This is a genomic window from Rhodopseudomonas pseudopalustris, assembly GCF_900110435.1.
Lineage (GTDB): Bacteria > Pseudomonadota > Alphaproteobacteria > Rhizobiales > Xanthobacteraceae > Rhodopseudomonas > Rhodopseudomonas pseudopalustris.
In genome coordinates this window covers 114874-228476 of record NZ_FODT01000002.1, presented here as the reverse complement: position 1 = coordinate 228476, position 113603 = coordinate 114874, and the positions used below count along the sequence as shown (strand labels likewise).

Here is a 113603-nt window from a genome sequence, read left to right as displayed (position 1 = left end):
GCCAACGCCGTCGGGCCTTTGAAACGACATGCAAAATCGATCCCTCGATTGGGGTCGGCAGGCGACCGGGAAAACAATCGCAGGATGTAGTCGTTCCAAAGTCAACGAAGCCGATTTCAATTAAGTCGATTTTTACTTTGACGGGGCAATGTATCGCCAGTCGGTTGTTTAGTCCCGCGTCTCCGACGGCGTCACATGAGTCAGAGTAGTTGAGTCATGATTTTGTCGCGTAGCGGGGCGTCTGCAAGGGCGCCCCGCACTCAATTCGAATACCTCCCGGAGAACCGGATCATCGTCGGCGATTGCGTCGCCGAGATGTCGAAGCTTCCGGCCCGCTCGGTCGATCTGGTGTTCGCAGATCCGCCGTATAATCTGCAGCTCAAGGGCGAGCTGAAACGTCCCGACGAATCGCACGTCGATGCGGTCGACAACGATTGGGACAAGTTCTCATCCTTCGCCGCTTACGATGATTTCACCCGCGCCTGGCTGCTCGCCGCGCGCCGGATCATGAAGCCGTCGGCGACGATCTGGGTGATCGGCTCCTATCACAACATCTTCCGCGTCGGCGCGATCATGCAGGACCTCGGGTTCTGGCTGCTCAACGATATCGTCTGGCGCAAGACCAATCCGATGCCGAATTTCCGCGGCCGCCGATTCACCAACGCCCACGAGACGATGATCTGGGCGGCACGCGACGAGAACGCCAAGGGCTACACTTTCAATTACGACGCGCTGAAGGCCGCCAACGAGGACGTTCAGGCGCGATCCGACTGGCTGATTCCGCTGTGCACCGGCGAGGAGCGGCTGAAGGGCAGCGACGGCAAGAAGGTGCATCCGACCCAGAAGCCGGAAGGCCTGCTGGCGCGTGTGCTGCTGTCGTCGTCGAAGCCCGGCGATCTGGTGATCGATCCGTTCAACGGCACCGGAACCACCGGCGCCGTCGCCAAGCGGCTGCGCCGCAACTACATCGGCTTCGAGCGCGACCGCGACTATGCCACCGCTGCGGAAGCGCGGATTGCCGCGATCGAGCCGCTGCCGGAAGCCACATTGGCGCCATTCATGACCGCGCGCAGCGCGCCGCGGGTCGCGTTCGCCGAACTGATCGAACGCGGAATCATTTCGCCCGGGACCAAGCTGGTCGATTCGAAGAAGCGGCACGGCGCACTGGTCCGTGCCGACGGCGCGATCATGCTCGGCGACAAGGTCGGCTCGATTCACCGCATCGGCGCGGTGGCGCAAGGCTCAGAGGCCTGCAACGGCTGGACGTTCTGGCATGTCGAGACCAGCAAGGGCCTGCGCCTGATCGACGAACTCCGCGCCGAAATCCGCAGCGCCATGGCTGCTGGCTAATGGCTGCTCGCTAAAACACCGACGCCGTCGCTCGGCATTCGACCGCGCGCTCCCGATCTTTTTGGTTGCGACGTCACCCGGCGCGTTGCTGTCAGGCCGCGTTCTGTTCCACAAGATCCTTGCGCACCTGGTCGAGATAGTCGCGGATCTGGTGCGCAAGCACTTCCGATTGCGACGCCAGATGACCGGACGTCGTCATCGTCGCAGCGGCGTAGGTCTCGGTCTCGCGCGCGGTGGCGGTGACCGTCTGGATGCTGCTCGTGATCTCACTGACCACGGTGAAAGCCTGTTCGATATTCTGCGCGATCTGTGCGGTCGCCACCGACTGCGCCTCGACGGCTTCGGCGACGGTTCCAGTGATGCCGACGACTTCCGTCATCACAGCGCCAATTTCGCCGATAGACTTGCTCACCGCGTCCGCAGCGCCGTGAACGTGGTCGACCTGCGCTTCGATCTCACCGGTGAACTGCGCCGTCTGTTCGGCGAGCGACTTGACCTCGTGGGCGACCACGGCGAAGCCGCGGCCTGCCTCGCCGGCGCGCGCCGCCTCGATTGTGGCGTTGAGCGCCAGCAGATTGGTCTGGCGAGCGATCACCTCGATCGACCTGACGACCTGACTGATGCGATCGGCGACCTCGCGCAGTTCGGCGACGTTGGAAGATGCTTCCGACACCCTCGCCACAGCACGGCTGACGATTTCGGACGACCGTCCGATGTCGACGCCGACGGCGCGGGCGCTGGACGACAATCCGGCCGTGGCGCTCGCGACCGATCGCATGTTGCCGCTGGCCTGTTCGGAAGCCGCCGCGACCGCGGTGAGGCTCTGGCGGGTGGTCGATGCGCCGTTGGCCAGATTGCCCGCGGTGTCGCGCATCCCGCTCGAATCCTTGTCGAGGGAGCCGACCACGTTGCTCACCGCGCCCTCGAGCCGCGCCGCATGCTGCTCGAAACTGCGGATCCGCGCCTCGATGCTTTCGGTCGCGCCATTGATGGTGGTGGTGCCGCGCAGCAACGCGCCATGCAGGCCGCCCGGCAGGATCCGGCGGAAATAGCGGCGCTGCTGCACGGCATTCATCGCCGCGGTGGCCTCGCGCACGAAAGCGTCGCAGCCGTCGATCGCGTCGTTGATCGCCCGCAACAGATCGCCGGTGCGGCCATTGTCGGGAATCTCGAGGATTCGCGCCTCGAAGTCGCCGGCGGCAATGCGCTGGCAGACGTCACGCGCCGACTGGATCAGCCGCGTCGTCTGGACCATGCGATACAGCGCGAGAGCCGTCGCCACGATCGCGACTGACTGGATCGTCAGCGCCGCGACGCGATACTCCATCACCGCGAGCGCCAGCGCGATCGTGGAGGCGACGATGATGACGGCGAGATTAAGCTGCGCTTTGGAGAGCGAACATAAGTTCGTCATAGCTGACCTTCTTGGAAGCGACGAAATCCACCAGCGCCTGGTATCCGGCCTCGACCGCATCCTTGCCGTTGGCGTGGCTCTGCTCGATCCGTAGCACCTCGGCATAAAGCGGGACGATCGCAGTTTCGATCACGCCGCGATCCGGCGCGCGGCGGTTGGAATGATAGCCGATGATCTTGCCGCTATTGTCGAACGACGGCGTAACATGCGCGAACACCCAGTAGTGGTCGCCGGATCGCGCCATGTTCGTCACGTAGCCGAAGATTTCCTGGCCGGCGGCGATCGTCTCCCAGATCAGACGGAACACCGCGCGCGGCATATCGGGGTGGCGGATGATGCTGTGCGGCTGGCCGAGCAGCTCGGCTTCGGTGTAGCCGGCGATCCGGCAGAACGTCCGGTTGGCGTAGGTGATGCGCCCCTTGAGGTCGGTTTTCGAGACGATCAGTTCCCTCGCGGGAAAGATGACTTCCTTGCCGGTAGGAAGAATTTTTGAGGCCATCGCTTGTCCCAGACGGTTGACTTAACAATGTCGTTAGGATCGGCCCAATTAAGTTTGACTTAAATGATCTCCGCCGGAACCGCTCAAAGCTGGTCCCCCGTGATACTACGGAATCAAAAACCGGGGATTAGTCCAGCGCATGGGCGATCACCTTGCGCATCAGATTGGGCAGGGCTTCGTCGGCGAGCGTCGCGACCTCTGCCCAACGCATCCCCGCCGGCGCGCGCGTTCCGGCCGGCGCCTGCGTGGTGTAGACTACCAACTCCAGCGGGAAGTGCGTGAACACGTGGGTGACGACGCCCGCCTTGCGCTGCCAGCGCGTGACGCCTTTCAGAGCCGGCGCCTGCGCGCGCGCGACAGCATCGTCCTGATCGGCGAGCCAGTCGGAATTCGGCACTTCGGTCATGCCGCCGAGCAGGCCTTTCGCCGCGCGGCTGCGGAGCAGCAGCTGATCGCCGCGCGTCACCACGAAGGCGGCGCCGCGGCGCAGCGCACCGGTCTTCTTCGGCGCTTTTCGCGGAAACGTCTCGGCGTCGCCGCGCAGCCGCGCGACGCAGCCGTCGTTGAAAGGGCATAGCGCGCAGGCCGGCTTCTTCGGCGTACAGATGGTGGCGCCGAGATCCATCAGCGCCTGCGCGCTGTCGCCGGCACGCTCTGGTCCGAGCAGCGTCGCCGCGAGTTCTTGAATGCGCGGCTTCGCCTTCGGCAATTCCTCCTCGACCGCATGGAGCCGTGACACCACGCGCTCGATATTGCCGTCGACCGGCATGGTCTGGCGGCCGAAAGCGATCGCCGCGATCGCCGCCGCCGTATAGGGACCAACGCCCGGCAGCGCGCGCAGGCCTTGTTCGGTGTCCGGAAACGCGCCGCCATGGTTGCGTGTCACCGCGACCGCGCAAGCGTGCAGATTGCGGGCGCGCGAGTAATAGCCGAGCCCGGCCCACATCCGCAGCACGTCGTCGAGCGAGGCCGCGCCCAGCGCCTTCACGCTCGGCCAGCGCGCCATGAACTTCTCGAAATACGGCCCGACCGCGCGGACGGTGGTTTGCTGCAGCATGATTTCCGACAGCCACACCGCATATGGGTCGGCCGGGACGCCGGCGGGCGGCCGCCAGGGCAGAATGCGGCGGTGGCGATCATACCAGGCGAGCAGCGCCGCCGGCCGCTCCCCGCGATCGGGGCCGGTGGGTTCGCTTGCTGTGATGACCGGGGATTGTTTCCGCCGCGGCGCCGCGCCTGCTAGACTCATGGCTCTCATCGTCGCAAAGCATCCTCCCATGAGCAAGCCCGGTCCCATCTACAAGCCCGGCCCGATCAGCGCCAAACCGCTGGCGGGCCTGCTCGGCGCGACGCTCAACGAGGCGTTCGCCAAGCAGGGCTTTGCCGCGCGGGAACTCGTCACCCGCTGGCCGGAGATCGCCGGCGCGCAGATCGCCGCGCATTGCGAGCCGTTGAAGATGCAATGGCCGCGTCCGGTCGAGGGCCAGCCGCAGGAGCCGGCGACGCTGGTGCTGCGGGTCGAAGGGCCGATGGCGCTGGAGATCCAGCATTCCTCCGACCAGATCCTGCAGCGGGTGAACCGGTTCTTCGGCTGGAATGCGGTCGGCCGGCTGGCGCTGCGCCAGGCGCCGCTGTCGCGCCGGCCGCGCAAGCCCGCGCCGAAGCCGCCGGATGAAGCTGCCGTGGCCAAACTCGCCGCCAGCCTCGATGCCGTCGAGGACGACAGCCTGCGCAACGCGCTGGCCCGGCTCGGTGCCACGATCAAGCGGAATTGAGGCTGAAGCCGGCGGCGCTGTTTCGGCCCGGCATTGCCACAATTGCGGTTTCAAGCTAGCGAACGACGACATTATGCGGCGGACGCGCCGCTGACCCTCGCCTGAGCGGCGCGACCGCCGCGTTGGAGCACCTCGCTGATGATCACGCGCCGCACCTTTACTGCCGCCCTGTCGCTGACCGGCCTCGCCGCCTTCGCCGGAGTGTCGCCGTTCCGCCTGATCGACGACGCCTTGGCCCAGGGCGGCAAGGCCGTGACCGCCGCCGATGTCGCCAAGCCGATGTCGCTGCCGGACATGGCGATCGGCCCCAAGGACGCCGCCGTCACCATCACCGAATACGCCTCGTTGACCTGCTCGCATTGCGCGACCTTCAACGAGCAGGTGTTTCCGAAGCTGAAGGCGGCCTATATCGACACCGGCAAGGTCCGCTACGTGTTCCGCGAATTCCCGCTCGACATCAAGGCCGCGGCCGGCTCGATGCTGACGCGCTGCATCGCCAAGGACGACGCGCAGAAGTACCTCGCGGTCACCGACCTGCTGTTCAAGAGCCAGGCCGACTGGGTTCTGAAGGACACTACCGAGCAGCTCAAGCGGATCGGCAAGCAGGCCGGCCTCAGCGGCGCGGAAGTCGAAGCCTGCCTCAAGGACCAGGCGCTCCTCGACAAGATCGCCGCCGACCAGAAATACGCCAACGAAGTGCTGAAGGTGAACTCGACCCCGAGCTTCTTCATCAACGGCGAAATGCTGAAGGGCGAAACCTCGCTGGAGGAATTCGCCAAGCGCATCGACCCGCTGCTGAAGAGCTGATCACGCCCTCTCCCGTCTCCGCGGACCGCACCGAACGCCGCGGAGCGGGATGCTGTCAAAGTCTGAACCCGACATGTCGCCGATCGCTGTGAGCTACGCCGCGCTCGGCTGCGCCATCTTGCTGGAGACGATCGGCACCGCGCTGCTGGCGCAGTCGCAGCAATTCACCAAGCCATGGCCGAGCGTCGGCACCACCGTCTGCTACGTGCTGTCGTTCTATTTGCTGTCACATGCGCTGAAGACGATGCCGGTCGGAATCGCCTACGCGATCTGGAGCGGGCTCGGCATCGTGCTGATTTCGACGGTCGGCTATATCGCGTTCCGGCAGACGCTCGATCTCGCCGCGATCATCGGCATCGGCTTCATCCTGACCGGCGTCGTGATCGTCAACGCGTTCTCGACCAGCGCCACGCATTGACGCCCTGCGGGGCCCATCATCTCGCCGCCGCCTATGTGGCGCTGGCCGAAGCGCTCGACGCCCAGCTACTCACGCGCGACAAACGCCTCGCCGCAGCCGCCGGGCATCATGCGCGGATCGACCTGGTCTGACGTGACCGCGCATTGTGGCTGATAATCGCCCCGAAAAACCTCTCGCCTCCGTCATTCCGGGGCGCGCTCAGCGCGAGCCCGGAATCCATAACCGCGCTCGGCGATGGAGCACGATGGTGCGGACGCTGCGCTTCACCGCGAGTCCAGGGGATATGGATTCCGGGTTCGCTCACTGCGTGAGCGCCCCGGAATGACGAACGAGAGGCGATGCTACTCGTCCGTAGTCACGCCGCGCTCTCGATCACCGGCTTGATCTTCGCGAGATCGCCCGCGATCCGCGTTTTCGCCGTTCGCATATCGAACGCGTTCTGCAGATTGAGCCAGAACTCCGCCGTCGTGCCGAACGCTTTCGCCAGTCGCAGCGCGGTGTCGGCGGTCACGCTGGTCTGCTCATTCGCCAGCCGCTCGATCCGCGTGCGCGGCACGCCGCAGACCTTCGCCAGCGCGCCGGACGACATGTCGAGCGGCACCAGAAACCCCTCGCGGAGAACTTCCCCGGGATGCATGGGCGGAAGATTTGTGCTCGCCACGGCTGCTCCTCTCTGGCGGCCACAATCGGCCGGTTATCAGTGATAGTCGGTGAACCCGACCTCGCTTGCGCCGTCCGTGGTCCAAACGAAGCAAATTCGAAACTGATCATTCACGCGGATGGACTGCTGCCCTTGCCGATCGCCCTTGCGGGCCTCACCCTCGAAGGCGGCTCGCATCAGGACGTCCTCGAAGTTCCTGATCATGCGAGGAATGTATCATCCCATGATACATTCCTCGAGGCGCACGTTGACCAGGTCGCGATGAGTGGAATGAGTCCGGGGTTCCGCCAGAAGGCCGCCGTTCCCGCTCGGACTGCGCTCCAACCCGAAATCCCCAGCTTTCTCGCGCCTTTCCCGCAAATCCCCCCGTGGAAAAGCCCGGTTCCGCGGTTGCCGTGCCCGGTCGGGGCGGCCATTGTCGCCGGCTAATGACGCCGCCGGCTGCGAGCGAATCGCACCGCCGCGATACCCTGTATGGTATTGTCCGGCTTGAGAGATTCGCCAGCGCCGTCCGAATTGCGGCCAAACGAGCATCGGACCAGATGAAACTCACGCGTCTCCGCCTTCACGGCTTCAAGTCGTTTGTCGAGCCCACCGATTTCATGATCGAGCCGGGTCTGACCGGCGTGGTCGGGCCGAATGGCTGCGGCAAGTCCAATCTGGTCGAGGCGCTGCGCTGGGCGATGGGCGAGACCTCGCACAAATCGCTGCGCGCCGCCGACATGGACGCGGTGATCTTTGCGGGCTCGGGCAACCGGCCGTCGCGCAACCACGCCGAAGTGGTGATGTCGATCGACAATTCCGATCGCACCGCGCCGGCGGCGATGAACGATTCCGAGATTCTCGAAATCTCCCGCCGGATCGAGCGCGAGGCCGGCTCGCAATATCGCATCAACGGTCGCGAAGTGCGCGCCCGCGACGTGCAGCTGCTGTTCGCCGACGCCGCCACCGGCGCGCGCTCGCCGGCGCTGGTCCACCAGGGCAAGATCGGCGAAATCATTCAGGCCAAGCCCGAGCAGCGCCGCCGCGTGCTGGAAGACGCCGCCGGCGTCGCCGGCCTGCACGCCCGCCGCCACGAGGCCGAGCTGCGGCTGAAGGCGGCCGAAACCAATCTCACCCGCGTCGAGGACGTGATCGGCCAATTGTCGACCCAGGTCGACGGGCTGAAGAAGCAGGCCCGACAGGCGATCCGCTTCCGGGACGTCGCCGCCAAGGTCCGCAAGACCGAGGCGATGCTGTATCATCTGCGCTGGCGCGACGCGCAGTCCGAAGTCGGCGCCGCCGCGCAGGTGCACGATCTCGGCGTGCGCGAACTCGCCGAACGCACCCGCGAGCAGGCCGAGGCCGCCCGCATCCAGGCCGACCGCGCCTCCGAATTGCCCGGCCTGCGCGAGGCCGAGGCCCGCGCCGCCGCCGGTCTGCAGCGGCTGATCAACGCCCGCGAATTGCTCGACCGCGAGGAAGCCCGCGCCAAGGAGCGCGTCGCCGAGCTGGAGCGCCGGCTGACGCAGTTCTCGGCCGACGTCGAGCGCGAGCAGCGCCAGTCGATCGACGCCGACGCCGCTTTGGAGCGGCTCGAAACCGAAGATATCGAGCTGCGCGAAGAGATCATGGAGCGGGTCGAGAAGCGCAGCGGCGTCGACGAGCGCGTCGGCCTGGCCGAGGAAGCGCTCGGCGAGGCCGAGCGGCTGTTCGCCGAACTCACCACCCAGCTCGCGCAGCTCACCGCGCGGCGCAATCAGTTCGAACAGGCGGTGCGCAGCCATCGCGACCGGCTGGCGCGGCTCGACAACGACATCCGCAACGTCGAAGCCGAAGTCGACAAGCTCACCCGGGAAACCAGCGGCGCCGGCGATGTCGACGAGCTGGCCGAAGCGGTGGCGATGGCGCAGGAGACGCTGGCCGAACTCGAATCCTCGGTGCAGAACGCCGAGGCCGCGCATATCAGCGCCCGACAGAAGCTGGACGGCTCGCGCGCGCCGCTGACCGAGGCCGACAAGCGGGTGCAGCGGCTCGAAACCGAAGCCAAGACGATCTCCAAGATCCTCAACGGCGAGACCAAGAATCTGTGGCCGCCGATCATCGACGGCATCACCGTCGCCAAGGGCTACGAGAAAGCGATCGGCGCGGTGCTGGGCGACGATCTCGACGCGCCGGTCGATCCGAGCGCGCCGATGCGCTGGACCGATGTCGGCGTGCAGGCCGACGATCCGGCCCTGCCCGAGGGCGTCGAAGCGCTGAGCCAGCACGTCAATGCGCCGCCGGAGCTCAAGCGCCGCCTCGCGCAGATCGGCGTGGTCGCCAAGGAGCGCGGCGCCGAACTGGTCGGGCAGCTCAAGACCGGCCAGCGGCTGGTGTCGCTCGACGGCGACGTCTGGCGCTGGGACGGCTTCGTCGCCTCGGCGCACGCGCCGACCGGCGCGGCGCGCCGCCTCGCCGAACGCGCCCGCCTGGTCGACATCGAGAACGACCTCGAACAGGCGCGGATCGACGCCGCCGCCAAGCGCGAAGCGCTGGAGATGGCCGAGGCCGAGCTGCGCAACGCCGCCGCGGCCGAAACCGCCGCGCGCGAGAGCTTGCGCGGCGCCCGCCGCGAGGTCGATGCCGCGCGCGAGCGCCATGCCGCCGCCGAACGCGAGATCAACCGCCACGCCGCGCGCCGCTCGGCGCTGACCGAGGCGCAGTCTCGCCTTGCCGCCGACCGCCTCGAGGCGGAAATGGCCTACGAGACCGCGGAGAACGCGCTGGCCGAGCTGGCGCCGAACGACGATTCCGAGCAGCGGCTCGCCGCCGTCCGCAACGATATCGAGAACCATCGCCGCAACGCCGCCCAGGTTCGCGCCGAAGCGCAGGCGCTGGCGCGCGAGGCCGAACTCGCCGACAAGCGGCTGCAGGCGATCGTCGCCGAGCGCCACGAATGGAACAAGCGCAAGCAGAGCGCGGCGTCGCAGATCGCGACCGTCGAAGAGCGCCTCGCCGAGCTGACCGCCGAGCGCGCCGAGCTCGACAATGCGCCCGCGGTGTTCGCCGAGAAGCGCAGCGCGGTGATCACCGAAATCGAATACGCCGAGACCGACCGCCGCGCCGCCGCCGACGCGCTCGCCACCGCCGAACAGGCGATGGCCGACACCGATCGCTCGGCCAAGGCGACGCTCGAACATCTGTCCAGCGCGCGCGAGGCCTGCGCCCGCGCCGAGGAGCGGATGGAAGCGGCCCGCCGAAGGCTCGAGGACGTCGAGCGCGAGATCCGCGACATGCTCGAGGTCGAGCCGCAGGCCGCCGCCTCGCTCGCCGAGGTCCAGGAAGGCGTCGAGCTGCCGGCGCTGGCCGAGATCGAGGACAATCTCGAAAAGCTGCGTCGCGACCGCGAGCGGCTCGGCGCGGTCAATCTGCGCGCCGAAGAAGAACTGAACGAGGTCGAGACCCAGCACGGCTCGCTCGCCGCCGAGCGCGACGATCTGGTCGAGGCGATCAAGAAACTGCGCACCGGCATCCAGAGCCTGAACAAGGAAGCGCGCGAGCGGCTTCTGGCGTCGTTCGAGGTCGTCAACGGCCACTTCAAGCGGCTGTTCACCACTCTGTTCGGCGGCGGCGAGGCCGAGCTGAAGCTGATCGAAAGCGACGACCCGCTCGAGGCCGGCCTCGAAATCATCGCCAAGCCGCCGGGCAAGAAGCCGCAATCGCTGTCGCTGCTGTCGGGCGGCGAGCAGGCGCTGACCGCGATGGCGCTGATCTTCGCGGTGTTCCTCACCAACCCGTCGCCGATCTGCGTGCTGGACGAAGTCGACGCGCCGCTCGACGACCACAACGTCGAACGGTTCTGCGACCTCTTGAACGAGATGACCGCGACCACCGAGACGCGTTTCATCATCATCACGCATAATCCGATCACGATGGCGCGGATGAACCGGCTGTTCGGCGTCACCATGGCCGAGCGCGGCGTGTCGCAGCTCGTCTCCGTCGACCTCGAAGGCGCCGTCGGGATTTTGGACCAGAACGTGGCATGATCTCACCCTCCCCTCTCAGGGGTGAGGCGATCGTCGATGGAATATCTTGGTCTCTTGCACCTGGCCCTCTTCACCCTCCCCTTGAGGGGGAGGGTAAGCCATGATCCCCCCGTCCCTCCCCGCTGCGTTGAAGGCCGCGCTGGAGCAGCATTCGCACGGGCTGTCGCGCGGCGATGCGGCGGCGCGGGCGGGCGCGATATCGCAGACCTATCGGGACGGCGGAAACTCGTCGCCGATCAGGACGGAGACCGATGCGCTGGCCTATGCGGGCGCGCGGATGCCGGCGACCTATGCGGCGGTCGCGGCAAGCCTGAATGCGCTGCTGGAATTCCGCCCGGACTTCGCGCCTACGGCGCTGCTCGACGTCGGCGCCGGACCCGGCACCGCAAGCTGGGCGGCGGCGCAGGCCTTCGACACGCTGCAAGCCTTCACCCTGCTCGACGCCAACCGCGCGCTGCGCGATCTGGCGCTGACGCTGGCGCAGGGCAGCCGCATCGCGGCGATGAACTACCAGCTCGGTGATGCGCGCAAGTTGCTGAGCGATGCGCCGGAGGCGGCGCTGGTGATCGCGAGCTACGTCATCAACGAGCTGGGCGAAGCCGAGCGCGACCGTTTCGCTGACGCACTGTGGCGCAAGACCACCGACACGCTGCTGATCGTCGAGCCCGGCACGCCGGCCGGCTACGCCCGCGTCCTCGCGCTTCGGAGCCGGCTGATCGCGCAGGGCGCGCAGGTGATCGCGCCGTGCCCGCACGAGCACGCCTGTCCGCTGCAGGCGCCGGACTGGTGCCATTTCGTGCAGCGGCTGCCGCGCTCGCGGCTGCATCAGCAACTCAAGGGCGCCGAGGTGCCCTACGAGGACGAGAAGTTCATCTATCTGGCGCTGACCCGTGAGCCGTTGCCGCCGCGGCCGTCGCGGGTGCTGGCGCAGCCGGAGCTGACCAAGGCCGCGATCACCGCGAAACTCTGCACGCCGCAGGGCCTGGTCCACGCCGCAGCGCCCCGCCGCGACAAGCCGGCCTATGCGCAGTTCCGCCGGCTGAGTTGGGGCGACACGGTCTGGCGCACCCCCGCGCGCGACTAGAACTTTTCCGAAAGCTGGCCTCGACGTTTCGGGATCATGGAGTCATCCCCAACACCGCGCGTGAGGACGGAGCTTTCGCGTCCGAGCGCAAGGCCCGCCGTATCTCGCAGCCGCACAATGGTCACGCATGTCGATCCGCGCCGGACGCCCCCCCGCAGGAACTGCGCGCGGAGCGACGCGTTGGCGCCTCGTCGAAGGAGGCGATTATCATGCGCGCGAAGAAGCCATCGACCCGGCCCCGAAAACTGTCGCCGAAAGCGATCACGCGCATGATTGCGCTGGCCAGCCACGCAACCATCGGGGTCGCCGTCGGCCTCGGCTTCGCCTTCATCGCGACGCGGTCCGAGGTCTTCGGCATCCGTCGTGCGCTGGCGACCCTCGACCCGTCGGGCTTTCGCGCGTTCGATTTCGCCGTCACCTCTGCACTCGCCTTCGGCATCGTCGCGACGATCACGGGGATCGCGCTGACATTCGGGGAAGACGATTAGAGCGTTTTCGAGCGAAGTGGAAACCGGTTCGCGTGAAGAAAACGCGCCGAAAACCTCGCGCCTGATACTCGCGCGGACAATGACGCGCTCAGGCGCGCGAGCCGCCGCGCCACCACTTCCGGATGCGCTGCAACATCGTGAGCTGCGCGTCGGGCTCGAGCTCACCGGGCTGCTCCAACGCCAGCGACGGCGCGTCGGCGAGTTCGGTGATCGGACCATCGTCGATCGGCGCCGTTCGGCGCGCCGCCGGCGGCGACGGCACGATGACCGGTGGCGTCGCCTCGTTCGGTCGCGGGGAAAGCGTCTGCGCCTTGCCGGCCGCGGCTTCGAGCACCAGCGGGCCGACATTGGCGAGAAAGGCCCGCTCATTGGCGCGCGTCAGCCGCTCGATTGCCTGATCCAGCGGCAGCCAGTCGACCGCGCGGATGTCTTTCATCAACGGATGAGTCTGCTCCGGCGCGGCCTCCATCCGCCAGAAGTGCACGACCTTGGAACGGCCGCCGGAGTCATAGGCGAGCGTGCCGATGAATTCGTGGACCTCGACCAGATGCCCGGTTTCTTCGAGCACCTCGCGCTCGGCGGCGTCGCGCGGCGTCTCGCCGTCGTCGAGCTTGCCCTTCGGCAGCACCCAGTCGTTGCGCTTGCGCATACGGACGACGGCGAACAAAGGATCGCCGCCGCGTCGCAAAACGATACCGCCTGCTGCCAGCACGGGTGCCCGCAAGATCACACCTCTGGATCGCTGAATGAAACCGCGCACCGGCATTATAGGCCGTGCGTCAGGAGAGCGCGAGACACCGCAGCGACCGCAGCATCACGGCGCCGGCGGCGGCGAAACCTCCGGATAGCCGCGGTCCGGCGCGATCACGCAGCGATACACCCGCTTGTGAGCGCTCGCCCATTGCTCGACGATCCGGCCGCAATTGGTGCATTGCAGCCGGCCCGGCTCGCCGTCGAGCGTCTCGGATTCGGCGCACCGATAGACCGCGCCGCATTCGCACTGAACCTCGGTCAAAATCATAGCTGCATCCTCGATCAGGTTGTTCCGCAACGCGGGACATGGCGCTGTCATACGACGCCAAGCTGACGCTGCGATGTCACAGCGGCCATGATGGACGCCGCAGCTCCTGGGTTGTCATCCGCAGGTTCGGACTGGCGGTATGCGCGCCCGCCGGGATAATCTGTCCGAGGCGCAAGCAGAGAGCCTGCGCCAGGCAGATCGCGGACGCACCGCGGCGCCATCAGGACAACGAGGAAACGCGCATGAAGTTCTGGGCCAATTCCGGAATCGGTGGACCGCTGCGCCGCGAAACCCATTATGGCGACCGGACGATGCTGTGCTTTGCCGATCGCCCGCCGACGCTGGCGGCGATGTTCGACGATCTCGTCGCGCGGTTCGGCGAACGCCCCGCGATCGTCGACGATCGCACGCTCAGCTATCGCGAGCTCGACGCGCAGATGCGCCGGATCGCGGCGTCGCTGACCGGGCTCGGCGTCGCGCGCGGCGATCGCGTCGCGCTGTTTCTCGGCAATTGCTGGGAATTTCTCGCCTGTACGCTCGCCTGCAACCGGATCGGCGCGCTGCTGGTGCCGATCGGAACGCGGCAGCGCCGCGCCGAGCTGGAATTCCTGCTGAACAACAGCGGCGCCAAGGTGCTGGTGTTCGAAGCCGACCTCGCCGATCAGATTCCGGCGCCGGCAGAGGCGCCGACGCTGCTGCATCGCTTCGCCGCGCATGGCGACGCCCCACGCGATGCGGATGGCGCGCGGCCGTTCGACGATCTGCTCGCGGCCTCGCCCGCGGACGCGCCGATCGCCGCGATGCACGAGGACGACACCGCGGTGATCCTCTACACCTCCGGCACCACCGGAAAACCCAAAGGCGCCGAGCTGACGCATCTCAGCATCCTGCACTCGGCTTACGCCTTCGCGCGCGCGCATGAACTCACCGAGCACGACCGCGGCCTTGTCGCGGTGCCGCTGTCGCACGTCACCGGTCTCGTCGGCGTGTCGTATGCGACGCTCGCGGCCGGCGGCTGCGTCGTGCTGATGCGGCAGGCCTACAAGACCGCGGATTTTCTAGCGCTCGCGAGCCGCGAGCGGATCACCTATTCGATCCTGGTGCCGGCGATCTACACGTTGGCGGCGATGCATCCGGAGTTCGAGCGCTACGATCTCTCGGCGTGGCGGATCGGCTGCTTCGGCGGCGCGCCGATGCCGGTGCCGACCATCGAGATGCTGGCGAAGCGGCTGCCGAATCTGCAATTGCGCAATGCCTATGGGGCGACCGAGACGACTTCGCCGACCACGATCATGCCGCAGGCCTGTTGGCGCGATCACATGGACAGCGTCGGGCAGGTGGTCCCCTACGCGCAGGTGCGCGTGATCGACGCCGACGACAACGAGGCCGCGCCCGGCGAGCCCGGTGAGTTGCTGATCGCAGGCCCGATGGTGGTGCCGCGCTATTGGCAGCGGCCGGACGCCAACGCCAAGGAATTCGTGAATGGGTTCTGGCGCAGCGGCGATATCGGGTCGATCGATGCCGAGGGCTTCGTCCGCGTGTTCGACCGCAAGAAGGACATGATCAACCGCGGCGGTTTCAAGATCTTCTCGGCCGAGGTCGAGAACGTGATCTGCGGCATCGAGGGCGTGCTGGAGACCGCGATCATCGGCACGCCCGATCCGGTGCTCGGCGAACGCGTCAACGCCATAGTGGTGACCAGCCAGAAGACCACGCTGACCGATCGCGACATCGCCGCGTATTGCGCGGCGCGGATGTCGGACTACAAAGTGCCGGAAAGCATCATCATCCGCTCGGAACCCCTGCCGCGCAACGCCAACGGCAAGATTCAGAAGACCGTGCTGCGCGAGACGATTGCGGAGCGGGCGGCGAGCTACCATCCAGCGTGAATCTTATCAGCAGGCTTGTTGCGCAATGAAGTCGCCGCCGGCCGCTGCGCAACCTCTCCCGCTTGCGGGGGAGGTCGACGCGCGGAGCGCGGCGGGTGGGGGAAAGGCTCTCCGCGAATCGGAGCGTCAGTGCTCGGCTCGCCCTCGCCCCAACCCTCTCCCGCAAGCGGGAGAGGGAGCAGGCCGTGCCCGGCGCAGCTTGTCCCTCAATTAGTTAGTTTGTTGTTCCCGCCTGATCTTCACCTGCACATCGCGCGGCTTCGCCATGTAGGGCGACGACGTCACCAGCACCTGCGCGCCGGCCTGCGCATAAGCCGCGGCATTGCTCGCATTGACGCCGCCGGCGGCCGCGATCACCGGGCGGTGCGGACCCGTTGCGAGCCGCTGCGCCAGCGTCGCGACATCGGCGGGCGCGAATTTTTCGAGCTGCACGACGTCGAAGCCGGCTTCGGCGGCCGCCAGCGCCGCCTCGATCGACGATACTTCGGTCACCAGCTTCTTCTCCGGCGCGGCGCGGCGCAACCGCTCGACCGTCGTCGCCAGCGGCTCGTCGAGAAAGCCGCGATGCTCGGCGAACACCAGAATGGTTTCCGACAGGCCGAGCCGATGCATCACCGCGCCGCCGGACTTCACTGCGGCGACCGCGAAGCGCTTGGTACCGGGCGTGTTCTTGCGGGTGCACGCCACCGCGATGTGCGGCGACACCGCGCGCGCGGCGTCGACGATCTCGCGCGTCGCGGTCGCAACCCCGGACCAGATCTCGATCAGCGTCTGCGCCACCTTCCAGCCGCGCAGCAGGCCCGCCGCCCCGCCCCGCGCTGTGAGGATCGGCGCACCCGGCGCGAGCCGGCTTCCCGACATCGCCATCCGTTCGACCTCGCATCCGCATAGTCCGAGGATCGCCGCCGCGTCGTCGACCAGCGCCAGAACCATCGGGTCGCGCGCCGTGAACTCCATCACGCCGGCCTGCCCGCCGATGCCGAGCGCCTCGGTGGTCAGATCGCCATGCGGGACGTCATCATCGAGCAGACGCTCCAGTTCGGTGGTGGTCGCAGCAGGCATCCGGACGTCCTTCAGGATTGGCATTCTTCAGGCTTGGCATTTGGCGGAAGGTCCCGAACCGGGAACATCCCTGGAAGCCATCGTTATGTCCACGACTATACAACGCTGTCGGGTTTACAACTGCGGTACCTTGACGCCGCCAGCGGAATAAAACGCGACGAATCAATGTCCTCGCTCATCGCGCGGCCGGCGGCAGGGTCGGCACGAGGATTGCTGAGCTGCTATCAGGCGCCGAACCGCCGATCGAAGGATGCAGGCCATGACACAAACCAATGCCGAGGCAGACGCCCCCCGCATCGCCGCGATCCTGTATCGCGCCGATGACGACGTCGACAGCCTGCTCGCGGATTTCGCCGTCGCGCGGCTGCGCGCCGGCGACCGGCTCGGCGGCATCGTGCAGCGAAACATCAAGGACGCCTCCGGGCGCAGGATCGACATGCAGTTGATCGACCTGATGACCGGGCAGGCGATCGGCATTTCGCAGACGCTCGGTGGCAGCGCGGGGTCGTGCAAGCTCGACGCCGCCGGGCTGGCGGAGTCGGCGCAAGCGGTGACCCGCGCCATCGCCGGCGGCGTCGCGCTCGTCGTCATCAACAAATTCTCCAAGCAGGAAGCAACCGGCAGAGGGCTGCGCAGCGAGTTCGCCGACACGATCGTCGCCGGCCGTCCGCTGCTCACCGCGGTCCCCGAGAAATGCGCCGAGGCATGGCGCGACTTCATCGGCGATCAGGCCACGGAGCTGCCCTGCACGCGCGACGCGGTCGAGGCATGGTGGCGCGACGCCGCGGCCCACGAGAGCGACCCGCGCGCGAATGAGCGCGAACACCGGCCGGCGACAATCGGCTGACGGCGAAGGAGCGGTGATGGCGAAGGTGGTTTTCTACGAGAAGCCCGGCTGCGTCGGCAATGCACGGCAGAAGGCGCTGCTGATCGCATCCGGCCACGAACTCGAAGTCCGCAATCTGCTGAGCGAGACCTGGACGCCTGAGACGCTGCGGCCGTTCTTCGGCAGCAAGCCGATTCCCGAATGGTTCAACGCGTCGTCGCCGAAGGTGAAAGCCGGCGCGATCGATCTTGCCGCCCTCACGGAGAATTCGGCCCTGGCGATGATGATCGAAGATCCGCTCCTGATCCGCCGACCGCTGATGCAGGCCGGCGATCGCCGCGAATCCGGCTTCGATCAGACGCTCGTCGATGCCTGGATCGGCCTGCGCCCAACCGAGGCGCCCATCACCGATCGCTGCGCGATGGAGTAGTTCGCCATTCCGCGATCAACCTCTATCGCGGCTTCCAGCCGATCAAATCGATCAGCGCCGACATCCCGACATGGCCGCTGCCTTCGGCGATCTCGCTGTCGTGCTCGCGGATGCTGAGATTGTCGAAATCGCCGAACGCGGCTTCGAGCGTTTCATGGGTGTAGAGATTGTCGGCACGGCTCGGGCCGCCGGTCTTGTAGAACAGTTGCTTCGGCCGGTAACCCTCGATCAGCAGCAGCCCGCCCGGCTTCAAGGCGTCGCGGATCGCCTGGAAGATCCGCGGGCGCTGCTCGGCTTCGACGAACTGGAAGAATATCCCGGCGATCATATCGAAGTCGCCCGGCCAGTCCCACGTCAGAAGATCGGCGGTCTGCGTCTCGATCGTGACGCCGCGTGCGGCGGCGAGCCGCTGCGCCTTGTCCTGCGCGGCCGGCGAAAAATCCACCGACAGCACCGACAAGCCGCATTCGGCCAGAAACACGCCGTTGCGTCCCTCGCCATCGGCGATCGACAGCGCCCGCCCCTGTTTCGGCAGCAGATCGCGGCACGACGCCAGAAACGCGTTCGGCGCGGTGCCGAACACATAGTCCTCGACCGCGAACCGGCCTTCCCAGCGGTTGAATTCGTTCGATGCCATCACGTCCCGACTTTCCCTGCGCAAGCGCAGCACTATGCCGCCCTGCGCGCGCCACGAGCTTGGCCGCGCCAGAGGTTCGGCGCAATCCCCGATCCGTCGATGACAGCGATCGGACGCCGCCGCGGTGACATCGTCACAGACGCTCGTGCGCCGCCGTGCGAGCGGGGGGCGCAGAGGCGGAAACCGCCGACGCCGACAGGAACGCCAGCGATGACCAACATCACCATCATCGGATCGGGCTTCGCCGCGCTCACCGCCGCCCGCGCGCTGCGCAAGCGCAAGGTCGATGCGACCATCACCATGATCTCGCCGCGGCGCGAGCTGCATTTCCTGCCGAGCACGATCTGGATTCCGGCCGGCATCCGCAGCGGCGCGCGGCTGAAAGTGCAGCTGGCGCACTTCTTCGCCAAGCACCGGATCGACTTCGTCGAGGCCTCGGTGACCGGACTGAAACACGGCGGCCGCGTCGTCGAGACCGATCATGGCGACGTTTCGAACGATCATCTGATTATCGCCTGCGGTGCCCGCTTCATCCGCAAGCTGCCGGGCATCGAACACGCGCTGATCCCGTGCGAGGGGATCGCGGTCGGCGAGGAGATCGGCCGACGGCTCGACGCGATGAAGGGCGGCACCATCGCGGTCGGGTTTTCCACCAATCCGGAGGAGCCCGGCGCGATGCGCGGCGGGCCGATGTTCGAATTCCTGTTCATCATCGATACGCTGCTGCGCCAGCGCGGCAAACGGCCGGGCTTCCAGATCGTGTTCTTCAGCCCGTCGCCGCGGCCCGGCGCGCGGCTCGGCCAACGCGCGGTCGACGGCCTGCTGCAGGAGATGAAGGATCGCGGCATCGTCACGCAGCTCGGCCGCAAGATCCTGCGCATCGAGGAGCGCAAGGTGGTGCTGGAAGGCGGCGAGATCGACGCGGATCTGATCCTGTTCATGCCGGGCCTGACCGGCCCGGCATGGCTCGCGAACACCGAACTGCCGCTGTCGCCGGGCGGGATGATCAAGGCCGACGAATGCTGCCGGGTCGAAGGCCTGCCCAATGTCTGGGTCGCCGGCGATGCCGGATCGTTTCCGGGGCCGGACTGGATGCCGAAGCAGGCGCATCAGGCCGATCTGCAGGCACTGGCGGTGGCGGCGAACATTGCTGCGGTCGAGACCGGCGCCGAACCGTCCACGCGGTTCAAGCCGGAGCTGGTGTGCATCGTCGACACGCTGGATTCCGGGATGCTGGTGTTCCGAAATGAAAAGTTCAATTTCGTCGGGCCGAAGATGAAGCTGTTTCACTGGTTGAAGCGGCTGTTCGAACGGCACTATCTGACGACGTTCCGATGATGCAGCCTACCGGGGAGCCGACGACATGGGTGTGAAGACGATATCGCCAATCGAGGCGCAGCGGATGCTGGGCGACGGCGCGGTGCTGGTCGATATCCGGGAGCAAGGTGAAATCGCGCGCGAGCAGATCGACGGCGCGATCGCGATGCCGCTCTCCAGCTTCAAGCAGGGCGACCTGAGCAACGCGCGCGGCCGCAAGGCGATCTTCTTCTGCCATTCCGGTGGCCGGACGCGGATGTATGCCGGCCAGATCGCCGCCAAGGCGAACGGTGTCTGCGAGCCCTATGTGCTCGGCGGCGGCATTCTGGCGTGGCGCAAAGCCGGCTTCGACACCGTGAAGGGGCCGCAGCCGCCGAGCCTGTTGAAGCGGTTGTTCGGCGGCAAAGCGGACTGATCGTTGCCGCGAGCTACCGCCGCGCCGCCGTCTTCTTTGCCACCCTCGATGTCGCCGGCCGCAGCGCCGTCACCTTGGCTTTTCCGCGCGGCTTGGCGCAGAAGATCGCGTGCAGTGCGAGAATGATACTGCGGACTTCCTCGCTGGCGAGCGAATAGAACACCTGCTGGCCGTCGCGGCGAGGCTGCACCAGCCGTTCGCTGCGCAGCCGCGCGAGTTGCTGCGACACCGTCGGCTGCCGTTCGTCGAGCAGCACCGCCAGTTCGGAGACCGACTTCTCGCCCTCGGCGAGCTGACACAACATCACCAGCCGCGACACGTTCGACAGCGTCTTGAGGAATTCGCTGGCGACCAGCGCGTGCTTGCGCAAGTCGCTGGTATCGACGCGCGCCAGCCCATCAGTCGATGGTTTCCGGGCTCGCTTGGGCACGGACATCAGATTGCCTCTTGTACGATAGGGGGCGACCAGAAAACCTTCAGGGAAGTCGAGCCCGGGAGACCCCTTGGAAAATGGGCGGGAGCAGGATAATCGAACGATCAAATCCGTTGTTGCAACACAATATCAACTGAGCAAGCCTGTTGTTGCGGCACCATGGCGCATCAACATGCGCCAATGTTCTTCGGAATCGGCCGATCGGCCCCGCACGCGCGAGCATACATGCAAAATCCGGAAAGTCGCTTTTATCGATCGCACGGGCTGCGGCTTCATTACGCCGACTGGGGCAATGACACCGCGCCGCCATTGCTGCTGATCCATGGCGGCGCCGATCATGGCCGGAGCTGGGACCATCTCGCGCGATCGCTGCGGCCGGACTTCCACGTCGTCGCGCCCGATCTGCGCGGCCACGGCGATTCCGACTGGACGCTCGGCGGCAGCTACAGCCTGCCGGAATATATTTACGACCTGACCCGTCTGCCGGCGTTCGAGGGCCGCGGGCCGATCACCGTGATCGGCCATTCGATGGGCGGCATGGTCGGGCTGATCTATGCCGGCACGTTCCCGGAGAAGGTCGCCAGGCTGGTCGTGCTCGACGGCGTCACGGTGCTGCCGAATGCGCCGAAGCCGCCGGCGCACGAACGCACGCGCAAATGGATCGGCCAGCTCGACGCGCTGGAGCAACGCGAGCCGCGCCGCTATCGCGACATCGAGGAGGCGGCGGCGCAGATGCAGGCGCATAACAAGCGGCTGACGCCGGAGCTCGCGCTGCATCTCGCCACCTATGGCGTGAAGCAGAACGAGGACGGCAGTTACTCCTGGAAGTTCGATCCGTATCAGCGGGTGATGGCGCCGCACCGGCTGTGGCCGGACGATCACGTCACGCTGTGGGCGCGGATCGCCTGCCCGACGCTGCTGCTGTTCGCCGGCGAGAGCTTCCTCGGCGATGCGGCCAGCGCCGGCATCGCCGATCACTTCCAGCAGGCGCGCGTCGAGACCGTCGCCGACGCCGGCCACTGGCTGCAGCACGACAGACCGGACGAAGTGTTGCGACTGATCCGGGAATTTCTGCTAGGGTGAGCGGCGGAATGTGCGCAGTGCCTGATCGTACACGCCTCTCCCGCTCAGCTCTCCACAACGCGACTCACCACACGCGAAACGTCATCTTGAGGTGACCGTCGCGCCGCGCTCTGCGCGGCCACCACAGCAGTAACATCAGCCCCCTCACGGCGCGGCCAATGTCAGCGTGAACAGCGCACCGCCGCCGGGACGGTTACTTGCGGCGAGCGTGCCGCCGTGCTCGCGGGCGATGCCGTAGCTGATCCATAGGCCGAGACCGGTGCCCTCGCCGACCGGCTTGGTGGTGAAGAACGGCTCGAAGATCTTGTCGATCAACCCGTCCGCCAGACCCGGGCCGTTGTCGGCGACCGCGATCACCACGTCGCTGCCCTGCCGCCGCGCAGAGATTTCGATCCGCGGCTCGGACTGGCCGCGCACCGCATCGATCGCGTTGTCGACCAGGTTCACGACGATCTGGTGGAACTGGCCCTCATTGCCGATGATCGCGACATCCGCCGCCATGTCGAACGTGAGTTCGACATGGCCCGGCTTGGCGCGCGCTGCCCAGCGCGCCGCGGTGCGCACCACGCGATCGACGTCGACGCGCTGGATCTCGCCGCTTTTCGGGAAGCTCAGCCGGCGCAGATTCTTGACCACGTCGGAGACGCGCATCGCGCCCTCCAGCGTGCCCTCGATCAGCGACGCGTAGTCGGCGAGCAGTGCGTCGATCTTCAGCTCACGCCGCAGCGCCTCGACCTCGGCCGGATCGGCGCCGCAATGAATCGCCTGCAGATAGGCGGCCATCCGCTCGCGATAGCGCTGCAGCGTGTGGATGTTGCCGTAGATGAAGCTGATCGGATTGTTGAGTTCGTGGGCGACGCCGGCGACGAGACGGCCGAGACTCGCCATCTTCTCCTGCTCGACAAGCTGGCGCTGCGCCCGCTGCAACTCGCTATGCGCGGTGTGCAGCGCCTCATAGGCGCGGCGCAGCTCGCCGATCGGCCGGCCGGTCAGCACGGTGCCGACGCGGCGCGCGGCCTGATCAGCCCGCGTCGCGCCATTGATGGCGTAGAGATCCGACAGGCCGCGCGCGGTGACGAAGCGTACTTCCAGCGCGATCAGATCCGAGGGCGAATGCGCGCGTAGCAGATCCTCGATCCGCGCCCGATCGGCGGGATCGACCAGTTCGCCGAGCGGATGCTCGACCAGAGCATCGGCGGACGCACCGAGCAGCCGCATGGCAGCCGGATTGACCTGCAGGATGATTCCATTGCGATCGCAGACGATCAGGATGTCGGAGACCGACTCGATGACGCTGGAGATGAAGGCCTGCGCCTCCTCCAGCGCGGTGTTCTTCTCTTCGAGGTCGGTCTCGTAGCGCAGCAGGTCGGCATAGACCTCGTCCATCTTGCGGATCACTTCGATCCACGCGGCCTCCTGGTCGCCCTCGAACGGCGACGGCAGCGGCGAGCCGACGCGGTCGATCAGGCTCTCGCCGCGGTCTCCGCGATCAGACCTCATCGCTGAGGCCCTTACGCAGATCATAGCGGCCGAGCTTGTTGCGCAGGCCGACTCGCGACAGGCCGAGTTCGCCCGCGACCCGGCTGATATTGCCGCCATGGCGATCCAGCGCCTCGACGATCATGTGCCGCTCCAGCGCCTCGATGTTGGTTTTCAGCGATGCGCTGCTGTGATGCGCCGACTGCAGCTGGATCGGCTCGCCGCCCTGCCGGATCCGCGCCGACAGATCGGCCTCTTGCAGCCAGCCGTCGTCGGTCAGCACCACCATACGCTGGATCTCGTTCTGCAGCTCGCGGACATTGCCCGGCCAATCATAGCGCCGCATCCGGGCCAGCGCTCCCGGCGAGATGCCCTCGATGGGGCGGCCGTAGGATTTCGTGACATCGGCGAGCACCTTGGCGGCAATCAATGGCACGTCCATCGGCCGTTCGCGCAGCGGCGGCATGTGCAGCGGGAACGCCGCCAGCCGATAGAACAGATCGCGCCGGAATCGGCCGGCGCGAACTTCGGCCTCGAGGTCGCGATTGGTGGCGGCGACGATTCGGACGTCGACCTTGCGCACGCGCCGCGCCCCGAGCGGGCGGATCTCGCTCTCCTGCAAGACCCGCAGCAGCTTGACCTGAAACGCCGGCGAGGTCTCGCCGATCTCGTCGAGGAAGATCGTGCCGCCGTCGGCGACCTCGAACAGCCCGACGCGATCCTGATAGGCGCCGGTGAACGCGCCCTTCTTGCAGCCGAACAATTCGCTCTCCAGCAACTCGTCCGGCAGCGCGCCGCAATTCTCGACCACGAACGCCTTGCCCGAGCGCGCCGAGCCGTAGTGGATCGCCCGGGCAAGCAGCTCCTTGCCGGTGCCGGACTCGCCGGTGATCAGCACCGAAATATCGAACTCGGCGGCGCGCTTGCCGAGCGCGATCACGTCGCCCAGGGGGCTATCCGGCGCGTGCACGATGCGGTCGAAATCGTACAGCTTGCGCGCCACGCCGCGCTTCTCGGTGACGACGCGCTGCACCCGCTCCGGCGTCAGCTTGACGTCGATGCTGGCGGTCTCGGTTTCCTTCTGCAGCCGGAACAGTTCCACCGCGCCGCGCACGGTGGCGAGCAATTTGTCCGGGTGCCACGGCTTGGCGATGTACTGATAGATCCCGGCCTCATTGATGCCGGCGATAATGTCTTCGCTGTCCGAATAGCCGGAGATGATCATCCGCACCGGATCGGGCCAGGTCTCACGGACGTGCTTGAGAAAATCGACCCCGGTCTCGTATTGCATGCGTTGATCGCACAGGATGGCGTGGACGATCTCGCTTTCCAGCACACGGCGCGCCTCAGTGGCGTCACGCGCGCAGATCACTTCGAATTCGTCACTCAGCACGCGCTGCAGCGATTCGAGCGAGCGGATCTCGTCGTCGACCACCAGGACTGTCGCTTGTCCACTCATCGCTGTTGTTCCATCACGCAACGATCCGGCAAGAATCCATTCAACAAATTCGCGGCAATTGCTCGCCCGACAGCCAGTCGACGATCCGCCCGCCGCCGAATGACGTGGTCATCTGCACGAAGTGATGATCGTCGGCGATCACCTCGCCGATGATCGCGGCATCACGCCCGAGCGGATGCGCGCGCATCGCCGCGAGGACGGTGTCCGCCGCCTCGGATGCGACGATGGCGATCAGCTTGCCTTCATTGGCGACGTAAAGCGGATCGAGCCCGAGCAGCTCGCAGGCCGCCGCGACCTCGGGCCGGATCGGCACCGCGTCCTCGTCGAGCCGGAAGCCGACCGCCGATTGCTGCGCCAATTCGTTCAACGTCGCCGCGAGCCCGCCGCGGGTCGGATCGCGCATCACCCGCAGCGCCTGCGGCGCGGCGGCGACCATCGCGGCGACCAGTTCATGCAATGCGGCGGAATCCGACACGATCGACGTCTCGAAGGCGAGGTTCTGCCGCTGCGACATCACCGCGACGCCGTGGTCGCCGATGAAGCCGGAGAGAAGGACTTTGTCGCCGGGCCGCGCCAGTTCGGACGACAGCACCAGCTCTGCCGGCGCGACGCCGACGCCCGTGGTGGTGATGAACACGCCGTCGGCCTTGCCGCGTTCGACCACCTTGGTGTCGCCGGTGACGATCGGCACGCCGGCCTCGCGCGACGCCGCGCCCATGCTGTCGGCGATGCGCTTCAGATCGGCGAGCGGGAACCCCTCCTCGATGATGAAGCCGGCGGACAGATACAGCGGCCTGGCGCCGGCCATCGCGACGTCGTTGATGGTGCCGTGCACCGCCAGCGAGCCGATGTCGCCGCCGGGAAAGAACAGCGGCGACACCACATAGCCGTCGGTGGTCATCACCATCCGTCCGCCGACGACATCGAACGCCGCCTGATCGTTGCCGCGGCGCAGCAGATCGTTGTCGAACGCCTCATGGAAGATTTCGCCGATCAGATGCGCCATCGCGCGGCCGCCGGCGCCGTGCGACAGGTCGACCCGGCCGTTCTTGACATCGAGCTTGCGCCTGCGGGTGCGGTCGCTCATGCCACCGCCCTCCGCGCATGGTCGCGGAAACGGCCATAGGTCCAGTGCGCCGCGCAGGCGCCTTCCGATGACACCATGCACGAGCCCATCGGCGTCTCCGGCGTGCACAGCGTGCCGAACAGCTTGCAATCGGTCGGCCGATTGATGCCGCGCAGGATGGCGCCGCATTCGCACGCCGGATTGTCGGCGGCGGAGATTTCCGGCATTGCGAAGCGACGCTCGGCGTCGAACCCCGCATAGGCCTCGCGCAGCCGCAGCCCGCTCGCCGGCACCGCGCCGAAGCCGCGCCATTCGAAACTCTCGCGCAGTTCGAACACCTCGGCGACCTCCGCCTGCGCGATCCGGTTGCCCTGCGGCGACACCGCGCGGATGTACTGGTTCTCGACCGCGTGGCGTCCGTCATTGACCTGCCGGATCAGCATCAGGATCGCCTGCATCACGTCGAGCGGCTCGAAACCCGCGACCACCACCGGCTTTGCAAAGTCGCGCGCGAATTCGGCGAAGGCGTCGGAGCCGATCACGGCGCTGACATGGGCCGGGCCGATGAAGCCGTCGAGCTTCGGCACTTCCACTCCGTCGAGATCGGGATGTTCGAGGATGCCGCGGATCGCCGGCGGCGTCAGCACGTGGTTGCAGAACACGGTGAAATTGGTCAGCCGCTTCAAAACCGCGAGTTTGATTGCCAGCGCGGTCGGCGGCGTGGTGGTCTCGAAGCCGATCGCGAAGAACACCACCTGGCGCTCCGGCTCGGCTTCCGCGATCGCGATCGCATCGAGCGTCGAATACACCATGCGGATGTCGGCGCCGGCGGCCTTGGCGCGCAGCAGCGACGCGCCGTGCGAGCCAGGCACCCGCATCAGATCGCCATAAGTACACAGCGTCACCTCGGGCCGCTGCGCAAGGCGGATCGCCATGTCGATGCGGCCGATCGGCAGCACGCAGACCGGACAGCCCGGCCCGTGCACCATGCGGACGTTGCCGGGGAGCAGATCCTCCAGCCCGTAGCGCGAGATCGCATGGGTATGGCCGCCGCAGAACTCCATGAAGTGATACAGCCGCGCCGGATCGGCCGCCGCCGCGATCGCCGCGGCAATACTGCGGGCAATCTTGCCGTCGCGATACTCATCCATGTATTTCATGGCGCGACCTCCGTCGCGATCTGGCCCATCTCGGCAAGCAGCGCCAGCGTGCGCTGCGCCTCCTCGGGATCGATCCGCGTCAGCGCGAAACCGACATGGACGATGACGTAGTCGCCGACCGTGATCGGCGCGACCAGCGCGACCGAGACGACCTTGATGACGCCGTCGAGCGACACCCGCGCCATCTGGTCGGGCAACAGCTCGATCACTTCAGCGGGAATGGCGAGGCACATGGGCGCTCCTCCTCTGTGTCGTTCACGATCGCCTGTCCGGCTATCCAGGCCTGGCCGAGGCTGAGGCCGCCGTCATTCGGCGGCAATTGCCGCGCCGGCAGCGGCGTCAGCCCGCACGCGCGCAACCGCGCTGCGAGATCGGCGCTGAGAACGCGGTTGAGGAAGCAACCACCGCCGAGCGCGATCGTGGTGAGGCCGGTTCGCGCCGACGCTTGTGCGATCCAATCCGCCAGCGCCGCCGCCAGCGTGCCATGGAACAGTTCGGCGCCGGCGACAGGAGCGAGGCCGGGCGTCGCGAGGTAGCGCAGCAGCGGCGATAGATCGAGCGCATCCCGTTCGATGCGCCAGCCATCGGTCAGCACACGCGGCGTTTGCACCAGCGCCTCGAGCTGCATCGCGGCCTGGCCTTCGTAGGCCTGAACCGAACAAACGCCGAGCAATCCGGCGGCGGCGTCGAACAGCCGCCCGGCGCTGGTGGTGACGGCGCAGCCATGATTGGCCAGCATCGCGGCCAGCGCCGGCGCGCGCGACTGATCGGGAAAACGCGCGGTGATCGTCTCGCTTTGTCCGATCGCGGCCAGCGCCGCCGCCGCCATCCGCCACGGCTCACGCGCGGCGGCGTCGCCGCCCGGCAGCGCCAGCGCCGCGAGATGGCCGAGCCGGGTGACGTGCGCGCCGTCGACGCGCAGTAACTCGCCGCCCCAATTGCCACCGTCGCTGCCCTGGCCGTGACCGTCGAGCACGAGGCCGAGCAGCGGCGCATCGACGCCGTGCTCGGCCGCGATCGATCCGACATGGGCGTGATGATGCTGCACGGCGATCAGCCGCAGGCCGAGGCTTTCGGCAAAGCGGGTCGAGGCGAAGTCGGCGTGTAGATCATGCGCCACCGCGACCGGCGCGACGCCGACCAGCCGGGTCAGATGCGCGATCGTCTGTTCGAAGAAACGCACGGTGTCGGCGGTGGCGAGATCGCCGACATGCTGCGACACGAACGCCTCGCGGCCGCGCGTCAACGTGATCGTATTTTTCAAGTAACCGCCGACGGCCAGCACCGGCGGGATTTCGCGCGGCAGCCGGATCGGCCGTGGCGCGAAGCCGCGGGCGCGGCGGATCAACGCCGGCCCGCCGTCGCTGATCGCCATCACGCTGTCGTCGGCGCGCACCACGATGTCCCGATCGTGGCTGACGATCAGGTCGGCGATGCCACCGAGCTTGCGTTCCGCATCGTCGATCACGATCGGATCGCCGCCGCAATTCGCGCTGGTCGCGACCAGCACGAGGTCCACCGGCGCGCGCTGCCAGCCACGGCCCTGCGGCGAGCCGACTGCAGCGTGGAACAGCAGATGATGCAACGGCGTGTAGGGCAGCATCACGCCGACATGGCGCAGGCCCGGCGCCACCGACGGCGCCAGCGCGCCGCGATCTTGCATCAGCACGATCGGCCGCTCGACCGAACGCAGCAGCGCCCGCTCGGCTGCGTCGGCGGCGACGACGCGATCGAGCGAGGCCTCGGACGCGACCATCACCGCGAACGGCTTGGCGTCGCGGCGCTTGCGCCGGCGCAGCTCGGCGACCGATGCTTCGTTGGCCGCATCGCACAGCAGATGATAACCGCCGAGGCTCTTCAGCGCGACGATGCCGCCGGCCCGCAATCGCTCGAATATCTCGCCGATCGGATGGTCGAGCCGCGGCCCGCAGGCCGGGCAGGCGATCGGCTCGGCGTGGAAGCGGCGATCGCGCGGGTCTCGATAGTCGCGGCGGCAATCCGCGCACAGCGCAAAGCCGGCCATCGCGGTGTTGGCGCGATCATACGGCAGGCGATGCGTCAGCGTGTAGCGCGGGCCGCAATGCGTGCAATTGACGAACGGATAGAGATGGAAGCGGCTCGCCGGATCGAACAGATCGTCGAGGCACGCCTCGCAGGTCGCGGCATCGGCGCCGATCCGCGTCGTGACGCGGCCTGCGCGGCTCTCGGCGATGTCGAAGCCACGCTCGCCGTGCGCGCGCAGTTGTTCGGTCTCGATCGAATCGACCCGCGCCAGCGGCGGCGCCTCGCAGCGCAGCGCGGCGAGAAATTCCGCAATCGAGCCGCCCTCGACCTCGATCAGCACGCCCTCGGCATCGTTGGCGACGAAGCCGCCGAGCGCATAGCGCTGCGCCAGCCCGTAGACGAACGGCCGGAAGCCCACGCCCTGGACCGCGCCGCGCACCCGCACCCGGGCGCGACCGACGTTGTTTGCGGCGCTGGCGCGAGCAAGCTCCATCCCGCTACCCGGCGGCTTTGGCGGCGGCGCGGGCGGCCGCGGCGCGCTTGGCGATCCAGGCGTAGAACGCCGGCAGCCCCTCACCGCTCTTCGCCGACACCGTCAGCACCTCGATCTTCGGATTGACCCGGCGGGCGTATTCGATGGTCGCGGCGAGATCGAAATCGAGATGCGGCAACAGATCGATCTTGTTCAGCAGCAACAGATCGGCGGCCGCGAACATATGCGGATATTTCAGCGGCTTGTCCTCGCCCTCGGTGACCGACAGCACCACCACCTTGTGCGCCTCGCCGAGATCGAACGCGGCCGGACAGACCAGATTGCCGACATTCTCGATGAACAACAGGCCGCCGCTCACAGCCGGCAACTGATCGAGCGCGTGGCCGACCATGTGGGCGTCGAGATGGCAGCCCTTGCCGGTGTTGATCTGGATGGCCGGCGCCCCGGTCGCCCTGATCCGCTCCGCGTCGTTAGCGGTCTGCTGATCGCCCTCGATCACCGCGATCGGATAGCTATCCTTGAGGTCGGTGATGGTCTTCACCAGCAGCGTGGTCTTGCCCGAGCCCGGGCTGGAGACGAAGTTGAGCGCGAAGGCGCCGCTGGCCGCGAAGCGCGCGCGGTTCGCGGCGGCGTAGCTGTCGTTCTTGGACAGGATATCGCGCTCGATCTGCACCACGCGCGCCTGTGTCAGGCCAGCCACGTGCACGCCGGCGATGCCGCCGCCGAAATCGAGACTGCCCGCCGCCGCCGCCGGATGCGCGTGGTCGTGATTGTGATGATGGTCATGGTGATGAGGCTCGTGGCCGTGATCATGATCGTGCGGGTGAGCGTGATCATGTCCGTGGGGATGCGCATGATCATGCGGGTGATCATGGTCGTGCGCGTGCCCGTGGGCATGGCCGGGATCCACGCTGCTGTCGCCGCATCCGCAAACCGTACACATCAATCGACCTCCAGTTCCTTGATCCGCAATTCGTCGCCCGCGGTGACCTGCAATTGATATCCGCCGCAATCCGGGCACGGCGCGCTGCGTTGCGCCAGCGGCACGGTCTTGCTGCAGCTCATGCACCAGGCCGCGCCCGAGACGCTGACGATCTCGAACCGCGCGTCGGCTGCGATGCCGCCATGCGCGACGGCGGAGAAGCAGAACCGCATCGCCTCCGGCTCGACATGGCTGAGCGCGCCGATCTCGACCCACACCGCGCGGACGCGGGCGAAGTGCTGGTCGCGCGCCTCGCGTTCGATGATCTCGATCATGCTTTCGCACAGCGCCATCTCATGCATCGGCGGCCTCGCGCAGATGCACGTCGAAGCCGACGCAGGGATCGAACGCCGCGACCAGCCGTTCGACCCGGCGGCGGTCGTCGTCAGTGGCGCGCAAGGCGTGGCCGGTGAGCGAGCGGGCGAGCGGGCCCCGCGGATGGAAATTCCATTCGGTCGGCGCGAGAATGTCGAACTGGCGGATCAGGCCGTTCGAATCCAGCGCGATGAGATGATGCAGCCGCCCGCGCGCGCATTCGACGGCGGCGAGGCCGAGGCCGTCACCGAGTCGCGTCGCCTGCATGATGTCCGCAACGTCGGAATGGCCGTTGCGCAAGGCGCGGAGCCGATCCGGCGTCGCGCGGATTTCGATCAGCCGCGCCAGCAGGCGGCCGGCGAGGCCGGTGCCATGAGACTGGATCAGCGGATGCATGGCTTGCCGGGCCAGCGAACCGGTTTCGGGCACGCGGCCGGCGATATGCGGACGCAAGGCGAAGGATGCGCCGTCGCGCAGGAGCTGTTCGCCGATCGCCTGGTCGTTGGAATCAGTGAGCGGATCGACAGCGCAAGCGCCGAACTCGGCCTCCTCGCCGAGCAGCGGCCTGTGCAACTCGGCGACCGGCGCGGCGCTGGCGAGCCAATCCCGGTAGGCGTCGGCGTCGTCGACGCATCCCGCCGGCAGGCCGAGCGCGTCGAGCCCGCGTTCGATCGCGTCGATCGCGTCGGCCTCCAGCAGTCCGGCCTGATCGAACCGCCGCGCCGCGGCGATTACATCGCGGAGCAGCGGCGCCCATGCCGGCAGCGCGTCGCCGGCGAGCGTGGTGATCGTGCCGCGCAGCAACTCCACCAGCCGTTCGGCCAGCACGGCGCTGGCCTGCGCGGCGGCGGTGTCCGCGAACACGTTTTCTCCGCGCGCGGCCGCCAGCGCATGGACCGCCGCGACACCCTGCGCCGCTGCGCATAAAGCAAATAGCCGCGGCGCCAACGCGACGACGGCCTCGCCGGACCGGCCCTGCGCGAGGCGGCTCATTCCGATCGGACGACGCCCGGTGATCTCGATCCGGGACACGTGGCCGCCGCTCAGCGCGACGCTGATGGTGATGCGGTCGTCGCGCGGGATGGCATTCATGGCCGCGACTCCGACAGGGCGCCGCGCAGGAAGCGACGGCGATCGAGCGCCACGGCAGGCGCGCCCGGCTGGCGCGCTGCCGGCTCAGGCTTTGGGTCTGCCGTGAAATTCGGATCGAGCACCGCGGCCAGCGCCGCGCGCGCGGTCGTCTCCGCCGCCTGCTGATCGGCGAAGCCGAACATCGGCGAGAACAGCGAGCAGCTTTCGACCGGGCCGAAGCCGTCGAGCAGGCCGATGGTGAAGTCCAGCACCCCGGCCGGCAGCGCGCGCGACACCACCGCGCCGTGCTGCGCATCGGCCGCACTGCCCGGGGCCGGAATCCGCACCAGATTCATGAACCATGGCGTCACCACGACGCCGATCGCGTCGTCGTCGGTCGCGCGGAATCCGATCGCGGCAACGCTCAGCGCCGGGTTGTAGACCGGCAGATCGCGCATCGCGGGTTCGGCTTCGCGATAGCGCGCGGCGAGCGCTTCGCCTGCCGCGCGGGCGCTCGCATCGCGATCGGGGCCGGGCTCAGCGGTCATCGTCCACCTTGAGGAATTTGCTCGGCGGCGCGTCGCAGGTCGGGCAGCACCAATCGTCGGGGAGCGCGGCGAACGGCGTGCCCGGATCGGCGCGGCCGAGCGTGTCGCCTTCGGCCGGGTCGTACACGGTCCAGCACACGCCGCATTCCATCCGGGCGCGCGGATCGGCTTCGACGCGGCCGAAATTCTCGAAGCTGGTCATGCGAAATACGCCTCGATGATCTCGCCGAGCCGTTCGGCTGAATCCTGAAAATCCTCGTCGGCGGCCCGCACCGCGGCCGGCACGTCGCCGATCTCGATGGTGTCGAGGATCGGCGTCTCCATCGCGTTGAGAAACTGCACCGACCAGACGTGACGCGCCCCGGTCGCCAGCACGCGGCAACTGCCGTAGCCGCGCGAGTAGAGCTGGATCGGACCGTTGCCGAGCGTCGATGCGAGATGCGCCATATCGGCCTCGCTCATCGGCAGCAGCGTGAAGTTGATGACATGCGACGGCGCGCTTGCGCGATGCGCCGCCATCCGCTGGCGGATCTCGGCCAGCACCGGCATCACGTTCATCGCGCCGGCCGGCGCCTCGCTGATCGCGATCTCGGCGGCGGGAAAGTCCTGCGCGGCGCGCGCGACGATTTCCGGGATGGTGCCGATCTCCAGATAGTCGAGCGCGAGCTGACCGGCTTCGCCCTCGATCCGCACCCGCCACAGCCCGGCGAGCACGGATTCCTGAATCTGCGCGACACGGCGATCCGGCAGCGCGACGATGCCCGAGACTTCGCCCTCGCCGAGAATGTCGCCGAGCAGGCCGCGCTCGTCGGCGTCGAGCTGATCGACCCGGATCAGCGTGGTCGGCGCGTCGGCGCGCTGCGCCACGAGCGCGGCCCGGAGCTGCGCCAGCAACTCGGCGAGTCGCGGACATTGCTGCATCAGTTCCGCGCCGCCGCGGGTGGCGAGCGCCGCGATCGTGCCCGCGCCGGTGAGGCTGCGCCGGGAGGCGTTGTCGTGGCCGAGCGGCAGCACGTGCATCTCGACGTCGTCGCTCTCGGCGACGCTGGTGTAGCCCACTCTCATGCCGGCTGCTCCTGCTGTGCGGCGCGGACTTCGTCGGCCAGCATGGCGCGGATGCGGGCGACGTAAGACGACCAGTCCTGGATCTTGGCGATTGCGCCGAGGTTTCGGCCGGGCCGCGCCAGCGCCAGCGCCGGGCAGACCAGAACGCCGAACCGCGGCATCAGCGCGCGCTCCGCGGCGGCGCCGATTTCAGCCGCGATCAGGCGGCCCGGAAACGCGGCGATCAGTTCGGGGAGGATGACGGCGATATCGGCGGCTTCAGGGAAGCGCGCGGCGTCGCCGCGAAAGAACAACACGCTGATCTTGCCGGATGCGGCCGTGATGAAGTCATCGACGGTGGTCTCATCGATGATCGGCAGCGCATCGGGGCGCGCAGCGGCGCACGTGAGCGGAGAGCCCATGTTTCCTCCCAGTCCCTATGTTTGTTTTTGTCGGTCGTGACTTGTTTTGAGCAAGCCACGTGCCAATCCGCTGTCAGCCCGAAATGTTAGCAAACCTACCGAGTATCTGTCGGCATGTTACCAATCGGGCAGCAGCTTTGGATCGAATGGAAACATTTTTGTCGGAGACCGGATAGTAGACTTCCAGATACCCGCCAGAGAGCGACCATCGCGACTCGCTCGCAACTATCAGTGCCGCTCGGTTCGCAGATGATCCGGCAGCTCCGGCTCGCGATCGATCAGATCGGCGAACAGATGTTCGAACGGACGCCCCTCCATCGCGGCGACGAGGCCGTCCAGCGCATCGTCGATCTGCCGCGCCTCCTCCGGATCGAGCCGGCGGACCGCGCTGTCGATGAACACCAGCACCTGATCGCCGACCGCGACCTCGCCGACCAGCGCGGTCGAGACCCGCCGCTGCTCGGCGCGGCGCTCGCACAAAGCGGTCGCGCCGTCGCTGCTGATCACGGTCATCGGCAGGCCGACGCACATCTGGTGTCCTTCGGTGTTAGAGCGGCAGCGCCAATGCGACGCCGGCCGCGGCGATCGCGCCGCCGGCCAGCTTGAGCGCCGGAGCGCGCGACAGCAGACCGCCGAAGGCGAGGCCTGCGCCATGCAGCAATGCGGTCGCGGTAATGAAACCGAGGCCGTAAGCGAGCGGCGACGCCATCGCCGGCATCTCGGCGCCGTGGGCAAAGCCGTGGAACAGGCCGAACAGCGCGACCACCGCGGCGGCGGCGATCGCCGGCACCCGCACCGAGGCTGCAACCAGCGCGCCCAGCGCGATCACCGACAAGCCGATCATCGGCTCGACCGCCGGGAGCGCGACGCCGGTCGCGCCACAGACCGCGCCGATTGTCATCAGCGCGATGAAGCTCGCGGGCACCAGCCAGCGCGCGCGACCGCCGAGCGACGCCGCCCACAGGCCGACCGCGACCATCGCCAGCAGATGGTCGGCGCCCAGCAAGGGATGCGCGAAGCCGGCGGCGGCGCCATCCGCCACCAACGGATGCACGCCGGTGTGCGCCTCGGCGAGGCCGGGCAGGCACAGCGCGAGGCTTGCGAGCGCGCCGGCGCGGATCAATCGGGTCATGACGTCACTCCTTCATTCATTGGCTGCGGCGCGCGGCGGATCGGCGTGCCGTTCATAGTTTAGCTGATCGATGTCGTGGCCGAGCAGGCCCTCGGCAGGATCGAGCGGAACCGCTCGCCGCGCAAGCGTCACGCCCCATTCGGCAAGAATGTCGCACGCCAGCGTCAGCGCGTCGGCGATCCGCGCGTTCACCGGCGCCGTCAACGCGCCGCCCCAATCCTCGAGATCCACCGGCTGGCAGCCGATCAGCGCCAGCCGTTTTGGCGCGGCGTCGAGCAAGTCCGCCGCGCTCAGCACCTCCTGAAAGCCGGTCTGATGCAGGCTCATCTTCTTGGCGCCGGTGAATTTCGGCACCTCGTCGCCATCGACGCGCTTCAGCGTCCCGGGCGGCAAGCCGTAGTCGATCGCATCGAACACCAGCAGATGATCATGCTCCTGCAGCAGGTTCACGAGATAGAGGCCCTGGGTGCCGCCATCGAGCACCGTGACGTTGTCCGGCGCGGTGAAGCCGCGATGGAATGCCTCCACCGCGCGCACGCCAAACCCTTCGTCGGCCCACAGGATGTTGCCGATGCCGAGCACGAGGACGCGGGGGGATGGCGATGGCGTCGGATGCACGGTCATGGCGTAGACGTCCTCAATGAAGACAATTGCAGCAGAGCTCTCTTCACCCTCCCCTGGAGGGGGAGGGTCGGCGGGTAGCGCGCGTAGCGCGGTGCCCACCGGGGTGGGGTGAGCCGCGGGCACGGCGGATGAACTCTTCGCCACCCCACCCCGCTCGCTGCGCGAGCGACCCTCCCCCTCCAGGGGAGGGTGAAGAGCTCGCAACTGGTGAGGCGGCGCGACCGTCACGGCCAGTCTCTTCGCTCTAATCCGGCAGATCGTCGCGGAACAGGCGCTCGCCGGACACGATCGACGAGATCATGCTCTGGCGGCTGAGGATGTCCTCGCGCACCGCGGCGTAGATGTGAACGACGACGAACACCACGATCGCCCACATCCCGAGATGATGCAGCGTATGCAGGGTCTGGCCATTCGGGAAAATCGCGAACATGAAGCCGAACAGCTTGTATTGCCAGCTGTCGATGCCGTGCCCTTCGGAGTACAGCGCCATGCCGCTGAGAATCATCAGCACCATGAACACCATGAAGGAGAACATCGCGACATGCGCCAGCGGGTTGTGGCCGATGTATTTTTTGGGATCGCGCACCAGGAACAGATACCATTTCAGCTCGTACAACATGCCCCACCACCAGGTCTTGTTGGTGATCGGCAGCCAGAAGATCTGCTTGGAATATTTGTTGCCGACGAACGCCCAGTACACCCGCAGCAGGAAGAACACGATCAGCGTCTGGCCGGCCGCGAAATGGGCGAAGCGGATATAGCCCATCTGAAACGAAGCGGAGGCCTCGCCCGGCACCGACGGCAACGGCGTGCCGATGAAATAGCCGGTGACGCACAGCACCACGATCAGCAGCGCGTTGACCCAGTGCCACAGCCGCACCGGGGCCTGATAGACATAGACGGTCTGCAGCGACCTCGCGCGTTCGCCGGCCGAGTCGAGCGCGCCCTGAACCCGTGCGATCTCCGTGGTCATCGTCTCCTCCTCCGGGTGGCGCTCAGCGCACGGTGACCTTGGTCATTTCCTGGCCGTCCTCGCTCATCACATGCGTCGAGCAGGCGAGGCAGGGATCGAACGAATGCAGCGTCCGCAGAATCTCCAGCGGTTGATTCGGATCGGCCATCGGGGTGTCGAGCAGCGACGCCTCGAACGCGCCGATGCCGCCCTTGGGATCACGCGGGCTGCCGTTCCAGGTGGTCGGCACCACCGCCTGGTAATTGTCGATCTTGCCGTCCTTGATCTTGACCCAGTGGCCGAGCGCGCCGCGCGGCGCCTCGGTGAAGCCGACGCCCTTGACGTCCTTCGCCCAGCTCTCCGGCTTCCATTTGTCGACATTGGCGGTGGCGCTGTCGCCGGCCTTCAGCGATGCGATCAGCTTGTCCTGGAAGTAACGCAGCTGACGCGCCGCCCACTGCGCCTCCAACGCCCGGGCCGCGGTGCGGCCGAGCGTCGAGAACAGCGCCGGCAGCGGCAGGCCGAGATCCTTCAGCAGCTTGTCGGTCGGCTCCTTGAACTCCGGCTTGTTCTGGGCGTAGCCGACGATGTAGCGCGCCAGCGGCCCGACCTCGACTGCGTTGCCCTTCCAGCGCGGCGATTTGATCCAGGAATATTTGGCGTCCTCGTCGAGCGCCTCGATCCGGGTCTTGGTGCCCTTGGATTTGGGACCGAGCTTGAAGTTCGGTTCGGTGACGCCGTCCCACGGATGCAGGCCCTTGGTCTCGTCGGGATATTTGTACCAGGAATGCGCGACGAACTCCTGCACCTGCGACGGATCGGTGAGATCGACCGGGAGAACCTCGGCGAGATTGCCGTTGATGATCGCGCCGCGCGGCAGCTTCAGTGACGACGCCGAATAGTCGTTGGCGTGCTCGGGGATATCGCCGTAGCTCAACACCGATTTCGAGGACAGCCCGCCACCGAAGGTCCAGTCCTTGTAGAACGAAGCGATCGCCTGGAGATCGGGCAGATAGACCTGCTCGGTGAACGTCACCATCTGGTCGATGATCGAGGAGACCAGATTGAGCCGCTCCATGTTGATCGCGCCGACCGCGCCGACGCCGTCGAGATTGATCGCGCAGGGCACGCCGCCGACCAGCCAGTTCGGATGCGGATTCTTGCCGCCGTAGATGGTGTGGATCTTCACCATCTCCTTCTGGAAATCCAGCGCTTCCAGATAATGCGCGACCGCCATCAGATTGGCTTCCGGCGGCAGCTTATAGGCCGGGTGGCCCCAATAGCCGTTCTTGAACGGGCCGAGCTGCCCGCTCTCGACGAATTTCTTCAGTCTCGTCTGCAGATCCTTGAAGTAACCCGGGCTCGACAGCGGCCACGACGAAATGCTCTGCGCCAGCGCCGAGGTCGCCTTCGGATCGGCCGAAAGCGCCGACACCACGTCGACCCAGTCGAGCGCGTGGAGGTGATAGAAGTGGACGATATGGTCGTGCACATACAGCGTGAGCTGCATGATGTTGCGGATGGTGTTGGCGTTTTCCGGGATCTTGATGTCGAGAGCGTTCTCCACCGCGCGCACCGAGGTCAGCGCGTGGGTGCCGGTGCAGACGCCGCAGATCCGCTGGGTGAAGGCCCAGGCGTCGCGCGGGTCGCGACCCTTCAGGATGATCTCGATGCCGCGCCACATCGTGCCGGTGGACACCGCGTTGCGGATGACGTTGGCGCTGTCGACATTGACCTCGACGCGCAGATGCCCCTCGATCCGGGTCACCGGATCGACGACGACGCGGCGGCCGCCATTGTCGAGCTTGAAGCCGTTGGGTGTCGTGACGTTGCTCATGATGCTGCTTTCCCCGACTTAAGCCGACGTACCGTTCGAACTGCCGCTGGACTTGCCGTTGCCGTCGCCGCCGGTCGGCACCTCCTTGCGCCGCGACAGGTTGCGAACGGTGGTCACCGCCGCATGCGCGGCGATGGCGGCGCCGACCACGCCGGCCGCCGTGGCGCCGATCTTGTCGGCGTTGGCTTCGATGCCGAACTGATTGATGGTGGTAAGACGCTCGTAGAACGGTCCCTGATCCCAGAAGCCGTCTTCCGAGCAGCCGATGCAGCCGTGGCCGGACTGGATCGGGAACGACACGCCGCCGTTCCAGCGCACCGTCGAGCACGCATTGTAGGTGGTCGGGCCCTTGCAGCCCATTTTGTACAGGCAATACCCCTTGCGCGCCGCATCGTCGTCCCACTCCTCGACGAACTGGCCGGCGTCGAAATGCGAGCGGCGATAGCATTTGTCGTGGATGCGCTGGGAGTAGAACATCTTCGGCCGACCCTGGCGGTCGAGCTCGGGCAGCTTGCCGAAAGTGGTGACGTAGGTGACGACGCCGGTCATCACTTCGGCGATCGGCGGACAGCCCGGCACCTTGATGATCGGCTTGTTCTTGATCACCTTGTCGATCGGAACGGCCTGGGTCGGGTTCGGCTTGGCGGCCTGCACGCATCCCCACGAGGCGCAGGCGCCCCAGGCGATCACCGCCATCGAATCGTCGGCCATTTCCTTCAGCTTCTCGACGAACGGCCGACCGCCGTCGATGCAGTACATCCCGTCCTCGTTCAGCGGCGGATTGCCTTCCACCGCGAGGATGTACTGGCCTTTGTACTTCGCGCGGGTTTCCTCGAGGATCGCCTCGGCCTGATGACCGGCGGCGGCCATGATGGTGTCGTCGTAGTCCAGCGAGATCATCGACAGCACGGCATCCTTGACCAGCGGATGCGCCGAGCGGATGAAGCTTTCCGAGCAGCAGGTGCATTCCAGCCCGTGCATCCAGATCACCGGGATGCGCGGCTTGGTCTCCAGCGCCTGCGCGATCTGGCTGGCGCCGATCGGCCCGAGCCCGAGGCTGGTCGCGGTGAGGCTGCAGAACTTGACGAAGCTGCGCCGGGTGATGCCCTGCCGCCTGATCACCTCGTAGAAGGTTTCGGTCTCTGCGCCCATGGTGGCTCCTCGGTGTCCTCGCCGCGCGCGAAGTCAGTTCAGCTTCGCGTTCAGGCTGAGATCGCAAGAACCATGCCAGCCGCAGCGTGCGCGCCGTCTTGAAGCTCAAGTCATTGAAAGCCCCGGTAAAGATACCAATGCTGCGCTGCACGCTGGCCGGCGTCACCGCGTATGCAGGTGATAACTCGGTTGCAGTGCTGACAAGCGCGTGACCGCAGGCGGTGATCGCGGCGCGATCAGTGTGCGGTGCACACCATGCAGGGATCGAACGAGCGGACGATGTGCTGGATCGCGACGGATCGCGCGCCCTCGTCCCCGACCGCGGTCCCGGCGAGCGCCTGTTCCAGCGGACCGGCGACGCCGTCGCGATCGCGCGGGGAGAAATTCCAGGTGGTCGGCGCGATGATCTGGTAGCGGCGGATGTTGTCGTCGGACAATTCAATCCAGTGGCCGAGACTGCCGCGCGCGGCTTCGATCAGGCCGATGCCGGCGCCCTCGCCGCGCCGCTCGGCGCGCTCCAGGAACGGCGCGCGCAGGTCCAGCCGCCGCGCCCAATCATGCATCGCGGCGGCGAGCCGCGCGGTCTCGATCAGCCGCGCGATCACCCGCACCGACACGTTCGGTCCCTGGCGTGCGAGCAGATCGCGGATCAGCGGATCGCCGTCGACCGCCTGCCGCGCGAGCGCGCCGACTTCGACCGGCCGCCCGGCGAGCCGCGGCGCCTTGCACCAGCTATAGCCCGCTTGCTTGTCGGCATCCGGATCGGTCTCGGCTTCCGACGGACGCAATGAGGTGTCGCGCATCGAGGCGCGCGCGACGTCTTCGGAGATGTCGTCCGGATCGAGCGGATGCGCCTGCGCAGTCGCGGGGTCGAACACGCCGGCGGCGAACAGCGGCGCGTCGCCGCCGTGATACGCGCCGTAGCTCATCAGCGGCAAGGCAATGCGGCCGAGCCGATCGAGCGCAAGATCGTCGGCGAGCGCGAGGAACCGGGCGAAATCGCCGCCGCGCCCTTCGCGCCATCGCTCCAGCGCCGCCGCGCTGTCGAGCGCCAGGACATTGTCGAGACTGTCGGCGAACACGATGCGTTCGAGCACGTCGCGCAGATCGCCGATGATCGACAGCAATTGCACGCGCTCGCCGAGGTCGATCGCGCGGGTGGTGCCGCCGGGCTGGAACGCCAGCGAATGCGGCCATTTGCCGGCGAGCAGGCCCATGATCTGCAGCAGCCGCGCCCGCGCCGGCAGCATCTGCTGCGCCGCGCTGCCTTGCACCGCCTTGAACCGCGTCGCGATGTCCGGATGCCATGGCCGCGCCGCATAGGCGTCGCGGGCGAAGTCGGGCATGAAGAACAGATAGAAATGCGTGAGGTGATCGGCGGCGTTCTCGGCCGCATGGGCGAGGTTTGCCGCCAGCACGCCGTTATCGGCGGCGCGGAGGCCGTCGACCGCACGCAACGCCGCCGCCGCGGCGAGCGATTGCGACACCGAGCAGATGCCGCAGATCCGCGGCGCCAGCGTCAGCGCATCGAGCGCCGGCCGTCCGCGCAGGATCTGCTCGAAGCCGCGATACAAAGGCGCTGTGACTTCCGCCGAGGTCACCACGCCGTCGTCGATGTCGAGCCGCACTTCGAGATCACCCTCGACGCGATTGAACGGGCCGACGGTGACGCGCCGGGTCATTTGCGGCGTCCGTGATCAGTGCGCGGCGGCACGATCACATGGTCGGCGGTCGCATTGGCGCGCACCCGTTTCGGCGTCGCCGATTTCGACAACGCGGCCAGCGCCACGAACCACGCCTTCGGCATGTCGAGCGGCAGGCCGACCGGAATGCCACCGAGCTTGGCGGTCTCCATGAAGTTCTGCGATGCCTCGAAGCCGGGCGACGTACACGCGATGCAGGCGCCGCCGCCGCTGGTGCAGGAGCCGCCGCCGTTCCAGCCGCGCTGGTTGCAGTCGCCGACCGCCTGGGTCGCCTTGCAGCCGAGATGCTCCATCAGGCAGCCTTGCTGCGACAGCGTCTCGGCGCTGGCCTTGAACTCGTAATACTCGTTGCGGGCGCAGCCGTGATGCGCGAGGTGATCGGCGTAGAATCGCGGCCGGCCGAAGCTGTCGAGCGCTTCGCTGTCGAAACCGCCGAGCGCCAGCGCCGCCAGTGTTTCGGCAATCCAGCCCGGATGCGGCGCGCAGCCGGCGATGTTGATCACCGGCAGGCCGGCGCGGGATCGAAACGCCGCGCCGAGCACGCCGCCTGCTTCCACGCCCGCAAACTGCAGGCCGCTGGCGTCGGTGGGATTGCTGCCGGCCATCGGCACGCCGCCGAATGCAGCGCAACTCCCGGCCGCGACGACGTAGTTCGCGCAGGGCGCGAGCGCGCGGACCCAATGCAGCATCGCGCGATGGGTGCCGCCGAGCATGTTGAAGCGGCCGGTGCCGTTCGGCCCGCGCAGTACCGCGCCTTCCAGCACCAGCGCGTCGAGCCGCTGCGTGCCGTCCGCCACGCGCTCGAAGATCGCGACTGCCTCGTCCCCGGTCGCCTCGCTCAGCGACGGGTGCCAGATCAGGTCGATACCGAAACGGGCGAGGTCGGCGAACCAGCCGGAGTGGCCGTTGTCGAGCGCCGCCATGGTGCAGCCGCCGCAGCTCGCGCCCTGCAGCCACAGCACATTGAACCGCTCCATGCCCGCGGCCTCCCGCTTTGGTCGTCTCGCTCTGCGCGACGGCCGACTAAAGCCAGTTTCATCCGGCGCCGCAAGCAACGCGTTGGGATGAGACGACCGAGCGGAGGTGGTTTGCGCTGCGGCGAAAACCGTCAGTGATCGGCGAAGATCCGGTAGCGCTGCGGCTGCAGGCCGATCCGGTCGCCGACCTTGAGCGAATGGTCGCGCGGCGCGTCGATCTCGACCAGCATGTCGCCGTCGACGCCCTGCAGCAGGATATCGGCGCGCTGCATCGGGCCGAACGCGCGCACCGACCTGACCGCGCCTTCGAACACGCCGCTGCCGCTCGGCCCCACCGCGATGTCGTGGCGGCGAACGAACAGCTTCGACGGACCACCCCCGGTCTCGGGCGGCGCGAGATCGAGCACGCGGTCGCCGAGTTGAACCCGCCCGTCGCGGACCTCGACCGGCAGTACGATGGATTCGCCGATGAAGCTGTGCACGAAGGCGGAGGCGGGGCGCTCATAGACGTCGCCCGGCGAGCCGATCTGTTCGATCTTGCCCTTGTCCATCACTACCACCCGGTTGGCGACTTCGAGCGCCTCCTCCTGATCGTGGGTGACGAAGATCGAGGTGACGTGGATTTCCTCGTGCAGATTGCGCAGCCAGGCGCGCAGCTCCTTGCGGACCTTGGCGTCGAGCGCGCCGAACGGCTCGTCGAGCAGCAGGATGCGCGGCTCGATCGCCAGCGCGCGGGCCAGCGCGATACGCTGGCGCTGGCCACCTGAGAGCTGGTTGGGATAGCGGTCGGCCAGCCAGCCGAGTTGCACCAGATCGAGCAGATCGCCGACACGCTTCCTGATCTCCGCCTCGCTCCTGCGGATCCTGCGCGGCTGGACCCGCAACCCGAAGGCGACGTTCTCGAACACACTCATGTGCCGGAACAGCGCGTAGTGCTGGAACACGAAGCCGACATGCCGCTCGGCCGCGCCGCGCGCCAGCGCGTCCTCGCCGTCGAACGCGATCGAGCCGGCGTCGGGCCATTCCAGCCCGGCGATGATCCGCAGCAGCGTGGTCTTGCCGGAGCCGCTTGGGCCGAGCAGCGCCATCAGCTCGCCGGTCTCGACCCGCAGGTCGACATTGTCGAGCGCGCGGAAGCTGCCGAATTCCTTGACGATATTGCGGACTTCAATGGTCATCGGTGTGCAGCCCTTCCTCGATACGGCCTTCCAGTACGGTCTTCACGATCAACGTCACGAGCGCGAGCAGCGCCAGCAGCGAGGCGATCGCGAAGGCCGCGACCATCTGATACTCGTTATACAGAATCTCGACCAGCAGCGGCATGGTGTTGGTTTCGCCGCGGATATGGCCCGACACCACCGACACCGCGCCGAATTCACCCATGGCACGGGCGTTGCAGAGCAGCACGCCGTAGAGCAGGCCCCATTTGATATTGGGCAAAGTGACGCGCCAGAACGTCGTCCAGCCGCCGGCGCCGAGCGAGATCGCCGCCTCTTCCTCCTGCGCGCCCTGTTCCTGCATCAGCGGGATCAGTTCGCGCGCGACGAAGGGAAAGGTGACGAAGGTGGTGGCGAGCACGATCGCCGGCACCGCGAACAGGATCTGCACGTCGTGGGACATCAGCCACGGGCCGACAAAGCCCTGCGCGCCGAACAGCAGCACGAACACCAGGCCGGAGATCACCGGGCTGACCGAGAACGGCAGATCGATCAGCGTGATGAGAAGGGTCTTGCCGGGAAATTCGAACTTCGCGATCGCCCACGCCGCGATCACGCCGAACACCAGGTTGAGCCCGACGGAAATGCCGGCCGCGATCAGCGTCAGCTTGATCGCCGACAGCGCTTCCGCATCGGCGAGCGCCGACAGATAGAATCCGACGCCCTTCGACAGGGCCTCCGAGAACACCAGGATCAGCGGCAGCACCACGAACAGGGTGAGAAAGCCGATGGCGAAGCCGATGATCAGCAGCCGCACCCAAGCCGGCTCGGTATGCGCCGGGCGGCGCACGGCCGTTGCATCGCTCCCGACCGCGGCGACCGGCTTGCGGGCGGAACGCCTTACAGGGGTTGTTGCGACCAAGGTCATGGCGTCACGCCACTGCCAGCGACCGGGTCTGCGCCCAGTGCTGGATCCGATTCAGAACGAAGATGATCAGGAAGGAGAAGATTAGCATCACCACCGCGATCGCGGTGGCGTCAGCATAGCGGAATTCCGCCAGCCTGATCACGATCAGCAGCGGCGCGATCTCCGACACGTTGGGCAGATTGCCGGCGATGAAGATCACCGAGCCGTATTCGCCGACGGCACGGGCGAAAGCGAGCGCGAAGCCGGTCAGCGCCGCGGGGGCGAGCGACGGCAGGATGACGCGGCGGATCGTCTGCCAGCGCGATGCGCCGAGGCACTCGGCCGCCTCCTCGAGTTCGACATCGAGGTCGATCAGCACCGGCTGCACCGTGCGCACCACGAACGGGATGCCGATGAAGATCATCGCGATAAAAATGCCGAGCGGCGTGAACGCCACCTTGATGCCGAGCTCGGCGAGCGGCGCGCCGAGCCAGCCCTTCTGCGCGAACAGCGCCGTCAGCGCGATGCCGGCGACCGCCGTCGGCAGCGCGAACGGGATATCGACGATAGCGTCGAAGATCCGTCGACCGGGAAACCGATAGCGTACCAGCGCCCAGACGATCAGCAGCCCCGCCACCAGATTGACCGCCGCCGCCGCGAAGGCCAGTCCGAACGAGATCTTCAGCGCGTGCAGCGTGCGCGGCGCCGTCACCGTGGCGAAGAATTCGGAAGGGCTGAGTTCGGCCGTCTTCACGAACAACCCCGCCAGCGGGATCAGGATCATGAGCGACAGCCACATGATGGTCAGGCCCATCGTCAGGCCGAACCCCGGCAACGACCGTCTGGAAACCGCGCTCACATCCACCCCCTTCAACTCCTCACCGCGCCGGACACCCGGCGCGGCGCATTTCGGCGCCGTCCCTAGTTCTTGTAGATCTTGTCGAACACACCGTTTTCGGCGAAGTGCTCGGCCTGCGCCTTGGTCCAGCCTCCGAATGCATCGTCGATCGTGAACAGGTCGACCTTGGCGAACGAGCCTTCATACGTCTTGGCGACCTCCGGGTCGCGCGGACGGTAGAAGTTCCGTGCGGCAATTTCCTGACCGTCCTTGCTGTAGAGATATTTCAGATAGGCCTCGGCCGCGGCCCGGGTTCCCTTCTTGTCGACGACGGTATCGACGATCGTCACCGGCGGCTCGGCCAGGATCGACACTGACGGGGCAACGATCTCGAACTTGTCCTTGCCGAATTCCTTGACCGCAAGATACGCCTCGTTCTCCCACGCCAGCAATACGTCGCCGACGCCGCGCTCGACGAAGGTGACGGTCGAACCGCGCGCGCCGGTATCGAGCACCGGAACGTTCTTGTAGAGCTTGCCGACAAATTCACGCGCCGCCTCGGCGGAGCCCAGCTTCTTCTCGGCATAGCCCCAGGCCGCAAGATAGTTCCAACGCGCGCCGCCCGAGGTCTTCGGGTTCGGCGTCACGACACTGACGCCGGACTTGATCAGATCGTCCCAGTCCTTGATGCCTTTCGGATTGCCTTTGCGCACCAGGAACACGATGGTCGAGGTGTAGGGCGACGCATTCTGCGGCAGCCGCTTCTGCCAATCCTTCGACAGCAGCCCCTTATTGGCGATCGCATCGATGTCATAGGCGAGCGCCAGCGTGACGACGTCGGCCTGCAGCCCGTCGATCACCGAGCGCGCCTGCGAGCCCGAGCCGCCATGCGACTGCTTGATCTCGACGCTCTTGCCGAACTCTTTTTGATGCGCGGCGGCAAACGACTTGTTGAACGCGGCATAGAGTTCGCGGGTCGGATCGTACGACACGTTGAGCAACGAAACGTCGGCGGCGTGCGCGGACGTCGCAACCAGAAGTCCGGCGAGCAGAGGAATTATTCGGCGAAACATATCAATTCTCCATGGTCCGGACGAAGCGTGTGTCGTCGACAGCGGAGCTGCGAAACTCCAGAACAAACCCGATCAAGTCAACGAAACCGCATTTCAATGTTCGCCGTGTCGCAACAGCAATCTGCTACGAAGTCTTCATCGTGTGGATACCGCATTCCGTCTTGCCTCTGCCTTGCCAGCGTCCGGAGCGCGTATCCGCTTCCGAATCCGCCCGACTGGTGCACGGCATACAGCCGACCGAGAGAAATCCAGACGCAAGTAATGGATGCGGTGGCAGCTTGCCGAGCGTGTAGATCGCGGCGACCTCTTCGCGCGAGACGTTGGCGAACGGATTGAACTTCAGGCGGACGCCGTCGGCCTCGACGACGGGGATCTCGGCGCGCGCGCCGCCCTGGAAGCGCTTGCGGCCGTTGAGCCACGCGGCGAACGGCGACAGCGCGCGGCGCAGCGGCTCGACCTTGCGGATGAAGCAGCATTTGTCCGGATCGGAGAACCACAATTCGCGCGCCGGATCGTCGCGGTCGAGATCGGCGTCGGGCGGCCTGATCGAACGGACGTCGCGCAGTCCCAACTGATCGATCAGCGTGTCACGGTAAGCCAGCGTCTCGTCGAACAGCCAGCCGGTATCGAGAAAGATCACCGGGATCGCCGGATCGACGTCGGCCATCACCTTCAACAGCGCCGCCGACTCGGTGCCGAACGACGACACCAGCGCAAGTCGGTCGCGGCCGACCTCGCGCAGCGCCGCCGCGATGACCTCGGGCGGCGACGCGGTGCGGAGCGCTGCATCGAGCTCGCGCGCACGCTCGGCCGGCTCATTCGCTGGCTGTGACTTCGCCGATGGCGACAACGGCTGCGCCCATTCACTCATCGTTGTGACGTCCTGTTCGCGGCGACGATCCCCAAAGAGGAAAAAGCGGCCGCCCGCGCTTCTCTGGATTGAAGAAGGATTGACTAGAATTATTTTCTATCTATGTATCTTACAAGTCAGATCGTTAGAAAATTATTCTTTCTTATGATCATATCGGACGTAGAAATTCTATCTCCTTTCAACGCGCGGCAGAGATGTTCGTTCTCCTGACGACAATGGCGACCCCCCTGGCTGCGCAACACGACCGCCCCGGAGCGATCCGGGACCGCTTTTCCCGGAGCCCGTGAATGACCCAAGCCGTACGCCAAGCCGTCTCCCCCGATCCGGCGCCGTTGTCGGATCTCGAACTGCGCGAGCAACTCCGGCCGATGGATCACCTCGACGCGCTGGAAGCGCAGAGCATCTACATTTTCCGTGAAGGTTTCGCGCGGCTGAAAAAACTGGCGCTGCTGTGGTCGCTCGGCAAAGACTCCAACGTGATGATCTGGCTGGCGCGCAAGGCGTTCTTCGGCCGCGTCCCGTTCCCCGCGCTGCACGTCGACACCGGCAAGAAATTTCCGGAGATGTACGCGTTCCGCGATCAGTACTCCAAGGAATGGGAGCTCGACCTGCGCGTCGATCCCTGCCCGCCGATCGACAGCGTCGATCCCACCCTGCCGCCGGCGGCGCGTTCGGCGGCGCGCAAGACCGAGGGGCTGAAGCTCGCACTCGCCAAATACGGCTTCGACGGACTGATCGCCGGCATCCGCCGCGATGAGGAAGCGACGCGCGCGAAAGAGCGCGTGTTCTCGCCGCGCGGCACCGAGGGCGGATGGGACGTGCGCGATCAGCCGCCGGAATTCTGGGATCAGTTCAACGCCTCGCCGCCGCCCGGCGCTCACTTGCGTATCCACCCGATCCTGCATTGGACCGAGGCCGATATCTGGGCCTACACCAAACGCGAGAACATCCCGATCATTCCGCTGTATCTCGCGCAGAACGGCAAGCGCTATCGCTCGCTGGGCGACCAGGACATCACCTTTCCGGTGGCGTCGAACGCCTCTTCGATCGACGAAATCCTGCACGAATTGCAGACCACCAAGGTGCCGGAGCGCGCCGGCCGCGCGCTCGATCACGAGACCGAAGACGCCTTCGAGCGGCTTCGCGTCGCCGGCTATCTGTGAGCCGCGGTTTCGGACCGTGTAGTTTCGGACCCTGTGATTTCGGACCCTGCAATTTCGGACAACGTGATATCGGACAATGAGTGACGCCATGACCATCGCCGTCCCGCCTTCCACGCTCGCCACGCCGAACGGTACCACACGTCCGCAGGTCCGCATCGTCATCGTCGGCCATGTCGACCATGGCAAATCGACGCTGGTCGGCCGCTTGCTGCACGAGACCGGCTCGCTGCCCGAGGGCAAGCTCGACATGCTGAAGGCGGTCAGCGCCCGGCGCGGAATGCCGTTCGAGTGGTCGTTTTTGCTCGACGCGCTGCAGACCGAACGCGATCAGGGCATCACCATCGACACCACCCAGATCAGCTTCCGTACCCGCTCGCGCGACGTGGTGCTGATCGACGCGCCCGGCCACGCGGAATTTTTGCGCAACATGATCACCGGCGCCTCACAGGCCGACGGCGCGGTGCTGATCATCGACGCGCTGGAAGGTGTCCGCGACCAGACAAGGCGGCACGGCTATTTGCTGCAGCTGCTCGGCATCAAGCAGGTCGCCGTGGTGGTCAACAAGATGGACCGCGTCGATTTTTCGGCGGCGCGCTTCACTGATATCAGCGACGAGATCACCGCCCATCTCACCTCGCTCGGCGTCACGCCGACCGCGGTGATTCCGATTTCGGCGCGCGACGGCGACGGCGTCGCCGAGCGGACGACGAACATCGCCTGGTACGACGGCCCGACCGTGGTCGAGGCGCTCGATACGCTGACGCCGTCGCAGCCGCTCGATCAGCTCGCCCTGCGGCTGCCGGTGCAGGCGATCTACAAATTCGACGACCGCCGGATCGTCGCCGGCCGCATCGAGTCCGGCCGGCTGCAAGCCGGCGACGACATCGTCATCATGCCGGCCGGCAAGATCGCCAGGATCAAGACGGTCGAGAGCTGGCCGGTGACGCCGGTGTCGGGGCCGCAGGGCGCCGGCCGCTCGGTCGGCATCACGCTCGACCGCGAATTGTTCATCGAGCGCGGCGACGTGATCGGCCATGTCGGCGCGGCGCCGCGCGACACGCGGCGGCTGCGCGCGCGGATCTTCTGGCTGCACGATCAGCCGCTGACCGCAGGCGCCACGCTGCTGGTGCGGCTCGGCACCCGCGAGACCCGCGCCACCGTGGTGGCGATCGAGAAGGCGGTCGATCCTGGCGATCTCGAAAGCGTCGAGGCCAAGGCGATCGCGCGCAATCATGTCGGCGAGATTGATCTGTCGCTGGCGCAGCCGGTGGCCGCCGATCACGCGGACGAATTCCCGCGCACCGGGCGGCTGGTGGTCGAAGTCGGCGGCCGGATCGCCGGCGGCGGACTGGTGCTCAGCGTCGACTCCGGCCAGCGCGCCGCCACGGCCGACATCGTGCCGGTGGAATCGGCGCTCCGGCCGGACGAGCGCGCCGCGCGCTTTCGCCATGGCGGCGCGGTGCTGTGGTTCACCGGCCTGCCCGGCTCCGGCAAATCGACGCTCGCCAAGGCGCTGGAGCGCCGGCTGTTCGATCGCGGCGGCTCGCCGATCCTGCTCGACGGCGATACGCTGCGCGCCGGGCTCAACAGCGATCTCGGCTTTTCGCCGCAGGATCGCAGCGAGAACATCCGCCGCCTCGCCGAAATCGCCGCGCATCTCGCCGCCAACGGCCACATCGCGATCGTCGCCGCGGTGTCACCCGCGCTCGACGACCGCGCCGCCGCTCGCCGCATTGCCGGCGACCGCTTCCGCGAGATCCACGTCGCGACGCCGGCCGAAGTGTGCGAGCGCCGCGATCCGAAGGGACACTACGCGAAGGCGCGCGCGGGCGGGTTGCAGAATTTCACCGGAATCGGCAACGACTATCAACCACCCACCGCGAGCGAACTCGTGATCGACACCTCGGCGCAAACGGTGGCGGAAGCGGCCGACAAGGTCGAGGCGATGCTGGCGGCCAGCGGCGTGCTGTTCGACGAACTGGTCGATCTTGCCGCAAATATCTGATCGCGGCGCCTCGCCGCGGCAGCAGAAACTTGCCGGCCACAACCGGAAATGAAAATGGCTTGATCAGCGGCGGTCTCGTATCGTCTTATGGTTTCGCTCACTTCACAGCATCACGCCAGGAGACCGCATGGCCTTGTCGCGCTTCGAGATCAACCGCCGGACCGTCCTGCTGACGTCGGCCGCCATCGCCGCCAATGTACTCAATCCGATGCGGGCGTTCGCGCAGGAGACGCCGCGCAAGGGCGGGGTGTTCAACGTGCATTACGGCGCGGAGCAACGCCAGCTCAACCCCAGCTTGCAGGCATCGACCGGCGTGTACATCATCGGCGGCAAGATCCAGGAGCCGCTGGTCGATCTCGACGCCGCCGGCAATCCGGTCGGCGTGCTGGCGGAGAGCTGGGAATCGACGCCGGACGGCAAGACGATCACTTTCAAGTTGCGCAAGGGCGTCGTCTGGCACGACGGCAAGCCGTTCACCTCCGAGGACGTCGCCTTCACCGCGCTGAACATGTGGAAGAAGATCCTCAACTACGGATCGACGCTGCAGCTGTTCCTCACCGCGGTCGACACCCCCGATCCGCAGACTGCGATCTTCCGTTACGAGCGGCCGATGCCGCTCAATTTGCTGCTGCGCGCGCTGCCGGACCTCGGTTACGTCTCGCCCAAGCACATCTACGAGACCGGCGACATCCGCCAGAACCCGGTCAATCTCGCGCCGATCGGCACCGGCCCGTTCAAGTTCAACAAATACGAGCGCGGCCAGTACATCATCGCCGACCGCAACGACAATTACTGGCGGCCGAATGCGCCCTATCTCGACCGCATCGTCTGGCGGGTGATCACCGACCGCGCCGCGGCGGCGGCGCAGCTCGAAGCCGGCAGCCTGCATCTCAGCCCGTTCTCGGGCCTGACGATTTCCGACATGGCGCGGCTCGGCAAGGACAAGCGCTTCATCGTCTCGACCAAGGGCAACGAGGGCAACGCCCGCACCAACACGCTGGAGTTCAACTTCCGCCGCAAGGAGCTGTCGGACATCCGCGTCCGCCAAGCGATCGCGCACGCGATCAACGTGCCGTTCTTCATCGAGAATTTCCTCGGCGACTTCGCCAGGCTCGGCACCGGGCCGATCCCCTCGACCTCGACCGATTTCTATCCCGGCCCGAACACGCCGCAATACGCTTACGACAAGAAGAAGGCGATCGCGCTGCTCGACGAGGCCGGGCTGAAGCCCGCAGGCGGCGGCACCCGCCTCTCGCTGCGGCTGTTGCCGGCGCCGTGGGGTGAGGACATCTCGCTGTGGGCGACCTTCATCCAGCAATCCCTGTCGGAGATCGGCGTCCAGGTCGAGATCGTGCGCAACGATGGCGGCGGCTTCCTCAAGCAGGTCTATGACGAACACGCCTTCGACCTCGCCACCGGCTGGCACCAGTATCGCAACGATCCAGCGGTCTCGACCACGGTGTGGTATCGCTCCGGCCAGCCCAAGGGCGCGCCGTGGACTAATCAGTGGGGCTGGGAAGACGCCACCACCGACAAGATCATCGATAACGCCGCCACCGAGGTCGATCCCGTCAAGCGCAAGGCGCTGTATGCCGATTTCGTCACCCGCGCCAACACCGAACTGCCGATCTGGATGCCGATCGAGCAATTGTTCGTCACGGTGATCTCCGCCAAGGCGCGCAATCACTCCAACAATCCGCGCTGGGCGTCATCGACCTGGCATGATCTTTGGCTGGCCGAATAGCGCCAACTCAGCCAAGATGAGCGCATGCGTATCCTGAGCCTCGCGGGGCGGCGGCTCGCCGCCTCGATCCCGACCTTGTTTCTGATCCTGATCGGCATCTTCGTGCTGCTGCAATTCGCGCCCGGCGACACCGTGGACGCGATGATGGCGCAGATGGGTGGCGGCGACGCCGCGACCGCGCGCGAGCTGCGGCAGTTCTACGGGCTCGACCTGTCGGTCCCGATGCAGCTCGGCAACTATCTGTGGCGGCTGGTGCGGTTCGATCTCGGCTTCTCGTCGATCTACGGCAAGCCGGTCGCCACCGTGATCCTGGAGCGGCTGCCGCCGACGCTGTTGCTGATGACCGCGTCGCTGTCGTTCGCGTTCTTCGCCGGCCTGGTGCTCGGCGTGATTGCGGCGCGCGGCGTCAACAAATGGCCCGACACGCTGATCTCGACGCTCGGCCTGATTTTCTACGCGACGCCGTCGTTCTGGTTCGGGCTGATGGCGATCGTGGTGTTCTCGGTCTATCTGCAATGGCTGCCGGCCGGCGGCTTCGAGGACATCGGCGCCGCCTCGACCGGCCTCGCGCGGACGCTCGACATCGCCAGCCATCTGGTGCTGCCGACGCTGACGCTCGGACTGATCTTTCTGGCGATCTATCTGCGGATCATGCGGGCGTCGATGCTGGAGGTGCTGAACCTCGATTTCGTCCGTACCGCGCGCGCCAAGGGGCTCGACGAGACCCGCATCGTCGTCCGCCACGTGCTGCGCAACGCGCTGTTACCGATGGTGACGCTGATCGGACTGCAGGCCGGCACCATGCTGGGCGGCTCGGTGGTGGTCGAGAGCGTGTTCTCGCTGCCCGGCCTCGGCCGGCTTGCTTATGAATCGGTGGTGCAGCGCGACCTCAACACTTTGCTCGGCATCGTGTTCGTCTCGGCGCTGCTGGTGATCGCCGTCAATTTTCTGGTCGACCTGCTCTATGCGCGGCTCGACCCGCGCATCTCCGCCGGGGCCTGAAGCGATGGATGCGATCAAGCGCTATTTCCGCAGCCCCGCCGCCATCGTCGGATTGATCTTGCTATTGCTGGTGATCGGGATGGCGATCAGCGCCGGCTGGTTGTATCCGCGGGATCCGTTGTCGCTCGCCGGCCGGCCGCTGATCTGGCCGTTCTCGAATCCGCGCTTCCTGCTCGGCACCGACAATTCCGGCCGCGACATCGCCGCGCAGATTTTCCACGGCGCACGGATCGCGCTCTTGATCGGCGGCGCGGCGACCGCGATCGCGGTGCTGATCGGCGTGCTGATCGGCGCCTTCGCCGGCTATTTCGGCGGATGGATCGACACCGTGCTGATGCGGATCACCGAGGCGTTCCAGATCCTGCCGAACTTCGTGCTGCTGCTGGTGCTGGTCGCGGTGTTCGGCTCGACGCTGACCACGGTGACGATCGCGGTCGGCATCGTGTCGTGGCCGGCGCCGGCGCGGCTGACCCGCGCCGAATTCCTGTCGCTGCGCAACCGCGAATTCGTCCAGGCCGGACGCACCCTCGGGATGAAGGATTTGCAACTGATCCTCGGCGAGATCCTGCCCAACGCGCTGCCGCCGGTGATCGTCTATGCCAGCGTGGTGATGGCGGTCGCGATCCTGCTGGAGAGCGCGCTGGCGTTTCTGCGACTGTCCGATCCCAACGTCGCATCGTGGGGCAATCTGATCGGGCTCGGCCGCGACGTGCTGCGCGTGCAGTGGTACGTCGCCGCGATCCCGGGTCTCGCGATCCTGATCACCGTGCTGGCGGTGTCGCTGGTCGGCCAGGGCCTCAACGACGCGCTCAATCCGAGGCTGAAGGGACGATGACGGAGACCAAGCCCGCCGTCCTGACGCTCGACCGGCTCAGCGTGCGACTGCCCGGAGGCGCTGATCGCGCGCACGCGGTGCGCGATGCGTCGCTGACAATCGCCGCCGATGAAATTCTCTGCGTGGTCGGCGAGTCCGGCTCCGGCAAATCGATCATGGCGAACGCGGTGATGCAGCTGTTGCCGGGCGGCGTCGCGCTCGACGGCGGACGCGTGCTGTTCGAGGGCCGCGACCTGGCGCAGGCCAGCGCAGCGGAGATGCGCAGCGTGCGCGGCGCCGGCATCGCGATGGTGTTCCAGGAGCCGATGACCGCGCTCAATCCGCTGCGCAGCATCGGCGACCAGATCGGCGAGATGTTCCGCATCCACACAAGGCTGTCGAAGCAGGAGATCCGCGCCAAGGTGCTGGCGCTGCTCGAAGACGTCCGGATTCCCGATCCGCCGCGCACCGCCGACGCCTATCCGCACGAGCTGTCGGGCGGCCAGCGCCAGCGCGCGATGATCGCGATGGCGCTGGCGCTCGACCCTAAATTGTTGATCGCCGACGAGCCGACCACCGCGCTCGACGTCACCACGCAGGCGCAGATCCTGACGCTGATCCGCGAATTGCAGCATCGCCGCAACACCGCGGTGCTGTTCATCACCCATGATTTCGGCGTGGTCGCCGAAATCGCCGATCGGGTCGCGGTGATGCAACGCGGCGTCATCGTCGAACAGGGCGCGGCCGACGCCGTGCTGCATCGTCCGCAACATCCCTACACACGGAAACTGATCGCGGCGGTGCCGCCGCTGACCGCGCCGCCGCCGCGGCCGATCTCGACCGAGACCATCCTCGACATCGCCGACGTCACCAAGACCTTCCGCACCGGCGGCTTTCTCGGCCGCGGCGCGCGCGTTACGCATGCGGTGAAGTCGGTGTCGCTGAAGCTGCCGCGCGGCGCCACGCTCGGCATCGTCGGCGAAAGCGGCTCCGGCAAGTCGACGCTGGCGCGCTGCATCATCCGGCTGCTCGATCCCGACGGCGGCTCGATCCTGCTCGAGGGCCGCGACTGGGCGACAATGCCGCGCGAGCAGGTGCGCCGCGAGACCCGGCATATGCAGATGGTGTTTCAGGACCCGTTCGCCTCACTCAATCCGCGGCACAAGGCCGAGGAGCTGGTGGCGCAGGGGCCGATCATCCACGGCACGCCGCGCGCGCAGGCGATCAGGGAAGCGCGCGAGCTGTTCGCGCTGGTCGGGCTCGATCCCGCGTCCGGCGACCGGCTGCCGCACGAATTCTCCGGCGGCCAGCGGCAGCGGATCGGGCTGGCGCGGGCGCTGGCGCTGAAGCCGGACGTGCTGATCGCCGACGAGGCGGTGTCGGCGCTCGACGTCTCGGTGCAGGCGCAGGTGCTGAAGCTGCTCGCGGATTTGCGCGAGCGGCTCGGCCTGTCGATCGTCTTCATCACCCACGATCTGCGCGTGGCGGCGCAGATCTGCGATCTCGTCGCGGTGATGAAGGACGGCGAAGTGGTCGAGCATGGCCCCGCCGGCGAGGTGTTCAACGCGCCGCAGCATCCGTATACGCAGGCCCTGCTCGCCTCGATTCCCGGCGGCGATTTGGCGCGGAGTCATCCGGTCGAGCCGGTCGAGGCCTGAGCGCTCTCGACTTGTTACTCCGTCGTCATCCTGCAGGATGACGCTGCGTGAGAGGCGAAGGCCTTTGACAAGAAGGCTGGACCGACTACGCGATCTCCTTGCTGTCTCGATGCCGGTACAGCACCATCATCAGCGGCGCGAACGGGCGCAGCAGTTCGTTCGCCGGGATCGGGGTCGGCTCGGTGAAGGGCAGCGCCAATTCGTTGTCGGGCACACCGCGCACCGCCTTCGACAGCTCGTCGCCGAGCGCGATCGACAGCGCGACGCCGCGGCCGTTGCAGCCGGTCCAGCCATAGGCATTGGGACCGAGGCGATGGATGTGCGGCAGGTAGTCGGTCGTCATGCCGATGAAGCCGTTCCAGACATAGTCGAACTTCACCTCGCCGATCTGCGGCCACAGACCTTGCAGCCGCTTGCCGACCCGCGCCTTCAGCGTCGCGGCCTGATTGAACGGCCGGATGATCGCGCCGCCGGTGACGAAGCGGTTGCGCGCATCGAAGCGGCCGAAGATCAGCTCGCCATGGGTGTCGGACATCGCCTGACGGCCCGGGATCATGCTCTTGCGCACATTGTCGCCGAGCGGCTGCGTCGCCATCTGCCACGATCGCACCGGCATCACTTCGCCGGCGAGCGACGGCGCCAGCGTTTTCGAGAATTCACCGGTGTAGGCGTTGCTGGCGACCACCAGCGCGCGACTACTGATTTCGCCCTGCGCGGTTTTGACGATCCAGCGATCGCCGCGCCGCTCGATGCTCAGCGCCGGCGAGCGCGCGAAAATACGCCCGCCCTGCGCCAGCACGGCGCGCGCCAGCCCGCGCGCCAATGCGAGCGGATTGATGTGGCCGCCGGTCCTGTTCCAGAAGCCGCCGAACCAGGCGTCGGAGCCGAGCATCTCGCGGGTCTGGTCACGCGACAGCAACTCGACCGGCGCGCCGAATTTCGACCATTGCCGGACGCGGCGTTCGGCGATCTTGATCCGGCCGGGCGAATGCACCGGCTGCACCCAGCCGTTCTGCTCCTGCTCGGCGTCGATGGCGTGGCGCTTGGCGACATCGAACAGGATCGAGGCGCTGTCACGGATCAGCCCGACCAGCCGCTCGCCGGCGGCGCCGTGCTTGGCGACGATGTCTTCGGGATCCGGCCGCGACAGCGTCGGGATCACCTGGCCGTTGTTGCGGCCGGAGGCGCCCCAGCCCGGCTCGGCGGCCTCGATCACGGCGACGTCGACGCCGGCCTCGCGCAGATGCAGCGCGGTCGACAGACCGCTGAAGCCCGCCCCGATCACGATCACGTCGGCCGCCTCTGAGCCGCGCAATTCGGGCAATGCCGGCCCCGGCGGCGTCACCGCGTGCCACAGCGATTCCGGCCAGCGAGCCTCGGCACTCATGCGGGGAGTCCTTCCATCAATTCAACAGCGTACAGATCGCCATCCGTCGACGCATCGGGTTGCGGCGGCGCGGCGATCTCGCTAGCCTAATATGCCGGATTTTTGGGGAGTAGAGCCAGCGTGTCACTGCAATATGTCGTCGGAATCGATCACGCCGTCATCATGGTCAAGGATCTGGATGCCGCCGCGGCCAATTGGCAACGGCTCGGCTTCACGCTGTCGCCGCGCGGCACCCACAGCGCCGCGCTCGGCTCCGGCAATTACACCATCATGTTCGGACAGGACTACATCGAGCTGCTCGGCATCCTGACCCCGACCGAGCACAACGCGCCGAGCCGCGCCTTCCTCGACGAACGCGGTGACGGCATCGAGCGGATCGCCTTCACCACCACCGACGCCGCCAAGGGCGCCGACGAACTGCGCGACCTCGGCCTCGCCGCGATCGGCCCGATCGATTTCGGCCGGCCGGTGCAACTGCCGGGCGGCGGCGAAGGCGAAGCACGCTTCAGCATCTTCCAATGGCCGCTCAATGAAGCGCCCGCCGGCCTGCGCATTTTCGCATGCCAGCACCACACCCGCGACACGGTGTGGATTCCCGAATTGCTGCGCCACGCCAACACCGCGGCCGGGCTGGTGCGGGTGATCATCACCGCGCCGCGGCCGGAGAGCGATGCCCGGCACATTCTGCGGCTGATCGACGGCGAGCAGTATTCCGAGCCCGACGGCAGCGTTGTGGTGCCGTCCGGATCGGACCGCGCCGAATTCGCCTTCGTCGCGCGGGACACGTTGGCGCAGCATTATCCAGGCGTGTCGCTGGACGGCGTGCCGGAGCGCGGCGGCGCCGGGCTGATCATCGCGGTGACCGACCTCGCCGCGACCGCAAAGGCCGTCGGCGCTGCCGGCGTCACGCTCGGCGACCGGCTGGTGGTGCCGCCGGGCGCGGCGAACGGCGTGCTGCTGGTGTTCGTCCAACGCTGAACCAGCGGCGCATCTCAGGAACTTTTCCCGGTCAGGCGCGTTTGAGCGCCATCGAGTCCTTGCTCGACGGTCTGAAGCGTGCGGGTGCCCAGCAAGGGACGCCCGAATTCCGGGAGCGCTGGCTGTGCCAGTGACTGAAAATGTCCGACGCCTACGTGATTGAAGTCAGCTCGCGCACCGCGGGCATCGTCGTTCGCGACGGACGCAATTTCTGCTTCCACGCCGCGCACCAGGATTTCCACAGCCTGGAGCGCCGGACCTTCGCCTCGCTGGTCGCCGCCCAGAACGCGGCGTCGCGCTGCGCCGAGCAGATCCGCAAGCTGATGCGCTGAGGCCCCTCTCTTTTCGTCATTGCCGGGGAAGCGAAGCAATCCAGAGCGCCGGGCAACGGGCTTCTGGATTGCTTCGTCGCTGTGCTCCCCGCAAGGACCGGGGTTACGCTCGAATCTTCTCTGGCTCGACCCGCCGCGTCTCCGGCATCAGCAGCCACACCACGGTGAATCCAAATGCGGCGACCGCGGCCAGCCCGGTGAAGGCGGCCGGGCTGCCGAACTTATCTGCGACGAGGCCGGCCACCACGGTGCTGAGCGACGCGCCGATCCCGCTCGCGGTGCCGACGACGCCCTGCGCAAAGCTGAAATGCCCGCTGCCGAACGCGACATCGGCGATGATCAGCGGCACCAGCACGCTGAACACCGCGGCGGTGATGCCGTCGAACAATTGCACCGCCACCAGCAGATATGGATCGGTCACGCTCGCGAACAGCAAACCGCGGATCGCCAGCGCGCCGAAGCCCGCAAACAGCAGCGGCTTGCGGCCGATCGACTGTGCGAGGCGTCCGACTGTCGGCGAGAACAGCGCGACGATCGCTTGCGGAACAATGATGCAGAACGCGATCAGCGCCGGCGCGGAGTCGCTGGAGCGGGTGGTGACCGCGCTCGCCATCAGCGGCAGCATCGCGGCGTTGGCGAGCTGCAGCGTCAGCATCGCGGCGGCGAACACCAGCAGCGGCCGCTGCCGCAGCAGGCTCGCGAGACCAGCGGCGCGAAAGCCCGGCGTCTCGTCGCGGCGCTCCGCGCCGTGCGCCCGGGCGGAGTCGATTTCGTGTCCCCGGATGCGCGACAATGCGATCAGCGTCGGGATCACCAGCAGGCACGTCACCAGAAACACCGAGCGGCTCGACAACAGATAGCCGGCGGTCCCCATCACGGCGGCGGCGACGCCGTTGCCGAGCGAGGCGCAGCGCGCGTTGCGGCCGAGCCGCTCGCCGATCGCGTAGCGGCCGACGAGGCCGAGGCTGATCGCAGCGATCGAGGGCCCGAGCACACAGCTCGCCGCGGCGTGCAGCGTCGCGGCCGCCATCACCACCGGAAAGATCGGCATCGCCGCATAGGCCAGCGCCGCGACGCCGATCGCCGCGACGGCAACGCCGGCGACACGGCGTTCGTCGCGCGCGGCGTCGACGATCGCGCCGCCGGGCATCTGGCCGATCAGGCCGACGATGCCACCGACCGACAGCACCAGCCCGATCTCCACCTGGGTCCATTTCTGGGTGGTGAGATACACCGCGATGAACGGACCAAAGCCGGTCTGCACATCGGCGAGGAAGAAGATGAACCAGTCGAGTCCGCGCTGGCTCTGCCGGGACGGCGCGCGCGCCGGCTCAGGAGTGTTCGACGATTCAGCCCGAGACGAAGCGTGGTCATCGTCCCGACCGGGTCCGGCTCCACGATCGGGAGGTGGCGCGCTCAGCCTACTTCTCCGGCCCGAACTCGAGCGGCGACAGCTTGCCCGACGCGCCGAGCACCACGACAAGCTGATCGTCCTTGTACTCCGGCGCCGCGCGGACCTGATCCCGGGTCAACGCCAGCGTGACCTTGTCCTCCTTCTTGGCGACCTTGCCGAACTTCAACGCCGCCCAATCGACCGCGATCTTGCGGCTGCCAACGCCGAGAAAGCCGCCGAAATCGATGATTGCGGCCCGCGGCTTGCCCTCTTTATCGACCACGATATCCACGATGCGGCCCATATCCTCGTCGGCGGCGCTGCGCACTTCGCGGCCGAGCACGCCGCGCGCGTCGTCCGAGCTGATCACCGTCACCGATGGTGGGGCCGCCTTCGCGGCCGCGGCGGATTGGTCCGGCTCCGCCGGATCGGCGCGAAGCGCGGCAGAGCCGACGCTGGTGATCATCACAATGGCGAACGCAGTACTGAACCGGATATGCATCGACCTCTCCACGATGATGCGCCGCGCATCGAGCGAGTGACGTCCGGCTCAGCGCGCCAGCACGATCGAGACCTGAATCCGCCCATCGGTGCGCAACACCTCCATCGAGACACCCTCGCCGTGCCGCCGAATGCGCAGATCGACACTGGAATCACCGAGCCGCAAATCGCGCAGCACCACCATATTGAGGAACGCCGGCAGCCGCGGATTGACCAGCCGGATCTCACGGTGATCGGCGTTGAAATGCACGCCGAGCGCGGCTTCGAGCAATGTGAACGGCGTCGCGCTGGCCCAGGCCTGCGGCGCGCACGCCACCGGATATAACGTCGGGCCGCGGCGGCGTTCGCGCTGGAAGCCGCAGAACAATTCCGGCAGCCGACGCAACTCCATATAGGTCGCGGCGTCGAACAGGCCCTTGAAAACATTCTCGACCGCGGCCTTGAAGCCGTAGCGCGCGAGGCCGAGCGCGATCAGAGCGTTGTCGTGGGGCCAGATCGAGCCGTTGTGATACGACATCGGATTGTAGCGCGGCTCACCGCAGGCGATGGTGCGAATGCCCCAGCCTGAGAAGAAATGCGGCCGCATCAGATCGGTCGCGACCAGCCGCGCCCGATCGGTCCGGACGATTCCGGTGAACAGCAATTGCCCGGCATTCGAGCTTCGCACCTTGCACGGCCGCTTTTCGCCGTCGAGCGCGAGCGCGTAGGTGCCGAGTTCCTCGCACCAGAACGCACGCTCGAACTGGGCCGCGAGCCGCTCGGCCTGGTTATCGAGCTGATCGGCTCGATCGATCAGCCCCAGCCGTCGCGCGCAAAGCGCTGCAAGCCGCTTGCCGGCGAACACATAGCCTTGCACTTCCGCGAGCGCGATGTAACCCTCGGCGAGCTTGCCGTCGGCGTGGAAGATCGCGTCGTACGAATCCTTCCAGCCCTGATTCTGCAGGCCCTGCTCGGTCGCTCGCTGATACTCGACGAAGCCGTCGCGATCCGGATCGCCCGGCCCGTCGATCCAGCCGAGCGCCTTCTCGATCGCCGGCCACAATTCCTTCAACGTCGCATCGTCGCCGGTGCGCTCGACATAAAGTCCCGCGAGCATCACGAACAGCGGCGTTGAATCCACGCTGCCGTAGTACTGCGCAAACGGCACCTCGCGCAGCGCCGCCATTTCGCCGCCGCGCATCTCGTGCAGGATCTTGCCCGGTTCGGCATCGTTCAGCGGATCGACCGCCGTTGCCTGATGGGCTGCGAGCCGGCGCAGCACGCCGCGCGCGACGCGCGGATCGATCCACAGCATCTGCAGCGCGGTGATCAGTCCGTCGCGTCCGAACGTCGTCGAGTACCAGGGAATGCCGGCATACGGGTAGCGACCTTGCGGCGTCTCCGTCGTCAGAATGTTGAGGTCGGCCATCGCCTGGCACAGCACTTCGTTGAAGATATCGTTCGACGTCTCGATGGTGGTGCCGCCGGAGGTCGTCTGCCGCATCTCGCGACGGTGCGCGAGCAGGCTGCGGAAGAACGGCAGCAGCTTCTGCGCCGCCGGCTTGTTGCAGCTCACGGCGACGAACACCGAAACCGTCTGTTGCGGCGCCAGCGTGATCTGATAGACGGCGCGATTGACCTTCAAATCCGCCGGCGCCGGATCGAAAGTGACGATTGTACTGCGGGTTGCGTGGTCGAGACCGCGATACTCGAAGATGACTTCGCTCGACGATAGTCTGCGGCTGACGAATTCGCCGCGCCGTGGGCGCACGCTGCCGCGAACCTCGAACAGATCGGCGAAATCGTTATCGAAGTCGAGCGTCAGGTCGAAACTCGCTTCGGCGTCGCCGTGGTTCTGCAGGCCGACCCGCTGAAACGCCGTGCCGCGCCAGAGGAAGATCGTGCGCACGATATGCAGCAGGTCCTTCGCCAGGACCAGGCGACCATCACGATAGATGTCCGGATTGGTCAGATCGACGGTCAGCGCAGAATTGTCGTCGCGCAGATTGGAGCCGAGCAGCAGCGGCTGGACGTCGGCGATCTGCAACTGCAGCTTGGCGAGATAGCGCGTATCGGCATTGAAGAGTCCATCGGCGCCGACGGCCGTGCCGAGGTCCCCGTGACTATCGATCACCAGAAAGGTGTCGTCGTGCTTCAGCACGGTTCGCGGACGCGCCGCCTGCCCGACCATCGCGATGTAGAACGGCGATTCCGCGGTCGGCTCGACGTCCGCGGCGACGACGGGCTGCGAAATTACATGAGTGAGCATCCATCGACCCCATCGGCTTGCTGATTACACGGCCGAGACAGCCGCGACGCGGACGCAGATACGAGGACGCTACTAGCGGACTCAGGCGACATGCGTCGCCAGGCGGCTGATCTCGCGCGCAACCAGTTCACGGTACGGACCCTGGCCCTGCATCAGCCGATCCGGCGGACCATCTTCGATAATCCGGCCGGATTGCAGCAGAACCACGCGGTCGAAATTGCGCAGCGTCGCCAAACGGTGGGCGATCGCGATCACCGTACGCCCATGCATCAGCCGCGCCAATGCCTCGCGGATGGCTTCTTCCGATTCCGAATCGAGCGCAGCGGTCGCTTCGTCGAGCAGCAGGATCGGCGCATCCTTCAGGAACGCGCGCGCGATCGCAAGCCGCTGGCGCTGACCGCCGGACAGCTTGACGCCGCGATCCCCCACCATGGTGTCGAGTCCCTCGGGCAATTTCTCGACGAAATCGCAGCGCGCCGCGATCGCCGCGCGCAGCACCTCTTCGTCGGTGGCCTCGGGACGGCCATAGCGGATATTGTCCCGGATCGAGCGCTGAAACAGCGAAATGTCCTGCGGAACCACCGAAATGGCGGCGCGCAGGCTGTGCTGCGTGACGCGTGAAATGTCCTGGCCGTCGATGGTGATGCTGCCGCTCTGCGCGTCGTAGAACCGCTGCAGCAATACGAACAGCGTTGACTTGCCGCCGCCCGAGGCGCCGACTAATCCGACGCGCTCGCCGGCATTGAGCCGCAGCGTGAAGCGATCGAACACTTTCGATCCGCCCGGATAATTGAAGGAGACATTGTTAAAGGCGATCGCCGCCCCTGCCCGCGCCAGCGGCTCGGCCTCGGGATGATCGCTGAGTTCGTGGGGAACGAGCAGCGTCGCGATCGCCTCTGACAGCCGGGCGACGTGCTGCGTGACATCGACCAGCGCCACCGCCAGATCGCGCGTCGCGTGCAGGATCGACAGGCCCAACGTGCAGATCAGCACCACATCGCCGGTCGACGCGCCACCGCGCTGCCACAGCTGAATCGCCCAGGCGAGCAACGCCACGGTGAGAATCACCGTGATCACGGCGTGTAACAGCCGGAGCCGCTCGAGATAACGCAGGCTGCGACCGCGGGCGTTGACCTCGAGATTGACGGTGTTCTCGAACCGGGCGTGCTCGTATCCGAGTCCGCAGAAAGCGCGGACCAGCGGCATATTATTGATCACGTCCACCATCTCGCCGTCGACGGTCGCGGCCTTGTCGGCGAATTCGTCGTGCAGGGGTTTGCCGTCCGCGGCCAGCTTGAACACCAGCGCCATCAGCAGGGCGGAGGCGATCGCCAGCACAAGCGCCATCTTCGCACTGACCGTCGCGATCAGGGCAATCGACAGGACGGTGGCGATGCAAGGCGGCAACACATTCCAGACGAACATGTTTTCGATGGTGAAAACCGCGTTCGAAGTCGCCGTGATGCGACTCGACAGCATCCCGGGCAGGCGATCGGAGAAATAGCTCGGCGCATGGCCGGTGAGATGCCGGAACATGTCACGCCGCAGATCCGCGGTGACGCCGACGAAGGTGAAACTCCCGACCCAGCTGGCGATCCGCCAGAGGAAATTGTCGGCGGCGATCAGCGATATCAGGAAGAGGAAGCCGAGCCAGACGACGCCCGACTGCCCGCGCGTGAGGCCATCGACCAGATATTTCACGCCGTACTGAGTGCCCACCGAACACGCGACCGCCAGCAGAACGCATCCAAGAATGACCAGATGCGTGCCCGGACGCTGACGCAAATAGCGCAAGATGAAGGCAAACGGGCGCCGCGAATATCCTGAAAGAGAGTCCATAAAAGTCCGCCTCTGCAACGCATCTTCGCCCATGTCACAAGCGATAGACGCCTTCGCTCCGGTACACCGCCCCTGATCGATTCACGGGCGAACGCAAAAGGACATCGGGAAGTGGCATCAACAAGACAGCACGGTGGAAGAAGTGCGCGCTCCTTAGGAACCTCGCATCTGCAAAATCGTTCCCGTCGTGGCAATGCCGGTGCCGTTCGATAAATCCTGCTTTGTTCCACCGCGAAAGAAGGAGACATGTCGATGCGCATTGCGCAGGTTGCTCCGCTGACGGAGGCTATCCCGCCCAAGCTCTACGGCGGTACGGAAAGAGTCGTGCATTGGTTGACCGAAGAACTCGTCGCGCTCGGACACGACGTGACGCTGTTCGCCTCCGGCGATTCCACGACGTCGGCGAAACTCGAGGCGACCTGGCCGAGAGCGCTCCGCCTCGATGGCGCGGTGCGCGACGCCAACGCGCTGCACATGGTCATGCTGGAGCAGGTGAGACAACGGTGTGACAAAGAGGAATTCGATCTCCTCCACTTCCATCTCGATTACTATCCCTGGTCGCTGTTTCGTCGACAGCCGACGCCCTTCATTACAACGCTGCACGGCCGTCTCGATTTGCCCGAGCATCAGCCGGTGTTCGCGGCTTTCGCAGATGTGCCGGTGGTGTCGATTTCGGATTCACAGCGGCGCCCGGTGCCGAAGGCGAACTGGATCCGCACCATCCATCACGGGCTTCCGGCCGACCTGCTGACGCCGCTGGTCCGCAAGCCGAGCTATCTCGCGGTACTCGGGCGGATCGCGCCGGAGAAGGGCGTCGACCGTGCGATCCGGATCGCGATCCGCGCCAATGTCCCGCTGAAGATCGCGGCGAAGGTCGACCGGGCCGATCTGGAGTATTTCGAACAGGTCATCGAGCCGATGTTGCGTCACCCGCTGATCGAGTTCATCGGCGAAATCGGCGACCAGGAGAAATCCGAGTTTCTCAGCGGCGCGCTGGGATTGCTGCTGCCGCTGGATTGGCCGGAGCCGTTCGGCCTGGTGATGATCGAATCGCTCGCCTGCGGCGCGCCGGTGATCGCCTATAACCGCGGCTCAGTCCCCGAGATCATCGAACAGGGACTGACCGGATTCATCGTCGAGGACGAGACCAGCGCGGTGACGGCTGTGCATCAACTCGAAGATCTCGATCGCTCCGCGATCCGCGCACGGTTCGAGGAACGCTTCACAGCGCGGCGGATGGCGCTCGACTATCTGGCGGCCTATCGAGGCCTGCTCGCAAAGGCGGTCCCGCCGCGGATCAAGCTGGTGTCGGGCGAGTAAATGCGCCGCCGCTGATCGGACGAATAATCGGCGCGGGCAACCGCGCCGATGTCGTTATCGCATCTTCGAGCGAAGCGGAGACCGGCTCCGTGAAGCCAACGTGTCAGACAATAAGTTAGAGCGCCGGTTCTGATTCGATCAGAACCGGAAACGCTTTAAGACGCGGCCGGCCGGCGCCGTCGCACCAGTTTTTCGAACAGCGGCAGCAGCCCGCGTGGCGTGACGAGAATCACGACGATCACCACGACGCCATAGATGAAGTAGTGCAGCCCCGGCACGGCGCCGCCGAGCTGGCCACGCAGCACTTCGCCCAGCGGCACCAGCAGCAATGCGCCGAGCGCCGGGCCGAAGGCGCGGCCGAGCCCGCCGACGGTGGCGAACAGCACGATCTCGATGGTGATCAGCGGCGACGCCAGCAGATAGGGATCGGCGAAGGTCAGATAGCGGACATAACAGGTGCCGACGATCGAGGTCAGCACCGCCGAGATGGTCATCGCGATCATCTTGTGCCGCAGCACGTCGACGCCGATCGCCTGCGCCGCCTTCTCGTTGTCCCGGATGGTGCGCAGATAATAGCCGAGCGGCGAGTTCAGAATGGCGACGTTGATCAGCGCAATCGTCGCGGCGAGCCCGAGCATCACCCAGAATGCGCCGCGGACGCCGCCGAACTGGAACGCCCAGACGTCACCGGTGTCGCGCGGCAGCAGCAGGCCCGACGCGCCACCGAGGAATTCCCAGCCCTCGACCACGATCGCGGCCATCTCGGCGAAGGCCAGCGTGATCAGCACGAACGACAGATGGCCGAGCTGAAACCGGAAATCGATCCACGCGATGATCGCGCCGAGCAACCCGGCGATCGCGGCGGAAATCACCAGCCCCGCCCACATATTGATGCCGAGCTTGACCAGCAGCGCGGTCGACAGCATCGCGCCGGTGCCGATGAACAGGCTGTGCGCCAGCGAGATCTGTCCGGCCATGCCGCCGACGATGTTCCAAGCCGAGGCCAGCGCGACATAGACCAGCGCGATGGTGAGGATATGGAGATAGTAGCTGTTCAGCATCAGCGGCAACGCCGCGGTGAGCAGCAGGGCACCCCACAGCCACGGCGACGCCAGCGTCTTGTAGAAGCCCTGGCCGATCATGACGTCCTCCAGGTCAGCCCCTGCGGACGGAACAGCATGATCAGCACGAAGATCGCATAGGGCACCAGCCGCCCCAGCGTGTCCGAGACATAGACCGTGCCGAATGCTTCGGCGATGCCGATCACCAGACCGCTGATCATGATGCTGACGAAATTCGTCATGCCGCCGAGCACCACGACCAGCAGCGTGATCACGGTGTACTGCAAGCCCTGGGTCGGCTGGATCGGCGTACCCGGCAGCAACAGCGCCGCGGCGACCGCGAGAATGCCGAGGCCTATCGCGAAGGTGACGACCTGGACGCGGCCGACGTCGACGCCCATCAGCGCCGCAGCGCGCGCGTTCTGATGCACGGCGCGGATCGAACGGCCGAAATCGGTCGAGCGCAGCATCACATACAGCCCGATCGCCATCGCGAAGGCGACGACGAAGGCGATCACATGCGGCATCCGCAGCACCACGTCGCCGAGAATGATCAGCTTGGATTCGACGATCGAGGGGGTGCGCGCCGGCTGGCCGCCGAACACCATCATGATGCCGTTCTGCAGCAACAGGCTGAGACCGAGCGTGAGCTGCACGATCATCAGGAACTGATGCCCCGCCATCGGCCGCAGCAGAAAGCGATAGACCAACGCGCCGAGCGCCGCCATCACCGGGATGGTGATCAGCACCGAGACGTAAGGGTCCAGCGCGAAGGCGGAGAACAGCGCGAGCGAGATGAACATCGCCAGCGAGATGAAATCGCCATGGGCGAAATTGACGATGCCGCTGACGCCATAGACCAGCCCCATGCCCAGCGCCAACAACCCGTAGGTGCTTCCGATCAGAACGCCTTGCGCCAAGGCCTGCCAGAGTTCGTTCACTTCAGTCTCCTCACAGACCCAGATAGGCTTGCCGCGTTCGCGGATCGTCGCGCACGACATCGGCGTCGCCTTCGACGGCGATCTGTCCGCGTTCGAGCACATAGCAACGCTGCGCGTGCCGCAGCGTCAGATTGAGATTCTGCTCGACCAGCAGTATCGTCAGGCCGTCACTGTGCAGCCGGTCGATGATCTCGAAGATGTACTGGACGAACAGCGGCGAGAGCCCGAGCGACGGCTCGTCCAGCATCAGGACGCGCGCCTCGGCCATCAGGCCGCGGCCGATCGCCAGCATTTGCTGCTCGCCGCCCGACAGCGTGCCCGCCGCCTGCGACAGCCGCTCCTGCAACCGCGGAAACAGCTCGAGCACCTTGGTCATCTGCGCGGGCCGATGCGGCCTGGCGCGATCGCAGAACCCGCCGAGCAGCAGGTTCTCGCGCACGCTCATCTCCGGAAACACCAGCCGGCCTTCGGGCACCTGAATGATGCCGAGCTCGACCCGCTGCTGCGAGGTCGCGCGCGTGATGTCCTGTCCCTCGAACAGGATCTTGCCCGCCATCGGCGACACCAGGCCGGACAGACAATTGATCAGCGTGGTCTTGCCGGCGTTGTTGGCGCCGAGCAGCCCGACAATATCGCCGCTGGCGAGCCTGATCGACACGTCGCGCAGGATCGGCGATCCGCCGTAGCCCGCGACCAGCCCCTCGACCTCAAGCATCGAGATGCTCTCCGAAATATGCGTCGATCACCTTGCGGTCCTTGATGATGGAATCCGGCGTGCCTTCGGCGATCTTCTCGCCGAAATTGATCACGACCATCCGTGTCGCCATTCGCATGATCACCGGCATCACGTGCTCGACCATCACGATGGTGACGCCGGCGCGGTTGAGTTCGCGGATGATCGCCATCGGCGCCTCGGTCTCGGCCATCGTCAGCCCCGCCATCACTTCGTCGAGCAGGATGCACTGCGGGTCGGTCGCGACGCATTTGGCGACTTCGAGCAGCTTCTTGTCCTGCAGCGACAACGTCGCCGGGGTTTCATCGAGCTTGCCGCCGAGGCCGACGCGGGTCAGCACTTCGGCCGCGTAGTCGGTCGCCTGCCGGATCGGCCGCCGGGTCAGCGCCGCGGTGGTGACCACCTCAAGCGTCGTCATGTCGGCGAAGGTCTGCACGATCTGGAAACTTCGGATCAGCCCGCGCCGCGTCAGCCGGTCCGGCGACACGCCGGTGATGAGGCGGCCGTCGAACTTCACCTCGCCGCTGGACGGCGGGGTGAAGCCCGAAATGACGCCGAACAGCGTCGTCTTGCCGGCGCCGTTCGGGCCGATGATTCCGAGGATCTCGCCCTTCTCCACGGCAAAGCTGACATCATTCAGCGCCTGCAGGCCGCCGAAGCGTTTACTGACTCTGTCGACCTCGAGCAGCGGCACGACCGGCTCAGCTCTTGGGACGCGGAGCGGACTGCGCGAACTCCTTCGGGAACACCACCTCCTGCGCCTGATCCGGCATCCACTGCACCATCATCGCGGAGCCGTCCTTCGGCAGGCGATCGTCGGCGAATTGCAGTCCCTTCGGCTTGGCGATGTAGAGATCGGGATGGCCGGCCGGAATTTCGAAGGCCTTGAGCGCGGCCATCAGCGCATCGCTTTCGAGCGAGGCGGTCTTCTCCAGCACATGCTGCAGCACGCGGGCGCCCTGCGCGTATTGGATGGCGCCCTGCCCGATGCGGTCGAGCTTGGCGACGTCGCGCAGTTCGGCGACGATCTTCTGCATCGAATCGATCTTGGCGCCGGGGCTGAATCCGGTCATCGCGAACAGATTGCGGGTCAGCACCGCCTTGCCGATCTCCGGCCCGAGATCCTTCCACAGCGTCAGGTCCGAGTAGCCGCCGGTGCCGCCGATGAACAGGCTGTTGTGATAGTTCAGATTGTAGCGCGCCTGATGCAGCAGAATGCCGTCGCGCGGCGTCACCAGGCCGGTGACGATGTCGGGCTTCAGCGAGCGGATGCGGATCATCGCCGAGGTCTGATCCTGCGCCTTGGTGTCGAGCGGCGCTTCGCCGATCACCTCGATGCCGGTGGCCTTCAGCTTCTCCAGCAGGAATTTGTTGACCTGCTGGCCGGCCTCGTAGTTCGAGTAGCTCATCACCGCGGTCTTGACCGGGAACTTGCTGTCGTCGCGCAGCGACTTGATGAAATCGTTGATCGTCTGGGCGTAGCCGCGGTCGTAAGGGTAGCCCAGCGAGAACATGTAGTTCGAGTGCGCCCCGCCGGCCCAGATCGACAGCGTCGGCACCTTCAGTTCATCCAGCACCGGCGTCAGCGCCAGCATCTGCGCGCTGAGGATGGTGCCGGTCAGCAGATGCACCTTCTCTTCGGTGATCAGCCGCCGCGCTTCGGTCGCGGTGCGGGCCGGCTGGCTGGTGTCATCGGCCTGGATCAGCTGGATCTTGGCGCCGTCCTTGCTCTTGATGCCGCCGGATTCGTTGATCTTCTTGATCATATACTCGAACGCAGGCTGGCCTTCCTGCGCGTAGGCGGACAGGCTGCCGCTCATCGAGTTGATCACGCCGATCCTGATCGGAGCAGGGGCTGCGCCGGCTTTGCGGACCCAGGGAGCAGCGACCGTACCGAGCATCAGGCCAGTCGCGCCGATTCCAAACGAACGTCGGGTAATGGACAAGGGCGTTCCTCATGTTTTGTTGTTATCGTGGCAACGCGCCGCGCAGTTATACGAGATATCGAGATGCGGTCCCAATGAAATGTATCAGCCATGCCGGGCGCACGTCATCCGACGTGAACACACGCTTACTACCCGCGCGCCGAGCGATGAACTCAGCGCTGCAATCATTAGGACGCCCGGCGATTTTCCCTTTGGCGGAATGATCAGCGCGCCTGGGAGACATCGCTAGGCTCCTGCGGCGGCAACGGTTGCAAGACCGTTGTTGATCACAACCACATCGCGCTCCGCGACCCTGGCGCGAAACGACATCTGGCCCGCGCTCTCTTTCCAGACTTCGGTCACGATGGTTTCGCCGGGATAGACCGGCGAGCTGAACCGGACCTGCATTTTCGTCAGGCGCTTCGGATCGCCGTCGCAGCACAGCTCGACCAGCGCGCGACAGACCACGCCGAAGGTGCAGAGCCCGTGCAGGATCGGCTTGTCGAAGCCGGCGTTACGGGCGATGTCCGGATCGGCATGGAGCGGGTTGTAGTCGCCGGAAAGACGATAGATCAGCGCCGCGCGCGGCGAGGTGGCGATACGCGATTGCAGATCCGCGGGCCGATCGGGCAGCGGATGCGGAGAGGGCAACGGACCCGAGGCGCCGCCGAAGCCGCCGTCGCCGCGCAGCATCGTCGTCGAGGTCAGACGGCACAGCAGCCTGCCCGTCGCCTTGTCGACCACGTCGCGCTCGGACAGCAGCACCGCGCCCTTGCCGGCGCCCTTGTCGAACAGGCCGGTCACCCGCGAGCGGCCGATCACGGAGCCCTTCGGCGGCAACGGTTCGATGATCTCAAACCCCTGCTCGCCGTGCAGCACCTTGCGCCAATCGGCGCCGGTGCTCTCATCGCCGAGCCAGAATCCCGGATAGCCCAACACCACGGCCATCGACGGCAGGACCTGAAGGTCGCTCTCATAGACGTAGCGGAGTTGATGCGGATCGAGCGGGTCGCTGCCCAGACCGAGGCCGAGCGCGTAGAGCATGGTGTCGCGCTCGGTATAGGTCTGCTCGATGTCGGGGATGGGCCAGTCGCGCAGCGCGGCGGGATCGATCGGCATTGGACGTTTCCTGGACGTTTCCTATTTTTCGGCAGCTTGCCACCGACATCCGGCGCGCGCAATATGCGAAATCGATTTTCGCAAATTTGTACGGCGCGGCGCAATCGCGCGGCGGCGCGGGCTGGAGAACCAGATGACGGCCAAGAAACCGACGCGGCGTTCCGCGACTACGCGCCGGCCGGCGGCCAAGACGGTCGCCGAGCGGAGCGTGGTGACGCCGGCGAGCGAGGAGCGCGCGCAGCGCCGTGCCGCGCAACAGGCGTTGCAACGCGCCTCGCGGCGGCCGCGCGCCGGCGCGGCGGACAGCGACGACGCCGGCGGCCGGTTGTTCGTGTCGGCGCTGGCGCGCGGGCTCGACGTGCTCGGCGCATTCCGCGCCGGTGATCGCGCGCTCGGCAACCGCGAACTCGCCGAGCGCACCGGCCTGCCGAAGCCGACGATTTCGCGGATGACGCACACGCTGATCCAGCTCGGCTACCTGTCCTACGATCCGCGATCGGCGACCTATCAGCTCGGCGCGCGCGCGCTGGCGTTGAGCTACGCAGCGCTGGCCAATCTCGACGTGCGCAAGGCCGCGCTGCCGATCATGACCGAGCTGGCGGAGGCCAGCCATCTGCATCTCGGGCTCGGCACCCGCGAGCGGCTGACGATGCTGAACATCGAGAGCTGCGAGGGCAATGCGCTGGTCGGGCTGCGGCTGCCGTCGGGCTCGCGCGTTCCGATGGCGACGACGGCGCTGGGCAAGGCCTATCTCGCCGCGATCGGCGACGACGAGCGGCGTTTGTTGTTCACGGAATTGCGCAAGCAGCACGGCGAGGATTGGCCGAAGATGCTGAAATCGATCGAGCGCTCGACGACCGAAATCGCCAGGCGCGGCTTCTGCCTGTCGACCGGCGAATGGCGCAAGGACATCAATGCGGTCGGCGCCGCGATCGTCCCGCCGGCCGGCGGCGCGGTGTATGCGCTCAGCTTCGGCGGCCCGGCCTATCTGGTGTCGCCGCAGCAATTGCTCGAACAGCACGGGCCGGCGCTGGCGCAGGCGGCGAAGCGGATCAGCGCCGCGCTCGGCGCGTGACAGGCGCACGGCGTCTCAGCTCGGCGGTTGCGGCTTGTCCTTCCAATAGGGCTGACGCAGCGCCGCCTTGTTGACCTTGTTGACGCTCGACAGCGGCAGCGGATCGTCGCGGAATTCGACGCTGCGCGGCGATTTGTAGTCGGCGATCGCCGAGCGGCAGAAGGCTATCAGCTCCTCGGCCGACAGCGACGAACCGGGTCGCCGCACCACGACGGCGTGCACCGCCTCGCCCCATTTCGGATGCGGGATTCCGATCACCGCGCATTGCATCACCTCGGGATGCGTCAGCACCGCGTTCTCGACCTCGATCGAATACACGTTCTCGCCGCCGCTGATGATCATGTCCTTGATGCGATCGGAAATGTAGAGATAGCCGTCGGCGTCGAACGAGCCGGAATCGCCGGTGTGCATCCAGCCGCCGCGCAGCGCCTCCGCGGTCAGCTCGGGCTTGCGCCAATAGCCCATCATCACCATCGGGCCGCGCACCACAATCTCGCCGACCTCACCGCGCTTCAGCTCGCGATCCTCGGCGTCGACCACTTTCACCTCCGCCGAGACGATCGGCCGGCCCGCCGAGCGCAGGCGGCGTCGCGGCGCCGAGGGCAGATGATCGTCGGGCGCGAGAATCGTCGCCACCGGCGACAATTCGGTCATGCCGTAGGATTGGCCGAATTTGATCGACGGGAAACGCCGCAGACATTCCTGCAGCACGGCCTCCGGCATCGGCGAAGCGCCGTAGGTGATCAGCTTCAGGCTGGAAAGATCGTAGGAATCCAGATCCGGTAGCTGAAGGATCATGCCGAGCATGGTCGGCACGAAGGTCGCAACCGTCACCTTGTGCCGCGAGATCGCCTCCAGCACCTCGGTCGGCGCAAAGCGCGGGATCACGACGTGCCGCCCGCCCATGATCGACGTCGTATAGACCCGCGCACCGGCGCCGAGATGAAACAGCGGGCCGGCGTGCAGCGCCACCGTGGACTCGTCGAAGCCGAACGACATCGCGGTGACGACCGCATTCACCCAGAGATTGCGATGGCTGAGCATCACGCCCTTCGACCGGCCGGTGGTGCCGCCGGTGTAGAACAGACAAGCGAGATCCTCGCCGCCGCGCCCGGCATCGTCGCAAGGCTCGGCATTCGCCACCGCGGACTCGTAGTCGTACACGCCGGGCAGGCCCGCCGCGGCCGCAGCCGCCACGATCGCGGTGAGGCACGAACAGGCCTCGCCGATCTGCACCGCAACATCCGCAAACGATCGATCGCACACCAGGATCGACGGCTCGGCGTCGTTCACCTGCTCGATCATTTCGGCGAGCGCGAAACGGGAATTGACCGGCACGACGACGCCGCCGGCCCATAGCACGGCGAAGTAGCACTCGACATAAGGATGGCCGTTGGCGGCGAGGATCGCGACGCGATCGCCGGTCCCGACGCCGAACGCGCGGAACGCGGACGCCAGGCGCGACACCCGATCGAGCAATTCGCCATGCGTGAAGCTGCGTTCGCCGGCGACGATCGCCGTCTGGTCCGCGCGGAACGCGGTCGCCTTGCGAAGGCCCGACGTCAATTGCATGGTTTATTCCACCCTGTGCGTTTCTTGTTCTGTGCGTTTCTTGTCGTGAGCGCTTGTTGCTGGATGCGCTTGTCGTCGTCCGCCGCAAGTCTAGCATTGCGAAAATCGATTTCGCAAATCTGCGCGCTGCGGTATAGTTCGGACAACAACAAAACGGGGAAGCGAAACATGCAAGCCGAGACCGCGCCTGACGACGCCGTCGTATTCGAGCGCCATCACGACGTGATGGTCGTCCGCCTCAACAGCCCTGCGACACGCAATGCGCTGCAGCCCGCGGTCAAGCAGCACCTCGAATCCCGTATTCCGGAATTACTGACCGACCCGTCGGTGCGGTGTCTCGTGATCACCGGCTCGGGCCAGTCGTTCTGCGCCGGCGGCGACATCAACAACATGGGCGAGCGCGACGCGCCGCGCGTGCGGCGGCGGATGCAGGCGACGCATTCCTGGGCGCAGCGGCTGCTGACCGCGGAGAAGCCGGTGATCGCGGCGGTCAACGGCTCCGCGGCGGGCGCGGGATTCTCGCTGGCGCTGCTGTGCGACATCGTGCTGGTGTCCGACCAGGCTTACTTCCGCGCCGCGTTTCCCGGCCTCGGCGCCGCGCCGGATCTCGGCCTGGCGCTGACCTTGCCGCGCGCGATCGGCGCATCGCGCGCCAAGGACATTCTGCTCACCAACCGGCGCGTCGAGCCCGACGAGGCGCAAGCGCTCGGCATCGCCAAGCGCGTCGTGGCCGCCGATCAATTGCTCGGCGAGGCGCTCGAACTCGCGGCGGAACTCGCCGCAGGGCCCGCCACCTCGCTCGGCCTGACCAAGATGCTGGTCAACGGCGCGTTCGGACCGATCGAGGAATTCTTCGCGCTGGAAGCGTTCGCTCAGGCCGTGGCGTTCGGCAGCGATGAATTCGCCGAGGGCGTCGAGGCGTTCCGCGCCAAGCGCAAACCGGATTTCAGCAAGCGCGGCTGACCGCTTCATCCAATTCAGCGCTTGGCGCTGATCCTGCAATTGTAAGCCTTGCGGAACCCGGCGGCCCTGGCGTCGTCTTCCGAGCAGAACCAGCGGTTCGGCTTGGCGAGGCTGGCGTAGCTCGGGCATCCCTGCAGTTGATAGACCCCGACATTGCCGGTGATGCGGGCGCGCTTGGCGAGCTTGCCCTTGATGTTGCAGCCGTCCGGCATCGGCGGCATGTCCGGAAACATCACGTCGAGCATCTCGGCCTGCCGGTCGTCGCGGCAGGCGGCGCCGAGCAGCGGCGCGGTCTTGTTCCATTGCCGGAAGCTTTGCGGCGCGACGAAGCAGCCCTTCCACAACGCCACGCGATCCGCCTTGGCCTTGGTTTCGTCGGCGGCGAAGCGGCCCTTGGGGTCCGCGCTCAGCGCCAGTCCGGCCTTGACGAGTTGCTGGCTCAGATTGTCGCCCGCGATCGTGCAGGCGCCGATCCGGCGCCCCTTGAACACCGGGTCCGGGCCGAGATCGCGGCAGGCGACGGCGCGGCCGCCGATCAGCTTCACCGCCGCGTCGCGGGCCTCGATCCCGCAGGTCGAGGGATCGGCGAACTCGCTGATACATCGCTGGTCGAGCTCGGGGGCGTCGATCCCCTCCAGCCGATAAGTCACGCCGCCGAGCTGCAGCGTCGCGGCGTCCCGGACGATCGCATCGGCAGCCACGGCAAAGGCCGGCGCGCCGACCAGAAACGCCAACACGAAAATGACCGCAACCATGCCGCCCTCACAGCTTCACCGGCCCGGCCGCATCCGGCTTGCCGCGCCCCAAGCTCAGCTATAGCGCGATTCCCTGAAACCGGCGCAGCGATGATCGCAAAATCCGAGCTGCGTCGGCGACAGCCGGCTGTCGCGATCAGTAACCGTAGTCGCGATAGATCGAGTCCCAGAACGACGGCGGCGGGGTTCGGCGCCATTCGCCCACGACGCGATATTGCGGTCCGCAGCCGCCGCAGCCGCCGGTCGGCACCAGATGCTGGACGTATTGCGGCGGAGCCTCGACCCAGATCACCGGCGGCGCCTGGGGAATCCCGACCAGTCGCGGCGCCGGATAGGCGATCGGCGCGGATCGATAGGCGGGCCGGTAGGATGTCGGCGGATAGTCTGCGGCCATCGCCGACGACGCCGCCACGATCCCCGCGAGCACGGGAACAAGAAACTCGACTGCACGCACCGGGCTACTCCACACCAGAACCGATCCGGCAGCGTCGCACGATATCGTAAACAAAGCCTGCAGGTGCATCCAATCGGGGTCGCTTCCCGTGGCCGGGATCGCTTGCTACAAGATGGGCATCATGCCCGACACCTCCAGCGAACCGCGCGCGATCTCCTTCGATGAGAAGGCCCGGATGCTCCAGCTCCGCCGCTCGATCCACGGCGCCATCATCGGCCTCAAGCTCGACCGGTTCGCGCCGGCGCAGGCCTGGAGCAGCCTGCCCTATCATCCGGTGTTCGTCGGCGACACCCGCACCGGCGTCATTCACGGCGGCGTCGTCACCGCGATGCTCGACGAGAGCTGCGGCATGGCGGTGCAGCTCGCGCTGCCCGACACGCCGGCGATCGCGACGCTCGATCTGCGCATCGACTATCTGCGGCCGGCGACGCCCGGACAGGCGATCCGCGCGCACGCGCATTGCTATCACCTCACCCGGTCGATCGCCTTCGTCCGCGCCACGGCCTATCAGGACTCCGAGGCCGATCCGATCGCCAGCGCCACCGCGATGTTCATGATCGGCGCCAACCACACCGACATGCTGCGGCAGACGCCGAAGGTGCATTTCGACACCCCGCCGCCGCTGGTGGCCCCGGAGGACCCCGACGGGCCGCTCGGGATCAGTCCCTATCCACGCTTTCTCGGCATCCGGGTCAACGCCGACGCGCAGCCGGTGATGCCGTACGATCCGAAACTGGTCGGCAACCCGATCCTGCCGGCGCTGCATGGCGGGGTGATCGGCGCGTTTCTGGAAACTGCGGCGATCGTCAGCGTTCATCGCGAGATCGGCCTCGCCACCGCGCCGAAGCCGATCGGCCTGACCGTGAACTATCTGCGCTCCGGCCGCCCGCTCGACACCTACGCCAAAGTCTCGATCGTCAAGCAGGGCCGCCGCGTCGTCGCGTTCGAGGCGCAGGCCTATCAGGCCGACCCCGCCAAGCCGATCGCGTCCTGCTACGGCCATTTCAAGCTGCGCGCGGCGACCTCGCGCGACGACGCCAGAGCATGATCCCGGAACGTGGATAACGGCTCTCGGAACGGATCATGCGCGAAAGCGGTTTCGCGACAGGTCCGGCGCGTCGCCTGATCAGTCGGCGATCCGGCCGCCCTCGACCAGCCGCCAGACATGGCGGGCGATCATCAGGTCCTCGTCAGTCGGGATCACCCAGGCCGAGACCTTGCTGTCGGCAATGCTGATCCGCGCGGCGCCCGAGGCTTGCGCATTGGCGGCGGCGTCGAGCGTCACGCCGAGCCAGGCCGCCTGCTTGCACACCCTCCGGCGAATCTCCGCAGCGTGCTCGCCGATCCCGCCGGTGAACACCAGCGCGTCGAGGCCGCCGAGCGCCGCGGCGAGCGAGCCGAGTTCGCGGCCGATGCGATAGACGAACAGCGCGACGGCTTCCTCGGCGCGCGGGTCGTCGCTGGCCAACAGCGTCCGCATGTCGTCGCTGATCCCGGAGACGCCCAGCAGGCCGGATTGGCGATACAACAGATCGCTGACCTCGGCGGGCGTCATGCCCTTCTGTTCGAGCAGATACAGCACCACGCCGGGATCGAGCACGCCGGTGCGGCTGCCCATCATCAGGCCGTCGAGCGCGGTGAAGCCCATCGTGGTTGCGACGCTCTTGCGCGCGCGCATCGCGCACATGCTGGCGCCGGCGCCGAGATGCGCGACCACGACGCGGCCATAGGCGATCGCCGAGCCGGCCACGCCCGGCAGCGCGCCGGCGATGTATTCGTAGGAGATGCCGTGAAAGCCGTAGCGGCGGATGCCCTGCGCGGTGAGCTCGCGCGGCAGCGCGAACCAGGTCGCAACCGGCGGCAGGCGATGGTGGAAGGCGGTGTCGAAACAGGCGACCTGCGGCAGCGTCGGGTGCTGCTTCGCCAGCGCCTCGATCGCCGCGATATTGTGCGGCTGGTGCAGCGGCGCCAGCGTGGTGAAGCGGCGCAGCTTCGCGACCACGTCCGGATCGATGCGAACGGGAGCATCGAACAGGTCGCCGCCATGCACGACACGATGCCCGACCGCGGCGAGCCGCTGATCGGAAAAGCGCTGTTCGATCCAGCCGATCAGGGTCGCGATCGCGTCGTCATGGCTGGCGCCCTCGGCCAGATAGTCGTCGTGCACCGCCCCGCCATCGCGGTCCACCACCTTGAAATGCGGGCGATGACCGATACTGCCGATGCCGCCCTCGCAGATCAGTTGCTCCACCGTCGGCTCGGCGTGCGCCGCGTACAGCGCGAATTTGACGCTGGAGGAGCCGGCATTCAGCACCAGCAGCATGTCGCTCATGCCGCGCCTCCGGACGACACGCTGGGCAGCGCCGCCGTCCTGTGGCGCGCGACCAGCAGCGCGATCGCGCAGGAGCCGAGCCGGGCCAGGGTCTTGTCGGCGCGGCTGGTGAGGATGATCGGGACGCGCGCGCCGAGCACGATGCCGGCAACATGCGCGCGGGCGAGATATTCGAGCTGCTTGGCCAGCATGTTGCCGGCCTCGAGGTCGGGCACCACGAAGATATCGGCGCGGCCGGCGACCGGCGAGACGATACCCTTGGTCTTGGCCGCCTCGGCCGACACCGCATTGTCGAACGCCAAAGGTCCGTCGAGAATGCCGCCGGTGATCTGGCCGCGCTCGGCCATCTTGCACAGCGCCGCGGCGTCGAGCGTCGAGCGGATGCTCTCGGTGACGGTCTCGACCGCCGACAGGATCGCCACCCGCGGCTGGCCGATGCCGAGCGCGTGCGCCAGATCGATCGCGTTCTGGATGATGTCGCGCTTGTCGGTCAGTGTCGGGTAGATGTTGATCGCGGCGTCGGTGACCAGCAGCGCCCGCGGATAGTCCGGCGCATCGATCGCATAGACGTGGCTGATGCGCCGCGCGGTGCGCAATCCACGCGCCGGATCGACCACCGCGCGCATCAGTTCGTCGGTATGCAGCGCGCCCTTCATCAGCGCCTCGACCTTGCCGGCGCGCGCCAGCGCCACCGCGGCTGCAGCCGCGGCGTCGCTGTGCTCGGTCGCGACGATGTCGAAATGCGACAGATCGACCTCGGCCTGGGCGGCTGCGGCGCGGATCCTCGCATCGGGGCCGACCAGCACCGGCACGATCAGCCCGGCGCGCGCCGCCTCGACGGCGCCGAGCAGCGAGGGCGGATCGACCGGATGCACCACCGCGACGCGCAACGGCTCCAGCCCCTGCGTCATCTCGATCAGCCGTTCGTAGCGCCGCGCCGCCGGGTGCAGATCGATCTCCGGCAGATGCACGCGTGGGCGGGAGATCTTCTCGACCGGAGCGAGCACCTCGGCGAGGCCGACGATCACCTCCTCGCCTCTCTGATTGGTGGCGCGGCAATCCAGCAGCAACCGCTTCTTCGCCTCGTTCTTCTCCTTCACCTTGACGGAGACGGTGACGGTGTCGCCGAGCAGCACCGGGCGAACGAAACGCAGCGACTGGTCGAGATAGATCGTGCCGGGGCCGGGAAGTTGCGTGCCGAGCAGGGTCGAGATCAGCGACCCGCCCCACATGCCGTGCGCCACCACCTGATGGAATTGATCGCTTTTGGCGAAGGCGGCGTCGACATGCATCGGATTGACGTCGCCCGACATCACCGCGAACACCTCGATGTCGCGATAGGTCAGCGTCCGCACCAGGCTCGCGGTGTCCCCCACCGCGATCTCGTCAAAGGTGCGGTTCTGGATCTGCTCCATGAGATTCTCCAGCCGGCGGATCAGCCGACGACGTGATAGCCCGCGTCGATGTATTCGATATTGCCGGTCAGCGCGCTGGCGCCGTCGCCGACCAGGAAGGTCGCGACGTTGCCGACGTCTTCGATGCTGACGAGATTGTGCGCGGGAGCGCGGGCGCGGGTCCGCTCCAGCAGTTCGTCGAAACGCGCGATGCCGGAGGCGGCGCGGGTCTTCAGCGGCCCGGGCGACAGCGCATGGACGCGGATGCGCTTCGGCGCCAGCTCCGCCGCCATATAGCGCACCGAGCTTTCCAGCGCGGCCTTCACCGGCCCCATCAGATTGTAGTCTTCGACCACCTTCTCGGAGCCGTAAAAAGATACCGTCAACAGGCAGCCGCCATCTGGCATCAGCGGCTCGGCCAGCCGCGCCATCCGGATGAAGGAATGGCAGGACACATCCATCGCCATCGCGAAGCCGGCCTGCGAGCAATCGACCACCCGGCCTTGCAGGTCATCCTTCGGCGCGAAGGCGATCGAATGCAGCAGAAAGTCGAGCCGGCCCCATCGCTCGCCGATCTGCGCGAACACCGCCTCGAGCTGCCCCGGCTCGCGCACGTCGCAGGGGACGACGATCGGGCTCTGCAGCTGCTCCGCCAGCGGCCCGACATACGGCTTCGCCTTGTCGTTGAGATAGGTAACGGCGAGTTCGGCGCCGGCGTCGCGGAACGCACGGGCGCAGCCGAAAGCGATGCTGTCCGCGTTGGCGATCCCGACCACCAGTCCCTTTTTACCGTGCAGCGTCTTACCATGCAGCGTCATTGCGACTCCCTAACCCGCCCGATGTGTCATCCGCGTGACCAGAGCGCTTGACCAACCGCGAATGGTCGCGCGTCACACCAGCGCGGGCAGGCACGGGCCGACGCGGCGGCCTACTTCGCCAACTGACGCCGCAGTTTCAAGAGCTCCTTTCGCCGCGCCGGAGAGGTCTCGGGATACGTCATCTTCAGGTCCTCGACCGTTTCGAGAATGATCTGCGACACGATCAGCCGGGTGTTCTGCTTGTCATCCGCCGGAACGATATACCACGGCGCGTCCTCGGAGCTGGTTTCGCTGAGGCAGTGCTCGTAGGCGTCCATATAGTCGTCCCAATATTTGCGCTCCTCGATATCGGCGGCGCTGAACTTCCAGTTCTTCGCAGGCTCGTCGATCCGCGCCAGGAAGCGCTTGCGCTGCTCCTCCTTGGACAGATGCAGAAAGAACTTCATGATCCGCGTGCCGTTGGCGTGGAGATGCTGCTCGAGATCGCGGATCGAGCGATAGCGCTTGTCCCAGAAATGCTTGCCATGATGCGCATCGCTCGGAAACGCTTGGCTTTGCAGGATCTCCGGATGGACTCGAACGATCAGCACCTCTTCGTAGTAGGAGCGGTTGAAGATGCCGATCCGGCCGCGTTCCGGAAGATCGCGGGTGGTGCGCCACAGGAAGTCGTGGCGCAGCTCCGTCGCGCTGGGGTGCTTGAAGCTGAACACCTGACAGCCCTGCGGATTGACCCCGGACATCACGTGCTGGATCACGCCGTCCTTGCCGGCGGCGTCCATCGCCTGGAAGATCAGCAGGACCGCGTGGCGGTTGCTGGCGTAGAGCAGTTTCTGCTGCTCGGCCAGGTGCGCGACATAGCTGCGGAGCATTTCCTGGTAGTTTTCCTTCGACTCATAGGCCGGTTCGACCAGAGTGGGCCATTTGCCGAGATCGACCTTGGCGCCTTCCTCGACCCGAAACTGCTTGGTCCTGATCTTCATTCCCGTCCTTTCGGGCACGCTTTGCGGCCGCGGCCGGAATTCCCACAAGCCGGGGTGGCTGTGGCCGCCGCCAGAGGTCTTAGCGGGGGAGTTATAGCCGATCCGGCCGACAGCCATAGCTCGCTTCGGCGCCCCCGGACAGGATAGTCAGCGTTCGTTCATCAACGGTAACGTAGGTTCGTTCGGTCCGATCGGGGAGCCATCGGCGAGCGGACCGGACATAAAGCCACCTTAGTTGCAAGCAATTACACCGGCCGGACGGCCAAGCTCGCTGATCGCGCCCAATCTGTCGGATCAGCAGGAATGATTACGGTGCTGCAAGTGAGTTACCCGCTTCGTTGCGGGCACGCCATTCCTGGGATATCCAAGCTGGGATATTTATGCTTTCGATATTCAAGCCCGCCAGATCCATACTTGCTATATCCATGCCTGCCCTATCCGAGCCAGCCCTATCTGAGCCTGCCCTATCTGAGCCTGCCCTATCTGAGCCTGCCATATTCAGTCGCGCGATCGCAGTAGAGAACAGCTGACAGCCCCATCGACATGGAAACTTCCGTTCAAACCAAAGGCCTCGCTGCGCAGTCGCGCCTTGCCATGTCCGCGCGCATCGCGATGTTCGGGCTGCCGCTGCTGCTGCTCGCGCCCGCGCTGTGGAACGGTTACCCGCTGCTCCAATACGACACCGGCGGTTATCTGGCGCGCTGGTACGAGGGCTATCTGGTTCCGAGCCGGTCGACCACCTACGGCATCTATTTACATCTCGGCGAATCCTCGCAGTTCTGGATCAACCTCGCCTTCCAGGCGATCATTACGCTTTGGGTCCTGCAACTGACTTTGCGGGTGTTCGGTATCACACGGCCGTTCCGGCTGGCGGCGATCGGCGTCGCGCTGGTCGCCACCACGGCGCTGCCGTGGATCACCAGCATGTTGCTGACCGACATCTTCGCCGGCCTGTCGGTGCTGACGCTGTTTCTGCTGGTGGCTTTCCGCGACCGCACCTCGACGATCGAGAAGGTCCTGCTGTTCGCCTTCACCACCTTCGCCGCGGCGACCCACAGCGCCACCGTCGGCGTGCTGACCGGGCTGTGCTGCGCCGGCTGGCTCGCGCTGCCGTTCCTGCGCGGCCGACTGTCGGCGGCCGGCCTGGCTCAGGGCAGCATGACCGTGGTCGCAGGCTCGCTGCTGCTGCTCGCCACCAACTACGCGCTGTCGGGGACCGTGGCCTGGACCCCGGGCGGCTCCAGCGTCGCCTTCGGCCGGATGCTGCAGGACGGCATCGTCAAGCGCTATCTCGACGACCATTGCGCGACCGTGAAGCTCAAGCTCTGCCCCTATCGCAACGAGTTGCCGCCGACCGGCGACGACTTCCTGTGGGGCGGCAACAACATGTTCGACAAGCTCGGCCGCTTCGAGGGGCTGAGCGACGAGATGGAGTACATCTCCCGCAAGGCGCTGACCGCCTATCCGTGGATCCAGGCCAAGGCCGCCGCCAAGGCGACATGGGATCAGCTCGTTCATGTCGGCACCGGCGAAGGCACCAATGGCTGGATCCCGCACACCTACGGCATCATCGAGCGCTATATGCCGAACCAGGGCCCGACCATGCGCGCCGCGCGGCAGCAGCATTGGGACATCAATTTCAACGCGGTGAACTGGGTGCACGTGCCGGTGGCACTCGGCTCGATGGCGCTGCTGCTGGCGATCCTCGGCCGGGCGTTGTGGCGGCGCGAACTCGACGACGTCTCGCTGCTGGCCGGCTTCGTCGCGACCTCGCTGCTCGGCAATGCGGTGATCTGCGGTGTGATTTCGGGACCGCACGACCGCTACGGCTCGCGGATCGTCTGGATTGCGACCTTCGTCGTGCTGATCGCTGCGATCAAGTACTTCGTCGACAGCCGGACCGCGTCCGGGGACGAAGAAGAAGGCGCCGACTGACCCTCAGCATGATCCCGAAAACTGGACGCCGGTTTTCGGAAAGATCCTGCTCGAGAACGCATGATCAGGAAAAAAAGCCGCGCGGGACCTCCCGCGCGGCTTTCGTGTTCAGATCGCCCGGATCTTACGGGCAGGAATGACGCATCCCGTCATAGCCGAGATACGTTCCCGACGCCGGGTCATACGACCTGAAGCGCTGCGAACAATAAGCGACCGCGTCGCTGCCGCGCGCCTGGGCCTGGGCCTGGCTGCTGGCGATGGCGCCGCCGATGATCGCGCCGACCGCGAGGCCGCCGATCGCCGCGCCCGGACCCCAACCATGGCCGTGGTGGTGATGATGGCCGCGGTGCCCGTGCCAGCCACCGTGATGGCCATGAAAGCCGCCGTGATGCCCGTGCCAGCCGTGGCGGTACTGCACCTGCTGGACGTCCGACGCCGCGGCGGTTGATTGCGGGCCGACCATCATCGGCGCGGCAGCGACCGGAGCCGCCGCCATGGCCAGCGATCCGGCGATCAGCGCCATGGCCGACAGCGTGCGTGACATCTTCATTATCGTCTCCTTCTCTTATGCGAGTTCAGGAAGGCTAACGGTTCCACATCGGCGGGGTTCCGATTTTCGCACGGCAGCGACAATTCGTCCGGCTTCGGCGCGCTGTCGTACAATGAGTTCGGCGAAGACAATGCGACGCGTTCGCGTGATCCGCGATCTCGGAATCGATCGCACGATCGGCAAGGCGCATGTCAAAGCGAGGAAGGACGGGACGATGAATGGCGATCGGCGCCGGTCAGCCGATCAGCAGGGCGATCAGGGTGCCGAGAATGGTGCCTGCGCAGGCGGCCGACAGGCCGAACACCGAGCCCCACACCAGGAAATACAGCACGACCGATCCCAGATTCTTCTCGAGATCGGCGCCGTACATCAGAAACGAGGCCGCGCAGGCGACCAGCAACAGGGCGGCGATCACGATCCGGACCCACAGCGCCCGGCGCGGCGCGCGCGCCAAGAACCACGCGACCCAGCCCGAGACCGCGGCCAACGCCAGCCAGAAGATGATCAACCTGACAGCCATTCTGTTGTCCTGACTACTATGTTTGACCTATCGCGGGAAGCCGACGATCGAATGACGGCTTCGCGCCTGCAGCGCTTTTCCGATAGATTGCGAAAAACCCCGCCGATTGGAAGAGCGTAGCCCCCAATTGAATTACCCGTCTTCGTCTCAAGATCGCCCATCCGACGCCTCTGCGGCAGCGCCGCCGGAGCGTCCGCCGCTGTTTCAGGGCCTCGGCCTGACCAAGCGCTATGGCGATTTCACCGCCAATTCGGCGATCGATATCGCGATCGCGCCGGGCCAGATCCATGCGCTGCTCGGCGAGAACGGCGCCGGCAAGTCGACGCTGGTCAAAACCATCTGCGGGCTGATCCAGCCGGACGACGGCGCGATGCGCTGGCGCGGCGCGCCGTTCGCGCCCGCCGGCCCGGCCGATGCGCAGGCCTGTGGCATCGGCCTCGTCTCGCAGCATTTCGCGCTGTTCGACAATCTCACCGTCGCCGAGAACGTCGCGCTCGGACAGCGCGGCGGTGAATCACTCGACATCCTATCGAGACGGCTGGCGCAGATCGCCGAACGCTACGGGCTGCCGCTCGATCCGAAGCGCGAGGTGTGGCGGCTGTCGGTCGGCGAGCGGCAGCGGATCGAAATCGTCCGCGCGCTGATGCAGGACCCGCAATTCCTGATCCTCGACGAGCCGACCGCGGTGCTGACGCCGGCCGAAGCCGACCGGCTGTTCGATGTGCTGGAGCAATTGCGGGCCGATGGCCGCGCGCTGCTCTACATCTCCCACAAGCTCGAAGAGGTGAAGCGGCTGTGCGACACCGCCACGATCCTGCGCGCCGGTCGCGTCGTCGCCGCCTGCGACCCGCGCGCCGAGACCGCGGCGTCGCTGGCGCGGATGATGGTCGGCGTCGACGTGATCCCACCGAAGCCGCAGCCCGGCCACAGCATCGGCGCGCCGCGCCTCGTTGTGACCGGGCTCAGCCTTGCGCCCGACGATCCGCACGGCATGACGCTGAAACAGATCGATCTGCAGCTGCGCGGCGGCGAGATCGTCGGCATCGCGGGCGTCGCCGGCAACGGCCAGGACGAATTGTTCGCGGCCCTGTCCGGCGAAGCGCCGCTCGACGAGGCGCGCACGATCCTGATCGACGGACAGGCGGCCGGCGATCTGTCGATCACGGCGCGACGCCGGCTCGGCGCCGCTTTCATCCCGGAGCAACGGCTCGGCCACGCCACCGTGCCAACGATGCGGCTGTCCGAAAACGCGCTGCTCACGAGCCACGCCGATCCCGGCGTGGTGCGGCGCGGTTTCGTCGATCAGGCCGCCCTGCTCGGCCTCGTCGATCAGGTCACTGCAGCATTCGGAGTGCGCAAGGCTCAGCGCGATCCGGAGGCCGAGCGATTGTCCGGCGGCAATCTGCAGAAATTCATCGTCGGCCGCGAAATTCTGCGTCAGCCGAAGCTGCTGGTGGTCAACCAGCCGAGCTGGGGGCTCGACGCCGGCGCGGCCGCGGCGATCCGGCAGGCGCTGATCGATCTCGCCGCAGGCGGCGCGGCGGTGCTGGTGATCAGCCAGGACCTCGACGAACTGCTCGAAATCGCCGACAGCATCGCGGTGATGTATCACGGCCGGCTGTCGCCGCCGCTGGCCGCGGCCGAGACCGGTCGCGAGCAGCTCGGGCTTCTGATGGGCGGCAGCGGCTGGCCGCAACAGAGTGTGCACGATGCAATTCCTGCTTGAACGGCGCGCCGAGCGTTCGACGGCGATCGCGGCGCTGTCGCCGCTGATCGCGGTCGTGCTGACGATCGTGACCATGGCCGCCTTGTTCGCGGCGCTCGGCAAGGATCCGCTGGCGGCGCTGCATGTGTACTTCGTTGCGCCCTGGACCGACGCCTATTCGCTGCAGGAGATTGCGGTCAAGGCGTCGCCGCTGGTGATGATCGCGGTCGGGCTTGCGCTGTGCTATCGCGCCAATGTCTGGAACATCGGCGCGGAAGGGCAGCTCCTGATCGGCGCGGTGGCGGGAAGCTGGCTCGCGGTGAAAACGCACGGCGTCGAGACCGGGCCATGGCTGCTGCCCGCGATGCTGCTGATCGGCGCGGCCGCGGGCGCGCTCTATGCGCTGATTCCGGCGCTGTGCAAGGTGCGGTTCGGCGCCAGCGAAATCCTGATCAGTCTGATGCTGGTCTACATCGCCGACTTCGCGCTCGATTATCTGGTGCGCGGACCGTGGCGCGATCCGGCCGGCTTCAACTTCCCGACCACCGCCGAATTCGACGCCGCCGCGACCATGCCGCTGCTGATCGCGGGCAGCCGTCTGCATGTCGGCGTGATCCTCACCGTCCTGTTCGTGATCGGCGCGGCGATCCTGCTCGGCAAGACGCTGAAGGGTTTCGAGATCCGCGTCGTCGGCGCGACGCCGCGCGCCGCGCGGTTCGGCGGCTTCAATGCCGACCGGCTGGTTCTGTTCACCTTCGCGATCTCCGGCGCGCTGGCGGGGCTTGCCGGCATCATCGAGGTCGCCGGCCCGATCGGCCACCTGCAGCCCGGGATCTCGCCGGGTTATGGCTTCACCGCGATCATCGTGGCGTTTCTCGGCCGGCTCAATCCGATCGCGATTCTCGCCGCGGGATTGTTCCTGGCGCTGACCTTCATCGGCGGCGAGCAGGCCCAGATCGCGATGAAGATCCCGCAGGACATGACAAGGGTGATCCAGGGCATCCTGCTGTTCTACGTGCTCGCTTGCGACTCGCTGATCCTGTATCGGGTCCGGCTGATCGCGACGCATCGAAAGGCCGGCGATGGACATGTTTGAGGCGATCCTTTTGTCGATCGTCACCGCCTCGACGCCGCTGCTGCTGGCGGCGAGCGGCGAACTCGTCACCGAGCGGGCCGGCGTGCTCAATCTCGGCGTCGAGGGCATGATGATCCTCGGCGCGGCCTGCGGCTTCGGCGGCGCATGGCTCACCGGCTCGACCACGGTCGGCGCGCTGTGCGGAATTGCGGCCGGCATGACGTTGGCGGCGCTGTTCGCAGCCATGACCATCGGGCTCGCCGTCAATCAGGTCGCGGCCGGGCTGGCGCTCACCATTCTGGGCACCGGTCTCGCCGGGCTGATCGGGCTGGGCTTCGTCGGCGAGCGGATCGCCGCCGCACCGCAGCTCGCGATCCCCGGTCTGACGACGCTGCCGGTCGTCGGCCGATTGCTGTTCGGGCAGGACGCCTTCGTCTATCTGTCACTGGGACTGATCGCCGCAATCGCATTCGTCCTGGTCCGCACCCGGGCCGGCCTGATCCTGCGCGCGGCCGGCGACAATCCCGCCTCCGCGCACGCGCTGGGCTACGACGTCGCGCGGATCAGGACGCTGGCCGTGCTGTTCGGCGGCGGCTGCGCCGGGCTCGCCGGCGCCTGTCTGCCGCTGGCCTATACGCCGTTTTTCGCGCCCGGCATGACCGCCGGCCGCGGCTGGATCGCGCTGGCGCTGGTGGTGTTCGCCTCGTGGCGGCCGGCGCGGCTGCTGGCCGGCGCCTATCTGTTCGGCGCGGTGTCGATCCTGCAACTCCACGCCCAGGCATTCGGCGTCGGCCTGCCCTCGCAATTGATGTCGGCGCTTCCCTATCTTGCCACGGTGATCGTATTGGTGCTGATCTCCCGCGGCCGCCGCGGCGGCTCGGTTGGGCCGGCGGCGCTCGGGACGGCGTTCGTGCCGGACCGGTAGATCCTGTGGAATCGCGCGAGACGGGGCGACGCGGTTCGGAACGATGACAGTCCCCCGACGACGATCGGAGACGCGGATGAGGAAGACGATTGTAACGGCTGCGCTGGTGCTGGCGGCGGGCTGCGCCGGACTGTCGGCGGCCTCCGCGGCGGACAAGCTCAAGATCGGCTTCGTCTATATCGGCCCGATCGGCGATTTCGGCTGGACCCATCAGCACGATCTGGCGCGCCAGGCCGTCGTCAAGGAATTCGGCGACAAGATCGAGACCACCTTCCTCGAAAGCGTCGGCGAAGGCCCCGACGCCGAGCGCTCGATCGAGCAGCTCGCGCGCGCCGGCAACAAGCTGATCTTCGCCACCTCGTTCGGCTACATGGATTCGACCATCAAGGTCGCCAAGAAATATCCCGACGTGAGGTTCGAGCACGCCACCGGCTACAAGCGCGAGCACAATGTCGCGACCTATTCGGGCCGGTTCTACGAGGGCCGCGCGATCCAGGGCGCGATCGCGGCGAAAATGTCGAAGAAGGGCGTGATCGGCTATATCGGCTCGTTCCCGGTGCCGGAAGTGATCTCCGGCATCAACGCCACGATGCTGGCGGCGCAGAAGATCAATCCGAACATCAAGGTCAAGATCGTCTGGGTGAACTCCTGGTTCAACCCCGGCAAGGAAGCCGACGCCGCCAAGGCGCTGCTCGATCAGGGCGCCGACGTGATCATGCAGCACACCGACAGCGCCGCGCCGATGCAGGTCGCCAATGAGCGCGGCGCGCTCGCCTTCGCGCAGGCCACCGACATGATGAAGTTCGGCGCCAAGGCTCAGCTCACCGGCATCGTCGACAACTGGACGCCGTACTACACCTCCCGCATCAAGGCGGTGCTGGAGAACAACTGGCAGTCGGGCGACACCTGGGGCGGCCTCAAGGACAAGATGATCCTGATGGCGCCCTATACCAACATGCCGGAGGCCGTGAAGAAGCTCGCGGTCGAGACCGAGGCCGGCATCGTCGACGGCAGCATCAAGCCGTTCGCCTGCCCGATCCTGGATCAGGACGGCAAGGAGATCGAGTGCAAGGGCGGCGACCGCCTCGACGACAGCCAGGTGCTCGGCATGAATTTCTACATCAAGGGCATCGACGACAAGATTCCCGGCAAGTAAACCCGCAGCGGCGAGGCCGATCCCGACCGAAACACCTCACCGATACCAGCTCAGTGCATCCGTGGGGCCTTGAGGAATTTGGCGCGGTCGGACGAATGCAGCACGACGTCGAAGGTCGCGCCGCCGCTGAACAGCGTCAGCGGGACCTCGACGCCCGCGGTGCCGAGCGCCCAGATCTTGCGATAGAACTCGCCCTCGCTGCTGACCTTCTCGCCGGCGACCGCGAGGATGACGTCGCCGGACTTCAGTTCGGCGCGGGCGGCCGGGCCCTTCGGCGCGATTCCGACCACGACGATCTTGCCCTCGATCTCGGTCGAATACAGGCCGAGCCACGGTCGCGGCGGCTTGTCGACGCGACCGAATTTGCGCAGATCGGAGAGCGCCGGCTTCAACAGATCGATCGGCACGATCATGTTGTAATGCGCGTCGGTGCCGCTGCGCTCGATCTGCAGCGAGCCGATGCCGATGAGTTCGCCCGTCGCCGAAATCAGCCCGGCGCCGCCCCAATTCGGGTGCGACGGTTCGGTGAAGATCGCGTCGTCGAGCAGATATTCCCAATAGCCGGCGAATTCCTGCCGCGTCGCGATCCGTCCCGCGACCGATCGCGTTCGCCCGCCGGCGCCGGCGATCACCACGCGATCGCCGGCTTTGGCCGCACCGGAATTGCCGAGCGCCAGCGGCGGCAGATCGATCGGGCCGAGCGCCTGCACGAGACCGAACCCGCTCTCCGCATCGAAGCCGAGCGCATGGCCCTCGACCACCCGCCCGTCGCCGAGATGAAGCCAGACGGTCTCCGCCTCGGTGATCAAATAGCCGATCGTCAGCAGCAGGCCGTCGTCGATCAGCACGCAATTGCCGGCGCGCTCGGTGCCGAGCGTGTTGGCCGTGAAGGCGTCCGACGGAATGATCGAATGCAACCCGATCACCGCCGACAGCGCGCGTTCGAGATCGAAAGGAAAGTCGGCGGCACGCGGCCGGATCGCGGCCGGCACATTCCATTCGGGCAAGGAAGGCATCCGGCGTCTCCTGTTCGGCATATGGTGAGCGAACAGGAAATATCGGAGCCCGGGCGGCCAATTGCAAGCGGGCGCGGGGCCCCGAAACAGAGGCGCGCGACGCCGATAAGCCGGTGTTAATCTGGCTTTCTTAAGCTCCCAACAAGCAAGATCGCCTGACGCATCGCGATGCGAGCGCGCAGCCGACGTCTCGTCCGCCCTCCGGGCATCGTGCCGCGGCCACTCGGTTAACGATCCCTTACGTCCGGCCACGCCAGGTTGCAGCCATGACCGACTTTGCCATCGCGGCCGCTCCCTCTTCCGTGACGGCGCCGCGGCTGAGAGCGCTGCAGCTTGCCCTGCTGTGGTTCGTCGGCGCCAGCGGCGCGATCGTCTTCATCGAGCCCAGCCCGTATGAATTCGCGATCCTGCTGTCGATCATCGTGTTTCTGGCCTCCGGACTGCGGATCACGCCCGTCCTGATCGTGCCGATCGGGCTGCTGATCGGCGTCGAGCTGGGCTACACCATCGGCGCCGCCGATCTGCTCGGCGACACCATCATCCTGAACTGGCTGTTGACGTCGTGGTACATGGCGATCACCGCGATATTCTTTGCGCTGGTGGCGCTGCAGGACACCGGCGAGCGGATCGAGGCGATCGCCAAGGGCTATCTGGTCGGCGGCATCATCGCATCGCTGGCGGGGATCGCCGGCTATTTCAACCTGATCCCTGGCGCCGGAGATCTGCTGACCTACGCCGGACGCGCGCGCGGCACCTTCAAGGACCCCAACGTGCTCGGCGCGTTCCTGATCTTTCCGGCGATCTACGCGCTGCAGCGGGTGATCGAAGGATCGTTCTGGAGCGCGGTGCGTAATGCGATCGCCTTCGGCATCATCGCGCTCGCGATCTTCCTGGCCTTTTCGCGCGCGGCCTGGGGCACGCTGGCCGGTGCATCGGTGCTGATGATCGCGCTGACCTTCATCACCGCACCGACCCAGCAGAGGCGATTGCGGATCGTGCTGCTCGCGGCGCTCGCCTCGGCGATGCTGGTCGCGGCGATCGCCGTGTTGCTGTCGATCGATCAGATCGACGAGCTGTTCAGGCAACGCGCCAGCCTGTCGCAGCCTTATGACAGCGGCCGGTTCGGCCGGTTCGGCCGGCATCTGCTCGGCGCCGGCATGGCGCTGGACTATCCGACCGGGATCGGACCGCTGCAATTCCGCCGATTCTTTCCCGAGGACACCCACAATTCGTTCCTCAACGCCTTCATGTCCGGCGGCTGGATCAGCGGCATTCTGTATCCTGCTCTGGTGTTCATCACCGCGGCCTACGGCCTCCGCAACGTCTTCGTCCGCACGCCCTGGCAGCGGACCTATATCGCGATCGTCGCGACGCTGATCGTGACGCTGCTCGAGAGCTTCATTATCGATACCGATCATTGGCGGCACTATTTCATGCTGATCGGCTTGACCTGGGGCGCGGCAATTGCGAGCAGTCGAATCCGGTTTCAGAGCAACGCAGCGCCCTGAGCGTCCGACGGCCAGCGGACGCCGCGAGCGACGGAAAGGCCCGAGATGGACAACTACATCCTCGTCACCGGCGGCGCCGGCTATATCGGCAGCCACATGACGCTGGCGCTGCAGGCCGCAGGCGAGCGTCCGCTGGTGATCGATGATCTTTCTGCCGGGCTGCGCAGCGCCGTTCCGGACGGCGTCCCGTTGTTCGCCGGCTCGGTCGGCGACGCCGCCTTCGTCGGCGACATCATGGATCGCTATCCGATCGCGGCGATCATCCATTTTGCGGCCAGCGTCGTGGTGCCGGAATCGGTCGCGCGCCCGCTCGATTATTATCGCAACAACACCGCCAATGCCCGGACGCTGATCGACTGCGCGGTTCAGCGAAAGGTGCCGCATCTCGTGTTTTCGTCGACCGCCGCGGTCTATGGCGAACCCGATCGCACACCGATCAGCGAAGGCCAGTCGACGCAACCGATCAACCCTTACGGCCGCTCCAAGCTGATGGTCGAATGGATGCTCGACGACGTCGCGCGCGCGCATCCGCTGAGCTATGCGGCGCTCCGCTACTTCAACGTCGCGGGCGCCGATCCGGATGGCCGCGCCGGCCAGTCGTCGCCGAACGCCACTCATTTGATCAAGATCGCCGTCCAGGCCGCCCTCGGCAAGCGCGACGGCCTCGATGTGTACGGCACCGACTATCCGACCGCCGACGGCTCCTGCGTCCGCGACTACGTCCATGTCAGCGATCTCGTGGCCGCACATATCGACGCGCTGCGATATCTGCGCGCCGGCAATCCGAGCGTCATCTGCAACATCGGCTATGCCAACGGCTATTCGGTGCTGGACGTGATCGAGGTGGTGAAGCGCGTCTCGGGTATCGATTTCGACGTCCGCATCAAGGGCCGCCGCCCCGGCGATCCGGCCGCGCTGGTGGCCTCGAACGAACTGGCGAAATCGCTGCTCGGGTGGCGCCCCCGTCACGACGATCTCGAAACCATAGTGCGGCACGCACTGGCCTGGGAACGCCGGCTGCCGTAACGGCGCAGCCGCGGATCGTTCCTTTCAGATCGGCACACGCCCCGCGCGTCATCCTGAGACAGGCTGACCCGGCACGGGACATTTAGCTGAAATTCCGCACGATCTCGTAGCCGCGACGTTAACTGCTTTACCCTGTTGAGCGGAAACGGTTAAGCGCCGATTGCAAGGTTGATTAGATTGGCTAATTGTTCGGTTTGAATGATCGAGCGGCGGCCTCGACTCGTCAACGACCAGCGGAACTCGCAATGCCCAAAGCGCAAGATGCCAGCCGAAATCCAGTTTCTGATCCGCTGAATGCCGAGCGGCGAGCCGAGGAGCGTCGAGTCGCGCCGTTCCACGTTTCGACCGACAGCTCCGTTTCGTTCGAGGAACGGCGGGTGACTGGCGAGCGTCGGCGCGAGCGGTTTCAGCAATGGCAGCGCAACATGATCGGCGGCCTGCCGATCGTCGTCGCCGACCGTGCCGAAACCGCAAAGGTGATGGTCGACGAGGCGCTGAAGCGCCGCGGCCAGTGGCGCTACCCGGCCTATATGACGTCGACCAACGGCGAGGTCACCTATCGCTGCGCAGTCGATCCGAGCGAACGTGCGATGTTTCTGGAAGCCGATGCGATTCACGCCGACGGCATGCCGCACGTGTTCGTGTCACGGTTCAAATGCCAGACTCCGCTGCCGGAGCGCGTCGCGACCACCGACCTGTTTCACGATGTCGCGCGCGAAGCCAGTGTGCGCGGCGCGACGATGTTCATGCTCGGCGCCGACGAGACCTCGAACCGTCTCGCAACCGAATTGGTGAAGCGACGCTATCCCAAGCTAAAACTGGTCGGGCGGCGCAACGGCTTCTTCGCCGACGAGGCGGAAGAGATCGCGGCCTGCCGGCAGATCGCCGAACTGGCTCCCGATATTCTCTGGATCTCGATGGGCGTCCCGCGCGAGCAGGTCTTCATTCGGCGGCATCGCCATCGGCTGACCACCGTCGGGATCATCAAGACGTCGGGCGGCCTGTTCGATTTCCTGTCGGGCTCCAAGGCGCGGGCGCCGCAATGGATGCAGCGAATTGGCCTCGAATGGCTATGGCGGATGGCGCTCGAGCCGCGACGGCTCGGGATGCGCTACCTCAAGACCAACCCTTACGCGATGTATCTGCTGCTGACCCGGACGCGCTGATGGGTTCGCCGCGCGCCGTCATGGCGCGCGGAATACGCGTGAAGAAAACGCGTCGGAACAGAGTTAGAGCTGCGGTTCTGATTCTATCAGACCGGAAAAGCTCTAGTTGCGCGGACGCATCAGCATCTCGTCGGTGATCGCGATCTGATCGGGACGATAGTTGCCGACGCCCCATTCGGTCTGCAGGCCAAACGGCGGATCGTTCGACGGCCCGATCAGCCACCAGCTTCCGCTGACCGGCTGCTGGTCGCCCGAGAATGTCGGCCCGCCCTCCTGGCCGTATTTTCCGTTCATGTAGTCGATCAAATTGCGCGCCCATTCGCGCGTTTCGGGCGTTCGCAGTGACGCGCCCATTTCGCCGATCCACACCGGTGCGATGTTGTCGCGGACCAGATAGCCCCAGGTGAAATTCATCCGGTCGATGAAGCCCTTGCCAACCTCCGGCAACCCCCAGCGTTTGGTGTCCGAGATCTCGTCCGGATATTCGTGAATCGAATACACCAGCTTGTTCGCAATCTTCAGCTTCACGGGGTTGGCGCCCGCCGCGGTGAGATTTCCCGCCGGCGCCGCGTGGCGCGGGTCCATGCCCGATGACGCTGGCGGCGGCTTGTAGGTTTCCGGCCCTTCACAGATGATCAGCACGCCGGGGCTGACGTCCTGGATCGCCGAACCGACATCCTCGCACATCGCCTTGATGTCGGTCGGTCCGCCGCCGCCCCAGGTGATGTGGCCGCGATCGCCATTCGGTTCGTTGTGCAAATCGTAGCCGATCACGGTCGGATTGTTCGCGAAGGTCCGCGCAACCAGCAGCCAGTTCTGCTTGAAGGTTTCCGCCGTGACCCTGCCCGGCACGATTCCATCCGTGTTGTCGGTGCCGGGACCGAGGTCGAACCACAGCCCGTTGCGCTGCTGCCCGGCGGTGCCCTGATTGGTGTGATGATTGAAGATCACCTTGAGGCCGATCTCCTGCGCGTAGTCGACGATGCGCTGAAACGCGACCAGCGTGGTGACGTATTGGTAGCGGCCCTGCGAATTCGGCGTGGAGCTCGCGAGCAGCTCCGGGTTCAGCGTGATGTTGATCCAGCCGAGCCGGTCGCTGTAGCCGTTGAGCGGCGCATTCAGCCCGATATCGGTCCATGGAATTCGCACCGCGTTGAAGCCGGCCGCGACGATCGAGTCGAGGACGGTCTTGTAGCTGACGCGCCAGATGCCCGATGGCGCGGCTCCGAGCGGCCCCTCGGTGCCGTTCCAGCCGATCGAGGCGATGCGGACCGGCCGGCCCGAAGCATCGACGATCTGACTGCCCGACGTGCTGAGATAGCCGTTTGGCAGCAAATATCCGCCGCGCCCGGCTGGACGCAAATCACCCGCGTCCCTGACGATCGCGGGCGGATCGGCGACATGGCTCGGCACGGCTGCGTCCATCCGTCCTCCTCAGCTCACATAGTTCGACGGCGTGTCAGGCCGGCGGAACAGCGCGGAAATCACGATCAGAAAGATCGAGAAGGTGAAGAAACGTCCGGCGAACGATCCGAAGGTGCTGCAGAGAAAGAAATACACGGCAATCGGGAAGATCGCTTTCCACGTCATGCGCCGATAGGCCTCATAGATCAGCAACAGCACGCCGAGCATGATCATCGACGCGACGACCACGCCCTGGAACACGCTCATCTGGATGAATGGATTCTCGACGCCCCATTCCAGCCCGAAGGAATAGATCTGCGACCTGACATAGTCGGTCTGCGCGCCCCACAGCAGGTCACCCCAGTTGAACGACAGCAGCAGCGGCACCATCAACCAGCGACTGCGCGCGCTGCCGCCGTCTTCGGTGAAACGGTCGAGCAGCTGATCGAACGCTCCGATCGAGGCCAGCACCGCCACCAGGGCAATGCCGACCGGAATGATCGAGAACCAGACGATCAGGCCGAGCTGCGACAGCTTCATGCCGGCGGCGGTGCGGAACATGCCCCACAGCAACATCGCCGCCATGATCAGCCCCGTCAGCAGGAACGCGGTGCGTCCGCCGAACGCGAGCAGCGCCGCGTATTGCAGCAGGATCATCGGCATCCGCAGATTGGATCGCAGCGCCATGCCGGCGCCGCACAGCAGGCTGACGATATAGACGCAGGTGATGGTCGCCGCGTGGAGCGGATGGCTGAGAAACGCCGTCGCCCGCGGCTCCACGGTCGTCATGCCGTCCGGCGCGTAGGTGATCAGCGGAAAGATGTTGAAACCGATCGCCAGCTCCACCACCGCGAGCAGCGCGTTGACCAGGAAGAACCAGTGCAGAAACCGCTCGAGCCGATCCATGTTGTCGGGCGTGACGAATGGCAGCAGCATACAGCATAGAAACAGATGCAGATCGGTGTCGAAATACATGCCGAAGCCGTTGCGGCCATCGACGACGATGTTGATGACGGCGAAAGTGGAAGCGCAAAAGAAGAAGATCGAGCCGAGCTTGGTGGCCAGATAATAGCGGGCGAGATCGCCCTTCTGCGGGTAGGTGACGACGAACACGCCGAACATCAGCACGATGAAATAGGTCGAGACGTGGATCTTGGTGATCGGCGATCCGCCGATCGCGCTGTAATCGTAGCCGATCAGGTCCAGCACATTGGCGGACACCACGAACAGCAGAACGATATAGACCGCCATCATCTTCTGGATCAGCGGCGGTGCGAATGGCAACCGCAGCCGGACCGTGCGGGCGGACGAGACGGCGGACGCAAACGCGACCGGCGGATGCGGCGCGCCCGGCCCGCCGGCGGTCATGCCGCCACCGAGACGTCCGGCTCCACGAACACCACCCGGGCCTTGATCTGGCGGTGCTGCAGCAGATCGACCAGGATCGCCGCGTCGTCGCTTTTGCCGCCCGGCGCCTGCGCGAGGAACACCACTTCGTCGGCCATGTAGTACATGCCGAATTCGGAGGCCGTCGATCCCATCTCGCCGCCATCGACGATGACGCGATCGAATACCCGAAGCTGCTGAAAGGCCAGGGACAGCGCCTGCCGCGCCCGCGGATCGCGACTGCCGACGGCGGCGAGCCCCACCGGAACGACGCGCATCGCGGTCGGCTTGTGCAATCGGACGACGTCGCCGATCGCGGCATCGCCGGCCATGACGTCGCGCAGGCCGGGCGCGTCGTCATAGCCCAGCCGCGAGGTCGTTTGATGCCGCGCGAGGTCGGCGTCGACCAGCATGACGTCCATCTGGTTCGCGATCACGGTGCGGGCGAGCTGCAATGCGACGTCGTCCAGCCACGCGCCGCGCTGGACCTGAACCAGCACGACGGTGTGGCCCTTCGGCGCCGCGAGCAACTCCTCGCTGAGCGCGCTCAACCGGCCGGCGTGGCTCTGCGCCTTCACCGCCGGCCGAAACACCGGCGCCGGATCGGCCGGGGCCAGAGACGGCGCATCGGACACGGCGACGGCGTCCGGCTCGGGGTCCCTGACAGGCCGCTCGAAGTAATCACGCGCCAGCGCGAGCGCTATTCCGATCGTCAGGCCCGCGAAGATCGCGGCCGCGAGCATGATCAGAGTCGGCGGCCAGCTCTTGTTCTCCGGCGCGGTGGCGCGGGAGATCAGCCGAATGTTGGTGGTGTCGATGCCCTGCCGTTCTTCGGCCGTCTTCGCTTTGGCGAGAAAGCTCTCGTAGACGATGCGGCTCGACTCCGCCTTGCGCTCGAGTTCGCGCAGCGGGACCATCAATTTGTCATTGGCCTGTGATTGGGCTTTCAGCGCGTCGAAATTGGCCTGCAGGTTCTGCACATTGGTTCGCTCGCTGGCCTCGGTGTTGCGGACCGACCGGGCGATCGTCTTCAGCTCGCGCTGGATCGCCGCCTGAACGTCACGCACCTGCGCCCGCGCCGCTTGCAGCGCCGGATGGTTGGGCCCGTTGATCTGCGCGAGCTGCGCCTCCTCGCGCGACGCATCGACCGCGCGACCGCGCAGCTGGACGATCGCCGCGGACTGCATCGCCTCGGGCAGCGAATCGAGACCGGCGTTGCCCTGCTCGACGGTTTCGATCAGCCGCACGCGCGCCTGCGCATCGGCCAGCCGGGTCCGGGCATTGGTCAATTGGGTGTTGGCTTCGTCGAGCTGCTGCTCGCTCACCAAGCGGCTGCGCGCGCCGACCAGATTGTTGGCCGCCTTGAACGCCGCCACCGCCTCCTCACCGCGCTTCACCTCCTGCCGCAGCTTGCCGAGCTGCGCCGAGATCGCCTCCGAGGTTCGGCGCTGGAACGCCGAATTGGCGCCGGCCTGCTCTTCGAGATACGAGGTCGCCACCGCATTGGCGAGCGCGGCGGCGCACGGCGCGGTGTCGGCGGAAGCCAGAATGTCGATCACGAAGGAGCGATCGATCCGCCTGGTTGCGACCTTGAGACGCAGATTGCGCAGCGTGGTCAGCGCCCGGTCTTCGGTCTTGCCGAGCCCGATCAGCGATTTCACGAATCTGCCGAGGCCGAAGCGCTGGCCGTTGAATTCCGGATCGTTCTGCAGATCCATCTGTTCGATGACGCGATTCAGCACCTCGTTCGAGGTGATGATCTTGAGCTGGCTTTCGACCAGCAACAGACCGTCACCGGGGACCGAATTCTGCAGCGGATCGTCCTTCGGCGTGTACTGATCGCGCGGATCGACGAAGACCTGCGCCATCCCGGTATAGGCCGGCTGGGCGATCAACAGATAGGCGGCCACCATAGCGCACAGCGCCAGCGGGACGCCGATCACCCAGTTCTTTCGCCGCGCCAGAATGCCGAGGACATTCCTGAAATCGAGCCCATCGGAGGTCCGGTCGGTCGGCGCATCGGGCGAAGACGGCTGGGGCGACATGATACTTTACACACTCGCTTGATCTACAAACTCAAATCGTCAACCGCGCCGAGCTATATGTCGGCGTGGCATCGCGCGGCGGGGCCCTCGGCGCCCCGTCGATCGATCAGCGCAGCGCTCCGAGATATGGACCGCGATCGCGGCTGCGTCGCACGCTGACCGTAAAGTAAAGAACTACGGTTAATCGGCGGTTACGCATCGCCGCGGGCTTCAAGAGGTTAGTAATTCGTTAATGCGCAACATTGTCGCATCGGTTGGCAATGGCGGCCGCGACGCATCCGTGCATTAACCGCGAGCAGCAAAACTGATCTGCGACCGGGCGTCGAATGTATAAAACGCAACACGTTTTATGATACGTCCTTGTTAACCAGCGGCGGTAATTAGGCGACGTTGGCAGTAAAATCTAAAGCGGATTCCTGAAGATTGCGCCGATGACGATCCTGAAAAAAAGCCAGTTCGAGCGGGTTCTCGCTCTCGAATCCGGCACGTCTGCGCAGACCGCGACGCCGCCGCGCGATGCCGGCGTGACCGACCGAACGGCGCGGTCGGCGAAGCGCCCGCGCGTATTGCTGATTCAGACCCAGGCCGAGAACGCAGGCGCGCAGGAAATCTCCCGGCTGGTCGGTGCCGGCCTCGCGGCGCGCGGCTACGACGTCCACAACCTGTTCTTCTTTCGGCAGTCGCTCGCGTTCGACGAACCGCCGCAGACCGTCTATTGCGCGCCGCGTCGGCCGGGCGATCCGCTGTCGTTCCTGCGGTTTCTCGGCGCGCTGTATGCGCGCATCCGCCAGCTTCGTCCCGATGTCGTGCTGACGTTTCAGCACTACGGCAATTCGATCGGCGGAATCGTATCGCGGCTGGCGAGCCCCGCTCCGGTGATCGCCAATCAGGTCTCGGCGCGATTGACGATGCCGGGCTGGCTGAGCGGCGTCGATCGCCTGATGGGACAGCTCGGGGTTTTCGACAGCATCACCGTCAATTCGCACGACATGCTGCGCGACTATTCGCGCTACCCCGAAAGCTATCGCAAGCGCCTGACGCACGTACCGCACGGGTTCGACCAAAAGCGCGCGACGCTGTCGAAGGCCGATGCGCGTCGGCAATTCGGGCTGAAGCCGGATGCGATCATTCTCGGCTCGGCCGCGCGGCTGCATCCGCTGAAGCAGCTCGACGCCGCGATCCGCGTTCTGGCGAACCGGCCGGACTGGACCGTCGCGCTCGCCGGCCAGGGCCAGGACGAACCGCGACTGCGCGAGCTCGCCGATCGGCTGGGCGTGTCCGATCGCGTGCAATTCATCGGAGAGATCTCTCCGGACCAGGTCGCGAACTTCCTCGCCTGCCTCGACGTCTTCGTGTTTCCTTCACTCGCCGAAACCTTCGGTCTCGCCGCGGTGGAAGCCGCAAATGCCGGCGTGCCGGTGATCGCCAACGATCTTCCGGTGCTGCGTGAAGTGCTGTCGTATCAGGGGGGCCCCGCAGCGGTCTTCGTCGATGCGTCCGACACCGCGGCAATGACCGCCGCGATCGCGCGGGTGCTCGCCGACGACGAATTCGCCGCGCAACTTCGGCGCGCGGGTGATGGCCTGAAGACGCGCTACTCGGTCGATGCGATGGCGGACGAGTACGCCCGCATCATCGAGCAAGCGCTGGCGACAGACGTCCAGCGAGGGGAGCGAACAGGTGATCGTTGAGCTTCGCTTCGACGAAGCGCGACCACGCCGATGGATGCGCCATCAGATGTCGTTGCTGTGCAGCGACCCGAACGGGCTGCAAGTCGCCTGGGTCCGGACCGATGCAACGCGTCCAACGGGACTCGAACAGCTTCTGGACCTCGAGCGGATGGTGATGCGGCGCGGCCGCCCGTGCGGCGCCGACCTCTGCTCGGAGCTGTTGCGCGAAGGCCGGCAGCCGAGCCAGACAGCCGACATCGTGGTCGATTTCACCGCGATGCCACGCGATCCGAAACGCGCGGCGCAGCTGTATTTGCGCCCGCTTTACAACGGCGCGGCTGGCGAAGACGCCGCTCTCGCCGCGATCCTCGGCGGCGACCTGCCGCTGATCGAGATTTACGACGAGATCAGCGGCGCGATGATGTGGTCGGGCCAGCCCTCGGCGGAGACGGCAGAGGGCCTCGGCGGCGCGCTCGATACGGTGATGGCCCGAACAGTCACGTTGCTCAAAGGCGTGCTGGATTCGGGGCCGCGGCCGGCGACGGCTGCCGCCTCGGTTGATCGCGCCGGCGTCCGCTCGCCTTCGGCCTATGTTCTGCGCGGTGTTGCGGAGCATCTCGTCAGACACATCTATCGGCTGTGCTGCTACTCTCCGCACTGGCGGATCGGGTGGCGCTACACCGATGATGCGGGCATCTGGAGTTCAGGCGATCTCTCGGGTCCAGGCTGGCGCGCGGTGCCCAGTCCCGGCAATCGGTTCTATGCCGACCCGTTCCCGATCACCTGGAAGGGACGGACGTTTGCCTTTTTCGAAGATCTCGACCATCGCGTCGGCAAGGGCACGATCTCGGCGATCGAATTCGGCCATGACGGTCCCGTGGGCGAAGCCATTCCGGTGCTCGAAGAGCCGTGGCACTTGTCGTATCCGTTCCTGATCGCGCAGGATAACGACCTCTGGATGATCCCCGAGAGCAGCGTCTCGGGCGAGGTGACGTTGTACAAGTGTGTGCAGTTTCCGAATCGCTGGGAGAAACACGCCACGCTGCTGTCGGGCGTCGAGTTTGCGGACGCCACGATCGTGCAGCACGACGGATTGTACTACATGTTCGGCGCCACGCGCGACGGATCGGGCGGCTATTCGGATACGCTGTCGATTTACTACGCCAACAGCCTGTTCGGGCCCTGGATGCCGCACGCGCAACGCCCGGTGCTGGTCGATCGCGCGAGCGCGCGGCCCGCCGGCCATTTCGTTCAACGTAACGGCCGGCTTTGGCGGCCGGTACAGGATTGCACGAACGGCTATGGCGGCGCGCTGGGGCTGGCGGAAGTCGAGCAGTTGTCGCCGACGACGTTCGCGCAAACCGTGCGTCACACCATCAAGCCCGGACCGCGCTGGCCCGGCCGCAAGCTGCACACGCTGAACCGCTGCGGCCGCCTCGAACTGATCGACGGCACGATCATCCAGCCCAAGATCAAGGCGCTGCGGTTGCCCGACAAGCTCGGCGATCCGGCCGGCGCGCAGAGTCTTTGAGCCGCGCGCGGCGGGATCAGCGCCGCGCGAACCAACGCACCGACAGCCAGCCGGCGATCAGGCCGACCGTTCCGCCGGAGAACTTCACACCGGCATCGAACAGCCGACCGTGCCGCGACGGCGCCAGCACCTGCAGGAATTCGAACAGCGCCGCAGCGCCGAGCACGATCGCAGCGGCGAACAGAATGTAGCGCGGATACGCTGCGGCAAACATTGCGCCGACCAGTGCGAAAGCGGTGAAGCGCTCGATCGACGGCGGCAGACCTGTCGTCGGACGAATGCCGAGCGGGCTGAGGGTCGCGAAGGCAACCGCCGCCAGGCACAGCCACGCCGCGACGCGCAGCATGGTTTGCAGTTTGGTCGACAGCTCCGGCATCGTCACTCCGTCTGGATCGGCTTTCATATGGTTAACAACTCGTTAACGCGGCTGCTCTCGACTGATCGGGACCCTCTCCGCAGTCTTTACCTTACACGCAATTATCATTTCAAATTGGATCAATCCGGCCCCAGATAGGATAAGTTGTCACAGCACGCCAGAGCGCCGACGGCGCAACGTCATTCGGCGAACCCGCGAATATCCGTCGGCCGAAAACCATCGGATGAAACCCGCATCAGTGTCGCCCGACCAGGTTGAGTGAGAGTGAAGTTCAGCGTCGCGATCGAGAAAATCATCGGACTGCGCAACAACTCCACGGTCCGCGCGATGACCGGAGCGTTGGCGTTGCGGGTCGCCATTACCATCGTCAATCTCGCGCTGGTGACTCTCGCTGCACGCATGCTGAGCCGCCACGATTTCGGCAGTTATTCCATGCTGTTCAGCGCGGCCAGCCTGCTCAGCGTGATCGCGACATTCGGACAGCAGATCTTCATCATGCGTTCATGGAGCGAATTCGGCTCCGCGGGCGATGAGAAAATGCTGAAAGGCGCGATGACCTTCAGCGCGCTCGCCTGCGCGGCCGGCGTCACCCTGGTCGGCGTGCCGTTCTACTTCTGGTTCGCGGCCGAGCACGACAGCCTTCTCGCGCTATCGGCGACGCTTTATTTGGTCTGTTTCTCGCTGGTTCTGACGTCCGGTCATCTGACACGCAGCGCGGTCGGCGTCGGCGTCGGCGACGGGCTGACTTATCTGCTGGTGGCGATCTGCCCGATTCTCTATCTGACCGGATGCTTCATCACCGGCGCGCCGATCCAGATTCACCGGATCTTCCTGGCGATGGCGGCGGCCGCGAGCTTCGCCGTCCTGGTCCAGATGGCGCTGCTGAGGCGGCGGGTGCGAGTGCAGTTTCCGAACCTCGGCCAAAGCAAATCGACCTTCGATCTGCGCACCTGGATCACACGGTCGAGCAAGCTGTGCGTCTCGAGCGGGCTCGAAGCCGCCAATCAATATGCCGACGTGGTGATCATCGGCTATCTGACCTCGCCCTCCGTCGCCGGCGCCTATTTCGTCACGACGCGGATCGCCAACGCTTTCGCGATGGTGACCGGCGCGGTCTACATCTTCTCCACCCGCCACATTCCGAACCTGTACTACAACCAGCAGCATCGGCAGCTCGACAGCCTGCTGGATTCGGTCGCGCTGGTGACTCTGACGATCATCGTCGCCGGCCTGGTGGTGGTGCTCGGCGGCGGGCACTGGATCCTCTACGCTTTCAATCCCGAGTACGTGTCGTATTACGGCGCACTGGCGATGCTGACCGCGGGAACCGCCGCCGTAGCGGCCTCAGGCCCGTCCGGCTCGATCCTGATGCTGACGGGACACGAGGGCCGCTATCTCGCCATCATCGGCGGCACGGTGCTGATGCGCGCCGTCGGCTTCTTCCTGCTGATCCCGTGGTTCGGCATTCCCGGTGCGGTGGCTGCGACGACGATCTCGTTCATCACGCTGGCGATCCTGCTGCGGAACGCCGCCAAGAGCGCGGCCGGCATCGACGGCTCGGTGCTGCGCCTGCTGACGCGGCTGCGTCACGGACGGATCTCGCTACGCCCCGAGTGAGCCGCGCGGGGAGAAGAACGATCGCTCAGTTCGATGTGAGGAATTTGGGGGTGTTTGCCCAAGCGCCGTTGTCGCCCGGCTGTGGCGAGCTATTCGGCGCCGACGTCGAGATAGCCGCCCCGCCAATACACCAGCGCCTGCGGCCCGTCGTGGAAATGGACCGCTTCGACCCGGCCGATCACCAGCGCATGGCTGTTCCAGTCCATGATGCTGTCGACCGTGCAGTCGATCGCCGCCAGCGCGTCGGCCAGTAACGGCGCCCCGGTGACCAGCTCGATCCAATCGCCGCTGTCGTAGCGCTGCGCGCCGCGGATGCCGTGGCGGCCGGCGAAGCGATCCGCAAGCTCGCGATGACCGCTGCCGAGGATGTTGACGCCGAAATTTCCCTGATCCCGGAGCACCGGGAGAATCGAACAATCTCGATTGATGCAGACGATCAGCGACGGCGGCTCGGCGGACAATGAACTCACCGAGGTCACCGTCAGACCGTTGCGGTCGTCGCCCTGCCCGCTGCTGACGATGCTGACGCCGCCGGCGAGATGCCGCATCGCGGCCTTGAAGGTCGCTGAGCCGGTGGCGCTCGCGGGAATGGTTGCCGGCCGCACGTTCATGGTTCGCTCGCGAGTGAGATCAGCCAGTTGCGGAACAGGGCGTTGGCCGTGGTTTCGATGCCTTCGGCGGTGCCTTGCCGCAAAGCGAGATGCGGCAGCCTGGCGATGATCGCCGGATCCCGCGCCGCCTCGGCCTCTGCGCGAAACGCATCGAGCGCGTCTTCGATATCCGCGTCGAAATAGTCGACCGGAAACTCCGGATAATCGTGGCGCTCACCCGTCAGGAAGCGACCGATATCCCGCAGATACTCCCGCTGCAGCGAGGTGGCGTCGTATTCCGGATGCCCCTGGAAGAACACGAAGCGGCTGCGGCCCTGGCGCGCGAAGATATCGACGCCGGCATTCGGCGCATGCGTCAGCACCTCGTAGCCGCGCGCGGCGAGCCGATCGGCGGCCAGATCGTTCAGGCGCGAATGCGGCACCTTCAGCGGCGACGGCAGATCGCTCAGCAGCGCATCGTCATTCACCTGTTCGCCGGCAAAGACGCCGGAGCATTTTTGCGGCAGCCGCTCGCGCTCGATGCCGTCGAGATGCAGCACCGCCGCATGAGCGGCAAGGCACGACCAGATCGTCGATCGGGTATTGGCCTCGGCCCAGTCCACCAGCGCGCGCATTTCGTCCCAATAGGGTTCGCTCTGCAGCGTCGCCGCGCGCGGCTCGGCGCCGGTGACGATCAGTGCGTCGAGCCGGGTGTGGCGAAGATCGGCGATGTCGGCGTAAAGGCTGTCGATGCGTTGGCGCGTGGCCGGCGAACGCTGTACCGAGGGCAGCGCAAAGCAGTGCAGCCGCACCAGATGCTCGCCGGAGCCGGCTCTGAGCAGCCGCATGAACTGGCGCTCGGTCGCCCGCAGCGCGGCGTCGCTCATATTGTTGACGAGGCCGATCTCGATCACCCTCGCGGCGGCGGAGCGATCCGGGCTGCGGCAATGATTGTCGACGCTCGCCGGCGCCAGCGTCGGGCTGTCGATCGGACCGGTCTTATCGAACAGCAGGGTCATGCCGCCTCGCCGCGTCTATTCCGCGGCCAGAAGGCGCGGCTGTTGACCGCTGGCCTGCGCCAGCGCCTGGTCGAGATCGGCGATGATATCGGAGATGTGCTCGATCCCGATCGACAGCCGGATCGTTTCCGGCAACACGCCGGCGATGCGCTGCTGTTCGGCCGACATCTGGCGATGCGTCGTCGACGCCGGATGACAGGCCAGCGACTTGGCGTCACCGATATTGACCAGCCGGGTGACCAGCTTGAGCGCGTCGTAGAAGTTCTTGCCGGCCTCGAGGCCGCCTTTGATGCCGAAGGTGAACAGCGACGACGCCTGGCCGCCGAGATATTTCTGGACCAGTTCGTAATACGGACTGTCGGGGAATCCGGTGTAGTTCACCCAGGCGACGCGCGGATCGTCGCGCAGGAACTCGGCCACCTTGCGGGCATTCTCGACGTGCCGCTCCATCCGCAGCGCGACGGTCTCGATCCCCTGCAGCAGCAGAAACGCGCTGAACGGCGACAGCACCGACCCCATGGTGCGCTGAAACACGCTGCGCGCGCGCTCGATATAGGCGCGCGGACCGAAATGTTCGCTGTAGATCATGCCATGATAGGAATGATCCGGCTGGTTGAAGGCCGGAAAGCGCTGCGGCTGCGCCGACCAGTCGAACCGGCCGCTGTCGACGATTGCGCCGCCGAGCGTGGTGCCGTGGCCGCCGAGAAATTTGGTCAGCGAATGCACGACGATGTCCGCGCCGTAGTCGATCGGCTTGAGCAGGATCGGCGTCGCAACGGTGTTGTCGACGATCAGCGGCACGCCGTGCCGGTGCGCCACCTCGGCGATGCGCTCGATATCGCAGATGTTCCCGGCGGGATTGCCGATGGTCTCGCAGAAGACGGCGCGGGTATTCTCGTCGATCAGACGCTTGATCGCATCGGGCTGGTCGCTTTCGGCGAAGCGACCGATGATCCCCTGCCGCGGCAGAACGTGCGACAGCAGCGTGTGCGTCGTGCCGTAGAGCTGCGGCACCGAAACGATATTGCCGCCGTGATCGGCAAGGTTGACGAAGGCGTAGTGCAGCGCAGCCTGCCCGCTGGCGACCGCGAGCGCGCCGACGCCGCCTTCAAGCTCGGCGACGCGCTTTTCCAGCACGTTGCTGGTCGGATTTGCGATCCGCGAGTAGCGATAGCCCTCGGTTTCGAGATTGAACAAAGCGGCGCCGTGATCGGCGCTGTCGAATGCATAGGAAGCTGTCTGATAGATCGGAACCGCGACCGCCTTGGTCGTCGGATCGGGATCGTAGCCGGCATGAATTGCAATCGTTTCGTTGCGCATGGGCTCACCTCCGCATCCGAGGCTGCACTTAACACGCAGTCCGCGGGTATCCTCCTTAGCTAGAGGGAAGAGGTTTAATCGACAACAAGTTTTGAGATCGACAACAAACTAACCCTAATTTCGAATGATAAATTGAATACAATTTGAATCGAATTTTCGGAATTGTTCTGTTTACCTTGCGGACGCTTTGTTGCGGCCGATGCAATCAATCGGCAGTCGCATTCGAGTAAGATGCACCGACAATTCTCACGATCTTGTCGGGCTGGCGTTCATGAACATCCAAGCAAGACCTGCGACGGACGACGCGCTGCAGACGCGTCGCGCGCAACCATCGGTGGCCAAAAGCTGGTTGAAGGCGATCGAGATCACGGCGCGGGTCGAGCAGGAGCCGCGGCGACTGCTCGCAACCGTCGTCGACGAATGGGCAGCCGTCGCACCGAACTCCCCCGCGATCGTGTCGGATCGCGACTCCTACAGCTACGCGGAGCTCGCGCGCCGCATCAACCGCTATGCGCGCTGGGCGCTGGAGAACGGGGTCGGCATCGGCGACGTCGTCTGCCTGCTGATGTCGAACCGGCCGGACTACGTCGCAGCCTGGCTCGGCATCACCAAGGTCGGCGGCGTGGTCGCGCTGATCAACACCCAGCTCGTCGGCGCATCGCTGGCGCATTGCATCGACATCGCGCGGCCCGGACACATCATCGTCGGCGAGGAATTCGTCGACGCGTGGGAGAGCGCCCGCGCGCATCTCGGAGCGGCTCCGCGAATCTGGCTCCATGGCGAGACTTCTGGAGACAAGGCGCTGGACCAGGCGCTCGCGGCGCTCGACAGCGCTGCGCTGACGCCGCAGGAGCAGCGCGACGTCGGCATCGACGATCTGGCGCTGCTGATCTACACATCCGGCACCACCGGCCTGCCCAAGGCGGCGCGCGTCACCCATCGCCGGGTGATGGGCTGGGCCGGCTGGTTCGCGGGGTTGACCGACGCCGCACCGGACGATCGGATGTACAACTGCCTGCCGATCTATCACAGCGTCGGCGGCGTGGTCGCGACCGGCAGCATGCTGATGGCGGGCGGCTCGGTGGTGATCGCCGAGAAATTCTCCGCGAGCCGGTTCTGGGACGACATCATCCGCTGGGACTGCACGCTGTTTCAATACATCGGAGAACTCTGCCGCTATCTGCTGCAGGCGCCGCCATCCGACGGCGACACCCGGCATCGGCTGCGGCTATGCTGCGGCAATGGATTGCGCGGCGAGATCTGGGAGCCGTTCCAGGCGCGCTTTGCGATCCCGCGCATCCTCGAATTCTACGCGTCGACCGAGGGCAATTTCTCGCTCTACAATGTCGAGGGCAAGCCCGGCGCGATCGGGCGCATTCCGTCGTTTCTGGCGCATCGCTTTCCCGCGGCGATCGTCAAATTCGACGTCGAGACCGGCGGTCCGCTGCGCGACGAGAACGGGCTGTGCATCCGATGCGCCCGCGGCGAAACCGGAGAAGCGATCGGCCGGATCGGCGAGGCGCGCGACAGCGGCGGCCGGTTCGAAGGCTACACCAACGATTCCGAAACCGAGAAGAAAGTGCTCCGCGACGTGTTCGCCGCAGGCGACGCGTGGTTTCGCACCGGCGACCTGATGAGGCTCGACGACAAGGGCTTCTTCCATTTCGTCGACCGGATCGGCGACACCTTCCGCTGGAAGGGCGAGAACGTCGCGGCGAGCGAGGTCGCCGAAACGATCGCCGCCTGCCCCGGCGTGATCGACGCCAGCGTCTACGGCGTGTCGGTGCCCCACACGGACGGCCGCGCCGGCATGGCGGCGCTGGTCGTCGACGAACGCTTCGATCTCGCGGCGCTGCATCGCCATCTCGCAGAACGGTTGCCGGCCTATGCGCGCCCGGTCTTCATCCGGATCCAGGCCGCGCTGCAGATCACCGGCACCTTCAAGCAGAACAAGCAGGATTTGATCCGCGACGGTTTCGATCCCGTCGTGGTGAGCGATCCGCTGTATCTCGGCGATGCGACCGCAGCCGGCTACGTCGTGCTCGATGAGCCCCTGCATCGCCGGATCGCGGCCGGCACACTGCGGCTTTGAGACGCGCGAACGACCCCGTTGGAAACCTGCTAAAATTCTTCGGCAGCGGCTCGGCCGCTCAGCAATGGATCAGCACGATGACTCCCGCAATTGCACCGATCAGCTTCTCCAAGACGTGGACGTTCTTCGAAGGCGACTGGCACGACGGCAATGTGCCGATCATGGGGCCGCGCACCCACGCCGCCTGGCTCGGCTCGATGGTGTTCGACGGCGCGCGCGCCTTCGAGGGCGTGACGCCCGACCTCGACCGGCATATCGCGCGGATCAATCAGTCGGCGATCAACTTCAGGCTGAAGCCGGTGGTCGACGCCGACACCTGGCTCGGCCTGGTGCGCGACGGCCTGAAGCGCTTCGACGCCGATGCCGAGCTGTACATTCGGCCGATGTATTGGGCGCAGAACGGATCCGGCGGCGGCGTGCTGTTCGATCCGGAGACCACCAATTGGTGCCTGTGCATCTATGAAGCGCCGATGCCGAAGCCGACCGGCCTCGCGATCACGCTGTCGCCGTTCCGCCGGCCCACTGCGGAGTGCGCGCCGGTCGACGCCAAGGCCGGCTGTCTCTATCCCAACAATTCGCGCGCGATGATGGAGGCGCAGAGCCGCGGCTTCGGCAATTGCCTGCTGCGCGACATGCTCGGCAACATCGCCGAACTCGGCAACTCCAACATCTTCATGGCGAAGGACGGCGTCGTCTACACGCCGGCGCCGAACGGCACCTTCCTCAACGGGGTGACACGGCAGCGCGTGATCGACCTGCTGCGCGGCGACGGTGTCGTCGTGCGCGAGACGACGCTGAGCTATCACGACTTCGAGACCGCGGACGAAATCTTCTCCAGCGGCAATTTCGCCAAGGTCACGCCGGTGATCCGGATCGACGACCGCTCGCTGCAGCCGGGGCCGTTCTTCGCCAAAGCGCGCAAGCTGTATTGGGACTTCGCACACGCCTGAACGCGCGCGACGATTCCGTAGCGGGTGCGCGCCCGCCCCTCTTGACAATATTCCTATAGGATCCTATACCCAGTTCATCCCGCCTCACCGAGAGGGGCGGCTCGCGATCGTCACGGACGCGGGGCGGGATGCGGTGGCGACGCCGCGGTGTTCGATGCAGGGGAGTGCGTTCGAGTAATCGGGCGCGCGAAGCAGGCTGACGACCACACCGCGGCGATGGCGGCCCAAACCGCGAGGTCCCGGCGCGATCGCCTTCGCGCCACGAGGCAGAGCCACATCTGCGCCCTTGTCGGGGCGCAGCTCTGGGGTTCGTCAGTCCTCACAACGGCGGTCCTACGCACGGACCGGCCGCCGGGGGCCCCGTCGCGGAGCAAGCCGACAAAACCCACCGCGCGCGGAACGCCGGATGTTTCCGGCGCAACCGTGGTTTCGAACTCGTGTGCTTTTTCACTTTGCACACGAGGCCGCGGGTGCATCGGGCACCGGCGTTCCGCGCGCCCTCTTCTCGAAGAGGGCGAAGCGACCGCAACAAACCCCGGGCGCTCCGCGCCGCGGGATCGCGAAGGCGTGGCTGTTTAGGACGTGGCTGTTTGACAATCGAATCCGGGCGACGAGAGACGTCGCATCGAAACGCGCACGCCGTCATCCTGAGGCGCCGACGCGGCGGCCTGGAAGGATGGGCCGCGCACGCATCGCCATCATCCTTCGAGGCGAACTACGCTCGCCGCTCGAACCTGCTCACGCCTTTTCCAGCGCCGTCTTGCGGATGCCCGACAGAGTCGCGCCGGGCAGGATCGCGTCGGCGTCGATCTTGAGATGGATGATCGACGGCAGGCCGGATTCCCGCGCCGCTGCAAACGCGGCGGGGAAGTCGGCGGTTCGCTCGACATTGGCGCCGAAGCCGCCGAACGCGCGGGCATAGGCCGCGAAATCCGGATTGTGCAGTTCGGTCGCGGCGACGCGTCCCGGAAACTCACGCTCCTGATGCATCCGGATGGTGCCGTACATGCCGTTGTCGCAGACCACCACGATGATCGGCAGGCTGTACTGCACCGCGATCGCGAATTCCTGCCCGCTCATCAGGAAGTCGCCGTCGCCATTGACCGAGAGCACCAGCCGCTCCGGATGCAGCCGCTGCATCGCGATCGCCGCCGGCATTCCGTAGCCCATCGAGGCCGAGGTCGGCGCGATGTGGGTCATATAGTTGCGGAAGCGATAGAACCGGTGGATCCAGGACGCGTAGTTGCCGGCGCCGTTGCACAGGATCGTATCCGCGGGAACGTTGTCGCGCAGCCAGGTCATGACTTCGCCGAGATTGACGTCGCCGGGCTGCGGCGTCGCGGTTTCGGTCCAGGCGAGATAGTCGGCATGCGCCGCATCCGCCGCCTCCCGCCAGGACGGGTTGGTCGCGATGTCGAGCCGCGCCAGCGCCGCGACAAAACGCGCGGGCGACGCGTGAATCGCCAATTGCGGACGATACACCCGGCCCAGCTCTTCGGCGCCAGGGTGGATGTGCACCAGCCTGGTCAGCGGCGCGGGGCTGTCGAGCAGCGCATAGCCCTGCGACGGAATTTCGCCGAGCCGACCGCCGACCAGCACCAACAGATCCGCGGCCTTGGCGCGCGCCACCAGCTTCGGATTGGGCCCGAGCCCGAGATCGCCCGCATAGCGTGGATGCAACGGATCGAACAGCGTACCGCGGCGATAGCTGGTCGCGACCGGCAGGCCGGTGCGGGTCGCGATCTGCTCGATCTGCTCGCGCGCCGTCAGGCTCCAGCGGCTGCCGCCAAGCACGATCAGCGGCCGTTCGGCGGTTGCGAGCAGCGCCGCGAGCTCGGCCATTTCCTCTTCGCCCGGCGAGGTCTCGACCTGCTTGAACGCCGGGGCGTTGGCGACGCTGACACGCTCGCTCAGCACGTCCTTCGGAAGTGCGATCACCACCGGTCCCGGGCGGCCGCTCGTCGCCGTATAGAACGCGCGCGACACCAGCTCGGTGACGCGCTCGGGATCATCGATCTCGGTGGTCCATTTCGTCATGCTGCCGAACACGGCGCGATAGTCGAGTTCCTGGAACGCCTCGCGCTCCTTCACGCCGCGCTCGACCTGACCGACGAACATGATCATCGGCGTCGAGTCCTGCCGCGCAACGTGAATGCCGGCCGACGCGTTGGTGGCGCCCGGGCCACGGGTGACGAAGCACACCCCCGGCTGCCCGGTCGCCTTGCCGATCGCCTCCGCCATCATCGCCGCGCCGCCCTCATGGCGACAGACCGTGATGGTGATGTCACGATCGCGCAGCGCGTTCAGCACCGGGAGGAAGCTCTCTCCCGGCACGCAGAACACGTGCTCGACGCCGTTGATCACCAATTGATCGACCAGCGCTTCGGCGGCGGTGCGGCTCTTCAGCGGTTGATGCATGGCGTTTCCCTGAATGTTGTTTGCGGCGACCGCGACGCGTCACGGCCCGTACAGCACGAGCTCAGTCTCCGTGAGATCGGCGAGCCGCGGCGGGTTCGGGCCCTTGAAGTATTTGCGGCCACGCGATTCGGTATAGACGCCACTGAGGCCCGCGATCGGCCCGTTGGAATCGATGATCACCAACGGCCTGCCGCGCCAGATCAGCGCGCGGCCGAGCGCGCCGGCACAGCGGACGAAATCCGGGGTCTCGCGGCAATAGACGAGCTGCATCGCCGGCATCGGGAACCGGCCGCTCTTCATCCGCTTCGGAATCATGATGAAGGGAATGGCTTCGTCGCCGACGCGGCACACCAGCGACAGGCAGCCATAGTCGGCATGGCTGCGGAGCAGATCGAAATCCGCCGGCGGCAGCCCTTCGACCGCCGCAGAGGCGCCGGTCACCCTCTCGACCGTCATGCCCTTCTCGGCACGCGACAGCAGCGGCGCCGAGAAGAACATGCCGCCGCAATAGCGACGGAAGCCCTGCGCCTCGATGATCGGCCAGGTGTTGGTCGCGGGCGAGATATTGATGTAGGTGACGTGCTTGTTCTTCTGCGCCACCGACGTCAGCAGCGTCGCGTAGTTACGAAATTCCGGGTCGACATACCAGCTCGACACGTTGCACCGGACGCTGGGCCCGCCGTCCTCGAGTCGCTGGGTGTACAGCAACAGCAGCACGCCGACGGGGCGCTCGCAGTTTTCGAGCAGGTAACCGTAGCGCGGGCAGCCGTCCGGAACGTCACGCTGGCCCTGGCGGTGCAGACCACGCAGCCAGTAATTCTGCGAGCGGCCGGAAAATCCGCGCGTCAGCAGTTGTGATACGGCCTCGATATCGGCCTCGACGATCTCGCGGCAGCGAACCTTGCGGGGATCCATCGTCGTTTACCAATCGACCTGATTGAGAGCTACGCACATAGATTCAGTTCATGTTTGCGCCATATAGTGTTGTCTCACGGATCGAGCAGGAAGGCGAAATTTCCATGTCTGTACGGTTAACGATTGTGACGATGATGCAAGAGATCGCCGCCGAGCAAAACCGCAAATTGCCGGCGCTTACTGACGACCTCGTACTACATCAGTCCGGCTTCGATTCGTTGTGCTTCGCCATCCTCGTCGCACGGCTCGAAGACAAACTCGGCGTCGATCCGTTCACCGCAGCCGACGACGCGATTTTCC

General features: G+C 66.3%; 105 protein-coding genes (1 of these 105 running past the window's edge). 40 read left to right on the top strand and 65 right to left on the bottom strand.

The features are described 5' to 3' along the window. Positions 1 to 216 precede the first annotated feature (216 nt). The gene (locus BMY71_RS04415; RefSeq protein ID WP_011501622.1) at positions 217 to 1350 is read left to right on the top strand and encodes a site-specific DNA-methyltransferase; all 1134 of its coding nucleotides are present in this window, start codon (positions 217 to 219) and stop codon (positions 1348 to 1350) included. Positions 1351 to 1441: 91 nt separating this feature from the next. On the opposite strand, the gene BMY71_RS04410 is transcribed toward BMY71_RS04415, so the two are convergent. The 3 genes from BMY71_RS04410 to mutY all read right to left on the bottom strand — a co-directional run bounded on the left by BMY71_RS04410 (position 1442) and on the right by mutY (position 4512). Then, entirely contained in the window at positions 1442 to 2764 is a 1323-nt protein-coding gene (locus tag BMY71_RS04410) for a methyl-accepting chemotaxis protein (protein WP_092682010.1), read from the bottom strand. Next, the gene (locus BMY71_RS04405; protein WP_092682008.1) at positions 2727 to 3263 is read right to left on the bottom strand and encodes a PAS domain-containing protein; all 537 of its coding nucleotides are present in this window, start codon (positions 3261 to 3263) and stop codon (positions 2727 to 2729) included. Before BMY71_RS04405 ends, BMY71_RS04410 begins: the two co-directional genes overlap by 38 nt. A gap of 127 nt (positions 3264 to 3390) precedes the next feature. Beyond that, positions 3391 to 4512, bottom strand: coding sequence for an A/G-specific adenine glycosylase (gene mutY, locus BMY71_RS04400; protein ID WP_092682006.1), 1122 nt, complete (start codon positions 4510 to 4512; stop codon positions 3391 to 3393). A gap of 46 nt (positions 4513 to 4558) precedes the next feature. On the opposite strand from mutY, the gene BMY71_RS04395 reads away from it, so the two are divergent. The 4 genes from BMY71_RS04395 (at position 4559) to BMY71_RS25410 (ending at position 6394) form a co-directional block, all read left to right on the top strand. Further along, the gene (locus tag BMY71_RS04395; RefSeq protein WP_041805720.1) at positions 4559 to 5038 is read left to right on the top strand and encodes a DUF721 domain-containing protein; all 480 of its coding nucleotides are present in this window, start codon (positions 4559 to 4561) and stop codon (positions 5036 to 5038) included. Between the two features lie 135 nt (positions 5039 to 5173). Continuing rightward, positions 5174 to 5845: a DsbA family protein gene (locus BMY71_RS04390; protein WP_210185055.1), complete on the top strand. Its 672-nt coding sequence runs from the start codon at positions 5174 to 5176 to the stop codon at positions 5843 to 5845. Between the two features lie 73 nt (positions 5846 to 5918). Beyond that, positions 5919 to 6263: a DMT family transporter gene (locus BMY71_RS04385; RefSeq protein WP_139202596.1), complete on the top strand. Its 345-nt coding sequence runs from the start codon at positions 5919 to 5921 to the stop codon at positions 6261 to 6263. Next, entirely contained in the window at positions 6260 to 6394 is a 135-nt protein-coding gene (locus BMY71_RS25410; RefSeq protein WP_283804808.1) for a hypothetical protein, read from the top strand. Before BMY71_RS04385 ends, BMY71_RS25410 begins: the two co-directional genes overlap by 4 nt. A 224-nt stretch (positions 6395 to 6618) precedes the next feature. On the opposite strand, the gene BMY71_RS04375 is transcribed toward BMY71_RS25410, so the two are convergent. Continuing rightward, a complete protein-coding gene (locus tag BMY71_RS04375; protein WP_092682000.1) occupies positions 6619 to 6900 on the bottom strand; it encodes a HigA family addiction module antitoxin in 282 nt (93 codons plus the stop codon). A 566-nt stretch (positions 6901 to 7466) separates the two neighbouring features. On the opposite strand from BMY71_RS04375, the gene smc reads away from it, so the two are divergent. The 3 genes from smc (at position 7467) to BMY71_RS04360 (ending at position 12503) form a co-directional block, all read left to right on the top strand. After that, positions 7467 to 10931, top strand: coding sequence for a chromosome segregation protein SMC (smc, locus tag BMY71_RS04370; RefSeq protein ID WP_092681998.1), 3465 nt, complete (start codon positions 7467 to 7469; stop codon positions 10929 to 10931). 100 nt (positions 10932 to 11031) lie between these two features. After that, positions 11032 to 12015, top strand: a complete 984-nt coding sequence (locus tag BMY71_RS04365) for a small ribosomal subunit Rsm22 family protein (RefSeq protein ID WP_092681996.1) — start codon at positions 11032 to 11034, stop codon at positions 12013 to 12015. A gap of 209 nt (positions 12016 to 12224) precedes the next feature. Beyond that, entirely contained in the window at positions 12225 to 12503 is a 279-nt protein-coding gene (locus BMY71_RS04360; protein WP_092681994.1) for a hypothetical protein, read from the top strand. Positions 12504 to 12591: 88 nt separating this feature from the next. Here BMY71_RS04360 and BMY71_RS04355 read toward each other — a convergent pair whose 3' ends face one another. Continuing rightward, a complete protein-coding gene (locus tag BMY71_RS04355; protein ID WP_244525990.1) occupies positions 12592 to 13230 on the bottom strand; it encodes an NUDIX hydrolase in 639 nt (212 codons plus the stop codon). An 87-nt stretch (positions 13231 to 13317) separates the two neighbouring features. Continuing rightward, the gene (locus tag BMY71_RS04350) at positions 13318 to 13524 is read right to left on the bottom strand and encodes a hypothetical protein (protein ID WP_011501612.1); all 207 of its coding nucleotides are present in this window, start codon (positions 13522 to 13524) and stop codon (positions 13318 to 13320) included. Positions 13525 to 13766: 242 nt separating this feature from the next. Here BMY71_RS04350 and BMY71_RS04345 point away from each other — a divergent pair, with 242 nt between their 5' ends. Further along, positions 13767 to 15413: a class I adenylate-forming enzyme family protein gene (locus BMY71_RS04345; RefSeq protein WP_092682449.1), complete on the top strand. Its 1647-nt coding sequence runs from the start codon at positions 13767 to 13769 to the stop codon at positions 15411 to 15413. Positions 15414 to 15623: 210 nt separating this feature from the next. Here BMY71_RS04345 and modD read toward each other — a convergent pair whose 3' ends face one another. Beyond that, the gene (gene modD / locus BMY71_RS04340) at positions 15624 to 16475 is read right to left on the bottom strand and encodes a ModD protein (protein ID WP_092682447.1); all 852 of its coding nucleotides are present in this window, start codon (positions 16473 to 16475) and stop codon (positions 15624 to 15626) included. 259 nt (positions 16476 to 16734) lie between these two features. Here modD and BMY71_RS04335 point away from each other — a divergent pair, with 259 nt between their 5' ends. Both BMY71_RS04335 and BMY71_RS04330 read left to right on the top strand, forming a co-directional pair. Next, complete coding sequence (locus tag BMY71_RS04335) at positions 16735 to 17322, top strand: DUF2478 domain-containing protein (RefSeq protein WP_011501609.1); 588 nt, start codon at positions 16735 to 16737, stop codon at positions 17320 to 17322. 16 nt (positions 17323 to 17338) lie between these two features. Next, positions 17339 to 17731 carry an ArsC/Spx/MgsR family protein gene (locus BMY71_RS04330; protein WP_092681992.1) on the top strand — a complete coding sequence of 131 codons (393 nt, stop codon included), beginning with the start codon at positions 17339 to 17341 and terminating at the stop codon, positions 17729 to 17731. A 22-nt stretch (positions 17732 to 17753) separates the two neighbouring features. Here BMY71_RS04330 and BMY71_RS04325 read toward each other — a convergent pair whose 3' ends face one another. Continuing rightward, positions 17754 to 18368 carry an SAM-dependent methyltransferase gene (locus tag BMY71_RS04325; RefSeq protein ID WP_092681990.1) on the bottom strand — a complete coding sequence of 205 codons (615 nt, stop codon included), beginning with the start codon at positions 18366 to 18368 and terminating at the stop codon, positions 17754 to 17756. Between the two features lie 210 nt (positions 18369 to 18578). Between BMY71_RS04325 and BMY71_RS04320 the strand changes: the two genes are divergently transcribed. Both BMY71_RS04320 and BMY71_RS04315 read left to right on the top strand, forming a co-directional pair. Next, a complete protein-coding gene (locus BMY71_RS04320; RefSeq protein WP_092681988.1) occupies positions 18579 to 19706 on the top strand; it encodes an NAD(P)/FAD-dependent oxidoreductase in 1128 nt (375 codons plus the stop codon). 25 nt (positions 19707 to 19731) lie between these two features. Then, positions 19732 to 20100 (top strand): rhodanese-like domain-containing protein, encoded by a 369-nt coding sequence (locus tag BMY71_RS04315; protein WP_092681986.1) that lies wholly within the window; start codon positions 19732 to 19734, stop codon positions 20098 to 20100. Between the two features lie 13 nt (positions 20101 to 20113). Here BMY71_RS04315 and BMY71_RS04310 read toward each other — a convergent pair whose 3' ends face one another. Continuing rightward, positions 20114 to 20536 (bottom strand): ArsR/SmtB family transcription factor, encoded by a 423-nt coding sequence (locus BMY71_RS04310; protein ID WP_011501604.1) that lies wholly within the window; start codon positions 20534 to 20536, stop codon positions 20114 to 20116. Between the two features lie 222 nt (positions 20537 to 20758). Between BMY71_RS04310 and BMY71_RS04305 the strand changes: the two genes are divergently transcribed. Continuing rightward, positions 20759 to 21616, top strand: a complete 858-nt coding sequence (locus tag BMY71_RS04305) for an alpha/beta fold hydrolase (RefSeq protein WP_092681984.1) — start codon at positions 20759 to 20761, stop codon at positions 21614 to 21616. A 144-nt stretch (positions 21617 to 21760) separates the two neighbouring features. Here BMY71_RS04305 and BMY71_RS04300 read toward each other — a convergent pair whose 3' ends face one another. The 26 genes from BMY71_RS04300 to BMY71_RS04175 form a co-directional block, all read right to left on the bottom strand. Further along, a complete protein-coding gene (locus BMY71_RS04300; RefSeq protein WP_092681982.1) occupies positions 21761 to 23116 on the bottom strand; it encodes a sensor histidine kinase in 1356 nt (451 codons plus the stop codon). Then, positions 23106 to 24554: a sigma-54-dependent transcriptional regulator gene (locus BMY71_RS04295; protein WP_092681980.1), complete on the bottom strand. Its 1449-nt coding sequence runs from the start codon at positions 24552 to 24554 to the stop codon at positions 23106 to 23108. Before BMY71_RS04295 ends, BMY71_RS04300 begins: the two co-directional genes overlap by 11 nt. Positions 24555 to 24594: 40 nt before the next feature. After that, positions 24595 to 25641 carry a hydrogenase expression/formation protein HypE gene (hypE, locus tag BMY71_RS04290; RefSeq protein WP_092681978.1) on the bottom strand — a complete coding sequence of 349 codons (1047 nt, stop codon included), beginning with the start codon at positions 25639 to 25641 and terminating at the stop codon, positions 24595 to 24597. Next, complete coding sequence (hypD, locus tag BMY71_RS04285) at positions 25638 to 26780, bottom strand: hydrogenase formation protein HypD (RefSeq protein ID WP_092681976.1); 1143 nt, start codon at positions 26778 to 26780, stop codon at positions 25638 to 25640. The genes hypE and hypD overlap by 4 nt, the downstream gene beginning before the upstream one ends. Further along, the gene (locus BMY71_RS04280; protein ID WP_041805161.1) at positions 26777 to 27013 is read right to left on the bottom strand and encodes a HypC/HybG/HupF family hydrogenase formation chaperone; all 237 of its coding nucleotides are present in this window, start codon (positions 27011 to 27013) and stop codon (positions 26777 to 26779) included. Before BMY71_RS04280 ends, hypD begins: the two co-directional genes overlap by 4 nt. Then, a complete protein-coding gene (hypF, locus tag BMY71_RS04275; protein ID WP_092681974.1) occupies positions 26986 to 29277 on the bottom strand; it encodes a carbamoyltransferase HypF in 2292 nt (763 codons plus the stop codon). Before hypF ends, BMY71_RS04280 begins: the two co-directional genes overlap by 28 nt. A gap of 4 nt (positions 29278 to 29281) precedes the next feature. Then, entirely contained in the window at positions 29282 to 30220 is a 939-nt protein-coding gene (gene hypB / locus BMY71_RS04270; protein ID WP_092681972.1) for a hydrogenase nickel incorporation protein HypB, read from the bottom strand. Next, a complete protein-coding gene (gene hypA / locus BMY71_RS04265; protein WP_092681970.1) occupies positions 30220 to 30561 on the bottom strand; it encodes a hydrogenase maturation nickel metallochaperone HypA in 342 nt (113 codons plus the stop codon). Before hypA ends, hypB begins: the two co-directional genes overlap by 1 nt. Next, positions 30554 to 31666: a nickel-dependent hydrogenase large subunit gene (locus BMY71_RS04260; RefSeq protein ID WP_092681968.1), complete on the bottom strand. Its 1113-nt coding sequence runs from the start codon at positions 31664 to 31666 to the stop codon at positions 30554 to 30556. Before BMY71_RS04260 ends, hypA begins: the two co-directional genes overlap by 8 nt. Then, the gene (gene hybE, locus BMY71_RS04255) at positions 31663 to 32193 is read right to left on the bottom strand and encodes a [NiFe]-hydrogenase assembly chaperone HybE (RefSeq protein WP_092681966.1); all 531 of its coding nucleotides are present in this window, start codon (positions 32191 to 32193) and stop codon (positions 31663 to 31665) included. The genes BMY71_RS04260 and hybE overlap by 4 nt, the downstream gene beginning before the upstream one ends. Next, positions 32183 to 32395, bottom strand: coding sequence for a rubredoxin (locus BMY71_RS04250; protein ID WP_011501592.1), 213 nt, complete (start codon positions 32393 to 32395; stop codon positions 32183 to 32185). Before BMY71_RS04250 ends, hybE begins: the two co-directional genes overlap by 11 nt. Continuing rightward, positions 32392 to 33258, bottom strand: coding sequence for a hydrogenase expression/formation protein (locus BMY71_RS04245; protein WP_092681964.1), 867 nt, complete (start codon positions 33256 to 33258; stop codon positions 32392 to 32394). The genes BMY71_RS04250 and BMY71_RS04245 overlap by 4 nt, the downstream gene beginning before the upstream one ends. Then, positions 33255 to 33659, bottom strand: a complete 405-nt coding sequence (locus tag BMY71_RS04240) for a thioredoxin domain-containing protein (protein ID WP_092681962.1) — start codon at positions 33657 to 33659, stop codon at positions 33255 to 33257. Before BMY71_RS04240 ends, BMY71_RS04245 begins: the two co-directional genes overlap by 4 nt. Positions 33660 to 33887: 228 nt before the next feature. After that, the gene (locus tag BMY71_RS04235) at positions 33888 to 34190 is read right to left on the bottom strand and encodes a HypC/HybG/HupF family hydrogenase formation chaperone (protein WP_011501589.1); all 303 of its coding nucleotides are present in this window, start codon (positions 34188 to 34190) and stop codon (positions 33888 to 33890) included. Positions 34191 to 34206: 16 nt separating this feature from the next. Further along, positions 34207 to 34791, bottom strand: a complete 585-nt coding sequence (locus tag BMY71_RS04230) for a HupE/UreJ family protein (RefSeq protein ID WP_092681960.1) — start codon at positions 34789 to 34791, stop codon at positions 34207 to 34209. Between the two features lie 12 nt (positions 34792 to 34803). Further along, positions 34804 to 35415: a HyaD/HybD family hydrogenase maturation endopeptidase gene (locus tag BMY71_RS04225; protein WP_092681958.1), complete on the bottom strand. Its 612-nt coding sequence runs from the start codon at positions 35413 to 35415 to the stop codon at positions 34804 to 34806. A 244-nt stretch (positions 35416 to 35659) separates the two neighbouring features. Then, a complete protein-coding gene (gene cybH / locus BMY71_RS04220) occupies positions 35660 to 36388 on the bottom strand; it encodes a Ni/Fe-hydrogenase, b-type cytochrome subunit (RefSeq protein WP_011501586.1) in 729 nt (242 codons plus the stop codon). A gap of 22 nt (positions 36389 to 36410) precedes the next feature. After that, positions 36411 to 38204: a nickel-dependent hydrogenase large subunit gene (locus BMY71_RS04215; RefSeq protein WP_092681956.1), complete on the bottom strand. Its 1794-nt coding sequence runs from the start codon at positions 38202 to 38204 to the stop codon at positions 36411 to 36413. Positions 38205 to 38222: 18 nt separating this feature from the next. Further along, entirely contained in the window at positions 38223 to 39356 is a 1134-nt protein-coding gene (locus tag BMY71_RS04210) for a hydrogenase small subunit (protein ID WP_092681954.1), read from the bottom strand. Between the two features lie 236 nt (positions 39357 to 39592). Continuing rightward, positions 39593 to 41038: a nickel-dependent hydrogenase large subunit gene (locus BMY71_RS04205; protein WP_092681952.1), complete on the bottom strand. Its 1446-nt coding sequence runs from the start codon at positions 41036 to 41038 to the stop codon at positions 39593 to 39595. Continuing rightward, positions 41035 to 42036, bottom strand: a complete 1002-nt coding sequence (locus BMY71_RS04200; protein ID WP_092681950.1) for an NADH-quinone oxidoreductase subunit B family protein — start codon at positions 42034 to 42036, stop codon at positions 41035 to 41037. Before BMY71_RS04200 ends, BMY71_RS04205 begins: the two co-directional genes overlap by 4 nt. Before the next feature lie 131 nt (positions 42037 to 42167). Continuing rightward, positions 42168 to 43214: a sulfate/molybdate ABC transporter ATP-binding protein gene (locus BMY71_RS04195; RefSeq protein ID WP_011501581.1), complete on the bottom strand. Its 1047-nt coding sequence runs from the start codon at positions 43212 to 43214 to the stop codon at positions 42168 to 42170. Further along, positions 43204 to 44121 (bottom strand): sulfate ABC transporter permease subunit CysW, encoded by a 918-nt coding sequence (gene cysW / locus BMY71_RS04190; protein WP_011501580.1) that lies wholly within the window; start codon positions 44119 to 44121, stop codon positions 43204 to 43206. The genes BMY71_RS04195 and cysW overlap by 11 nt, the downstream gene beginning before the upstream one ends. A gap of 4 nt (positions 44122 to 44125) precedes the next feature. Then, positions 44126 to 44959, bottom strand: coding sequence for a sulfate ABC transporter permease subunit CysT (cysT, locus tag BMY71_RS04185; protein WP_092682446.1), 834 nt, complete (start codon positions 44957 to 44959; stop codon positions 44126 to 44128). Between the two features lie 62 nt (positions 44960 to 45021). After that, entirely contained in the window at positions 45022 to 46011 is a 990-nt protein-coding gene (locus BMY71_RS04180; protein WP_011501578.1) for a sulfate ABC transporter substrate-binding protein, read from the bottom strand. A 124-nt stretch (positions 46012 to 46135) separates the two neighbouring features. Then, positions 46136 to 46882 (bottom strand): phosphoadenylyl-sulfate reductase, encoded by a 747-nt coding sequence (locus BMY71_RS04175; protein ID WP_092681948.1) that lies wholly within the window; start codon positions 46880 to 46882, stop codon positions 46136 to 46138. Positions 46883 to 47250: 368 nt separating this feature from the next. On the opposite strand from BMY71_RS04175, the gene cysD reads away from it, so the two are divergent. From cysD to BMY71_RS04145, 6 genes are all read left to right on the top strand, one after another. Next, the gene (cysD, locus tag BMY71_RS04170; protein ID WP_430715315.1) at positions 47251 to 48045 is read left to right on the top strand and encodes a sulfate adenylyltransferase subunit CysD; all 795 of its coding nucleotides are present in this window, start codon (positions 47251 to 47253) and stop codon (positions 48043 to 48045) included. A gap of 88 nt (positions 48046 to 48133) precedes the next feature. Then, positions 48134 to 50050, top strand: a complete 1917-nt coding sequence (gene cysC / locus BMY71_RS04165) for an adenylyl-sulfate kinase (protein WP_092681944.1) — start codon at positions 48134 to 48136, stop codon at positions 50048 to 50050. A gap of 127 nt (positions 50051 to 50177) precedes the next feature. After that, positions 50178 to 51794: an ABC transporter substrate-binding protein gene (locus tag BMY71_RS04160; RefSeq protein WP_092681942.1), complete on the top strand. Its 1617-nt coding sequence runs from the start codon at positions 50178 to 50180 to the stop codon at positions 51792 to 51794. A gap of 24 nt (positions 51795 to 51818) precedes the next feature. Next, entirely contained in the window at positions 51819 to 52796 is a 978-nt protein-coding gene (locus tag BMY71_RS04155) for an ABC transporter permease (RefSeq protein ID WP_011501573.1), read from the top strand. Positions 52797 to 52800: 4 nt separating this feature from the next. Beyond that, positions 52801 to 53631, top strand: a complete 831-nt coding sequence (locus BMY71_RS04150; protein ID WP_011501572.1) for an ABC transporter permease — start codon at positions 52801 to 52803, stop codon at positions 53629 to 53631. Then, on the top strand, positions 53628 to 55268 hold the full coding sequence (locus tag BMY71_RS04145) for an ABC transporter ATP-binding protein (RefSeq protein WP_092681940.1): 1641 nt from the start codon (positions 53628 to 53630) through the stop codon (positions 55266 to 55268). Before BMY71_RS04150 ends, BMY71_RS04145 begins: the two co-directional genes overlap by 4 nt. An 85-nt stretch (positions 55269 to 55353) precedes the next feature. Here the strand turns inward: BMY71_RS04145 and BMY71_RS04140 are convergent, their stop codons facing one another. Then, complete coding sequence (locus tag BMY71_RS04140) at positions 55354 to 56655, bottom strand: NAD(P)/FAD-dependent oxidoreductase (RefSeq protein ID WP_092681938.1); 1302 nt, start codon at positions 56653 to 56655, stop codon at positions 55354 to 55356. 120 nt (positions 56656 to 56775) lie between these two features. On the opposite strand from BMY71_RS04140, the gene BMY71_RS04135 reads away from it, so the two are divergent. Further along, positions 56776 to 57633 carry a VOC family protein gene (locus BMY71_RS04135; RefSeq protein ID WP_011501569.1) on the top strand — a complete coding sequence of 286 codons (858 nt, stop codon included), beginning with the start codon at positions 56776 to 56778 and terminating at the stop codon, positions 57631 to 57633. 140 nt (positions 57634 to 57773) lie between these two features. Beyond that, positions 57774 to 57965, top strand: a complete 192-nt coding sequence (locus BMY71_RS04130) for a hypothetical protein (RefSeq protein WP_041805158.1) — start codon at positions 57774 to 57776, stop codon at positions 57963 to 57965. Between the two features lie 103 nt (positions 57966 to 58068). On the opposite strand, the gene BMY71_RS04125 is transcribed toward BMY71_RS04130, so the two are convergent. The 4 genes from BMY71_RS04125 to BMY71_RS04110 form a co-directional block, all read right to left on the bottom strand. After that, positions 58069 to 59385: an MFS transporter gene (locus tag BMY71_RS04125; protein ID WP_210185054.1), complete on the bottom strand. Its 1317-nt coding sequence runs from the start codon at positions 59383 to 59385 to the stop codon at positions 58069 to 58071. A gap of 1 nt (position 59386) precedes the next feature. Further along, on the bottom strand, positions 59387 to 59860 hold the full coding sequence (locus BMY71_RS04120; protein WP_011501566.1) for a PRC-barrel domain-containing protein: 474 nt from the start codon (positions 59858 to 59860) through the stop codon (positions 59387 to 59389). 48 nt (positions 59861 to 59908) lie between these two features. Beyond that, complete coding sequence (locus tag BMY71_RS04115) at positions 59909 to 62107, bottom strand: amylo-alpha-1,6-glucosidase (protein ID WP_092681936.1); 2199 nt, start codon at positions 62105 to 62107, stop codon at positions 59909 to 59911. 81 nt (positions 62108 to 62188) lie between these two features. Beyond that, positions 62189 to 63946: an ABC transporter ATP-binding protein gene (locus BMY71_RS04110; RefSeq protein ID WP_011501564.1), complete on the bottom strand. Its 1758-nt coding sequence runs from the start codon at positions 63944 to 63946 to the stop codon at positions 62189 to 62191. 252 nt (positions 63947 to 64198) lie between these two features. Between BMY71_RS04110 and BMY71_RS04105 the strand changes: the two genes are divergently transcribed. Beyond that, on the top strand, positions 64199 to 65266 hold the full coding sequence (locus BMY71_RS04105; RefSeq protein ID WP_092682442.1) for a glycosyltransferase family 4 protein: 1068 nt from the start codon (positions 64199 to 64201) through the stop codon (positions 65264 to 65266). A gap of 155 nt (positions 65267 to 65421) precedes the next feature. Here BMY71_RS04105 and BMY71_RS04100 read toward each other — a convergent pair whose 3' ends face one another. From BMY71_RS04100 to BMY71_RS04075, 6 genes are all read right to left on the bottom strand, one after another. Further along, on the bottom strand, positions 65422 to 66408 hold the full coding sequence (locus BMY71_RS04100; RefSeq protein ID WP_092681934.1) for a branched-chain amino acid ABC transporter permease: 987 nt from the start codon (positions 66406 to 66408) through the stop codon (positions 65422 to 65424). Next, a complete protein-coding gene (locus BMY71_RS04095) occupies positions 66405 to 67268 on the bottom strand; it encodes a branched-chain amino acid ABC transporter permease (protein ID WP_011501561.1) in 864 nt (287 codons plus the stop codon). The genes BMY71_RS04100 and BMY71_RS04095 overlap by 4 nt, the downstream gene beginning before the upstream one ends. A gap of 10 nt (positions 67269 to 67278) precedes the next feature. Beyond that, positions 67279 to 67983, bottom strand: coding sequence for an ABC transporter ATP-binding protein (locus BMY71_RS04090; RefSeq protein ID WP_011501560.1), 705 nt, complete (start codon positions 67981 to 67983; stop codon positions 67279 to 67281). Next, entirely contained in the window at positions 67976 to 68695 is a 720-nt protein-coding gene (locus BMY71_RS04085) for an ABC transporter ATP-binding protein (protein ID WP_092681932.1), read from the bottom strand. Before BMY71_RS04085 ends, BMY71_RS04090 begins: the two co-directional genes overlap by 8 nt. A gap of 7 nt (positions 68696 to 68702) precedes the next feature. Beyond that, a complete protein-coding gene (locus BMY71_RS04080; RefSeq protein ID WP_092681930.1) occupies positions 68703 to 69947 on the bottom strand; it encodes an ABC transporter substrate-binding protein in 1245 nt (414 codons plus the stop codon). A gap of 225 nt (positions 69948 to 70172) precedes the next feature. Continuing rightward, positions 70173 to 71045: a MaoC/PaaZ C-terminal domain-containing protein gene (locus tag BMY71_RS04075; protein ID WP_092681928.1), complete on the bottom strand. Its 873-nt coding sequence runs from the start codon at positions 71043 to 71045 to the stop codon at positions 70173 to 70175. A gap of 133 nt (positions 71046 to 71178) precedes the next feature. Here BMY71_RS04075 and BMY71_RS04070 point away from each other — a divergent pair, with 133 nt between their 5' ends. Further along, positions 71179 to 72120, top strand: coding sequence for an IclR family transcriptional regulator (locus tag BMY71_RS04070; protein ID WP_092681926.1), 942 nt, complete (start codon positions 71179 to 71181; stop codon positions 72118 to 72120). 15 nt (positions 72121 to 72135) lie between these two features. Here BMY71_RS04070 and BMY71_RS04065 read toward each other — a convergent pair whose 3' ends face one another. Next, positions 72136 to 73692 carry a class I adenylate-forming enzyme family protein gene (locus BMY71_RS04065; protein ID WP_092681924.1) on the bottom strand — a complete coding sequence of 519 codons (1557 nt, stop codon included), beginning with the start codon at positions 73690 to 73692 and terminating at the stop codon, positions 72136 to 72138. A gap of 168 nt (positions 73693 to 73860) precedes the next feature. On the opposite strand from BMY71_RS04065, the gene BMY71_RS04060 reads away from it, so the two are divergent. Beyond that, positions 73861 to 74655, top strand: coding sequence for an enoyl-CoA hydratase/isomerase family protein (locus BMY71_RS04060; RefSeq protein WP_092681922.1), 795 nt, complete (start codon positions 73861 to 73863; stop codon positions 74653 to 74655). 14 nt (positions 74656 to 74669) lie between these two features. Here the strand turns inward: BMY71_RS04060 and BMY71_RS04055 are convergent, their stop codons facing one another. Together BMY71_RS04055 and BMY71_RS04050 are read right to left on the bottom strand one after the other, a co-directional pair. Next, positions 74670 to 75410, bottom strand: a complete 741-nt coding sequence (locus BMY71_RS04055) for a thermonuclease family protein (RefSeq protein ID WP_092681920.1) — start codon at positions 75408 to 75410, stop codon at positions 74670 to 74672. Positions 75411 to 75546: 136 nt separating this feature from the next. Beyond that, positions 75547 to 75864 (bottom strand): hypothetical protein, encoded by a 318-nt coding sequence (locus BMY71_RS04050; RefSeq protein WP_092681918.1) that lies wholly within the window; start codon positions 75862 to 75864, stop codon positions 75547 to 75549. A 121-nt stretch (positions 75865 to 75985) separates the two neighbouring features. On the opposite strand from BMY71_RS04050, the gene BMY71_RS04045 reads away from it, so the two are divergent. After that, positions 75986 to 76912 carry a PaaI family thioesterase gene (locus BMY71_RS04045; RefSeq protein ID WP_092682440.1) on the top strand — a complete coding sequence of 309 codons (927 nt, stop codon included), beginning with the start codon at positions 75986 to 75988 and terminating at the stop codon, positions 76910 to 76912. A 78-nt stretch (positions 76913 to 76990) separates the two neighbouring features. Here BMY71_RS04045 and BMY71_RS04040 read toward each other — a convergent pair whose 3' ends face one another. The 4 genes from BMY71_RS04040 to BMY71_RS04025 all read right to left on the bottom strand — a co-directional run bounded on the left by BMY71_RS04040 (position 76991) and on the right by BMY71_RS04025 (position 81388). Then, positions 76991 to 78196, bottom strand: coding sequence for an acetate/propionate family kinase (locus tag BMY71_RS04040; protein WP_092681916.1), 1206 nt, complete (start codon positions 78194 to 78196; stop codon positions 76991 to 76993). Further along, complete coding sequence (locus BMY71_RS04035) at positions 78193 to 79611, bottom strand: bifunctional enoyl-CoA hydratase/phosphate acetyltransferase (protein WP_092681914.1); 1419 nt, start codon at positions 79609 to 79611, stop codon at positions 78193 to 78195. The genes BMY71_RS04040 and BMY71_RS04035 overlap by 4 nt, the downstream gene beginning before the upstream one ends. 20 nt (positions 79612 to 79631) lie before the next feature. After that, on the bottom strand, positions 79632 to 80408 hold the full coding sequence (gene fabI / locus BMY71_RS04030) for an enoyl-ACP reductase FabI (protein ID WP_092681912.1): 777 nt from the start codon (positions 80406 to 80408) through the stop codon (positions 79632 to 79634). A gap of 110 nt (positions 80409 to 80518) precedes the next feature. Further along, positions 80519 to 81388, bottom strand: coding sequence for an ADP-polyphosphate phosphotransferase (locus tag BMY71_RS04025; protein ID WP_011501547.1), 870 nt, complete (start codon positions 81386 to 81388; stop codon positions 80519 to 80521). A 543-nt stretch (positions 81389 to 81931) separates the two neighbouring features. Here BMY71_RS04025 and BMY71_RS04020 point away from each other — a divergent pair. Next, positions 81932 to 83323 carry a hypothetical protein gene (locus BMY71_RS04020; RefSeq protein ID WP_011501546.1) on the top strand — a complete coding sequence of 464 codons (1392 nt, stop codon included), beginning with the start codon at positions 81932 to 81934 and terminating at the stop codon, positions 83321 to 83323. A gap of 124 nt (positions 83324 to 83447) precedes the next feature. On the opposite strand, the gene BMY71_RS04015 is transcribed toward BMY71_RS04020, so the two are convergent. Both BMY71_RS04015 and BMY71_RS04010 read right to left on the bottom strand, forming a co-directional pair. Continuing rightward, positions 83448 to 83873 carry a BA14K family protein gene (locus BMY71_RS04015; protein ID WP_011501545.1) on the bottom strand — a complete coding sequence of 142 codons (426 nt, stop codon included), beginning with the start codon at positions 83871 to 83873 and terminating at the stop codon, positions 83448 to 83450. Between the two features lie 235 nt (positions 83874 to 84108). Beyond that, positions 84109 to 84393: a hypothetical protein gene (locus BMY71_RS04010; protein ID WP_011501544.1), complete on the bottom strand. Its 285-nt coding sequence runs from the start codon at positions 84391 to 84393 to the stop codon at positions 84109 to 84111. Positions 84394 to 84592: 199 nt separating this feature from the next. Here BMY71_RS04010 and BMY71_RS04005 point away from each other — a divergent pair, with 199 nt between their 5' ends. The 4 genes from BMY71_RS04005 (at position 84593) to BMY71_RS03990 (ending at position 89254) form a co-directional block, all read left to right on the top strand. Then, the gene (locus BMY71_RS04005; protein WP_092682438.1) at positions 84593 to 86119 is read left to right on the top strand and encodes an ABC transporter ATP-binding protein; all 1527 of its coding nucleotides are present in this window, start codon (positions 84593 to 84595) and stop codon (positions 86117 to 86119) included. Continuing rightward, positions 86103 to 87194 carry an ABC transporter permease gene (locus tag BMY71_RS04000; protein ID WP_011501542.1) on the top strand — a complete coding sequence of 364 codons (1092 nt, stop codon included), beginning with the start codon at positions 86103 to 86105 and terminating at the stop codon, positions 87192 to 87194. Before BMY71_RS04005 ends, BMY71_RS04000 begins: the two co-directional genes overlap by 17 nt. After that, the gene (locus tag BMY71_RS03995; protein ID WP_092681910.1) at positions 87181 to 88098 is read left to right on the top strand and encodes an ABC transporter permease; all 918 of its coding nucleotides are present in this window, start codon (positions 87181 to 87183) and stop codon (positions 88096 to 88098) included. Before BMY71_RS04000 ends, BMY71_RS03995 begins: the two co-directional genes overlap by 14 nt. A 76-nt stretch (positions 88099 to 88174) precedes the next feature. Beyond that, positions 88175 to 89254, top strand: coding sequence for a BMP family ABC transporter substrate-binding protein (locus BMY71_RS03990; protein ID WP_092681908.1), 1080 nt, complete (start codon positions 88175 to 88177; stop codon positions 89252 to 89254). 50 nt (positions 89255 to 89304) lie between these two features. Here the strand turns inward: BMY71_RS03990 and BMY71_RS03985 are convergent, their stop codons facing one another. Beyond that, positions 89305 to 90270: a S1C family serine protease gene (locus BMY71_RS03985; protein WP_092681906.1), complete on the bottom strand. Its 966-nt coding sequence runs from the start codon at positions 90268 to 90270 to the stop codon at positions 89305 to 89307. 266 nt (positions 90271 to 90536) lie between these two features. Here BMY71_RS03985 and BMY71_RS03980 point away from each other — a divergent pair, with 266 nt between their 5' ends. The 3 genes from BMY71_RS03980 to BMY71_RS03970 all read left to right on the top strand — a co-directional run bounded on the left by BMY71_RS03980 (position 90537) and on the right by BMY71_RS03970 (position 93970). Next, positions 90537 to 91778, top strand: coding sequence for an O-antigen ligase family protein (locus BMY71_RS03980; RefSeq protein ID WP_092681904.1), 1242 nt, complete (start codon positions 90537 to 90539; stop codon positions 91776 to 91778). 45 nt (positions 91779 to 91823) lie between these two features. Then, entirely contained in the window at positions 91824 to 92804 is a 981-nt protein-coding gene (gene galE, locus BMY71_RS03975) for a UDP-glucose 4-epimerase GalE (protein WP_092681902.1), read from the top strand. A 245-nt stretch (positions 92805 to 93049) separates the two neighbouring features. After that, complete coding sequence (locus tag BMY71_RS03970; RefSeq protein WP_011501536.1) at positions 93050 to 93970, top strand: WecB/TagA/CpsF family glycosyltransferase; 921 nt, start codon at positions 93050 to 93052, stop codon at positions 93968 to 93970. A gap of 102 nt (positions 93971 to 94072) precedes the next feature. Here the strand turns inward: BMY71_RS03970 and BMY71_RS03965 are convergent, their stop codons facing one another. From BMY71_RS03965 to BMY71_RS03955, 3 genes are read right to left on the bottom strand one after another with little or no spacing between them, the layout of a single operon-like run. Then, entirely contained in the window at positions 94073 to 95395 is a 1323-nt protein-coding gene (locus BMY71_RS03965) for a glycoside hydrolase family 5 protein (RefSeq protein ID WP_011501535.1), read from the bottom strand. A 9-nt stretch (positions 95396 to 95404) separates the two neighbouring features. Next, entirely contained in the window at positions 95405 to 96742 is a 1338-nt protein-coding gene (locus tag BMY71_RS03960; RefSeq protein WP_092681900.1) for a VpsF family polysaccharide biosynthesis protein, read from the bottom strand. Then, a complete protein-coding gene (locus tag BMY71_RS03955) occupies positions 96739 to 98805 on the bottom strand; it encodes a GumC family protein (protein WP_092681898.1) in 2067 nt (688 codons plus the stop codon). Before BMY71_RS03955 ends, BMY71_RS03960 begins: the two co-directional genes overlap by 4 nt. 431 nt (positions 98806 to 99236) lie before the next feature. Here BMY71_RS03955 and BMY71_RS03950 point away from each other — a divergent pair, with 431 nt between their 5' ends. After that, positions 99237 to 100496, top strand: a complete 1260-nt coding sequence (locus tag BMY71_RS03950; RefSeq protein ID WP_092681896.1) for a glycosyltransferase family 4 protein — start codon at positions 99237 to 99239, stop codon at positions 100494 to 100496. After that, positions 100486 to 102006: a glucosamine inositolphosphorylceramide transferase family protein gene (locus BMY71_RS03945; protein WP_092681894.1), complete on the top strand. Its 1521-nt coding sequence runs from the start codon at positions 100486 to 100488 to the stop codon at positions 102004 to 102006. Before BMY71_RS03950 ends, BMY71_RS03945 begins: the two co-directional genes overlap by 11 nt. 16 nt (positions 102007 to 102022) lie before the next feature. Here the strand turns inward: BMY71_RS03945 and BMY71_RS03940 are convergent, their stop codons facing one another. Next, complete coding sequence (locus BMY71_RS03940; RefSeq protein ID WP_092682436.1) at positions 102023 to 102382, bottom strand: VanZ family protein; 360 nt, start codon at positions 102380 to 102382, stop codon at positions 102023 to 102025. Between the two features lie 264 nt (positions 102383 to 102646). Between BMY71_RS03940 and BMY71_RS03935 the strand changes: the two genes are divergently transcribed. Continuing rightward, on the top strand, positions 102647 to 103999 hold the full coding sequence (locus tag BMY71_RS03935; RefSeq protein ID WP_092681893.1) for a lipopolysaccharide biosynthesis protein: 1353 nt from the start codon (positions 102647 to 102649) through the stop codon (positions 103997 to 103999). An 89-nt stretch (positions 104000 to 104088) separates the two neighbouring features. On the opposite strand, the gene BMY71_RS03930 is transcribed toward BMY71_RS03935, so the two are convergent. From BMY71_RS03930 to BMY71_RS03920, 3 genes are read right to left on the bottom strand one after another with little or no spacing between them, the layout of a single operon-like run. Next, positions 104089 to 104610, bottom strand: coding sequence for a flavin reductase family protein (locus tag BMY71_RS03930; RefSeq protein ID WP_011501528.1), 522 nt, complete (start codon positions 104608 to 104610; stop codon positions 104089 to 104091). Further along, on the bottom strand, positions 104607 to 105608 hold the full coding sequence (metA, locus tag BMY71_RS03925) for a homoserine O-succinyltransferase MetA (protein WP_092681891.1): 1002 nt from the start codon (positions 105606 to 105608) through the stop codon (positions 104607 to 104609). The genes BMY71_RS03930 and metA overlap by 4 nt, the downstream gene beginning before the upstream one ends. A 15-nt stretch (positions 105609 to 105623) precedes the next feature. Next, the gene (locus BMY71_RS03920; protein ID WP_092681888.1) at positions 105624 to 106928 is read right to left on the bottom strand and encodes an O-acetylhomoserine aminocarboxypropyltransferase/cysteine synthase family protein; all 1305 of its coding nucleotides are present in this window, start codon (positions 106926 to 106928) and stop codon (positions 105624 to 105626) included. A 271-nt stretch (positions 106929 to 107199) separates the two neighbouring features. Here BMY71_RS03920 and BMY71_RS03915 point away from each other — a divergent pair, with 271 nt between their 5' ends. Continuing rightward, a complete protein-coding gene (locus BMY71_RS03915; protein WP_092681886.1) occupies positions 107200 to 109020 on the top strand; it encodes a long-chain-acyl-CoA synthetase in 1821 nt (606 codons plus the stop codon). Positions 109021 to 109097: 77 nt separating this feature from the next. Further along, on the top strand, positions 109098 to 109970 hold the full coding sequence (locus tag BMY71_RS03910; RefSeq protein WP_092682434.1) for a branched-chain amino acid aminotransferase: 873 nt from the start codon (positions 109098 to 109100) through the stop codon (positions 109968 to 109970). A gap of 738 nt (positions 109971 to 110708) precedes the next feature. Here the strand turns inward: BMY71_RS03910 and BMY71_RS03905 are convergent. Next, positions 110709 to 112388 carry a thiamine pyrophosphate-binding protein gene (locus tag BMY71_RS03905; protein WP_092681884.1) on the bottom strand — a complete coding sequence of 560 codons (1680 nt, stop codon included), beginning with the start codon at positions 112386 to 112388 and terminating at the stop codon, positions 110709 to 110711. Between the two features lie 39 nt (positions 112389 to 112427). Beyond that, positions 112428 to 113303 carry an acyl-CoA acyltransferase gene (locus tag BMY71_RS03900; RefSeq protein WP_092681882.1) on the bottom strand — a complete coding sequence of 292 codons (876 nt, stop codon included), beginning with the start codon at positions 113301 to 113303 and terminating at the stop codon, positions 112428 to 112430. Between the two features lie 104 nt (positions 113304 to 113407). Between BMY71_RS03900 and BMY71_RS03895 the strand changes: the two genes are divergently transcribed. Next, positions 113408 to 113603: the 5' portion of a phosphopantetheine-binding protein gene (locus BMY71_RS03895; RefSeq protein WP_041805155.1), read on the top strand. The gene runs 50 nt beyond the window's last position; only the first 196 of its 246 coding nucleotides appear in the window; its start codon is at positions 113408 to 113410; its stop codon lies off the right edge, out of view.

Bases quoted from the DNA above. Each gene is read 5' to 3' on its own strand.
- BMY71_RS04160 (WP_092681942.1), top strand. From the start codon at position 50,178: ATGGCCTTGTCGCGCTTCGAGATCAACCGCCGGACCGTCCTGCTGACG.
- BMY71_RS04300 (WP_092681982.1), bottom strand. From the start codon at position 23,116: ATGAGGTCTGATCGCGGAGACCGCGGCGAGAGCCTGATCGACCGCGTC.
- BMY71_RS04365 (WP_092681996.1), top strand. From the start codon at position 11,032: ATGATCCCCCCGTCCCTCCCCGCTGCGTTGAAGGCCGCGCTGGAGCAG.
- BMY71_RS04310 (WP_011501604.1), bottom strand. From the start codon at position 20,536: ATGTCCGTGCCCAAGCGAGCCCGGAAACCATCGACTGATGGGCTGGCG.
- BMY71_RS04120 (WP_011501566.1), bottom strand. From the start codon at position 59,860: ATGCATATCCGGTTCAGTACTGCGTTCGCCATTGTGATGATCACCAGC.
- BMY71_RS04315 (WP_092681986.1), top strand. From the start codon at position 19,732: ATGGGTGTGAAGACGATATCGCCAATCGAGGCGCAGCGGATGCTGGGC.
- BMY71_RS04375 (WP_092682000.1), bottom strand. From the start codon at position 6,900: ATGCATCCCGGGGAAGTTCTCCGCGAGGGGTTTCTGGTGCCGCTCGAC.
- BMY71_RS04145 (WP_092681940.1), top strand. From the start codon at position 53,628: ATGACGGAGACCAAGCCCGCCGTCCTGACGCTCGACCGGCTCAGCGTG.
- BMY71_RS04350 (WP_011501612.1), bottom strand. From the start codon at position 13,524: ATGATTTTGACCGAGGTTCAGTGCGAATGCGGCGCGGTCTATCGGTGC.
- BMY71_RS04245 (WP_092681964.1), bottom strand. From the start codon at position 33,258: ATGAGAGTGGGCTACACCAGCGTCGCCGAGAGCGACGACGTCGAGATG.
- BMY71_RS03900 (WP_092681882.1), bottom strand. From the start codon at position 113,303: ATGGATCCCCGCAAGGTTCGCTGCCGCGAGATCGTCGAGGCCGATATC.
- cybH (WP_011501586.1), bottom strand. From the start codon at position 36,388: ATGACCACGGAGATCGCACGGGTTCAGGGCGCGCTCGACTCGGCCGGC.
- metA (WP_092681891.1), bottom strand. From the start codon at position 105,608: ATGACCCTGCTGTTCGATAAGACCGGTCCGATCGACAGCCCGACGCTG.
- hybE (WP_092681966.1), bottom strand. From the start codon at position 32,193: ATGACCGCTGAGCCCGGCCCCGATCGCGATGCGAGCGCCCGCGCGGCA.
- cysC (WP_092681944.1), top strand. From the start codon at position 48,134: ATGACCATCGCCGTCCCGCCTTCCACGCTCGCCACGCCGAACGGTACC.
- BMY71_RS04025 (WP_011501547.1), bottom strand. From the start codon at position 81,388: ATGAAGATCAGGACCAAGCAGTTTCGGGTCGAGGAAGGCGCCAAGGTC.
- BMY71_RS04405 (WP_092682008.1), bottom strand. From the start codon at position 3,263: ATGGCCTCAAAAATTCTTCCTACCGGCAAGGAAGTCATCTTTCCCGCG.
- BMY71_RS04200 (WP_092681950.1), bottom strand. From the start codon at position 42,036: ATGGAGCGGTTCAATGTGCTGTGGCTGCAGGGCGCGAGCTGCGGCGGC.
- BMY71_RS04010 (WP_011501544.1), bottom strand. From the start codon at position 84,393: ATGGCTGTCAGGTTGATCATCTTCTGGCTGGCGTTGGCCGCGGTCTCG.
- mutY (WP_092682006.1), bottom strand. From the start codon at position 4,512: ATGAGTCTAGCAGGCGCGGCGCCGCGGCGGAAACAATCCCCGGTCATC.
- BMY71_RS04000 (WP_011501542.1), top strand. From the start codon at position 86,103: ATGCAATTCCTGCTTGAACGGCGCGCCGAGCGTTCGACGGCGATCGCG.
- BMY71_RS03940 (WP_092682436.1), bottom strand. From the start codon at position 102,382: ATGCCGGAGCTGTCGACCAAACTGCAAACCATGCTGCGCGTCGCGGCG.
- BMY71_RS04035 (WP_092681914.1), bottom strand. From the start codon at position 79,611: ATGGAGCAGATCCAGAACCGCACCTTTGACGAGATCGCGGTGGGGGAC.
- BMY71_RS03985 (WP_092681906.1), bottom strand. From the start codon at position 90,270: ATGCCTTCCTTGCCCGAATGGAATGTGCCGGCCGCGATCCGGCCGCGT.
- BMY71_RS04015 (WP_011501545.1), bottom strand. From the start codon at position 83,873: ATGAAGATGTCACGCACGCTGTCGGCCATGGCGCTGATCGCCGGATCG.
- BMY71_RS04045 (WP_092682440.1), top strand. From the start codon at position 75,986: ATGCCCGACACCTCCAGCGAACCGCGCGCGATCTCCTTCGATGAGAAG.
- BMY71_RS04110 (WP_011501564.1), bottom strand. From the start codon at position 63,946: ATGGACTCTCTTTCAGGATATTCGCGGCGCCCGTTTGCCTTCATCTTG.
- BMY71_RS03920 (WP_092681888.1), bottom strand. From the start codon at position 106,928: ATGCGCAACGAAACGATTGCAATTCATGCCGGCTACGATCCCGATCCG.
- BMY71_RS04115 (WP_092681936.1), bottom strand. From the start codon at position 62,107: ATGCTCACTCATGTAATTTCGCAGCCCGTCGTCGCCGCGGACGTCGAG.
- BMY71_RS04155 (WP_011501573.1), top strand. From the start codon at position 51,819: ATGCGTATCCTGAGCCTCGCGGGGCGGCGGCTCGCCGCCTCGATCCCG.
- BMY71_RS04040 (WP_092681916.1), bottom strand. From the start codon at position 78,196: ATGAGCGACATGCTGCTGGTGCTGAATGCCGGCTCCTCCAGCGTCAAA.
- BMY71_RS04175 (WP_092681948.1), bottom strand. From the start codon at position 46,882: ATGAGTGAATGGGCGCAGCCGTTGTCGCCATCGGCGAAGTCACAGCCA.
- BMY71_RS04240 (WP_092681962.1), bottom strand. From the start codon at position 33,659: ATGGGCTCTCCGCTCACGTGCGCCGCTGCGCGCCCCGATGCGCTGCCG.
- BMY71_RS04140 (WP_092681938.1), bottom strand. From the start codon at position 56,655: ATGAGTGCCGAGGCTCGCTGGCCGGAATCGCTGTGGCACGCGGTGACG.
- BMY71_RS04210 (WP_092681954.1), bottom strand. From the start codon at position 39,356: ATGGGCGCAGAGACCGAAACCTTCTACGAGGTGATCAGGCGGCAGGGC.
- BMY71_RS03960 (WP_092681900.1), bottom strand. From the start codon at position 96,742: ATGACCGCCGGCGGGCCGGGCGCGCCGCATCCGCCGGTCGCGTTTGCG.
- BMY71_RS04230 (WP_092681960.1), bottom strand. From the start codon at position 34,791: ATGACCCGATTGATCCGCGCCGGCGCGCTCGCAAGCCTCGCGCTGTGC.
- BMY71_RS04305 (WP_092681984.1), top strand. From the start codon at position 20,759: ATGCAAAATCCGGAAAGTCGCTTTTATCGATCGCACGGGCTGCGGCTT.
- BMY71_RS03955 (WP_092681898.1), bottom strand. From the start codon at position 98,805: ATGTCGCCCCAGCCGTCTTCGCCCGATGCGCCGACCGACCGGACCTCC.
- BMY71_RS03910 (WP_092682434.1), top strand. From the start codon at position 109,098: ATGACTCCCGCAATTGCACCGATCAGCTTCTCCAAGACGTGGACGTTC.
- hypE (WP_092681978.1), bottom strand. From the start codon at position 25,641: ATGAGCGACCGCACCCGCAGGCGCAAGCTCGATGTCAAGAACGGCCGG.
- BMY71_RS04320 (WP_092681988.1), top strand. From the start codon at position 18,579: ATGACCAACATCACCATCATCGGATCGGGCTTCGCCGCGCTCACCGCC.
- BMY71_RS04335 (WP_011501609.1), top strand. From the start codon at position 16,735: ATGACACAAACCAATGCCGAGGCAGACGCCCCCCGCATCGCCGCGATC.
- BMY71_RS04260 (WP_092681968.1), bottom strand. From the start codon at position 31,666: ATGAATGCCATCCCGCGCGACGACCGCATCACCATCAGCGTCGCGCTG.
- BMY71_RS04250 (WP_011501592.1), bottom strand. From the start codon at position 32,395: ATGACCAGCTTCGAGAATTTCGGCCGCGTCGAAGCCGATCCGCGCGCC.
- BMY71_RS04410 (WP_092682010.1), bottom strand. From the start codon at position 2,764: ATGACGAACTTATGTTCGCTCTCCAAAGCGCAGCTTAATCTCGCCGTC.
- BMY71_RS04090 (WP_011501560.1), bottom strand. From the start codon at position 67,983: ATGCTTGAGGTCGAGGGGCTGGTCGCGGGCTACGGCGGATCGCCGATC.
- BMY71_RS03965 (WP_011501535.1), bottom strand. From the start codon at position 95,395: ATGGACGCAGCCGTGCCGAGCCATGTCGCCGATCCGCCCGCGATCGTC.
- BMY71_RS03915 (WP_092681886.1), top strand. From the start codon at position 107,200: ATGAACATCCAAGCAAGACCTGCGACGGACGACGCGCTGCAGACGCGT.
- BMY71_RS03970 (WP_011501536.1), top strand. From the start codon at position 93,050: ATGCCCAAAGCGCAAGATGCCAGCCGAAATCCAGTTTCTGATCCGCTG.
- BMY71_RS03980 (WP_092681904.1), top strand. From the start codon at position 90,537: ATGACCGACTTTGCCATCGCGGCCGCTCCCTCTTCCGTGACGGCGCCG.
- BMY71_RS04225 (WP_092681958.1), bottom strand. From the start codon at position 35,415: ATGACCGTGCATCCGACGCCATCGCCATCCCCCCGCGTCCTCGTGCTC.
- BMY71_RS04235 (WP_011501589.1), bottom strand. From the start codon at position 34,190: ATGTGCGTCGGCCTGCCGATGACCGTGATCAGCAGCGACGGCGCGACC.
- BMY71_RS04070 (WP_092681926.1), top strand. From the start codon at position 71,179: ATGACGGCCAAGAAACCGACGCGGCGTTCCGCGACTACGCGCCGGCCG.
- cysD (WP_430715315.1), top strand. From the start codon at position 47,251: ATGGATCACCTCGACGCGCTGGAAGCGCAGAGCATCTACATTTTCCGT.
- BMY71_RS04385 (WP_139202596.1), top strand. From the start codon at position 5,919: ATGTCGCCGATCGCTGTGAGCTACGCCGCGCTCGGCTGCGCCATCTTG.
- BMY71_RS04065 (WP_092681924.1), bottom strand. From the start codon at position 73,692: ATGCAATTGACGTCGGGCCTTCGCAAGGCGACCGCGTTCCGCGCGGAC.
- BMY71_RS04295 (WP_092681980.1), bottom strand. From the start codon at position 24,554: ATGAGTGGACAAGCGACAGTCCTGGTGGTCGACGACGAGATCCGCTCG.
- BMY71_RS04195 (WP_011501581.1), bottom strand. From the start codon at position 43,214: ATGACCATTGAAGTCCGCAATATCGTCAAGGAATTCGGCAGCTTCCGC.
- modD (WP_092682447.1), bottom strand. From the start codon at position 16,475: ATGCCTGCTGCGACCACCACCGAACTGGAGCGTCTGCTCGATGATGAC.
- BMY71_RS04180 (WP_011501578.1), bottom strand. From the start codon at position 46,011: ATGTTTCGCCGAATAATTCCTCTGCTCGCCGGACTTCTGGTTGCGACG.
- BMY71_RS03990 (WP_092681908.1), top strand. From the start codon at position 88,175: ATGAGGAAGACGATTGTAACGGCTGCGCTGGTGCTGGCGGCGGGCTGC.
- BMY71_RS04345 (WP_092682449.1), top strand. From the start codon at position 13,767: ATGAAGTTCTGGGCCAATTCCGGAATCGGTGGACCGCTGCGCCGCGAA.
- BMY71_RS03995 (WP_092681910.1), top strand. From the start codon at position 87,181: ATGGACATGTTTGAGGCGATCCTTTTGTCGATCGTCACCGCCTCGACG.
- BMY71_RS04280 (WP_041805161.1), bottom strand. From the start codon at position 27,013: ATGTGCCTCGCCATTCCCGCTGAAGTGATCGAGCTGTTGCCCGACCAG.
- BMY71_RS04330 (WP_092681992.1), top strand. From the start codon at position 17,339: ATGGCGAAGGTGGTTTTCTACGAGAAGCCCGGCTGCGTCGGCAATGCA.
- BMY71_RS04325 (WP_092681990.1), bottom strand. From the start codon at position 18,368: ATGGCATCGAACGAATTCAACCGCTGGGAAGGCCGGTTCGCGGTCGAG.
- BMY71_RS04150 (WP_011501572.1), top strand. From the start codon at position 52,801: ATGGATGCGATCAAGCGCTATTTCCGCAGCCCCGCCGCCATCGTCGGA.
- BMY71_RS03930 (WP_011501528.1), bottom strand. From the start codon at position 104,610: ATGAACGTGCGGCCGGCAACCATTCCCGCGAGCGCCACCGGCTCAGCG.
- BMY71_RS04105 (WP_092682442.1), top strand. From the start codon at position 64,199: ATGCGCATTGCGCAGGTTGCTCCGCTGACGGAGGCTATCCCGCCCAAG.
- cysW (WP_011501580.1), bottom strand. From the start codon at position 44,121: ATGACCTTGGTCGCAACAACCCCTGTAAGGCGTTCCGCCCGCAAGCCG.
- hypD (WP_092681976.1), bottom strand. From the start codon at position 26,780: ATGAAATACATGGATGAGTATCGCGACGGCAAGATTGCCCGCAGTATT.
- BMY71_RS04205 (WP_092681952.1), bottom strand. From the start codon at position 41,038: ATGACCCGGCGCGTCACCGTCGGCCCGTTCAATCGCGTCGAGGGTGAT.
- BMY71_RS04415 (WP_011501622.1), top strand. From the start codon at position 217: ATGATTTTGTCGCGTAGCGGGGCGTCTGCAAGGGCGCCCCGCACTCAA.
- BMY71_RS03905 (WP_092681884.1), bottom strand. From the start codon at position 112,388: ATGCATCAACCGCTGAAGAGCCGCACCGCCGCCGAAGCGCTGGTCGAT.
- hypF (WP_092681974.1), bottom strand. From the start codon at position 29,277: ATGGAGCTTGCTCGCGCCAGCGCCGCAAACAACGTCGGTCGCGCCCGG.
- BMY71_RS03950 (WP_092681896.1), top strand. From the start codon at position 99,237: ATGACGATCCTGAAAAAAAGCCAGTTCGAGCGGGTTCTCGCTCTCGAA.
- BMY71_RS04360 (WP_092681994.1), top strand. From the start codon at position 12,225: ATGCGCGCGAAGAAGCCATCGACCCGGCCCCGAAAACTGTCGCCGAAA.
- fabI (WP_092681912.1), bottom strand. From the start codon at position 80,408: ATGACGCTGCATGGTAAGACGCTGCACGGTAAAAAGGGACTGGTGGTC.
- BMY71_RS04130 (WP_041805158.1), top strand. From the start codon at position 57,774: ATGTCCGACGCCTACGTGATTGAAGTCAGCTCGCGCACCGCGGGCATC.
- hypA (WP_092681970.1), bottom strand. From the start codon at position 30,561: ATGCATGAGATGGCGCTGTGCGAAAGCATGATCGAGATCATCGAACGC.
- BMY71_RS04100 (WP_092681934.1), bottom strand. From the start codon at position 66,408: ATGATCGGCCAGGGCTTCTACAAGACGCTGGCGTCGCCGTGGCTGTGG.
- BMY71_RS04075 (WP_092681928.1), bottom strand. From the start codon at position 71,045: ATGCCGATCGATCCCGCCGCGCTGCGCGACTGGCCCATCCCCGACATC.
- BMY71_RS04020 (WP_011501546.1), top strand. From the start codon at position 81,932: ATGGAAACTTCCGTTCAAACCAAAGGCCTCGCTGCGCAGTCGCGCCTT.
- smc (WP_092681998.1), top strand. From the start codon at position 7,467: ATGAAACTCACGCGTCTCCGCCTTCACGGCTTCAAGTCGTTTGTCGAG.
- BMY71_RS04060 (WP_092681922.1), top strand. From the start codon at position 73,861: ATGCAAGCCGAGACCGCGCCTGACGACGCCGTCGTATTCGAGCGCCAT.
- galE (WP_092681902.1), top strand. From the start codon at position 91,824: ATGGACAACTACATCCTCGTCACCGGCGGCGCCGGCTATATCGGCAGC.
- BMY71_RS04215 (WP_092681956.1), bottom strand. From the start codon at position 38,204: ATGAGCAACGTCACGACACCCAACGGCTTCAAGCTCGACAATGGCGGC.
- BMY71_RS04055 (WP_092681920.1), bottom strand. From the start codon at position 75,410: ATGGTTGCGGTCATTTTCGTGTTGGCGTTTCTGGTCGGCGCGCCGGCC.
- hypB (WP_092681972.1), bottom strand. From the start codon at position 30,220: ATGTGTACGGTTTGCGGATGCGGCGACAGCAGCGTGGATCCCGGCCAT.